Below are 115,343 nucleotides of genomic sequence, written 5' to 3'. Positions count from 1 at the left end.
TTAATTGCCAAAATAACGCTTTATGAATTACGACTTTCATATTCATTTTCGTCTTTCTTCTCATGATATATATACTGAATAAACCACCAATCATATACCCAAAAGCATATAAGCGAGCCGTTACATACACCGGTAACTCTCCGAAAATACAAAAACATGTAATTATAATGACAACCGATGCTGATACAACTTTAATGAGCGCTATATACTTCATACGTTCCGTCAGTTGAAAATAGGCAATTCCTATGTTTTGCCAAGTTAATCCTATTAACATGAAAAACATTACGTTTATCATCATATAAATTAAATTTTTATCCGCATACATATAATGAATAACAATATAACCGATTATAGAAATAAGAATAAGTAGAATCATCCTTATTTTTATATACGATGATAAAATCTTCTCTAAATCTGCTCCATCCTTTGCCCCTTCTCGAAGAAACGTATTACTAAGTCCTAAGTCTGTAAAAAATAACATAACAAACGTCACTGCTATGGCAACACTAAACATCCCATAATGTTGTGCGTTAAAAAAGTTTGCTAAAACAATTAAACTGACGGCCTGAAGAAGGTTAGCTAAAATCGTACTATAAAATAGATGGATAATATTGTTTAGAATAGATCTACCCATACAAGTTCTCCTTTGCAAGTAACCTACTTACATATGTTGTTTGTTTACATATATATTTATCTTGCACCATTACCGTTCAATACAATTAAAACGGTTTTACATAAAATACGGATGTCCATCCGAAATGTTTTCATTTCAATATACTCCATGTCCAGCCTCAACTTTTCCTTTGGATCAAGATTATATCCTCCATTTATTTGTGCCCATCCTGTTAATCCTGGTTTTACCATTAAACGATCCTTAAATTCTGGAATAAACGTATCAAACTCATTATAAAAAAACTCTCTCTCTGGTCTAGGGCCTACAAAAGACATATCTCCTCTTAAAATATTTAAAAGTTGTGGTAATTCATCAATTCTCGTTTTTCTTATAAACAATCCAACTTTTGTAATTCTTGAATCATGTTCTTTTGCCCATTGTGGGCCATTTATTTCAGCATCCTTTACCATTGATCTTAATTTAAATACATTAAACTTCTTCCCGTTTATACCTAAACGTTCTTGAAAGTAAATTGGAGCCCCTGATGTTTCTAAAGTAATCATAATACAAAAGAACAACATAATTGGTATCGTTAATAGTAACAATATGATTGAAAATATAATATCAAACAAGCGTTTTACACTTCGATTCAATATGCTAGGCTTTTCTTGAGCCGGAATCGTATACAACTTGGCTTGATTTGTTTCACGAATCATGGATCGTTACCCCCACATTCAAGAATATAAAATTATACCTATTAATTCACATTCTTTCCTATTTATATCCGCTATTACTTTTTGCACTGTACGTAGTGAATCTTTTCGCTTTTTAACTGCTAAGACCACTCCATCGCATTTCTCTGCAATAATGTGCGTAGCAGGAAGATCAAATACTTCAGAAGAATAAAAGAAAATGTAATCAAAATCTTCTTTCCACTTAGCAATCGCATTATCAAATTCATCCATAGCAACTAAGGGCGTCCCTGTGTGTACTGTTTTTTTTGCAGGAATACAATATAAGTATTTAGACAAATTACTAGAAAAAGATTCATAATTACAGGGGAAAGAGCTTATTATATCGTTTACGGTTATCATGTGATCACTTTGTAATAATACATGTAATTTAGGGTCAGAAAAATTCACATCAATAAGTAACACCTTTTTCTTCATTTCTGCAAACACTAGACCCATATTTACTATAAGTGAGGCAACAACACCTCTGTCCTTCGTTGAACTAACTGTGAACAGTTGTTTTCCAGATTTTTTTAACTCGTGATACACCGTATAAAACTGCTCTTTCATCAGATCATCATGCAGATCGAATGGCAGCCGTTTCTTTGTCCTAAACATCGACATGTTCACCTCGATATAAAGATGATTGTTTATCAACCTCTGTAGGTTTCTTTTTTCTATTCGGTTTCATATTTATGTAACCAATAACAGAAACTGTTGTTATTTTCTCTAAATCTTGTTCCGTGTATATACGTTCATCAAAATAATCTCGAAATACAGCTAAACCTATCCCAACAAAAAAACTAACAATTAAAGAAATAGGAATGATCAGTTGAAATTTCGGAAACAATTTTTCAGCCTGTTCCTGTAACTCAGGATCCGTCAACACTTTCACACCTTGTACATTTGTGTACTGTTGAAAACTTTTTTGTGATTGCTCTGCCAATGTCTTTACAATGTCTTTCACGACTTTCGGATTGGAATCTTTTACTGTAACAGTTACAATTTGTGAGTTGTCCGTATTCACTACCGAGATTTTTTGTGCTAATTCATAACTTGATTGCTCTAATTTCAAAGTTTTTTTAACTGTTGAAATAATTAATGGGCTTTTTAAAATATCGACATACGATGTTACTAGTTGCTTATTTTCTTGTGTTTTATTTGTTGAATTTTCCTTATTAAACTCATCTAAATTCCCAACAAGAATTTGCGTTGAATATTGATATGACGGCTTTAAAACATACATAGAGATAAGAACTAAAGAAGCGGTTAAACAACACATCGTTAAAATAATCGTTACGAATCTTCTTTTCAATAATTGTTGAAAATCTTTTATACTCATTTCTTGCTTCAATTATTTCACCGTCCTTTTCTGAATAACATCCTGCGAGTCACTCTTTACAGATACCCCTCTCTTCTTTCTATCCACTTGTTTTGTTACATACTTTCCGACTCTGAATGCAAATTTTTCTACATATATATACGAAAGTATTGCAAATATAAACGAAAATATAAGTGAAAAAATTAAAATAATAGGCAACGGTAATATTTCATGGAGCATGTATATAAGGGAAAACAACGATATAATATGGTATAAATAAAGACTGTAAGAAATCTTACCCAAATATAACAAGTATTTATTGCGTAGCAAGGATGACAAAGTTGATATTGACAAACTTAATATGACAAATAGACTTGCACTTATCGCCACTACGTAGTCTCGAAATATAAAATTATTGAGTACTTTCATTTCTCCAATAAGTCCTTCATACATAAAAAGTAAAATCGCAAATAAAAACCATGCAATTTTCGTATTTTTAGTACAATTACTATAAAAAACTATTAAATTATTTTTATACTTCGCAACTAGTGCCCCCAATAAAAACAGCACTGTATAATGCAACGTTAATGCATAGCTTGTTAATGTTAAGCCCGAGCGAAACAAAAATAATATTACGACAGAACATATACTAAAACTAAACAATAATGGTAATGAACACCTTAACGTTTTTCGTAAACAAATCATCAAAATTAACGGAAAAATTATTGATATTCGCATTTCATGGACAAGTGACCAAATCACACCGTTATATGCATCTGTATTATATTTCCCAACCAATAAAATATGTTGCGCTATTAAGCTTGGAGAACTTTCAATCGTCCATGAGCGATTAAACCATTCACTTAAATAAGAAATACCATATTCACTAATTGTAGCTTGGCATATAATAGCTATAATTATTGCCACAATATAGGGAATATATATTCTGCATATACGTTTTAAAAGGTATGACCCATAGCTACTATAGGTTTTTTGAATAGATTCATACAAAACAAATCCGCTCAAAACAAAAAAGATAATAACAGATTCGTTACCACTACTAAAAATAAGACGAGCAGGCGTTTCTTTTAATAGATACACAACAAATGGTTTATTATCTTCATAGCTGTAATTTTGAAATGCTGAAAAAATCATTAAATGATGACCGATCATTACTATTAATGAAGAAATCCCTCTTATAGAATCCAATTCTTCGTATCTCTTCATCTTTTTACATCAACTCCTAATGAAATGATAATAATCATTTCAAAGCGACATCTTTATTCATATTCCTCTCCTTTCTTTTCATTCCAATTTTTCATATTAAAATGAGTTTATAGTATAAATTTGAGTGTATTGTAACATTTTTTGTAATATTATGAATAGCGAATCTCAAAAATTGGTATATACCAATTTCAACCTCGAAAAATGAGTAATATTGATAGAAAAACACTATAAAAATATCTTGCATATTTACATAAATTAAAGAGATGAATAGCGTTTTTTCAAAATAAAATAAAAAAGATAGCCTATATAGGCTATCTTTTTTATTTTATTTAATTACTGGCATCACTATATGCTACATGTCGTTTCTCAATTCTCTCTTCAATTTCTTTCATATTTTCTTTATTATTTAATAGTGATTGTTTATTTTCAATTAATAATTGTTTAAAAGATTTTCTCACTTTTTTTCTCATTTTCATTGTCCTCCTTGGGGGATGGTTTATATAAAAGATAAAGAATTATCTGTGTGTCCTTATAATAATTGATTGTTGTGAATTCTATTTGAACTTCATATGAAAATTCCGTTTATTTTCTGACAACTTTGTGAACACGAAAAAAAGACTCTCTAAAACTATGTTAAAATTAATTCACTTCATTATAAAAATTACTATTTCCATCAACTTTTATCATTATATCTTGTCGAAACATTTATATATTTAAAATTGGGTTCGACATAATTTTATTTACTATAATACTGTTTACAAAAACAAAAAGAAGGTGTCACCAAGTCAAAGTTCGACTTATGCAACATCCCTCTTTCCAAACTATTTATAGCATATTTATTAATATTTCAGGTCTTCCCCAATTCATTTCTTCACAAACAAATCTAAGTTTTTCTTCATCCATTGTGTGTAATCCCTCTTCTAGTAAACATGAAATTGGAACTTCACAGTGAATTTGTGCTAATTGCAACGAAATATTTAAGTTCTCTAAATCACTTTCAATCTTCGTACGCTGCGCTTTTGTTAATGATTCTACATTTTCTAGTACAGCGGATACTGTTCCGTGCTCTTGAATAAGCTTATACGCTGTTTTTTCACCGATACCTTTTACACCTGGATAATTATCACTTGTATCTCCCATGAAAGCTTTTGCATGGACGATTTGCCACGGCTCTACACCTTTTTCTTCCATGATTTTCTCCGGTGTGTAATATTCGTAATTTCCAATTCCTTTACGCAGAAGCATAACTGTAACGTTCTTATCAACAAGTTGAAGTAAATCTGTATCACCAGTTAAAATATAAACTTCAGCTTCATTGCAGTATTGTTTTGCAAGCGTACCGATACAATCGTCCGCTTCGTAGCCTTTCATACCGATAACTGGAATGGATAATTTCGCAGTCATTTCTTGCACTAAATCAAATTGAGGAATTAATTCTTCTGGTGGCGCTGCACGATTTGCTTTATAATTCGAGAACGATTCTGTTCTAAATGTCGTACTTCCCATATCCCAGCATGTAACGATATGTGTTGGTTCAATCGCTTGCGTAGCTGTTAACAAGTGTTTCATATAACCATGAATCCCATTCGTAGGGGTTCCATCTTGTCGTTTCATAAATTGTCCGTAGACACTTGTTGCGTAAAAAGCACGAAATAATAGTGCCATACCATCAACTAATAATACTTTTTTCATAATTCCTCTCCTATTAAAAAAATAATAACCTCACGTTATCACGTAAGGTTATATAAATAGATTACCATTCTACGTTTTTGCTCAACTTTGTCTATTATACATTGTTTTTGTATATTTAGCACCATTAACACATTAAGACGTTCTACTACAACAAGTATGCAATATGCCTGAATACGTATTTTTTCCAGTAGAAACAACGACAGCCTTTGCACTTCCACTAACGATATGTGAACCTTTAAAACATACATTTTCAAGCTCAAGTGGATTATAATCTTTCATCCGTTTTAATGGAATAAATCGTTTACGTTCAAGGTGATAGCAGCTTTCAAACTTCTCTATACTCGCTTCGTTTCCCGTTAACACAGACTCATTCACTAATAAATCATCTGCATAAATAATACGTACATCAGCTGGCACAGCATCTCCAGCCGAAAGAAAAATCATATCTCCAGGTACAAGTTCTTGCACTGGTATCTCCATCATTTTCAGTTCACTATTTAGCCCTGTACTACTAGAACATTCTACTCTAGATACAGTAATCGTTTCACGTTGTAATTCATCACACACACGTTGTTTTGAAAAACCTGGAATCATGCCACCAAGCTTCATCATTACTTCTGCAAGAATTGCTCTTTTTGAAGTTAGTTCATTTCGGCCATATACTTGAATACGTTTTTGCGCCTCTTTCATTGATAGTCCGTCTCTTGTTGTTTTAAAATATGCAAATACAGATTTTACATCTCTTGTTGCAATTTCAATTAATAAATCTTTATTTTTTTGGAGCATTGTTTGTTCTTTTATTGATTTTTTATTTAGTTTATATGACGTGTTACCCACAGTTTTGTTTGCATATAACATATTATCGTCTCCTCCTTTACAACATAGGAAGAAACGCTTTGTTTCTCAATTTATCCACTTTACTGTGAAAGTGTCTAGCGCTTTATAAACGCTACATTGTGATAAATATAGAGGGAGGAACAAATCGTTTCCTGCCTACATCATATATTTTTGATTTGAAGTATATGGGTAACGGAACCGAGTCAGAATTTGACATGCTCCTCACCTCCTCGTTTAATTTTATAGTTTATACTATGAAATTACTCATAGCTTGGTAACAAAAAAGACCCCTACCCTTAAGAGAGTAGTGGCCATTACATACACAAATAAACGATTTCTAATATAATTAGAAATCTACGGACCTCTCCCTCGCCGAGTTTTAGCACTGTATAGCATAGGTACATTACCAGCTACGTTAAGAAAAACCTTAATTCGATCATTCCTGTTGACCCATTGGCGTCTCTCGACATTTTTGGGCAGTAGCATTTCTCTATACAGGAGCCTCACCTAACAGAGACTTATTTTCATTACATTGAAAATGTTACTCTTATTTAAAATAGATGTCAACCGTAGCCTACAATTTTTTCAAAAGGTATGGCAAACTAACGTATATAAAGTGAAACTTTAATCAGTGGGGGTTTTGTTCATCCCCCACTGATTATTAGCCCTCACCAATCGGGCTGCCCGGCAAATAGCGGGATAAAATTAAAAACTTTACGTTTAAACGTAAAGTTTTTAATAAGTTATACAACCAGCGATTACAATCCCAATTGAAAGCGATAAAAACATAAGAAAAAGACCGACTGCTTGATTATCTTCTTCGAGACTTTTGTTTATATTAAAGCGTGGTGTAAGCCACTCAGCTAAATAAAAGACGATAATTTGAGCCAAAATCCCAACTACTCCCCACGAAATCATATCAAGAAGTGAAATTGAATTAGCTGCTGTCGAATATAAAACAACAGCTAACCCAAGTAATCGTCCTCCAAGCACATAGCTTACCGCCTTATTTCCTTGAGCCATTAACTTAAATTCCTTTACTTTCGTTGTCACTTCCATCAAGAACAGACCTATACATAAAAGGCCGAGTGTTACTGCTAAATATAATAAAAAATTAATCATTTTTCCCCCTCCTTTTTATACCTACCGGTAAATAGTACGATTCATTTCCTGTAATCTTTTCTCCCGCACGAATACCGATACTACTCGCTTTTCCAGCAATTAAAAACGAACCAAACACATATGACAGTTTCTCGATCCCTTTTTCTGTTTCCAAGGATACGACTGGCAGTTCGGTATACTTTTGAAATATCGGCAGTGACGCTTTATACGTTTCGTGTGCATTTTGAAGCATAATATTTTCGTCTTTATCGCGAATCGTAATTGTATCTCCTTCTCTCCCAAATGAAGGTTTTTGAACGAAAGAACCTTTTCCTAAAAATAAATCTGGTTCTAAATATGTAGGTAACATATATTCTTTAATCCACTGTTGTTCCTCATTTATATAAAAGACCTCTTCTTCTGCTAACCCCCAAATAAGACACTGAATTGATTTTGGCTGAAGTAAAAATGCTGACAAAGGATTTATTATAAAAAGCTTTCCGGCTTTTACAAGTTGTAACAGTTCCACACCTACCAAATCTCCTGTTTCAGGATCTTGATCCTCAATTAAATCTTCTATCGGATATGTTTGGCGATATAAAACATCAATCTTCGCCCCATCTTTATCGACTAGAGCATCCTTTGTAATTCTAAGTTCTGACATTGGCACTACTTTATTTTCAACATGGCATAGCTGACTTAAATACATAGTGGTATTCCAATCCTCTATATGTTCATGATGTGCTGTAAAAACAACATTTGGATTATCTAATCCCTTTGTCGCTTCCATTACTGCTTTCGTTACACCAGAAGATAGCAATCGTTCTTGATCCGAGTTTGGATTATCATAGCCTAGATTTTCACATACTTTCCCATTCATTCGAAAACATTCCACAATAAAAGTTGGTGTATCACTATTAAACTCAAGCATTTTGATTTTATTATCCTCTGTTACAGCAAAATCAAATCGCGAAATTACAGATTCAGGATAAAGCCCTTTCATTCTAATGAATGATAAACTCGCGGATGGAAAGCCAAGATCTAGAAGCTGTTCGTCACTTAAATTACGCAGCAGTCTAGCAGTCTTAAAAAATATTTTCCCCATTCGTTCAGTCGCTAAGTGTAATTGGTCCAAAGTCTGATTTGTTATAGAAAAAACATGAAACAAACTATACTCACATTCATATAAATCCGACCAAAAATTCGGATATTTTAAATAAAATTCTTTTCGATCCCTTATGTATTGCGACATATTTTAGCCCCCAAATCCTCCCTTTGAACCGCTTCCAATTCCACCTTTAAATTCAGCAGACGATTGATACGATTTAAACGCCGATGAATTTTTAAAAGTGGATTTATTTTGATAGTATCGCCCACCATAGAAATAATGCCCACGATAACCTGAACTACTATCATCACACTGCCATACCCCAAGTTCATCATCCCAATCCCAATCAGAACAACTATTATCATTCGGTTTTGGGGGAAGATCTTGTGCGCAGCCAAATAAAGTGCCAGTCATTAAAGACGTTACGACACCACCTACTAGCCATTTCGTTTTTGTCACCTTCGCACTCCCCTTTTTAAATTCTATTCCTATTATATAGGATGGCATGATAAAGTAGAAGAAAAAGGAAGAAGAGGGATTAAATGCGCTTAGAATATCGACTTAATGATGAAACGAAAGGGTATCCTGCTTTATGGAACTACGCCAATATTTCTAATTCTGAAATTATCGCACGCATGACTTGTGAATATTTTATTAAAGAGAAAAATACTTATGTTGTTACTGCAACTTCGGTTGATCCAGACGGAACAGCAGTTATTTATATTCAAAAAGAAGTTTTCGCCAATGACCCTTCAGACCCTACATACTCCCACATCGGTTTTGAAATTAGAGAACTAAGTGAAACGAGTTCAAGCTTAGTAGATAGTCAAGATGTATGGAACTACGAAGAAATTTTACCATCTCTTCATTCAGATATTATATATATTCAGCGAGACGGCATGTCTATGGAATTCTCCTTGGATTCAAGAGAGATTGATGAAGACAGAAAGTGCTACATTTATTACGGAAACTTCACAGGTGAATCAAGATAATATTGATATATCTATGCAACAAAAAAACCTTACGTATAAAACGTAAGGTTTTTATATAGCCCCACATATGCCGTTCTCTCTAGATGTCCATAAACCTGCTCTCACAGGTGGATGCTCTCACAAATGTTTGTAACTTCCTTCTTAAAAAGATGGCTTGTTAGCTACATTTAAATATTGAACTTCCATATTAAACTTATTGGTTTAAGACATGCATAAGCTACGTACACCGTAGGAATTTTATATAAGGTTAGTTGAAATAAGACCCCCGCACGTGCCGCTCCTCGTAAATGTCCAAAAACCCGCTAATCGCAGGTGGATGCCCTCACAGTTACCGTACATCTTCCTCCACAAGGAAGGCTTGATGATGGTCGCTAAATATTGAGCTTCCGTATAACTAACATCGGTTTTAGACATAAATAAGTTACGTACACCGCAGGATGTATTATTTACTTGTCGTTATATTATCACATTGTTTCCAATGTGTAAAATACAAAGTTTTTCGAGCAATCTCTTGCTTGTGACCTTATTTTAATACAAATTATTTTTGCATGCAAGTGATTAATCTTCTTCTTTTGCAATTTGATTTTCTGGATAAGAAATCCAATCACTCCAGCTACCTGCATACAATTTAACATTTTGGAATCCAGCCAATTTTAACGCAATGATATTTGGACATGCCGTAACACCAGAACCACAATATACAATGGTTTCCTTATCTTTCGACAGATTTTGGAATCGTTCTTGTTGCTCAGCTTCATTCTTAAATTGTCCTGATTGCAACATTCCATCCTTCCAAAAATAGTTTGTTGCTGTCGGAATATGTCCTGCTTTATGATCGACAAGTTCCTCTACACCAGCATAACGTTTTGGCTCTCTTGAATCAATTAACGTAACATCTGCACCTGCCTGGATATTCTCTCTTACTGTTTCCATCGATACAAGCATATGATCTTGTATGTTTGTTTTAAATGTTTTTCGTATAACAACAGGAATTTCCGTTGTTGTCGGTAGTCCATTCTCTTTCCAAACCGGGAAACCACCATCTAATATATATACTTTCTCATGTCCTACATAGTTACATAACCACCATAAACGAGCAGCATTTGCACCAGCTTGACTGTCATACGCAATTACTGTCGTATGTTCATCAATACCAACCTCCGAAAGCTTGTCCGCAAACTCTTCAATGCTTGGCAACGGATGGCGGCCACCATGTTCTGCTATAGGACTTGATAAATCTAAATTCAAATCAAAATATAACGCATGAGGAATATGTTCTTCTTCATACTTTTCTCTACCCCAATTAGGATTCGCTAAATCAAAACGACAATCGATTACACGGACGTTCTCATCTTCTATATGCTCACGTAACCATTCGACTGTAACTATCATCTTTAACGACCTTCTTTCTCTTGTAAACGACTTACATACTCCATAACCATTTCTTCTGTAACATATTTACGCTGCAAGGTAACACCATTTTTTGCAAGATCATTAATTTGCTTTGTTACAACATTAATGACATCAACCGAAAATTCTTTCCCATTTGACGCAAGAGATACGGCTGCTTCAATAGCTGCTTCACGCTGCGCATCTAATTGTAAACATGCTTTTACACTTTCATTTTGTTTACGAGAATGTGCTGTAATTGCTTTATGTACTTCCATCTTCTCTTCCCCCTAAATAAGTTATACGTTCTAATTCAATTCCATTGCAAGCCGAATCATATCACGGCATACAATGCCATTTTCAATAATCTCTTCTTCATAATGCTTCGAAAAGTAATCAAAATCAATAGAAAAAATACGAAATCCACATTTTTGATATAAAGCAAGTTGTGAAACACTAGAATTGCCTGTACCAATTTCAAGTTTTGACATACCATATCCTTTAGCAGTTTCTACGGCATGCCTTAATAGCTTCTTCCCAATCCCTTTTCCTTGCAAATGCTCTGCAACCGCAATATTCATGATTTCCATCGTCTTCGGCCTTGTTTCCAAAAGAACATACACACCGATGATGCTATCCCCTTGCTTTGCTACATATGTTAACCCTCTTTGTACATATATAGCTATTTGCCGTTCACTTGGATCAGCAAGTAGCAATAAAGACTTCGGTATAGCCTCTTTTAAAATACGTTCTATTACAAAAGACATAAAAAATCCCCCCATCTCTATTGTTCTAAACCCTCCTTGTCTACCATAAATAATAGAAAGGAGGGATTCACCATGGACAACAATGAGAAAAAATGCAACGTCATCTCTATTGATGGAAAGAAGAAGAAAAGCGACACGTATTCCTATCCAAAATTAGTAGTTGAAAATAAAACATACGAATTTTCTTCATTCGTCTTATGCGGTGAAACACCAGATGGCAGACGACTCGTTCTTACTCATATGATTTCTACCGATGAATTTGCTGGATTTGTCAAATCTTTAGATACTGTACTGCAAAAGAAAATTGAACGAATCTTTTTCTCATAACGACTATATAACATAAATTTCTTTTTCAATCTCTACTAACTGATTGTGCAATTGTTCTTTACTTTGTTCATATAGAGATACATCGATTGTTTCAGCCAATGCAAACAATATACTTTCATAATAGTTCATTACATCTTGTTGCATCACTTTTTGGAATAAGTTCCACTTCATATCCCATTCTTGCTTATAATGATGGACAAATAAATCTTTTTCATCGGCTACATAGTTTGATACAAGCGGTTCTAATACAAATTTAGCGTCTTCTTGCATAAAAGCTTTGTCATTCTTTTCAAAAAAGCTTTTCTCATTTTTAAAATGTGCCAGTGCTTTTTTGAAATCTTTTATTTCAACTGAAGGGAACGGTTCTTTATGTGTAATATCTTTATATTCATACTCAACTGTTCCATTCATAGAAATTGATTGATTTTCTACTTTACAGTTCACTACAATTTCGTCCTTTGCACGCTTCATCGCTTCGTCTATCCATTTTTCAAGACGTAATGATGTCGCACGCATTTCTTGTAATAAATCATGCTGAATAAATGCTACTAATTCCATAACACACTGTTGCAATTGTGTTTTCACATTTCCATCCGTTCGAAGTGACGCCGGATTAATAAATTCAGTAAACACATCGTTATAACGTAGGAATAGACGCTGTTGCACGTAATAAAGCAACTCTTTCACTTCATTTTGCATCGCCTGTTCTTCAGCAAGTACACTATATGATGAAATAATATGAAGTAGTTGATCACGCTCTGCTTCATATTTTTTCGTTTGCTTCTCTTTCTCTTCATTCCCCTGCTTTGCACCATTTATCATGTTTACTAAAAGCTGATTTGCCCCTTGCAACGCACCATATAGAGCATGCACAGAAACAAGCATTAAATCTCTCATCATAAAGGACGTAAATGATTCCTCAAACTTAGTAATTCCAGAGTTTTGTAAAATACCATACTTCTCTTTTTCAACATTCTTTCCTTGTTTCTCTTCAAGCGCACATAAACTTGAAATTGCAAATAAACGCGGATTTCTAATACCGTATTGCAGTAGCTGATCTGCGATATAACCTTTTACCATTTCAAGTTCTTCTTCAGACTCTGCTAAATCCGCCGCATTAATTAAGAAGAACATTTTATCAAGGGCAAAAGTATCCTTTACACGCCCAAGCTGAATTAAAAATTCACGATCAGCACGAGAGAATACATGGTTATAATATGTTACAAATAAAATAGCATCTGCATTTTTAATATACTGGAATGCAACATCCGTATGGCGAGCATTAATAGAATCCGCTCCAGGTGTGTCTACAAGCGCTACTCCCTGCCTTGTTAAAGCACAATCATAATAAAGCTCCATATACTCAACGAAGCATGATTTTTCTTCATTCGCTACATAATCAGAGAACTCTTCTAATGTGACTTGTACTTGTTCTCCTAAATAAGTAGAAACTGCATCATACCCTTTTTGTACCGCTCGTAAAAAGCTAAATGTTGTTTTTTGCTTCCCAGTCGGTGAAGGATATTTCATAACTTTATCAATTTGTGCTAACGCCTCATCTAACGTAGTAATCTCATAATGAAACAGCTTATAAACAGCTTTCATATCTTCTAATAGAGCTTGCTTTGATTTGAATTGAACCATTACTGTTCCGTGTGGTTTTTCCTCTGTAACCGGCAAAATTTGATTAATCGTTGCCGTCGTCGGATTTGGTGATACAGGAAGTACCTTCTCACCAAGTAAGGCATTGGCAAATGATGATTTCCCAGCACTAAAAGCTCCGAATAACGCTACTGTAAATTGTTTCGTTTCCACACGACGCCTTTTTTCTATCACCTCTTGCTGTACATGTTTCAGCGCTGGCAATGGCTCTAATATCATTTCAGCTTTCTTCACTTTCTCTAATATACGCTGAATATTTAAAGCTGCCGTTCCTTTTATCTCTTCTTCATGAGCCGCTACGTTATCATTTACCATTTCCTGCTCTTGTAGTGTGAATTTCTCACTAACAATTTGTTTTTCACGTTGCAATATCTCCTCTATTTGCAATCCTTCTGGTGTAGCAACACGCTCGTGCCAAACATTTTGTAAATAACTTTCATATATCTCTAAATTGTTACTGTATTGTAATTCCGTCTCTTTTGCCGTTTGCAACATCGTATATTTTTCAATCTCTTCTTCCATACGAGCAACTGCTTCCTTCACTTTTTGCTTTAAAACAACTGCACTTTTATCAAAAATTTGCTGTGCTTTTGTAAAATAACGTTTCTTCAGTTCATTCGCTACATCCGCTGTATAAAGAAGTAAGTAATCACCTGTGAAACCTGCACCTTGTTTAATGACTTCAGCTAACATTTCTGGTCCAAAAGCGATTTCTAAAGCATATATGTCTTTCCCAATTTCCTCCGTGAACAATCCTTCTTCTTTTAAGAAGGCTACAATAAATTCTTTCACATGAAAATCAAGTTGCGTTTCAACAGTCTTTTGAAGGGCAGAATAAAACGCCTCTACACGTCTTTGTTTTTCTTGCTCCGTCTTTCCTTTCGCAAATAGCAAACCAACTTTAAACTTTGTTAATTTCGTTTCTAAATATGCATTTGCCAATTCTCTCATTTCAAATGGCATTAAATACGCGTTATCTAATATAGCTTGTAAACCTTTTATAAATTCGTTTCTCACATGAGATTCTTTACTAGCCTCGCGATGTTTAGTTTCCGTTAGCTCTTCTTTCTTTTCAACTATTTCTGAAATCAAAAGCGGTGATGCTAACTCTTCCTCATATGTCAAAAGAGCTTTTTCATTTTCAGAAACAATAAACGAGAAATGTTCTCCCATTAAATGTTCTGTTTCTCGCTCCATTCCCTCTCTTACATACTGCTCTTTTTCTTTCATAATAGAAGTAATTAATGTTTCTAAGCTTCCAATTTCATTATGTGGATGGTTCATCATTCGTAATGACGTATAATAAACTCCATCTACTTCAATATCCCAGTTAGAGAACGATTGTTTCACACTATCTTTATAATCCTCAAATGATAATTCATTTTCTTTATGTTTATCTATTTGATTTACAACGAGATAAACCGTTTTATTACGTTGTTTCAATTCTTTAACAAATTGCAAATTCACTTCCGATTGGACGTGATTATAATCCATCATATAAAAAATTACGTCTGCTAGATGTAGCGTTGATTCTGTTGCTAGTTGATGGGCATCATCTGTTGAGTCAATCCCTGGTGTATCAACTAACATAACACCCTCAGGAATTGGTGCATCATTCCGATAAATATGAACACCAATTACCTCATCGCCATCTTTACAAATTTGCTTTAATTCTTCTGCTGAATATGCACCGTCATATTCGTACTGTTCTCCAGATTTAATCGTTACAACAACACGATCAAATCCCTTTTCAATTTTAACGACGTTAGCGCTTGTCGGAATTGGACTTGTTGGTAACAACTGCGCTTTATATAGATGATTCATCATCGTTGATTTCCCTGCTGAGAAGTGACCGCAGAACGCTATCATAAGCTGCTCTCGTTTATATTTTTGAATTACTTCAAACAACTTTAAGCTATTCTCTGCATCGCCGTGTTTTTGCCACTCTTCATAAAAACAAACAAGTTTTTTCATACCGTTTGTCTGTACTATGTTTGTCATCCCCTTGTTCCCCTTTATCCAAGATGTATATACTTTTCCCCGCTAATTGCGAGCTCATAACCAGTGAGAGTTACACCTACCCATTGATTACAGTTTCACTTTACTATCATACTAAATTTTCAGCATATTCTCATTAAAAATAAAAAATCCCTTTCATTCTTTTTACAAATGAAAGGGATTTTATGTCATATCACTCATTTTGCTGTTCCTACTCCATTTAAAACATACTTTGCAATAACTGCATATACAGCAACTGTACCTGCTACTAATGCATATACCATACTCATGCACCAACCTTTTTTGATAATGATTATCACTTTTGAATACATTTTATCATTAAAGAGAATCATTATCAACACTTTTCATAAAGAAAGCTCCTTATAAGAAGGAGCTTTACTGCCTGTTTTGAAAAAGGTTAAAACTTGTTGTGCACTCTTATTATATCTCATCCTACATAACTTAACAGTTTAAAAAAATGGAAATATCCCCTATCCCCTCCATCTTACATTTTGTATACTAAAAGGGAATTACTTAACAAGGAGGAAAAAAATGACACAAAATCTCACACAAGGCGAGAGGATACACTCCATTGATATTATTAGAGGAATAGCTGTATTAGGTATTTTTCTTGTTAACTGGCCAATTATTGCCGGGGTTGACTCACGTGATATTACAGGAATTTACGAAGGGATAGACAGCTATATTCGCCTATTTTACGATATGTTTATTCAAACGAAATTTTATACAATTTTTTCGTTTTTATTCGGATTAGGTTTTTATATTTTTATGAATCGTGCTGAGGCGAAGACCGATCGTCCAAAAACTTTGTTTGTTCGCCGCTTACTTATCTTATTATTATTCGGGTTCTTACATTACGTTCTTTTATGGGACGGTGACATTTTACATACTTATGCAATTACCGGGTTTTTCTTATTTTTATTTTACAAAAGAAAGACACGTACTATTTTAATATGGTCAATTGTACTATTAAGTTTCATGCAATTGTTCACATTATTAGGTTCTCTTGTCATGTTATTAGTGCCGGTAGATGAACTAGGCCTTTCCATAGCCATTATGCCGTTAGAAAACTGGGGCTTACAAATTACAGACAGATTCTATTCATTCTATTCTGAAGCAATAAGTAACAGTCTTATTATGCTTCCTGAAACACTAGGATTGTTTTTACTCGGATTATATGCCGGTAAAAAAGACATTTTCCGCCGTGCTAAGGAATTAGATCCAAAACTTAAAAAATGGCAAATCATTATGTTCATTTTAACATTACCGATGTGGTTTATTATGGTTTACTTCTTTATGAACAATCAACCATACACACCATTTTCACTTATGGGCATTACGATGATAAGCGGAAAGACATTGTTCATCTTCTACATTGTCACGTTAATGCGTTTATTACAAAAAGAAAAATGGCAAACGTTATTACGTCCATTCCAATACGTTGGACGAATGGCATTAACAAATTACATCTCGCATACAATTGTTACATTACTTGTATTCGGGCTATTGTTTAAAAATGATTATCTGGCTCCACTATGGGTTGGACCACTATTCTGCATTAGTTTCTACACGTTACAAATCTTTATTAGCCGCTGGTGGCTTTCACATTACCAATACGGACCACTTGAGTACATTTGGCGTCTTGGTACTTACGGGAAAATGATGCCACTTAAAAAGAAAAGCAAGGTCTCATAACGAGACCTTGCTTTTTTACGCTTCTCTTACTGCACTTTGCATAGACACCGGCTCTTCTTTTACTTTCACTTTACGCTGTGGCACCATATTAAATACGATATTTAAAAGTACTGCTGACGCACTTCCAAGTACAATTCCGTTATCTGTTAAAATACGAATGTTTTCAGGAAGTTGTGAGAATAATGTAGGAACAACTGTAACCCCAAGCCCAATTCCGACAGAACATGCAACAATTAATAAGTTTTCTTGTTTGCCAAAATCAACGCTACTTAACATTTTAATACCATATGCCATTACCATACCGAACATTGCGAGCATAGCACCGCCAAGTACTGATTTCGGAATGATTGTTGTAATAGCTGCGATTTTAGGAATGAATCCAAGAACGATTAACATACCACCGCAAGTATAAATAATAACGCGATTTCTTACTCCAGTTAATTGAACAAGTCCTACGTTTTGAGAGTAAGTTGTATATGGGAACGCGTTGAAAATGCCACCTAACACCATCGCTAATCCTTCTGCTCGATAGCCCTTTGTTAATTCTTTTTCACCGATTTTTTTATTGCAAATATCAGATAATGCAAAGTATACACCCGTTGCTTCCACAATCCCTACACAAGCAACGAGAATCATCGTAATAACTGGTGTTAATTCAAATGTTGGTGTACCAAAGTAAAATGGTTGAATACCATGGAACCAATCAGCCTCTCCAACCGCTTGCAAGCTTACTTTCCCCATAAACGCTGCAACGATTGTACCGAACAATAGACCTAGTAAAATAGAGATTGAACGAATAAATCCATCAAAGAAACGATACATAATGATGATAAATAGTAACACACCAAATGCTAATGCTAAATTTTCAAGACTACCGAAATCCTTACTTCCTACTCCGCCAGCCATATCATTAATTGCTGCTGGAACAAGTGTAACTCCAATTACAGTAACAACAGATCCTGTTACAACAGGTGGAAATAGTTTTACAAGCTTTCCAAATAATTTCGCAAAAATAACAACGAATAACCCAGCAGCAATAATTGCTCCATAAATAGAAGACACACCGTATTGTTTTCCAATCGCAATCATCGGTCCAACGGCTGTAAATGTACAACCGAGTACAACGGGAAGTCCAATACCGAAAAAGCGATTTGATAATGCTTGTAAAATTGTTGCAACGCCGCACATTAATAAATCAATTGAGACTAAATATGTTAATTCTTTTTGATTTAAACCAAGTCCACCGCCCACAATAAGCGGAACGATAATTGCTCCAGCATACATTGCAAGCATATGTTGCATACCAAGCGATGCAATTTTAAATGGATGCTGCTTCATCGTTTATTTCACCTCCGCAGTTTCTTGCTGTACAAATGTAACTGTGCCGTTATCAAGTGATGCAATTTCTGCTAGTGATTCAACACGAACGCCTTGTTCACGAAGCTTCTTTCCTCCATCTTGAAATGCTTTTTCAATAACAATTCCAATTCCTGCAATACTTGCTCCTGCTTGCTCTACCAAACTCATTAAACCTAAAGCAGCCTGACCGTTTGCTAAAAAGTCATCGATGATTAGCACGCGATCATTTTCATCAATATGATTTCGAGATAATGAAATTTCATTTGTTTCTTGTTTTGTAAATGAATATACGTTTGCAACGTACATATTATCTTGTAACGTTAACGATTTACGTTTTCTTGCAAAGATTACTTTTACACCAAGCTCTAATGCAGCCATAACAGATGGTGCAATGCCTGAAGATTCAATCGTCACGATTTTTGTAATGTTCTCTTCTTTAAAACGTTTAGCAAATTCTTTTCCGATTTCTTGCATAAGTACTGGATCAATTTGGTGATTTAAAAATGCATCCACCTTTAATACATCACCAGATAAAACCTTTCCTTCATTCAAAATCTTTTCTTGTAATACTTTCATGTTTGTTCCCCCTCTTATGCAATAAAAAAACTCCAAAAGCCGCCACCACTCGTTACAAGTGAGAGACGCGCTTTTGGAGTTTCGCAAAAAAGAATGCCAAACAAGCAATTATATTCGTCCTCACTCATAGTCAAAGTATTTACGGTACTTCGGTAGAAACTTGCAGGCCATATCCCCGCGATTATATGAGTGTAGCTAACTATTTATTTTATAGAAGGATTATAACGCACTTTTTATACTTTGAAAAGCATTTATCGAAAAAACACGTACGAATTTTTAAAAACTACTATTTTCGTTCGAGTTTTGTAAACTCTTTCATTTCCAATTACAACTTCGTTAAAATGATTGGCCCATCTTTTGTAATCGCAAGTGTATGCTCATATTGAGCTGATAATTTCCCATCCATCGTTCGTGCAGTCCACCCATTTAAATCTACTTTCGAATATCGCATACCTACATTGACAATCGGCTCAATCGTAATCACCATCCCTTCTTGTAACTGAGGCCCTTGTCCTTGTTTCCCAAAATGAAAAATTGCTGGTTCTTCATGAATCTCTTTACCGATTCCATGTCCCGTAAAGTCTCTTGCGACAGAAAAACCTTCATTTGTTACATAACTTTCAATTGCATAGCCAATGTCTCCTACATGATTACCGATTACCGCCTGATCAACCCCTTTATATAAAGCATTCTCAGCTACTAGCAACAACTTTTCTGCTTCATCAGAAACTTTTCCAACTCTATACGTCCAAGCAGAATCTGAAAGACCCCCGTTTAAGTTTACTACCATGTCAATTGTTACAATATCACCCTCAGTTAAAGGAACATCGGCCGGAAACGCATGACACATTTCATCGTTTACAGATGCACATATCGCATATGGATAACCATTGTAATCTTTCTGTTCAGATGTGGCACCATGCTTTTTTAAATACATTTCAACAAACGTATTAATCTCTTGCGTCGTTATACCTGGCTTTATCATTTTCGCAATTTCTTTATGACATGAAGCAAGTAATTTTCCAGATTCATGCATCAAATCTATTTCATTTTTCGTTTTAATTGTAATCATACTACCTCTACCTTTCCTTGCTAAACCTACTATTCGCTACTAAACTTCTATCATACACATCCTTTACCAAAATTTCAAAACCCTCAATTACAACAAGTAAAAAAATATGTATCATATATTTCTAAATCAAAATAAAAAACAGAAGACCCCTCTGTTTTTTAATCACGTTTACATATGCAGTTCATTTTCAAAAACTCAAAACAACTACCATTTGTTTTCTGTATAAACGTTCCAACCACTTCAAATCCTGCTCTTTTATACACTTTGATTGCTCTCCTATTAAATGTCGCTACTGATAGTGTTATATAATTGCACCCGTATTTTTCTTTGCTAAAAGCTAGTCCAGCATTCACGAACTGTAAACCAAATCCATTTCCAGTTATATCAGGTCTCATTCCAAGTCCTATATCAACCGTTCCATCATTCATTTTACAAACAGTAAAAAAACCAATGAGAATGCCATTTTGCTTCACAGAAAATGTATGATCTCCTCTACTCTCACCCTGTAAAAATTCAGCTAAATCTTCTTCATCTGCCTCTATATCATAAAAAGAATATTTCCCTTCATAATGCCAGTTATACGCAATTTCCTCCGCTTCTTCTTGCTTCATTACTGTATATGTATACCCCATTCTCCCATCCCCTTTAATAAAAAGAGCTGCAATTAAGCAGCTCTTTTTTTACAACTCATAAATCGCTCTATATTTCGCTTCTAAATAATCGGCTAAGTAGTTTGCATTTAAGCCTTCACCTGTTACATCTTCTAAAATTTCAAGCGGCTTTTTCGTTTTACCATATTGGTGAATATGTTCTGTTAACCATTCACGAATCGGTGTTACGTTTCCTTCTTCTAATAATGCATCAAAGTTCGGAATGTCTTTTAACATTCTTTGCTTAAATTGCGCTGCATACATGTAACCAAGCGCATAAGATGGGAAGTATCCAAATGAGCCACCAGCCCAGTGAACATCTTGCAATACACCTTGCGCATCATTTTCCGGACGAATTCCTAAATATGCTTCCATCTTATCATTCCAAGCTGCTGGTAAGTCCTTCACTTGTAATGTACCATCAAATAATTCTTTCTCTAATTCATAACGCACCATAACATGAAGCGGGTATGTAAGCTCATCTGCTTCTATACGAATGAATGACGGCCTCGATTCGTTAATTGCATCATAAAACTCATCGACTGACATATCATCAAATTGACCATCGCTATACTCTTTTAATAAATCATAATTTTTCTTCCAGAATGATTTATTACGGCCGATAAAGTTCTCAAAGAATAATGATTGTGATTCGTGAATACCCATAGATGTACCACTGCAAAGTGGTGTACCTTCAAATTGTTCTGCAATGTTTTGTTCATATACTGCATGACCACATTCATGAATTGTTCCAAATACAGCCATACGGAAATCTTTTTCATCATAGCGTGTCGTAATACGAACATCCCCTCTATTTAATGTAATTTCGAAAGGATGTACTGTTTCATCAAGACGACCTGCTTCAAAGTCATAATTCAATTGCTTTAATAGTTCTAATGTAAAGTTCTTTTGTTTTTCTTTTGAAAACTGTTCCGATAAAGCACTTGTTTTTAATCCTTTTTTAGACTCAGAGATTTCTTTTACAAGCGGCACGATGCGCTCACGAAGTTGACCAAATACGTGATCTAAAACTTCTACTGTAATACCTGGCTCATACATGTCTAATAATGTATTGTATTTATATGTTTCATAACCCCAATATGTAATAAATTTCTTTTTAAATTCAACAATTTTTTCTAAGTACGGGCGGAACATTTCGAAATCAGATTTTTCGCGAGCTTCTTCCCACACACTCTCTGCTTTCGCTTCTAATTTCACATAAGCCTCATATTCAGCTTGTGGAATTTTTTTATTTCTATCATATTCTTTCCGACACTCTTCAACCATTTTCTTTGTCGTTTCAGAAAGTTTATCTTCACGTATTAAAGCTTCAAGTTCTGTTAAATAGTTTCCCATCTCATCTGAAGTCGACATAGCAAACACTTCTGACGAAAGCATACCAATTACTTCTGAACGCTGATCTACACCTTTTTTTGGTGCACCTGTTCTTAAATCCCAAAACATTAAACTTAATGCTTCTCCGTAATTCTGTATCTTCTTCACGTATGTTAAAAATTGTTTTTCTACCTCATATGTAGCAACTGTCATCGTATAAAAGCCTCCTTTTTCTACCTCAAACTTAATTCGACACGGAAACATAAATTCCTTTTATAATAGAAAAAAAGCTTGGCAAGCGCCAAGCTTTCTCCTTATAATTCTTTACCTTCTACTGGCAGTACATTTTTCACAGCTGCAACTACTTTCTCATCTTCTGAATCAGATAAGAAGATTGATATAGCACCTTTATCTTCACTTGTACGAATTAAACGTCCAATTCCTTGACGAAGTCGTAAAATCATATATGGTACATCTACATCCCAGAATGGATCATTTACGTGCTTACGTTTCGCTTCAAACACAGGATCGTTTGGAGGGAATGGTAATGACCAAATAATAACGTGTGATAATGATGAACCAGGAATATCTAAACCTTCCCATAAATGAACCGCACAAAGTACAGTCTCTTCTTCATTTTGGAAACGAGAAACGAGCTGGCTAATTTCCTGATCTCCTTCATATAAGAACGGAACCGACATTTGCTCCTTACTTACATACTCTTTGAACGCTGCAAGCTCTTGCGTTGTACGGAATAATACAAGCGTACGTCCATTTGTTTTTTGTATATTTTCAAGTGTATATTGACACTTTCTTTCCCATTCATTTTCTTTCGTATGCGATAGTAAGTTTACTGCCATTTGCTCTTCGTAATCAAACGGTGAAGCAACTGAGAATGATAAGTAATCTTTTACCCCTAGGCTATTAGCTGTAAACGCGAATGAATCATTGTTCGATAATGTCGCAGAAGAGAAAATATACGGTATTTTCTTCGAGAACACTTTCTCTTGTAATACTTCTTCAACTGCACGCGGCATAATCACTAACGTGAAGGCACCATCACCTTCTTCACCCCAAGTAATTACATTTTTCTCGTGCATGAACAGACGAAGTGAATGTTCTAATACATCTAAATGCTCATCAACAATATTTAAATCATACGTGTTTACTGTATGCATTTCACTTTCGAATACTAATGCATCTCCAACTTCACCGATTTTTGCATAAAGTCGTTTCGCTTCAGCTGTTACTTTTTCTGTCACAGTAATTTCTAAACGATCAGAACCAGCAATTTCTTTTTTGTTTTCTTGTAACACATCAAAGAATCGCTCTGTTTGCCAAATTGTTTCTTCTACTAAATGTGCAAACTCCTCACGAATATCATTTTGTAGCAATCTCGTTAAAAGTTGCTCCATCATCGTTTGCTTTAAACGGTATGTTAAAGCTTTTTGAGCTGCATATTCTACTAGATGTCCTTCATCGAATACAACGCAGCTACTTTCTGGTAATAACGGAATTTGCCCTTCACGCTTACGAGCATCGTACGTCCAAATATGATCCATATAGAAATCTTGAGAACAAATAATTAAATCTGCTGCTTTACGATAATGTTCACGAGAAAGAGTTTGTCCACAACGATGACGAGAATCACAAGTAAAGCAATCTTGGAAGTAATCCCAATTTACTTTTGACCATTCTTCGTCATTTAAAAGTGGAAATTCTTTTCTGTCACCATAGTGAGTAAAGTTTTGCATCGTACCATGATCGAATACAAACTGTGGTAACTCGTAATATACGTCTTCAATTACTTCTGGAGCTCGTCCACTCATAACATCTTCAAGTTTACGTAAGCATAAATAATTATCCATTGATTTTGCAAGCCTTACATCAACAGATAGTCCTAATGCTTCAGATAACTTAGCGATGTCCCCTTCTTCTTTTACAAGCTGCTCAATTAACGTTTCATCTGCACAAGCAATAATAGCTGGTTTCCCAGTATAACGCGCGTAACAAATTGCATATAGAAGATATACAATTGTTTTCCCTGTTCCTACACCAGCTTCTGCGAACATAACTTTCTTTTCTTGAAAAGCGCGTTCTAACTGAAACGCCATAAAAATTTGTTCATCACGCTCTTCAAAGCCTTTTTCCGGAAGGATGTCGTAAAACACATCTCCAATCCACTCATTCAACTTATCATAAAAATTATCTTGTTTTCCTACTTCAAATGGTAATCTCTTCTCAGTAAACATCCTTAGCCTCCAACCAAAAAGTTTTTCTATAAAAAGATAATAGCAACTGCTACGCATATGTATGCATTTGCTTTCCCCTGTTGCAATACATAGAAATTCACGAAAAAAAATTTTCCTTTCGAAAAAGGAAAATTTTCTTCTATATTAATGACTTTAAATACCGTTTATCAATCGCTGTTTCATGTGAAAGAGCTGACAAATATTCTTCTTGTGCTTTTTGTATTTCATCTACAATCGCACCTTGACTATCCACTTCTTTTCCGAGCTCATCATACGTACGGTGAATAGCTTTTTGAATCATTGATAATTGGAAATTATCCATATCACTTCCTCCTTTACGCATTACATAATAGCCAGTATATGCGCGCTGGAGGAGTTTTATACTATGAATTACGCGGTGGACGTTTTCCGAAGTATTGGTAGTAATCTGTACGGATAAATCCGTTAAACAGTTTACGCTTCTTCGACGCATCTTTTCCGTAACACTTCTCAAATGCTTCGTAGCTTGTTAATACATACGCTGACCATGTATCTAACGGGCGGAATACTTGTCCCATTTCTTTATACAGTTGTTCAACGAGTGCTTTTTCACTTAAACGTTCTCCGTATGGAGGATTCGTTACAACGTAGCCATAATCCTCTTTTGTTGTGAAATCTTTTACTTGCATTTGTTTAAATGTAATTAAATCGCCTAAGCCCACTTCTTCTGCGTTATCTTGAGCAACTCGAATCATACGATGATCAATATCTGATCCAATGATTTGTAATCGTTGATCATAGTTCGCTAAATCTTCAGCTTCTTGACGAGCTTCACGCCAGTTTTGTTTACCTACCCAGCCCCACTCGTCAGATGCGAAACCACGGTTAAATCCTGGTGCAATGTTTTGTCCAATTAATGCTGCTTCAATTGGAATTGTACCTGATCCACAGAATGGATCAACAAATGGACGATCTGGCTTCCAGTTTGTTAATTTAATTAAAGACGCAGCTAATGTTTCTTTTAACGGAGCTTCCCCTTGATCCATACGGTATCCACGTTTATGAAGTCCAACACCACTCGCATCAATTGTTAATGTTGCAATATCCTTGAGCATTGCAATCTCGATACGGAATAACGGACCGTCTTCTTCAAACCAAGTTGTACGTTTATATGTTGTTTTTAATTTTTCAACGACAGCTTTTTTAACGATACGTTGGCAATCCGAAACACTGAATAATTCAGATTTTAAAGATTTACCGATAACAGGGAACTCGCCATTCTCTGGAATATAATCTCCCCAGTTTAATGCTTTCGTTTTTTCAAATAGCTCATCAAATGTTGTTGCTTTAAATTCGCCAACTTTAATTTTTACACGGTCCGCAGTGCGTAACCATAAATTCGTGCGACAAATCGCCTTTTCATCTGCTTCAAATGTTACTTTGCTGTTTTCTACTTGACATTCATAACCAAGATCGCGAACTTCTCGGGCAACTAACGCTTCAATACCCATTGCCGCTGTTGCAATTAAAGTAACTTTTCCCATTTGCATTCACCTCTTATGTATATTCAAACAATAATTAATAGCAATTGGTCCTATTAATCATTACATTTTACGAAAAATTTTCTCATTAACCATTTTAACTCATACTTTATAACTTCATACAAATAAAAAGCCCTCCTCTAACAAAGGAGAGCTGAGTTATTTCATAGTTGGTTCATAACGTTCTGTAAGCCATGTTCTGTTCCTTTGTACTACAAACGGCCCACGCCTCGTACTCCGGTGGCAATCATCTATCTACAGGTTATAAAACCTGTCCTTTCCCGTCGTTCATTTCCTTGGAAAAGATTCCCCTACCATTATTTGGGTTTCTCGCTCGTGGGGTTTACCTCGTTCCACTCCTATCATTTCTTCAAGGACTTCGTCACTGTGGCACTTTAAAGGTAGTCAAACCGTATCCGAAAGGACTTAGGTTTTTTCCCTGCCGTTAAACCAGCCTTACAGCCAGAATACCCTAGCTTATGAATTGGCTAGGCACGAACACTACAGCCATCTCAGGCCGTGCGAGCATGGACTTTCCTCTACAACGTTGGCGTTGCAGCGATTACCCAAACGTTATGACATCCATTAGTATAGTGGAAACAAAAAGATTTTGCAACGTTTTTTTCTATGTAAAACGATTAAACCTTTTCCCACCTTACATCATTCGTATAACTTACTTCCAAATACAGCTTTTTCTAAGTTAGATAAGCGTTTTAAAATATCCGTATTCGTGTTGTTATAAACCGGTTGTGCAACTGGTGTTTGTACAGGTTGTTGTGGAACTTGCGTTACTGCTAGTTTTTGTTCCTCTAATTCACGCTTTAAACGAGCATTTTGTTGCTTTAATTGCTCAAACTCTTTGTGGAAAGCTTCATAGTCTTTAATGATCATATCAAGAAACTTGTCTACTTCTTCTTGCTGATAACCTCTCATACCTGTTTTAAATTCTTTTTCTAAAATATCTTTCGCTGTTAATTTAATTTTATCCGAAATCATTTTCTTCACCTCAAATTTTTACCAAAACTTTCATTAACTAAATTTTTTCAGAAACAATGCTTTTTGTCAATCATATATACGAGTACTATATTACATATTACTCTGCATTATTCCACTGTTCCTCTTCTATTATATCTTGTAAATCAGAAAAAAGAATGAAATAACTGTGATAATTTTCTATTTCCCCTTTTTTCTTTGCTGCTTCTACAATATATTTGGGACTTCCTGGTTTTTCTTCATCATATACCGCTAAAAGCGCATCACTTTTTTCAATAAAAAATTGATTTTTTAATTTAAATTGTTCTGGGCTTTCATACTTCCGTTTCGTGATACTATCAACATGGTCTGCTTGAGAAAGAATAAATTCGTAATATTCACGATTATCTTCTTTCCAATTTTCTTCTTGTTCTAAAAACGGAGTAAATACCGCTAATTTTAAGTCTGGATATTCTACTTGAATTTCAAAAACAACTTCAGCAGCCCATAATTCTACACCTAACTGGCCGCTTATTATAACCCACTCTAAACCATCTTCTACAAAAGTGGTTAATTTGCGGTGTAATGCCTTTTTTATACACTCCACCCCTGGATGATCATTTTTAAATATTCCAAGTTCAAATGGCTTATATCCTGTTACTGCAATAACTTTCATATCAACACTCCAATTACAAAAAAAGAACTAGCATTTCGCTAGTTCTAACATATCATTTACTTTTTAAATATTCCACCAACGTTTGGTCCGATATTTGGACCTACTGGTGATACATTGTTTGGTAAAAACGGTGATACATTTGGTCCTGGTCCAAACGGTGATACATTCGGTCCTGGCCCAAATGGAGATATTTGATGCCCGTGGTGATGATGACCATGGCCACATGGTCCACATCCACCGCCGAATCCTGGGTCGATTGGGTCCACAACATTTACATTTGAATTTGTTTGTGGGAAGAAGTTTTGGTTTTTAATTTGTTGATGATGTACATGTGTTGTATGTGTTGGGAAAATGTGTGGCACCACCGTTGTTGAAAAAGAGTGTGTTACGCATTGTTTCGTCGGATGAACGACAGGAGCAGTTGTACAAATAGGTCCTACAGGCTTATGCCCTCCAAAACAAGGATGACAATGATGCATAGTTTTTTCTCTCCTCTCTCGTTAAAAAAATCTGATTACACTTTACAGTATGAGAAAAGAGAGAAAGCCGTTTGTTATATATACCCATTTATTACAAGGAAATTTGTCTAGTCCTTTATTTCATATACAATACTTTCATAGACAACCCTTCAACATTACTTACCAAAGAAGCCTCCAACTTGTTTTACAATACCTGTCACCTGATTCATCGCATTCATCATCTGGCCAGCTGTGTTCATCATTTTATTTACATCATAGTTACCATCTGATGTTTTAAATTGAGAAACAAAACTAGAAAACTGACTTGGCTGTTGTTGCTTTTGTTTACTCTGTGTCGGATACGGTTGTTTTGGTGGATAAAACATCCCTTGTTGATTAGCATAGGGCGCTTGTGGTGGCATATAATATTGTGAATTCATATAAGGCTGCTGCTGTTGTTGATTCATGTATGGTTGCTGAGCTTGTGATTGTTGAGCTTGATTCACATAAGGTTGCTGCTGTTGTGGTTGTTGAGCCTGATTTACATAAGGTTGCTGCTGTTGTTGAGCTTGATTCATAAATGACACTTCAAACGGTTGATAATAATTTTGATTTCCATAATAAGGCTCGAAAGGATACATATTATACCGTAAATATGTATCCGTATTATATTGGTACATATTTTGCTGTGCATATGGATACGTTTGCTGATATACGTTAGATTGTTGAAACATGCATTCTCTCCTCCTTTACATAAGTTTCTACATATATAATATGTACCTATAAAATAATATGTGTGATGGAGTATCTGTCTATTTTTGTCGGAAGTTTAAATTTTTAAAAAATTAAAAAAGAAAACCCTTCCATGCTATGATAATTAAGAAGAAGATTCTCATGGGGGAGGAATCAACATGGTATTAGGGGATTTAAAACAAGCGTTTTCTCAAAAAAAGGGGTATTGCACAGAGAATGCAAATGAATTATTAGACTTTGCGAGACATTGGTATCTCGAAGGAAAAATATGCATATCAGATTATCGAACATTAATAAAAGAATTAGAAATAAACGGCGCAACAAAACCTACAACAATGACAGAAGCATAAAAATAACAAGAGGGTTCTCCCTCTTGTTATTTACATTGCTCAACTATATTTTGCAAAGTATACGAAACGGCTTGGTGTGTTTCAAAGAATCGTTTACCTTTACCTTTATTTACAAAGCATTGTAACACATTCGTTTGTAAATTATCGTATACTTGATCAATTTGCTGTACATGTATATACTTTGGCTTTTCTTCTTTAATCCACGTATAAGCTAATTCTTTCCACTTCTCTAATTCCTCATCTACCATATCTACAAACGGTTTCATATCCTTATAAAAATCGTATTCAATCAGTTCTCTTTTTTTTACATTCGCTTCATTATTATACTGCATGAGTTTTTCTGAAGACTGTATTAATGCTTCATTCTTCATTTCTTTCCCACCTTATTATGCACTCACTACGACGTTTTGAAATGTCTTTACCCAATTCCCTTTTTCTTCGTGATGCACTAATTTATTTTCCATATGTTCAATATGCATTTCTGTTATTTCTATCTTATTGCATATTTTTTCACTCGCATCCTTTAATGCATGATTCATTCTAATCCCTATATTCATTTCCAGCAAATCGAGAGAACTTAACATTTGATCCATTTTTTTCATTACATCTTCCTTCTGAACCATCGCCATATACAAAACGCCTCCTTCTTTGCTTTTCCTTTGTCATGTAATTTCGCCGAATGATTCACCACTCCTGCCCACATGACAAAACTAGTTGTTATTCGTCAAAGAAATCATTTCGTATGTCATTTATAGAAATGGTAACAATACAAAAAGGAGGTGTATTACAATGGCAAAGAACAAAAATGAAAAAAAGAAAAACCAAAACAAACAACAAAATAAACCTGAGACTGGCAATCCAAAGCTAGATGGTCCAAACTTCCCTGCTACATAAAGCGAGACTTTATTACGAACAGGTAGATTTCAAATCATCCTTAATCTCCTACTAGCATTACGTTTTGAAATTAAAGTTGTAGCACGCATAGCAGGATTGTTTCAAATTAAGAAGTCCCGTCTTCAAAATGGAAGACGGGACTTCTTTTTTATTATATCATGAACTCATCCATCCTTTTAGCAAAACGATTTACGATAGATAGCCTATAGATTTGTTCTCTCTTTCTTCTATACCATTCTGTTATATTAACTTCCTCTTTAGGTTCTTCAAGTACAAATAGCACATTCATTTTCATATTTGCACAAAACCAATCTCTCATTTTTATTTCTTCATGTAAAATAACAGGATAAATATCTCTAAGTGTTGGCGTATAAGACTTTCGAGTTTCCTGTGCGTAAACTTCATAATCTTCTCTAGACCCAGTATGTGTAGTTTGCAATGCAAACTTATAAAACGAACCATTATAAATTGGATGAAACAATAACCATGCTAATCTTTTTCCTAGTTCTATACGCTGTTGTAACGTTTCAAATTGATAAACCGAAAATCCATACATCCTCCCTTCAATTGTTGGGAAGATAACTGCACTAATATGAAATCTTTCTTGTACTTTAAAAAGTGCAGTATGGAATACATGTTTTTTAAAATATGTGTTCTCAATGACTGGTTTTTGAATTTTATTTTGTTCATTTATAATAAGCGCCGTCATAAGCCTATTCATATCTCTTCTTTCCCAGAAAAGTAACCATTCTTTTTCCATAAAAATTGATACGCTGAAATATTGCAACAAATGAAAGAGAGGTGCCCGTCTCTTCTTACTTTCCTCATACAATAATAGCTGAGGAAATGCATCTAAGAAAATAATCCAATTAGCTTGTTCGTACAGAAGAAATAAATGTTTTTTTACCGTTTCAGGTAATACAGTGGCATAATATCTCCCTTCTAAATCAGTCATATTCCATCCCGCATTTCTCGAAACCATACTCGCTAAAAAGGCCCACCTGATTTCACTATTTCTTAAATAATATTCTTGATAAGATTGTGTCCGAGAAATATTGTCCACATTAGCTATTTCTGTTTTCTTTTTAATATTGCGAATGATCGCTTTTTCTTTCTCTGTACAAAAATTTTTTTCTCGATTTTGTTTAATTTTCATATAATCATTCCATGTAAACATAAATAAGTCATCATACCTTTCATCAAAAAGGTCACATCTTTTTTCATTTTTTGATATAATCACCTTTGTAAGTAATTCTTAGCAAGTTGGGAGTGGACACACTATGACCATTCGTTACCCAAATGGAAAAAGGTATAATCAAGCTTCACAACCTCAAAAAACACCTATAAAAACACATACTTATAGTAATAGAGGTATGTCCCTTGAAGAGGAATTGAATGAAACAAATCAATATTACTTAACCCATAATATTGCATGTGTACATAAAAAGCCTACACCTCTTCAAATTGTAAAAGTAGATTACCCCGCTCGAAGTGCTGCAGTGGTAAAAGAAGCGTATTTTAAACAACCTTCTACGACAGATTACAACGGTGTATACAAAGGGAAATACATCGATTTTGAAGCAAAGGAAACAAAAAATAAAACTAGTTTCCCACTTCAAAACTTCCACCTTCATCAAATAGAACATATGAAGCAAGTGGTTGCTCATAATGGAATTGCATTTGTCATTATTAAATTTACACTTTTTGATGAATTTTATTTATTAGATGCAAAACATATTATTGCATTTTGGAATCGTCAAAATACAGGTGGACGCAAGTCGATTACGAAAGAAGAAATAGAAGAGCATGGATCCTTATTATCATGCGGTTATCACCCTCGGATTGACTATATCCGTGTACTAGACACGGTTTATTTTTCGTGATAGAGTCATCACTAAGGCTCTTTTTTCGACTTTTGGGGGAGAGAATGAAAGGTAGGAGAAAGTATAATGTCAGATAATTATCGTTCTCGTACAGAACGAAATCATGTAAAAAATCAAGAGAAAAAAACAAATAAAGAAGAAAAACCAAAGAAAAAAGGCTCCTTTTTCAAGAAATTCCTTATAGGTTGTCTACTTCTTGGTATCGTTGGTCTTGTAGCCGGCGTTTCCGCTTTCTTTGTTATGGTAAAGGACGCTCCAAAATTAGATAAATCCAAACTTGTTAATCCTTTATCAACAAAGTTTCTTGATAAAAACGGAAATTTCTTCTATGAATACGGTGCTGAAAAACGAACGCATGTTACTTATGATCAAATTCCAAAAGTAGTTGAAAATGCATTCCTTGCAACTGAGGATTCGCGTTTCTATGATCATAATGGAATTGACTTTAAACGAACTACAAAAGCAGTTATGGAAAATGTCACTGGTGGTTTCGGTTCCCAAGGTGGTAGTACGATTACACAGCAAGTCGTTAAGAACTATTTTCTAACGATGGATAAAACCGCTAAGAGAAAAGTACAAGAATGGTACTTATCTTATAAATTAGAGCAACAATACTCTAAACATGAGATTTTAGAAATGTACTTAAATAAGATTAATTTAGGTAACCGTTCATATGGTATTGCGACAGCAGCGCAAAAATATTATGGTAAAGATTTAAAAGACTTGCAATTACATGAAGCTGCTATGCTCGCTGGTTTACCCCAAGGTCCAAACATTTATGATCCAACAAAAAAGGAAAATGTTGAACGAGCAACAAATCGTCGTAATGTCGTATTGTCATTAATGAATCGACATGGTTATATAACAAAAGAAGAAATGAATAACGCCGTTAAGATCCCAGTAACAGAGGGCCTTCAACCGTCTTCAGAAGTAACTGAGATGAAGTATCAAGCATTTTTAGATGCGGTTGTAACAGAAGTTGAAAAAGAATATCCTGATGTAAATATCGGTTCAGATGGTTTAACGATTCATACAACACTTGATCAAGATGCTCAAGATTACGCTGAAAAAATTATGGATGGAAATCTTATTAAGTATCCAAACGATCAATTCCAAGGATCATTCGTATTTATGGATACACAATCTGGAGAAGTTCGAGCAATTGGTGCTGGACGTAAAGAAAATAAGTCCACTTTCAAAGGTCATAATATGGCAACTAATTTAAAACGCCAAGTTGGTTCAACAATGAAACCTATTTTCGACTACGGTCCAGCGATTGAGAATCTTCAGTGGTCTACTTATCATCAATTAAATGACTCTGAATATACTTATTCTGATGGCACAAAGATTAAAAATGCTACAGGAAGTTTTAAAGGTGACGTTTCACTTCGTGAAGCATTGAAGAAGTCATTAAACATTCCGGCTTTAAAAACAGCTCAAACAGTTGGGCTTAATAAATCAAAAGAGTTTGCTGAAGGTTTAGGCATGACATTTGAAGATGGAGTACATGAATCTACTGCAATTGGTAGTAACGATAGTTCTCCATTAGCAGTAGCAGGTGCATATGCAACGTTTGGTAATAACGGCGTGTATAATAAACCTCATTTCGTAAAAGAAGTAATCTTCCCGGACGGGAAAAAGAAAAGCTTTAAACCGAAGGAACAACGTGCTATGCAAGACTACACAGCTTACATGGTAACTGACGTTCTTCGTGACGTAGTAAAACCTGGTTCTGGTGGTACAGGACCAACAGCATATGTTTCAGGTGTTGACGTAGCAGGTAAAACTGGAACGCAAAACTTTGATGCAAAAGATTTAAAGAAATACGGCATTCCAGCTGATGCAAACAGGGATAGCTGGTTCGCTGGATATACACCACAATATACGATGGCTGTATGGACGGGTTACGTAAAGAACGGTCCAGAAAACTACATTAGTGATCGTTATACTAAAATTGCACAGCAAATGTTCCAAGTAATGATGAGCAAATTCGCTACAGATAAATCACGCTTTGAACGTCCTTCTTCTGTTCAAGAAATAAACGGAGAACTATACGTAAAAGGTGCGAAAAAAGATGCAATTAAAGAAATTAAAGTAGATGCCCCTAGTGGTCTGAATGTCACTTTCGATGGCGCTAGCACAGTTACACTAAACTGGTCTGGACCAGCAGAAGTTGATGCATATGCAGCCAGCTATAAAGCAACTGACGGTTCAAGTGGTAGCCTATCAATAAGTGGTACGACAGCTACTCTTGGTGGTATTAAACCAGGTGTTACTTACAGCTTCTCTGTAGTAGCGAAAAAAGGCACTGGCACAAGCCCAGCAGTTGGTGCATCCTTCACTGCGCCTGGCGGAACTCCAGATGCGAAAAAAGCTGAAGAAGAGGCTAAGAAAAAGGCCGATGAAGAAGCTAAGAAAAAAGCTGATGAGGAAGCCCAGAAAAAGGCTAATGAAGATAAAGTAAAACAAGACGAAGCTAAGAAAAAAGCTGAAGAAGAGGCTAAGAAACAACAAGAACAGCAACAAGAACAACAACGTAAACAGCAAGAAGAAGCTCAAAAGAAAGCTGATGAGGAAGCTAGAAGAAAAGCTGAAGAAGAAGCTAAGAAAAAAGCTGAAGAAGAAGCTAAGAAGAAAGCTGAAGAAGAGGCCAAGAAAAAAGCTGAAGAAGAAGCTAAGAAACAACAAGAACAGCAAAATACCGGAGGAGATACACCTCACGCAGACGGTACTGTTATTACAACAGAGTCCTAATAAACAAAAAAGAAGTCCGTTTCTCTTAACGAGAAGCGGACTTCTTTTTTGTTATCATTTTCTTTACATATAGCTTTTCTATTTCGATATACAACTGCGCTAATTGAATATAAGAATGATAATTACTCGGTTTCTTTATTATGAATGAATATCTTTCCATAAAATTAACAGGTTGCACTTTTAATTTATTCGTATTTATTTGCATTTCATTCAAACTATGAACAGGTTGCTCATTTAGCCAATAGACAACCGATAACAAGTGAGCTGCAAAAAGAATCATTGGCCCCTCAGCCTCTTGCTTATTTCTATTTCGAAACAGTATAGCAATGTCTTCATGCTTATTTTTCCATACATTCAACATCGCTGGAATACTGTTTTCAATTTCCTTCCATGGCTCATACTGTCTTTCAATATCAAATATAAAGTAAGTATTTTGTATTATTTCTTCAAAAGACTCGTCTGTATGATACTCAATTGAATTTACGCTTTCTTTAAAAAATGGTAAGCAGTGAAATTCTTTCGGTATTTCTATAACTCGCTCCATCCCTTATTTCACCTTCATTCGCTTCTTTCCTTCACGACATACTTCTAACAGTCTGCACTCCTCACATTGCGGTCGTTGTGCTTTACAATGATAACGTCCAAAGAAAATCATACGATGATGCGTAACCCCCCACTCATCCATCGGTACTTTCTTCATTAACGTTTTTTCTACTTCTAACACAGAATCTTTCCATCTACAAATCGCTAATCGTTTACTCACTCGCTCCACATGTGTATCAACAGCAATTGCAGGAATCCCAAACGCTACGGAAACTACAACATTCGCTGTTTTCCTTCCTACACCGGGTAATTTCGTAAGTTCATCTCGATCGCTCGGTACCTCCCCATTATAGTCATCTAATAACATTCGGCATAATTTTTGAATGTTTTTTGCTTTATTTCTATACAATCCGATAGAGCGTATATCTTGTTGTAATTCTTCTAGAGAAACACTTAAATAATCTTCTGGTGTTTTATATTTTTGAAATAAATTTCTTGTCACTTTATTTACAAGTACATCTGTACATTGTGCAGATAACGCCACCGCGATTACAAGTTCAAATGGATTATCATGAACCAATTCACAATGCGCTTCTGGATACATATCCGCCATTGTGTCTAAACAATAACGGATTTGCGTTTTGTTAAGCATATTTCTCCTCCTATATTACTGCTCCAACCAATTATAAAAAGGCACTTTTCCAGTAAATTTCGTCTCTTGTTTTGTCATTTGTTGTGCTCTTTGTTGATTCGCTCTAAATTTTTGACCTTGATTTTGAGCCTGATCTACCGTTTTAATTCCATTCTTTTTCCACTCAAATAAAATACGATCAATATATCGGAAATTTAGTTTCCCACTCATTACAGCTTCTCTAAGAGCTGCTTGAATTAAATTTGGATGATGTTGATCTTGGTCCTCCCACATTCCTAACGTTTCACATTCGAACGGCGAAAGTGGTCTTCCAAATTCTTTTTCAAATACTGTATATAAATTTACTTGCAGCTGTTTTTTTTCTTTTTGCTCTTCCTCTATTGATTCATCCATTAAGAAATGTAATATTTTTTCCCATAACGGTTGTAAAGAATAACTTTCGCACATCATCGCTTCTGATCTTTGTCCACCTTCTAGTGATAAAAAACCTTTTTGAATCAACGCTTGAATTACTTCCATACATTTCATTTCCGTTATCGTCATCCGTTCAGAAATCTCTGAAGGAGTCGGAAACGAATTACCTGATTCTAAAAATGTGTGTACATGAAGTACAACCATAAATTCCGTCTCATTTAAACCTAATTTTTTATAATGCATCATAAGCAATTTTGGAATTGCAATGCTTCCCTGCTCAAACCACTGTAGCATCATTTTCTTTTTCATCACCAAACACCTCGCTCTCTAGTATAACACACCTTTAGCTATTTCTTTTTGCCACAATTCGTCAAAAAAACCTCCCCATCAATAGGGAGGTTTTTTATATTACATGAATGAAATATAAAATTAAGCTTGCACTTTACTTTTCATAAATGTATGGATACGTTCTAATGCTTTCTCTACTTGTTCAAGAGATGTCGCATATGATAAACGAACATTATTTGGAGCACCAAATCCTGTACCTGGTACAAGAGCCACTTTTTCCTCTTCTAATAGAGCCTTTGCCCAATCATCAACTGTTGCATATCCTGATAAAGCTACAGCTTCTTTTACGTTAGGGAATAAGTAAAATGCACCTTGCGGTTTAATACAAGTAAAGCCAGGGATTTGAATTAATTTATCATAAATGATGTTTAATCTCTCTTCAAAGGCTTGACGCATTGTTTCCACAGGTTCTTGTGAGCCTGCATATGCCGCAATTGCGCCGTATTGAGCGATTGAAGTAGGGTTTGACGTACTATGACTCGCTAAGTTCGTCATCGCTTTAATAAGCTGCTTATTTCCTGCTGCATATCCAATACGCCATCCTGTCATAGAATGAGATTTAGATACACCATTAATAATAAGTGTTTGTTCTTTTAATGCATTAGAAAGCTGGGCAATTGAAGTATATTCTACGCCACCATAAATTAATTTTTCATAAATTTCATCAGAAACGATTAAAATATCATGTTCTAAACATACTTCTCCAAGCTGTTGTAATTCTTCTTTGCTATAAATCATTCCTGTTGGATTGCTCGGTGAATTAATAATAACTGCTTTCGTTTTCTCTGTAATTGCCTCACGCAGCTGCTTTGCTGTAATTTTGTACTCATTGTCTTCTAAACCTTCTACATAAACCGGCTTACCGCCAGCAAGCTTTACTTGCTCTGGATAGCTTACCCAGTAAGGAGTTGGAATGATAACTTCATCTCCCTCATCAAGTAATACTTGGAATAATGTATATAATGCATGCTTTGCGCCATTACATACAATAATTTCAGATGGATTATACGCAATACCTTGATCGCGAGTAAATTTCTTCACAATTTCTTGTTTTAACGATTGTAATCCACCTGTTGGTGTATACTTCGTATGCCCTTCTAACATCGCTTTATGTGCAGCATCCATAATATGCTCTGGTGTATTAAAGTCAGGTTCCCCTGCCCCTAATCCAATTACATCATGACCCTCTGCTTTTAATGCTTGTGCCTTTGCTGTAATTTCTAAAGTTGAAGACGGTGTTAAAGCAGCTACTCGCTTTGCTAATTTCATTTGTAGTTCCCCCTACATCTATTTTTCAATGCTATATCGTCTTAAAAATTTTCCATCTTTAAATTCAAGATAGTAATAACTATAACGATTGTCATCATCAATATATGTAACTTCCCATAGTGGTACATCATTTTCAAAGCCTAATTTCACTTTCATAATCTCTTTCGGCTTACTTTTTGATTCCTTACTTTCATTGCCGACTTGTTCTAATGTTCTTTGTATAGCCTCTTTTTCAGAAATACCTTCGCTCTTTTTCCTTACTACAGTATTCCCTTTTTTCTCCGGCACCCAAACGATAAGTTGTTCTCCCTTTTCATCTGTACCTTGCACGACTATATATGCAGATTTTCCGTTGTAATAATCAACAGATTTCACCTTTGTAAGCTTTGCTTTTTCTTTAGCAATTTCTACAAATTTCGACTCTTTTGGAATTTTCTTCCCCATTGCTTTATTATAAACATACGCCCCATATATTCCGCTAGCAACGATAACAATAATGATTGCAAAGATCCACTTTTTCATTGTATCACTACGTTCTGTAAATCGTAAATACAGCTGTTTCTTTATCTTTTTCGTCTAATGCTAGTCCGAACATGAGGTCCTGCTCTTTTAACGTACGATTCAAACTATCAACAATTTTATACAAATCAGACGAATATTTAATACGCGTCGTTGATAGTACTTCGATTTTCTTCTCCATGAAAAAACTCCTCCGTTACACAAAAATTTCTAATTATAGAAGAACGCAATGCGGTTACAATAAGAGTACATTCTTTACAACCCCTGCTTCATCACCCATCTATTATAGCAGGACATGTACAGCAAAAAAAGGTTTCAAGTCGAAAACCAACACATTTTGTATACAAGAAGTAAGAAAAATAAAATTCCTCCTACCCACATTTTTTACGCCTGAAGTTTATAAGTACTTCAGGCGTATTTTTCTTCCATTTTTATTCATTTGATGGTTCTTCTAATTGTACTAATAATTCTTCTAATGGTCCTTCATAAAGAGGTACGTTAGGGATCGATTGTAGAAATCGTTTTCCATAGGAAGAACTCGTCAAACGACGATCTAACACTACTACCGTTCCTGTATCTGTATTCGTTCGAATTAAGCGGCCGAATCCTTGTTTGAAACGTAATATTGCTTGTGGCAGCGCTAATTTAGCGAATACATCCTCACCTTGATTTTTTAGCCACTCACCTTTCGCTTCCATCATCGGCTGATGAGGCGGCGTAAATGGTAGACGGACAATAACAAGACAACTTAAGGCATCTCCTGGAATATCTATCCCTTCCCAGAAACTGCTCGTCCCTAATAAAATTGATTTGTCGAACTCTTGAAACTTTCGAATTAAACGGCTTCGACTTCTATTATTCACACTTTGTGTGAGTAATAAATAACCCTCTAATTCATCATTATTTTTTAAATTCGCATACGCTTCTTTTAACATTTCATACGAAGTGAATAAAACAAGCATTCTGCCCTTTGTGGCTTTCGCTATCTTTGCAATATGTTCCGATACAGATTCAATATATCGCTCATTACTTACTTGCTTAATAAAAGGTACATCCGTTGAAACCATTAATTTCATTTGTTCATCATAACGAAATGGCGATGGAACCTTTAAAGTATTTGGAGCGAAATCATGTAAACCAAGTTCCTCTTTTATATAATCAAACGTATCGTTAACTGTTAGTGTTGCGGATGTAAAAATAACACTCTTTTTTTCTGTTAAAAATTCATCAGCAAATCTTTCACCAATATGAACAGGCTGTGCATATAGAACTGTTGAATGAATCGTCCCTTTCGTTTCAGTCTCCATCCAAGTTACATACGAATTCTTTTCTAATACGAGTAACTGTAATGATTCTGCCATCTTTCTCAGCAACTCAATTAAATGCATAAATTCACCTGTTACAACATGCATCTCCCATTCTAACTTACTTTGCAATATATCCACTTGCTTCTCAAGAGCAGTTACTACCCTTCTTAATTCATATATAAAACGATTTGTTAATTCAACGATACTATCCCACAACTTACCTTTTTCTAGTTCTGCGTTATACCTATAGATGAGCGGCATATTATTCGTTCCTTGTTCTTGCTTTGTTTGTTTAAATATAAAAGTACGTAACATTTGGAAGAGTTCATCCGCATCAAACTTAAGTTCCTTCAAACTATAACTTATCATACGGAAAGTTGAACGAGATGCTTGCTCTGATTTTTTCATCATTTTATATACTTTGGAGAGTACATCTTCTGTTTCTAGCGTCCCAAGACGAGATATAACCAATTGAAAATACATACAAGAGAACTGTTCACCCAATGTTCTACTCGCAGCTTCTTCAATATGGTGAGCTTCATCAAAAATAATATGTTCGCATGAAGCAAACAGCGGTTCTTCACTTGAAAAATCTTGAAATAATAACGCATGATTTGTGATAACGATATCTGCAAATAAAGCTTTATTCTTCGCTCGCTGGTAAAAACAACGACTAAACCAATTACTTTGCATACCGCCTGGACTATACGCATCACTACAAATACGATTCCAAAGTAACTTTCCGCCCTCAGGAATATTTAATTCGTCTTGATCACCCGTTTCAGTTTGCAATAGCCAAACTAAAATCTTCGCCTTCGTAAGTGCCATATCATAATTTTTTTCTTCCTCTTGTAAAGCATACTCAAATTTGTGTAAGCAAAGATAATGCTTTCTTCCTTTAAGAAGAGCTACCTCAAATGAAAATGGCATTATTTTTTGTAATAACGGTATTTCTTTTTCTAATATTTGTTGTTGGAGTTGTACCGTTTGTGTACTTATAATGACAGGTTCTTCTTTTCTCTTTGCAAAATAAAGACTAGGAAGCAAATATGCAAGAGTCTTTCCTGTTCCTGTACCGGCTTCAATTAGTGAAAAACGAGAATCTCTTAACGCCGTATATATCTCTTTCATCATCAGTTGTTGACTTTCTCTTCTTTCAAACTTTGGCATATGTGATTCCAATTTATCCATCGTTTTATTCAAGAAAGCATCAAACTTTGATGAACACGTTTCTCCAAGGTTTAAGGAATAGTTCCGCTTTTTCAGCGCAATATTTCGATGTATTTCATACTCCGCTATATCTTCTTTACCATTCATTACTTTCTTTAAAATATTTTCAGAAAGCACATCAGCTATATCACTTTGGAACACATCGCTTAATTCATAAAGCGATTGCAACGTGACAAGTGGTAACTTTTCAATTTCATTTAAAAATTGTAAAAATAATTCCGCTGTTGCAAGAGCATCACTATCCGCACGATGTGGTTGATCATGTTCTAGTTCATGCTTCTTAGCTAAATCACGTAATTTATAACTATCAGCTGTCGGCAAAAGAATTTGAGCCAATTCAACCGTGTCGATTTTAGGACAATGTATTTCTGTATATCCAGCCTGTCTTAATTCTTCATTTAAAAAATTCCAATCAAAGTGAACATTATGCGCAACGAAAGCCGCACCTTGTAATAGCTCAACAATCATCGGGGCTACATCTTGAAATAACGGGGCTTGTTTTACAAGACTTTCATCAATCCCTGTTAATTCTGTAATAAATGGTGGGATCTCTCTCTTTGGGTTAACAAAAGACGAAAAAATCTCCAATATCTCTCCATCTTCTACTACAACAGCTGCAATTTGGGTAATTTTATCCTTCCCATCTTTCCAGGAGTTCCCTGTCGTCTCTAAATCAACAACGACATAACGCTTACTCATATATGTAACACCTCAATTTCTTACCTTTCAAACAACAATAATTTATATAATGTTACTATACCACGTTTTATCTCATCTTAATGAAAAGATGCACAAAAAAGCTATCTCCGCAATGGAGATAGCCTTTCTACTTATAATATCGTACCCGCTTTTTCAGCACCTAACATTTCAATAATTTGATTATTATCGTCTAGTACTGCAATTTTGGGTTCTTGTTTATGAACCTCTTCTTCCGTAAATAGCCCATAACAAATAATAATTACTTTGTCCCCTGGTTGTACAAGCCTTGCCGCAGCACCGTTTAAACAAACAACACCACTACCGCGTTCCCCTTTAATAACGTATGTCTCTAAACGAGCACCATTATTATTATTTACAATTTGGACTTTTTCGTTTTCTACAATATTTACTGCATCCATTAAATCTTCATCAATTGTAATACTACCTACATAATTTAAATTTGCCTCCGTTACAGTTGCACGATGTAACTTTGCTCTCATCATTGTGCGAAACATAGGTGCTCCCCCTTATTTAACCGTTAATGTTATATTGTCAATTAATCTTACATTTTCAAACTTAACTGCAATAGCTAAAATGATTCGTCCTTCGACTTTCTCTACCATTGTTAATGACGGATATGCATATAAATCCGCATAATCTACAGTGCCTTTCGTATGCGTCTCAATATACTCTTTCACAAGATTTGTAATGATTTCCGGATTACGTTCACCTACCTCAATTCTTTCTTTCGCTATACATAGGCTGCGGTATAAATGAAGAGCCTCTTCACGTTCATCTTGTGATAGGTACACGTTACGAGAACTTTTCGCTAATCCATCTTCTTCCCTTACAATATCAACTGGTACGATTGTAACCGGAATATTGAAATCAGTTACAAATCCTTCAATTACTGCAACTTGTTGAGCATCTTTCATACCGAAATAAGCACGCGTTGGCAGCGTAATATTAAATAGTTTCATTAGTACAGTTGCAACACCAGCAAAATGACCAGGTCTTTGTTGACCGCATAATACGTTCGTGCGCTTCACAACTTCTACTGTTGTTGTTTGTTCTGCTGGATACATTTCTTCTACACTCGGATAAAATAAATAATCTACACCGTTTTCTTTTGCTACATTTTCATCTCTATTAATATCACGAGGATATCGATCTAAATCTTCATTTGGGCCAAATTGCAGCGGGTTTACAAATACACTTAAAACTACAATTTCATTTTCTTCTCTTGCCTTACGTAATAAGGTAGCATGCCCTTCATGTAAATAACCCATCGTTGGAACAAAACCAATACTCTTTCCACTTGCACGAAGTTCGTTTGTAATTTGCTGCATCTCTTGCACTGTAGTTACGATTTTCATTATTGTTTTCCTCCGTATAACGCTAAGCATTCTTCCTCTTTCATTGTGAACGAATGTTTTTCTTCAGGAAATTGCCTTGTCTTTACTTCAGTAACATATTGTGAAATCCCACGCACAATCTCCTCTTGAACAGATGTATATTGCTTTACAAATTTCGGCACACGATTCACGCCGTATGAGATAAGATCATGATAAACAAGCACTTGCCCATCTACTTTTTGTCCTGCACCAATCCCAATTGTCGGTATTGTTAGTTGCTCTGAAATAAGTTCTGCTAACTGCATTGGTACACATTCTAACACAAGCGCTATTGCACCAGCTTCTTCACATTTCTTTGCATCTTCTATTAATTTCTTTGCACTCTCCGCATCTTTTCCTTGCACTTTATATCCACCCAACACTCCTACAGATTGAGGGGTTAAACCTAAATGCGCTACAACAGGAATTCCTGCGTTCGTCAAATATTGAATCGTTGATATAACTTCTCCAGCACCTTCTACCTTCAGTGCATGCGCCCCGCTCTCTTGAACGATGCGGCGTGCATTCACCATCGTTTCTTGTAATGATACGTGATACGACATAAATGGCATATCAGTTACAATAAACGTCTCTTTCGCTCCGCGGCGTACAGCTTTCGTATGATGAATCATATCCTCTACTGTTACAGGTACTGTTGAATCGTATCCGAGTACAACCATTCCAAGAGAATCTCCAACTAAAATCATATCAACTTCAGCTTCTTCTGCTAATTTAGCAGATGGATAATCATACGCCGTTAGCATTGTAATCGGCTCACCTTGCTCTTTCATCTTCAAAAAATCTGTTTTTGTTTTCAAAAACTACTCCTCCTTTATGCAGGAGAGAGGAGATGGCCGCAATCATATAAAAAACCCCTCTGGCCATAAAAGGGCAGAAGGGTTGTGTGTTAGTCGGCATTATTCATCCCTCTGTCCCAGTCCGTTATTGGATCAAGGCAGAATCCAAGTTATTATTTTTCGTATTACTTCGAATCATGGTGCAGTTCGCTCTGATACTGCCCACATTCGAACTAATTATAGCAAACTACAAAAGGGAATTACTACATTTTTTTGAAAAAATAATTTTTTATTCTTATTACGGTATATGAAATTTAATAAGAGAGTATATATGCTAGAAAGTGAAACTTTAATCAGCCCGATCCCCACCTAACTTCTTTGCTTCCGCTGAATTTTGAGGTGGAGGTCTTATTGCCCAGTAAATAGCGGGATAAAGTTTTTATAGATAATTCAATCCTGAAAAGATACATGTTTTTTCAATGCATGTTAAAAAATTCCAAGTTAATTTCTTCTGTAATCAATTTAACTGTATAGTATAACTCTTAAACTAATGATGCAGGTTAATTGAGGAAAAGTACTTAACAAAGGAGAATTGCAGATGTCTATGAACAGGTGGTTATTTCGATTCAGCAGTTTGCTTGTAATGATTGTATGGTGGATGTCTTTAGGATCCTTTCATGTATTTGCCTCAGTTAATGTCGTAACACAACCCACCGATGTAATGAACGTGATTGAGGTTGAACTAAATGATGATTACTTTAATCCAAATGTCATCACGATTCCGCTTGAAGGATCAACAACATTACTATTGAAAAATAAAGGTAAAAACGAGCACACCTTTACAGTGAAAAAACTCGGCATTGACGTCGTAGTTGAGTCAGGAAAAGAAAAGAATATTACCGTGAAACCTAAAAATACTGGTACATATGAATTAATTTGTCGATACCATCTCCTTAAAGGAATGGAAGGCAAAGTAATCGTCAAATAACACGCCAGGCCAACTAGACGGAAGATATCTTGAAATGAACTTTAAATATGAAAAGGATTTATTATCATGTTACAAATTTAACTCAAAAATATTGAAATAAAAAGAAGTTCCAAAAGAGGAACTTCTTTTACTTAATTTCGATATCTGCAGAATGAATATGATGTACTTTCCCCTCATGATCCTCCAGAAGTAATACACCATCCTCTGTGATTCCTTTTGCTAACCCCGTAATCGTCTCTCTCATCGTTCGAGCGGTAATTTCTTTCCCGATGCTCACAGCGTAACTTTCCCAAAGAATTTTAATGACAGAGAAACCATTTTGTAAATACTCTTCATATAATTTTTCTAGTTGTAAATAGATTTGTTGCATAAGTTCTGCACGAACAATCGGCTTACCTGATTCAATCGCTAATGAAGTAGCAATGTGCTGAATTTCTTCATCAAAATGTTCTTGCTTTTGATTCGCATTAATACCGATGCCCATAATGACAGCATTAATTTTATCAGGATCCGCTTGCATTTCTGTTAATATACCTACAGCCTTTTTACCTTGAATTAAAATGTCATTTGGCCATTTTATTCCCACGTCTACACCTGTACATTTTTCAATTGCCTGTGCAACACTAACAGCCGCTAACAAAGTAAGTTGCGGTGCATGATGAACTGGAATCGATGGGCGTAAAATAATACTCATCCAAATTCCTGTTCCTTTTGGTGAATGCCATTTTCTGCTTAAACGACCTCTTCCCGCTGTTTGTTCTTCTGCTACAACGATAGTTCCTTCTTCTGCACCTTCATAAGCAAGTTTTGCTGCAATGTGCTGCGTTGATTCAACAGTTTCTTCAAAATACACTGTTCTACCAATTCGCTTCGTTTGTAGCCCTAACTGAATTTCATTAGCAGTCACTTTGTCTGGCTTACTTGCAATTCGGTAACCTAATCGGCGCACAGCTTCAAGTTCATATCCCTCACTCCGGAGATCTTCCATATGTTTCCATACAGCAGTTCTTGAACAACCAAGTTTATCACTAATCGTTTGGCCGGATACAAACTCGCCATCCGCTTCAGAAAAAACTTGTAATAACTGCTTTCTTATAGTAGATTGCATCCTTGCAGCCACTCCCTTATACGCTCTTTCTCATTAACTACGTTTCCTTTTACAATTGCTTCCTCGATTTTCTGAAGCATGTCAGCAACCCACGGACCAGGCTTTTTGTTTGCCCAGTTTAATAAATCATTACCAGTCACATTCATTTCTTGACGACCCTGGATTGGCAATGCATGAAACATTGATTGTACTCGTTTAACAGATGTAGGATCATAGCTTTCAATCATCGCTTCATATACTCTCTCTGCCATTTCAGCGATATAAATTCCCGTTTTATAAAGAAGGACTGTATCCCAATCCTTCTCCTTTCTAGTACGGATTGCCAATAAAACTGCAACAATATCTTTTATTTTTTTATTCGAAAACTTCCATTGACGTAGAAAGACAGATGGATGTTCTTCTCCGATACAATATAAGAAAAATGCCCACGCCTCAATATCCGTTTCGAAAGAATCCCATTTATACTGCGTAGCTTTTAACAGTCTCTCTTCTGACATTTGTAAATATGGCAAATGAGAAAATAGCTTCGTCTCTACTAATTCTTTGAGACCTTTCACACAATATGTACCAGTTAACAATTTCTCAAACTCTACTGTAATGCGCTCAATTGCTATATGTTCTAGCAAATGTCCATACGTTTCAATCGCTTGCTTCGTTTTCGTTTCTAATGAAAAACCTAACGCGCTTACAAACCGTATACCACGCATCATTCGCAGGGCATCTTCTTGAAAACGATCCGCAGCATTTCCAACTGTCACAATTTCTCTCTGTTGAATGGCTTCCTGTCCAGCAAATAAATCAACCATTTCGCCTTCTTCTGTCATAGCAATTGCATTCATCGTGAAATCACGACGTTTTAAATCCTCTTCTAATGAACGAACAAATTGAACACTACTAGGTCTTCGAAAATCTTCATATTCGCTTTCTGTTCGAAAAGTAGTCACCTCATAAGGCTCACCATTTTCTAAAACAATTACAGTTCCATGCTCAAGACCAACAGGAACATTTCTTGGGAATATAGCCATCACTTCTTCTGGTAAAGCAGATGTCGCAATATCAATATCTCCAATCGGCCTATCGATAATAAGATCTCGTACGCTCCCACCAACAAAGTAAGCCTCATGTCCTTGTTGTTTTAATGTCTCAATAATAGAACTAGCTTTTTTAAATCTTTCCATTTTTGTCATCCCTTAGTACGTCATAGTAAATCGTTTCATATTGTGAAACAATTTTTTCTGAGCGAAATTGCTCATAAACACTTTCTCTTGCTCGTTCTCCCATATTACGGTGAAGTTCCTCGTCCTTTAATAGCTGAGTAGCTTGATTTGCCACTCCTGTTGTATCGCCAACTTCACATAAATATCCTGTTTCCCCGTGTTGAATAACCTCTGGAATACCTCCAACCCGTGTTCCGATACAAGGTACACCACACGCCATTGCTTCTAATAAAACAAGACCAAAACTTTCCTTCTCTGATAGAAGCAACATTAAATCACTCATCGCAAGTAGTTCTGCAACATTATCTTGCTTCCCTAGGAATAAAACACGATCTTCAATATGTAAATTCTTCACTATCTGTAAAATCGTACAGAATTCTGGTCCGTCTCCAACAAGAAGCAACTTCGCATCTACTTCTTTAACAATTTTAGCAAATGCCTCAACAACATCCTGCACACGTTTCACTTTACGGAAATTCGAAATATGAATAAGTACTTTTTCACTCTCACTTATACCGTATTCTTTCTTTAATTGAGACATATTACGTTTGAAATATACACGTTCGTCTATAAAGTTATATACCGTTTGAATTTCTTTACTTGGTTTTACAAGCTCATGCGTTTCGTTAATTAATGAATGCGAGACAGCAGTAACAACATCCGATTGCTCAATACCAAAACGAATTAAATTATTTAACGAAGGGTCGGAACCTAACACAGTAATATCTGTTCCATGCAAGGTTGTAACAATTTTAATACGCTCTCCGATCATTTGTTTTGCTAAATATGCACAAATTGCATGTGGTATTGCGTAATGCACATGTAAAATGTCTAAGTTTTCTCTTTGTGCAACCTCTGCCATTTTACTTGCTAACGCTAAATCGTATGGTGGATATTGAAATACAGAGTACTGGCTTACCGTCACTTCATGAAAATATATGTTTGGATATACTTTATTTAACCGGAATGGTAAACCCGATGTAATAAAGTGAATTTCATGCCCGCGTTCCGCCAATTGCTTTCCTAATTCTGTTCCAACAACTCCAGAACCACCTACAGAAGGATAACATGTAATACCTATTTTTAATTTCATTTACATCCCCCTAATAAATCAGCATGTAATAAAACCGGTTTCTTACTCATAAATCCCTCGGCATACAAGACTCCAACTTCTTTTCCAAACATCTTCTCACGAGCAATCACAGTTTCAACGTATCCTTCTGTTAACGGTGTCTTAACACCATCACTTCCTGTTGAAAATTGACTTTCATATGCTTCTAATGCTTCCACCTTTATAGAGAGGTACTCACTTATATCTATACAAAAATTCGGTTTATGAAAACCATTAATCATATAATTATAAAAAGACTCCACACGATGTGGTGAAAGTTCCGGCATATATTTACGGATTCCTGCTGAAAAAATAGCCTCTTCCACAAGCTTTGCACAATTTGCATGATCTGGATGACGATCTTCATAGTATGGCGCAAAAACTAGTTTTGGTTTATATGTACGGATCACCTTGACAATTTCACGTATATACTCTTCTTTCATATACAAACCACGGTCTGGCATCGCTAAATTCAGCCTCGTTTTTACTCCCATTATACGAGCTGCGACCTCTGCTTCTTCTTTTCTCAACTCTATCGTTCCATTGGAAGAAAGATCAGCTTCTGTTAAATCACAAATACCTACTTCATACCCTTGCTTTGTATATTTAGCGATGGTACCAGCCATGCCGATTTCAACATCATCGGCATGAGCACCAAACGCTAATATATGTAATCCACTCATAATTGTTCCCCTCATTTTCTTAACTTACGATAATCTAAATCTCCTCGCTCTAATGCGTGCATCAACATTTCAGCACTTGCCATATTCGTTGCAAGTGGAATCGCATATACATCACATAAACGAAGCAATGCATTCACATCCGGTTCATGCGGCTGTGCTGTTAATGGATCGCGGAAGAAAATCACCATATCTAAATCGTTTTTTGCAATCATTGCACCAATTTCTTGATCTCCACCAAGAGGGCCAGATTGATATCTTGTTACAACTAATCCAGTCGCTTCCATAATACGAAGCCCTGTCGTTCCTGTTGCAAATAATTCATGTTGCTCAAAAATTGGTTTATATGCGTATGCAAACGAAACCATATCATTTTTCTTTTTGTCATGTGCGATTAAGGCAATTTTCATCCGTTGTCTCCCCTTTAGTCGATAATATTTTCTAAACCGTACACAAGATGATCAAGGTTCATTACTGTCTCGATTGATAGTTTTACACCTGACATAAATGATGCACGATTGAATGAATCATGACGAACTGTTAACATTTGTCCATCTCCACCAAACATTACTTCTTGGTGTGCAATAAGCCCTGGCAAACGTACACTATGAATGTGAATACCGTCTACATTTGCACCACGTGCACCTGCTAGTTGCTCTACTTCATTTGGATGACCTTGCTGCTTTGATTCACGATTTTGACGAATTAATTCTACCGTTTTTACAGCTGTACCAGATGGTGCGTCTAATTTTTGATCATGATGTAATTCAATTACCTCAACATCTTGGAAATATTTCGCTGCCATTTGTGAGAATTTCATCATAAGAACTGCACCAATTGCAAAGTTTGGAGCAATAATTGTTCCTACTGCTTTTTCTTTTGCATTCTCTGTTAAACGTGCCAATTCTTCTTCTGTAAATCCAGTTGTACCAATAACAGAACGAAGTCCACGCTCAACTGCAAGTGTAACGTGTTGTTTCCCAACTTCTGGTGTTGTTAAATCTAACAACACATCTGCTTCTACTTCATCTAAACAAGTATGTAAATCAGCGTAAATCGGTGCATGTAATGCTGGCATGCCAGGTAAATCAGAAATCTTCTCACCACCATGCTTATAATCCACTGCTGCTACTAAATTAAAATGTTCCGTTCTTTCCATAAGAAGGACTGCTTCATGTCCCATACGTCCTCTTGGTCCGGCGATAATTACTTTAATTTCTTTCATTATTCTTTCTCTCCCTCATCAATACGTGTCCAGCGATCTTTATCACGTGTATTAAATTTATTCATTACAATGTTATGTGCTGTCTCTAAATCAATATTTAAACTATTTGCCATACAAATCATAACAAATAATACATCTCCAAGCTCTTCTTCAATACTTCTTTCTTTTTCAGTTGTTTTCTTCGGTTTCTCACCATAATAATGATTTACCTCTCTCGCAAGCTCTCCCATTTCTTCCGTTAAACGAGCCATCATTGCAAGCGGACTGAAATAACCTTCTTTAAACTGACCAATATATGCATCTACTTCTTTCTGCATATCTTTCATCGTTTTTGCTTCCATACTATTCACCTCTAATCCTTCCTCTTTCATGTTAGCCAATTCATCGCGATTTGACAAATATTATTCCCCGCCAAACACCTATTTGCGACCCTTTTTTGGATAGACTATAATAAAGTGAAACTTTCTTTTGCGCTTTTTGCAAAAGATTAGTTGAACCAATCGGGTTCCTACGGCTGGTTCGCCTTTCTTCAGAGCTTTATCTCCTACCAGCCGTTGGAACGGGGTAAAGTGAAACTTTCTTTTGCGCTTTTTGCAAAAGATTAGCCCATACTAATCGAGTTCTTACTATTTTCACTAGCAACTAGAAATTACTTATTATTATGTTTTACCGTTTCAGCGGAGCAATGTAATCATTACATAATTAGGGGGATTTCTATATGACATCAAAATTGAAGATGCGAAATATTATTTTTATTTTAATCGGTTCCGCTATATTTTCTTTCGGTATTGTCAATATCAATATTGAAAACCACCTTGCAGAAGGTGGGTTTACTGGTATTACACTATTATTGTATTTTTTATTTAAGTTTGATCCTTCCTACTCAAACTTAATTTTAAATATCCCTATATTTTTTATTGGTTGGAGGTTACTTGGCAGAACGACATTTTTATATACATTAATCGGCACATTTAGCGTATCTTTATTTCTATGGATTTTCCAGCGTTACGAAGTGCTCAACTTACATTTAAACTTGCAAAATGATATGACACTCGCAGCTTTATTCGCCGGAGCATTTATCGGTATCGGCCTTGGGATAATATTTAAATATGGCGGGACTACTGGCGGTGTAGATATTATCGCACGACTAGCTCACAAATATGTTGGCTGGAGTATGGGTAAAACGATGTTTATGTTCGATGCTGTCGTTATCGTCGTCTCTATTCTTACCTATTTATCATACCGCGAGGGTATGTATACGTTAGTTGCTGTTTTTATCGGGGCTAAAGTCATTGATTTTATGCAAGAAGGAGCCTATGCCGCCAAAGGAGCGACTATTATCTCAGAGAAAAACGATGAAATTGCTGCTAAGATTTTATCTGAGATGGAGCGCGGAGCAACCTTTTTAAAAGCTGTTGGATCGTATACAAAAGTGGAACGGAACGTATTGTATTGCGTTGTTGCTAAAAATGAAATCGTGAAATTAAAAAATATTATTACTTCTGTAGATCCTCATGCATTTGTTGCAGTAAGTGACGTACATGATGTAGTTGGTGAAGGATTTACGTTAGATGAAAATAAAAACCCTTTACATAATTAAATGTAACTAGAAAAGCGCCTTAGCTTTTCTAGTTTTTTATTACAAGTCTTTTAAGCTTCTCCAAATCCTCATAAATAAGCTCCAATAAACTCCGATTATAAAAAATGGAAGCTGGATGAAAAGTTGGAAAAACATGATATTCATTCTCTGACCATGTAAACTCTGCACTTTGCATATCCTTTAATTTTTGAATGGGCTGTTTTAATAATTGCCCGTGTACATCTGTGATTTTTTTATTTTTTCCTGTTAAACGTTGAAGACCAATATTTCCAAGTGTGACGATAAGCCTCGGATCTATTTTCTCTAATTCATAATCTAACAAAGGCGCATGGGCAACTATTTCTCCTTGATTTGGCGTTCTATTATACTTTTTTTGTATGCTTTCACCATTTCGTTCTTTTTTCTCTCGCCATTTATAAGGTCTACTCCGAACAGCGCTCGTAATATATACTTCTTCCCTCGTAACGTGAATACGCTCTAAAAAATCCATTAATTGTTTTCCCGACCTCCCGCTAAACGGAATCCCATTATGAATTTCTGTTTCACCAGGCGCTTCTCCTAACAACATAAATTTGGGATTTTCAGGACCTTGTCCACTTAAAAAACCTTCTAGTTGATAAGGAGCACTACGCTCTTTCACTTGTTTTACTAAATGGTCTGGATATTTCATTTCCCCCACCGCCTTTCCGCATTACTTCTATTATTTCTATTTGTAATACATTATATAATTCAATCCACACAACAAAAAAAGACTATCAAAATTGATAGTCTTTAGTCGTCGCTACGCTGCATACCAGTATACATTAATACGAGACGTAATAATTCAAATACCGCTACAGCTGCAGCTGCTACATATGTTAATGCTGCTGCATTTAATACTTTACGAGCTTGGCCATATTCATCTGTTGATACGATACCTAACGCTTCAATTTGTTGCATTGCACGCTTTGAAGCATCGAACTCAACTGGTAATGTAACAAGTTGGAACACAACACCTGCAGCCATTAAAATAATTCCTAATAACAATAGTTTCGACATTGTCGCAAATATACCAATCATAATAAATACCCATGATATATTCGATCCAAAATTCGCCACAGGAACTAACGAATGACGAATACGCATAAAGTTATAATCTTGCGCATCTTGAATTGCGTGTCCTACTTCATGTGCTGCCACTGCTGTACCAGCAACTGAATGTCCATAATAGTTATCTGTTGATAATCGAACCGTCTTGGCCGTTGGATCATAATGGTCTGATAAATGACCTGGTGTTTCTTCCACAGCTACATTGTATAATCCATTTTCATCTAAAATTTTTCGAGCCACTTCCGCTCCTGTCATACCTGATGTTGAATAAACTTGTGAATACTTGCTATAGGCACTTCGTACTCTTGACTGTGCATACAACGGTATGATCATTATGATCGCGAAGTAAATTAAATAAAACATCATGAACCTCCATTGAAGTTTTAATTATAGTACTTCTCATTCTATTTTCTTCTGCCACTATTGTCAATGAATAAACCTTACAATCCATATCTTTACTTATTACATTATCTATTTTTAGAATGCACATTACTTTTTCTTTTTTCTCTCTCTCCTTTATACTTTCTCCATCCAACATAAGTTAATGTGAATAAAATAAGTCCCCCAGTAATTGTCATAAACCAAATGAGAGAAGGTGCAATTTCATCCTTTTTTACTGTGTGAAATATCTTTTGCAAATCCCCTTTAATAATCCCTAATTGCATTTGGCCACCTTTCGTTTTTAACATAACGTTACGAAATTCATCCAAATAAGATAAATGAACATTTACACGCTGTACCTCGTTTTCTGGCAAAGCAATCATTAAACTTGGATAAATAATATTGAATTCATTTAAAAATGTATTTAATGTTTGTTGAAATTGCCCAGCATCTTCTTTTTCCATCGCTTTTTCCATTTGAGAAAAGGCATCCATTACTTTCCTTTCTCTTTCCATCCAAAGTGGTTGATATTTCGATACTTGTGCATCAACAGCAAGTTGTAATGCCAACACATTATCCATTTTAGCTTGCTTACCTAAACCTTCTTCAGAGAGCGATTGCTGCGCCTTGTCGTAAGCTAAAGAAATAACTCTAACTTGATCTGGTGTTACTTCATGCTTCTTTTCATTCCCCTTCATTAAAAATTGCTCTGAGAAAAGTTGTAATACTTGTACCGCTTTTTCATCTTCATTACGCTTCACTAACTGTAACGAGTCGTCTAACAACCCTGTTAGCTCATTCCACTCTTCAGCATATATACGTAACGGAAACATTATAATTAGAAATGCTATCAATCCAATTAATGTTCTCTTCATCCCGGTCCCCCCTATAACTACTAGTACAAAATATGTTAATTGGGACAAGAATAGAACAGAACTGAACCGAAAAATATATTATCGTTTTACAAAGAAAAAATTCTCTTTAAGCAGAGAATTTTTTCTTTGACATCCTTTTCTTTTTTACGAAATATCTATATAAGCTATAACAAAGTATACTACCACCTAAAATGAATAATAAAATAGCACACGCAGCATGCATAAAGAACTCCTCTGGTAGCATTAATATAACTGGATCCGTTTCAATATCAAACATCCAATAATCATTACTGAATAAAAGCTTATGGAATAATACAAAGCTCTTTTCAAAATTAATAGCGATTGGTAACATAAGCGCTATCGGAAAAATGATTGTTAAAATTGATCCGTGCAGTAAAAACTTTTCATTTTTCTTTTTTAATAAATAAATTCCCCCTATCACTGCAATCATAATTGTCGCATACATCACATATTGAATCTTTACTAAAATATTTTTAACATCTACAAAATGAATACGGCCATTTGTAGACATATCTAATGTTGGCAAATGTAATGCTCCGTCATAAAACGGGGATAAATATGTAATAAGCACATCGTAATTTCTTTTAATTTCATCCTTCGTCATATCCGCTAAATCAGGAATATTTAAAAAATCAATTTCAAAATAATACAGCCATTTTCCATACACAACTGCCGTTGTTGCGAGTGCAAAAATAGAAAATGCTATGCTATATGAAACAACTAAAGTAATCAATCGATCCAATATTTTTGTACCACTCTTATTTTTCTCCATGTTCTCCCCCTAAATGTTCTAACCATCATAAAGAAAATTGTTTCCTGTGCTCACGTAAGCAACAATAATATGTAATACATAGTACAGCAACGCTTAACCAAAACGTAAAATAACCAATTTCCTCTACAAACAAATGCATAATTCCATATCGTGGCATTTGCCAAAATAAATAATCAATTGCATCGTTATGCAACGTCCACACACCCGCTACTATAAAATGCCATTTTTTTATACGGTAAAATGGAGCATATAAAACACCTTGCACTGCCATCGCAAAGTGCGAAAGCATTAACATGTAGCCCATAAGGCCAATAGGACCTTTTACGTAAATCATAATCGCATTTACAACAACAGCCCAAATACCATATTTTATTAAAGTAACAATCGCTAGCGCTTCTATTAATCCCCAGTTTCTCTTTGTCAAAAAAGCAATTAAAACAAAGACAAAAAAGAGACTCGCCATAGGACTATCTGGTACAAACGGCCAAAATATAGGTGACGTTTCTTTCAGTTGATTTCCGTACCATATAAACCCGTAAATTGTACCTAATATGTTAACAACCAATAAAAATAATAATACCGAGCGTTGTCTTAACATTGCATACAAGTACACCAATCTGTATGTCCAACACCTTTCAAGCAAAGTAATTCATTCACTAAATCCTACTCTATTATAACAAACTTCATCCAACTAAATAGAAAAGCTGACTACAAATTTTGTAGTCAGCTTTTTATTATTTTTTATTATACTTTGCAACGAATTCCGAAAGCTTCTTCAGTTCCTCATCTGTACCTTTAAATACACCTTTAGGCATGGAACCTTTTCCATCTTTCGCAATTTTAGCAATTTCTTCTGGCTTTAAAGTTAAGTTTTGCAGTGCTGGTGCTGCCGCCCCGCCCTGTAAGTTGTCACCATGACATGTTAAACAAGTATTTTTTTGCATTAATTTATAGCCATCATCATTTTTATCAACTGGCGCGGTTTTTACAATTGCTCCTTGTTTCTTTGCAGCTTCCCAGTCGTGGTGTGCTACAGATTCCCAAGTTAAAAAGATAATCGATGCAATTGCTAAAAGCATAAATCCAGTTGCTACAGGACGCTTCAATGGACGTCTTTCTGGACCTCGATCAAGAAATGGAGCTAACAGTAATGCACCAAACGCAATCCCTGGCATAATAAACGCTCCAATTACAGTAAATGAACCGGAAGCATAAGAATACTTTAATAACTGATACAAGAATAAGAAATACCAATCTGGAAGTGGTATATATCCAGCATCTGTTGGATCCGCCATTCTCTCAAGCGGCGACGGATGCGCCACTGTTAAACATAAATAACCGATTAAAAAAACTGCACCAACCATCCATTCTTTTAACAAGAAGTTCGGCCAAAATGCTTCTGTTTTCCCTGGGTATTCAGAATAGTCTTTTGGAATATTTGGTTTCCGAGCTACCGGTACCCGAGAATCTCCTACAAACTTCATCCCTTTGCCGCGATGCATAATCTCCCTCCTTTAGTTCTTTCCCCTTTAATTTAGCAATCTCTTATAGTGGACCGGAAATACCTTGTTTGCGAATCATGATGAAGTGGAAGGCCATTAAACCTAGAAGTGCTGCTGGTAAGAAGAAGACGTGAATAGCAAAGAAGCGAGTTAATGTTTGAGCGCCAACAATTTCGGAATGACCAGCGAGTAATGTTTTAATATAAGGACCAATGAGCGGTGTTTGCTCTGCAATTTGAATCCCTACTTTTGTAGCAAATAAAGCTTTCATATCCCACGGTAATAAATATCCGGTAAAACCAAGACCTAACATAACAAAGAAAATAAGAACACCAACAATCCAGTTTAACTCACGGGGCTTTTTATACGCACCTTGGAAGAAAACTCTGAGTGTATGTAAAAACATCATTACAATTACGAGACTAGCACCCCAGTGGTGCATACCACGAACAATTTGCCCATAAGCAACTTCATTTTGTAAATAGTAAACTGATTCCCAAGCATTTTTAATATCAGGCACATAATACATCGTCAAAAACATTCCAGATAAAATTTGAATTACAGTAACGAAAAAGGTAAGTCCTCCAAAGCAATAGACGAATGCAGAAAAGTGATGTGCCGGGTTTACATGTTCAGGTACTTCATGATCAGCGATATCACGCCATATCGGTGTAATATCTAATCTTTCATCTACCCAATCATAAATTTTATTTAACATCTACTTTGCACCCCCTCTTGGCTTCGCTTTTCCTAGATACAGCGTTCCATCTTTCACTTTAGACTCGTACACATCCAGCGGAGCAAGGGGTGGCGTACCTTTAATGTTCATCCCATCTTTTGTATAACGACCCCCGTGACATGGACAAAAGAATTGATTCGGATGTGCTTTGTCCGAATTCCAGTTAACTGTACATCCTAAATGTTTACATACTGGAGAGAACGCAACAATGTCTCCGCTTTCATCTTTATGAACCCAAGCCGATTTTGGTTCTTCAGACTTGTACCAACCATCAACCTGTTTCACTTTAAAATCGAAACGCTTCGGCTCTGTTGTAATATCCTTTACTTGCGCAACAGCAACCATATCTGTTCCGGCTTCTTTTCTTAACACCGGATCAAGCGCAAATCGCGTCATCGGCATTAAAATACCGGCAGCCATAAAGCCTCCTACCCCTGTGAGTGTGTAATTTAAAAATTGTCTTCTTGACACGCGATGTTCTTTCTCGCTCACGAAAATTTCCCCCCTCTATCAGAAATTGTCCCCTCGTGATAAATTATATAAAAAATAAAAACTAGGACACTATCATGATATAATACGCTCATGCACAGGTCAATATCATACTACTCATAATAATAAGAACTTTCTGTTTATTGCGAGTTTCCCCACTTCTCTTCCAACATCACCATTATATTTTTTATATGTGCATGAATAACTTCTCTTTTTGCTTGATCACTAAATTGTTCTAATGCTAATGAAGGAAACCAAAATAAATCTCCCTGTAACTCTTGCATATCCTCTTTCCATGAAAAATCACTTGTAACATAAGCAATATGCTTAAAACCTTCGCTTCGTAAATGATTTGTCCATTCTTGCAAACGACCTTTTTCATTCTTTTGACTTTCTACCAAATACGTAAACGCAGGTAGTAAAAGCACTCTTCCTTTATACTCTCTTTCCAATTCCGTGCTCAACAATTCGATAAATTCACCTTGTTCTACAACCATTTTCATTTCTTGTGCTGCCGAAATTGATAAAAGCGGTATTACTCCTGTATCAACATACTCTCTTGCTTGTTCAAACTGTTCCACATCTTTTACACTCCACTTCAAATTCCTTCCCTCCTTCACTTGTAAATGACAGAACTTTCACTTTATATATATTAAACCATACTAAAAGAGGTAAAAAAAGAAAAACTACCCAATATAGGTAGTTTTTCTTGGTGAAAGTCTGAAATTTGTAAAAATTTATTAATCCAAATAAATTCTATAAAGTCTTTAACTCGGCCGTTAATCTATGAAACGCTTCCTTATCTTGCTTATCTAACGCTTCATCAATTTGTTTCAAAAGGCGTTCTCTCCTAAATGAAAATACACTTTCTTCCAAAAACCTTTCTGCAAGTAAACGATCTTTTTCATTTACTTCAATATGCTTTGGTAGATATGGGTTTTCTTCTAATACAGCTACATAATTCGCATTTTGAAACGATGATTTAAAGTTGAGTTGAATATAAATATCTTCATCTCGATTTAAACGAATATCATGAAACGATTTTTCAGCATCTGTTGTCATAACATTTTGTTTAAAAAAGTGAAACGGTGTGTCTTTCACACAATTCGCTGACATCACTAAGCCACGCGGACAATATTTTGCATGCTCTACGAAGTGGACTTTATGCATCAATTGGTCGTGACTCATTAAATAATTCAGAATCCATACACATTCACGCTGTTTCAGTTGGTAATTATTCAAAAACCATTTTACAAAATCCTTCTTCTCGTTTACAGAAACAGGGGTATTCATAGCAATTAAGTCCCTCCTCTGTCTTTCTCTTTTCTTTTTAGATTCAAGAAGCGGCATTCAGTTTCCTTCCAACTTATGAAAAATCCTCTAAATTATATAACAACTCTTCAATATGAATTTGTGTCGGGTCTAGTTGTAATAACTGGGTAAATACTTCTTTCGCCTCTTTTCGCTTTCCTTCTTCCAATAAGAAATAACCGTATTCTTCTAAGAAGTCTGGATGATTCTTAAAAGAAGTATATGCACTTTCATAGTGTTTTAATGCATCCGAATACATTTCTAATTGTTTTTTTGCATACGCAAGGTCCCAAAGTAGTTGTGTATCTGGTTCTCCACTATCAATAGCACGCTCTACAATTGCAATTAACTCTTCGTACTTTTCTTGTCCTTTTAAGATATACGCATATTTTAATGTTGCGCCTAAATGCCCTGGGTCTAACTCAAGTGCTTTTTGAAGAACTTCCTCTGCTTCTACTATTTTTCCTAATTTCGCCGCAATGTTCGCTAACTCTACATAAAACGGAACTGAAAGCTCATCTACTTTAATTCCTTCATGAAGCGTTTCATAGCTTTCTTGAAGCATTCCTTCTTTTTCATAGCTTTTCGCTAAATACATGTACAGTGATGCGTACTCAGGGTCTAATTCTTTTAGTTCTTGCCAAGCACCGATTGCTCTCTGATATTCTTCACCTTGGTATAATGTGAAGGCATATCCAAATAATGAGTGAATATCTTTTTGTTCCTCTAGGCCTGCTTCATAATAAGAAATCGCCTCTTCCCAGTTTCCAATCGCACTTAACGTTTCTGCAAGGCGAAGTGCGATCACAACACCACCCATTACTTTATGTTCAGCTAATAGCGATTCATAATAAGTAATTGCCTTTTGTTCTTCACCTTTACTACTATATAATTCTGCTAACCCAAACGTAATAACAGGTTCATCAGGCATCATTTCTTTCGCCTTTAATAGTTTTTGCTCTGCTACATCATCAAAACCTTGCATTTGGAATAAATCTGCAACAAGTAATAACGATTGAACATATAAATCGTCATTTTCTGGAATATCATGAAGTACTTCAATCGCTTCATCTTCTTTATCTAGATCAATATATAATTCTGCTAAAAATACAGTGAATTCACTTTCTTCCGGATACAGTAAACGTAAGTCTTCAGTAATCGCTAATGCCTCATCTGTAAATCCAAGTGTATGATAGTAACGAGCGATATCATACTTCTCTTCATCATTTGCAATTTTTAATTGTTCTTTTAATAATTGTAATCCTTTTTCCGCTTCACCATTTTCAATATATGAAACAGCTTGTTCAAACTTTTGCATAAACGTCTCCTTTAATTCTAAAAAATATTCTCTTCTGTTCATTTACCCCGCTATTAACGGGCAGTAAGACCCCCACCTCAAAATTCAGCTAAGGCAAAGAAGTTAGTTTGGGGATCAACTGCCCGTAAAAGCCCGATTGGTTCAACTAATAATCAGCGGGGGATAAACATCCCCCCACTGATTAAAGTTTCACTTTATCATAAGCAACTCACTGTTAGAACGCAACCTTTAGAATGAGCATGCTTCTTCTTATACTTCTTCTTACAGAGTAGGTAATTGTTCAAAAGGTTCGGATATGACACCGATACCTTATCATCATCTTCTATTGTACCGCTTTCTTTTATGACCGTGCAAATAACTTCTCTCACTAATTATCAAGCCATACAAACCGTGATTTACAGAACAACTTAATTACCAGTCTTCAACCTTTATTTTTAATACGATAAAAAAGGCTCCTATAATAGGAGCCTTCACAATCTCTTAAGAATATGTTTCTTCTTTCTGTACTTGCTCATTTACAAGCTCTTTCAGCAACTCTATAATTTCATCATTTTCTTCTTTCAAACCGACAGTAATACGAATACCATCATCGATACCAAATGCAGCACCAGAACGAACGATATATCCTTTTTTCATTAATCGTTCGAAAGCTTCATTACCTGGTATACCAAGTTTTAAGAAAATGAAATTTGTTTGAGATGGATAATAGAATACGTTATATTCTTTACAAAATGCATAATACTGATTTAGACCTTCAGCATTCTTTTTCACACAATCTTGTAAAAAGGCTTGATCTTCTAATGCAGCGAGTGCTACAGATTGCGCTACAGTTGATGTATTGAATGGTAACCTCGCTACTTCTAGCTGTCCGATTAACTTCGCATCCCCAATCGCATATCCGATACGAAAAGCAGCTAAACCATATGCTTTTGAAAACGTGCGTAAAACCATAAGATTTTCATACTTTTCAAGAAGTGGCAATGTTTGCGGATAGTCTTCTGCTTCCGCGTATTCATAATATGCTTCGTCCATAATAACGAGAGCCGACTTAGGAACTGATTCTAAAAATGAAAGTAATTTTTGTTTCTCAACATATGTACCTGTCGGATTATTCGGATTACAAATCCATACAATTTTCGTTTTATCATCTACTTGCTCTAGCATTGCATCTAAATCGTGAATACCGTCTTTAAGTGATACTTCACGAACTTCTGCTCCTTCAATAACAGCATGGTGATGATATTGTGAAAACGTAGGATTCGCCATTACAACGTTTGTTCCTTCATGTAGTAACGCTCGGCTAATCATTTGAATGACTTCATCTAATCCACTACCAAATAGTAGTTGTTCTGCTTTTACACCTAAATGTTCCGCTACTTTTGTCCGAAGTTCAAAGGCATATCCATCTGGATAAAGGGCATATTGGCTCGCTAAAGAAGTTAATGCTTCTGTCACACGCGCTGAGCAACCGAATGGATTTTCGTTCGATGCTAATTTCACAATTTTCGATAATCCATATTCCCTTTTTACTTCTTCAATGTTTTTCCCAGGCACATACGCTCTCAAAGTTAACAATTGCTCTTTCACTCTCATTTTTCTTCCCCCAGTCATTTCATTCAATTTGATTACAATACAGTTATAGCCCCTTACTGTAATCTTTTATCATAACCGTCACTATTACGAGAATACCTCTAAATGAGCACTTCACAACACTTCGCTATCATTTTAAACCATATCTTTTTGAAATGCCTCTAACGCAATATGAACAGTCTCATCTGAAATAGATACGACATTCACTACCCCATATTCCTGCATAAGCACCATATGAATTGCTCCTGCATTTGCTTTCTTATCTTGTTTCATCAATTGAACGAGGCGCTCTACATTCAAATCTCTTGGCATTTTTGGATAGCCGTATTTCAAGAACCACTGCTTCATATCTTCATAAGCAAGATCAACCTTGTACACTTGCTCACTTAAAAATATGGCGAATAACATTCCAACCGCTACGCCGTCACCGTGAGTAATATTCCCATACCCTAGCTCTTTTTCAAGAGCATGTCCTAACGTATGTCCAAAGTTCAAATGGGCACGTACACCCTTCTCTGTTTCATCTTGTGACACAACATTTGCCTTTATAGGAATCGCCTTCGTTAATATATGGATTAACTTCTCATCACGAAGATCCGCTAATGTTTGCACTTCTTCTTTTAACCAATGATATAGCTCCACATCACCAATAAGAGCATGCTTTATCACCTCTGCATAACCTGAACGCCACTCTTTTTCAGGAAGAGACTGTAAAAACGGTGTATGATATACAACCGCTTCTGGCTGATGGAATGCACCAATCATATTTTTACCTAACGGATGATTAATCGCTACTTTCCCACCTACTGCGCTATCGTGCGCTAATAAAGTCGTCGGAACCTGCACAAAGCGAATACCCCGCATAAAAGATGCAGCAACAAAACCAGCTAAATCTCCAATCATTCCGCCTCCAAGTGCAAGAATTAAAGAATTTCTATCTAATTTATTTTCAAGAGCTGACGTATGAGCCGCATAGAAATTTTCGAAAGACTTCTCTTTTTCGCCACTTGGTACAACAAACGAAAACACGTCCTGCTCCACTTGTAATGCATCGATAACTGTCTGTAAATGTAGTGATGCAACAGCTTCATCTGAAATGATCATTACGTTAGATACAGCTGGCTGCATATTTTGAACGATCATTGTTAAGTTTGACAACGCTTCTTTACCAACATGTACATCATATTCTTTTGATTTCGTTTGAATATGTATGTTTCCCATTAAAATCCCCTCGCATATTCATTATGTTTCTCAATATTTTCACGAATTAGTTCCATACGATCTAATCCGAATTGTTCTATTAAAGCTGTTGCTAATTCCCAAGCCACAACCGCTTCTGCAACGACACTAGCTGCTGGCACTGCACAACTATCTGAACGTTCAATGCTCGCTGTAAAAGGCTCTTTCGTATCAATATCTACACTTTGAAGAGGTTTATAAAGTGTAGGTATCGGTTTCATCACACCGCGCACAACAATTGGCATTCCAGTCGTCATACCGCCTTCTAATCCACCTGCATTATTTGTTCTTCTTGTATATCCATGCTCCTCATTCCATAGAATTTCATCATGAACTTCACTTCCCGGTCTATGCGCTGCTTCAAAACCAATTCCAATCTCGACACCTTTAAAAGCATTAATACTCATAATTGCAGCTGCTAATTTCGCATCCAGTTTTCGATCATAATGCACGTAGCTACCTACTCCAATTGGCATTCCTTCCACAATTACTTCAACGATTCCACCAATTGAATCACCATTTGCTTTCGCATCATCAATCGCTTTCATCATTTGGTTACCAGCTTCGTCATCTAAGCAACGTACAGGAGATGCTTCTGTAATACTCTTTAATTCTTCAATTGAACTATACGTAACCTCCTTAGCTTGTACACCGCCAATTTCAATTACATGGCCCGCCACTTTAATACCAAGTTCTGCTAACACCTTTTTAGCAACCGCACCAGCAGCAACACGCACCGTCGTTTCGCGCGCTGACGAACGTTCCAGTACATTCCTCATATCTCTATGACCATATTTAATTGCACCATTTAAATCAGCATGCCCAGGCCTTGGTTTTGTCACTTTCCTTTTTATCTCTTTTTCTTCCTGCTCAGTTAAAGGCTCTGCCCCCATAATTTTTGTCCAATGGGCAAAATCACGATTTTCAACAACGAGTGCAATAGGGGAACCTAATGTTTCTCCATGTCTAACACCACTTAAAATTTGCACTTGATCCGTTTCAATTTGCATGCGTCTACCACGCCCATATCCCTTTTGCCTTCTAGCTAACTCTTCGTTTATATCATCCGCTACTAAAGACAATCCTGCTGGAACACCTTCTATAATTGTTGTAAGTTGCGGACCATGAGATTCACCAGCCGTAATATATCGCATACGTTATTCCTCTTTTCGTATATGTATTTATCTCACTATATTAACTTTTATCATTCTAAAAATATTAAAGAAATTATATCATAAATCGACCATTTTCTTATTCTATATTTCCGATAGGCCTAATTTAAATATCAATATATCATAACAGCTCAAACTTCGTAACTAATTGAAAATAAAAAAAGTGCAAGAAGAATACCCCTATTCTCCTTGCACTTTTTACTATTATCACAGTGATTAAAGCGTTTACAAATTATTTCAAAATAATTAGTAAATCCATTCATTCATTAATTTTGAGTAGTCAACTAATTCTTCTTCTTTAAAGAAAATAGCAATCTCGCGCTCTGCGCTTTCTAAAGAATCAGAACCATGAATAATATTTTTCGCAACAGTTACACCGAAATCTCCACGAATTGTTCCAGGAGCTGCTTCATGTGGTCTTGTTTTCCCCATCATGTTACGCGCTGTATCTACTACACCTTCACCTTGCCATACCATTGCGAATACAGGTCCAGATGTAATAAAGTCTACTAACTCACCAAAGAAAGGTTTTTCCTTATGCTCAGCGTAGTGTTGTCCAGCAATTTCCGGAGTGACTTGCATTAATTTTGCACCAACTAATTGAAATCCTTTTTTCTCAAAACGAGCTACAATTTCCCCAATGAAGGCACGTTGTACACCGTCTGGTTTTACCATTAGAAATGTTTTTTCCATAAAAAATCTCTCCACTTCTGAATTATGTATGTAATTGTATATCCCCACACACATATTATCACCCTTATCACAATTGTGCAATAGTTTTGAAATAGAGAGATTATTTTATTTTTTAGAATAAACATTAAAATTTTCGTTTTCCAATATACTTTGCAACATTTTGTAATGCATACTTTGCTTTTCCACGTGGGAGTGGTTTTATTATTTCTAAAGCTTTATGTAAATAACGTTCACTAAACGCAAATGCTTGATCAATTGCTGGACTATTTTTTACAGCATCAATAATTTCTTGCATTTCACTTACTGTTGTATTTTCATGTACAGATGTGATTTTTTGACGAAGTACTGGATCTTCCATCGCATATAAAGCAGGGAGCGTTATGTTTCCTTGTAATAAATCTCCACCAGCAGGTTTTCCAAGTTTCTCTTCTGTGGAAACGAAGTCTAAAATGTCATCAATAATTTGATAAGACATTCCTACAAAATACCCATACCAAAATAGACGATTTACTGTATCACGATTAGCACCAGCAGCAATCGCTCCCAATTGACAACTCGCGGCAATTAATAATGCTGTTTTTCGCTTTATTCTTCTTAAATACGTTCTTAAATTTTGGTCATAATTGTATTTATCTTTAATTTGTTCAATTTCACCTTTACAGACTTCTAAAATAGTATGTGATAACGCTTGATGCGCCTCTGGGATTTCGATATTTGTTATACATTCAAGAGACTTAGCGAACAAATAGTCCCCTGTATACATCGCAATACGATCTCCCCATTTCGCATTCACAGTCGCACTGCCGCGTCGTAAAAATGCAGCATCAATAACATCATCGTGAACAAGAGAAGCCATATGAATAAGCTCTAACGCAACAGCAACATGCTTAATCGCATCTAACTTATAATCTCCAAATTTCCCTGCAAGCAACACAAATACAGGACGAATTCGCTTCCCACCAGCTTCAATAAGTTGTAATGCTGCCTCTTCTACTAATGGCTGTTCAGAAGCAACTGTCTTTTTTAATTCTTTTTCTATCACATTAATATCCGATCGTAAAAAAGAGTACATAAGTTGTAACTTCATATTGTTCACCTTAACCTAAAACTTCTTTTTTCTTTTTTCTATTTTGATTCTGGTTTAATACCTAAATGCATCGCTGCTACCCCAAAAGTAAATGGTTTCACTTGCACACGTTCAAGTCCAGCTTGCTCAAACATTTGGGCCAATTCTTTCATCCCTGGGAATGCACTAGCAGATTCTTGAAGCCATGAATATTCTTTATAACTTTTCGCAAACATCTTTCCAAATAACGGCATGATATATTTAAAGTATAAAATATACCCTTGTCGAAAACCAATCATTGTTGGTTGAGATGTTTCTAAACAGATTACTTTTCCACCTGGTTTTACTACACGCGTCATTTCTTTTAATACGTGCATATAATCCGGTACGTTACGTAAACCAAACCCAATTGTTACATAATCAAACGTATTATCTTCAAATGGAAGCTCCATTGCATTCCCATGTAGAAGTTCTACTTGTTTTAATTGTAACGCCTCTACCTTTTGCTTACCGACAGATAACATATTTTCACTGAAGTCTAAGCCAACAACCTTTCCTTGCTCACCTACCGCTCCAGCTAGCGCAATTGTCCAATCTGCGGTTCCGCAGCATACATCAAGCGCTTTACTGCCAGGTTGTACATCCATAATTCGCATCGTTTCTTTACGCCACGCTTTATGTCTTTGAAAACTAATTACAGAATTCATCACATCGTATTTATCAGAAATCTTTTCAAATACGTCATGTACTCTTTCTTCTTTTGATTGTTGCATGCTCGTACCTTCTTCCAATGTAAAATTGCTTATGTCTTCTATTTATCCCTTAACACAGAATTTATTTCATTTACGTCTGTGTGATTTTCTAAAAATTGTTTTTCTTTCTTTCTCAATTCCATCATCCAACCATTAATCACTACTTCTGCTTTATCCCCTAAAGCATCTTGCACCGCTTGAAAAACAGGTGAATGTTGTTTATCAGCATACAATTGAATTTCTTTTTGAAGGCGATTTCCACCTAATACGTATGTGATAAATGGCTTCCAATGTGATAAATGAAAATGATCACATGTTTTTTGAAGGAGCGCAGACTCAATCGTTACTACGCTTTTCATTATGTCATCCGTCGTTTCATGCGCTTTTTGGTATAACATAATTTTGTGTTCATTTATCTCTTTAATTCCTTCAGCAAGTGCACGAATTAAAACAATATCACGATTCATAGACAATAAATAATAATATAGTCCACTATAGTAATCGCCTGCAAGTACTGTTAATTGACGACATTTATGGAATTCAATCTCTTCCTCGCCTGCTTTATTTGATACCCTTTCATGCGTATCAAGCGCAATTTGTACAAGCATAATTGTTACTACGTAATGCTCAATTTGTTCTATATGTAAGTTTGCACTCTTTAAAGCACCATATAACAATGCTATCTTTTCTTCATCAATAAATGGTTCTTCAATATAGTTTATAAAATAAGGATGGCGTAATTTCTCCATCAATTTCTCTTTTATACCCGCATACCCTCCGTAGATGTCACACACAAAAAATCACCCTTGTTTTCTAATTCATAAAACTTATTATAACACATACACTCTATTTTCTATAACCAAAACTTGGCTACACCTACCATTCATGTAAGCAATCTTTCTAATCTCACTCTGTCTAGCTAAAACTATATCATTTATTTACTAAAAAAAAAAAGAAAAGCAGTTTCCCGCTTTTCTTTACTTCGCTTTAATAAACGATAAAATTTCACTGCGCGCTGCAGCATCATTTTCAAGCACACCACGCACTGCTGTCGTTACTGTTTTCGCACCTGGTTTTTTCACACCACGCATCGTCATACACATATGTTCTGCTTCTACTACTACCATTACACCATGAGGCTCTAGTACTTCCATAATAGAGTTCGCTACTGTTGATGTAATACGTTCTTGCAGTTGTGGACGACGTGCAATTGTATCTACAGTACGAGCTAATTTACTTAACCCTGTCACCTTTCCACCTTGCGGAATATATGCAACGTGAGCAACTCCATAGAATGGAACTAAATGATGCTCACACATCGAATAAAATGGGATATCTTTTACTAGTACAAGCTCTTCGTGATCTTCTCCGAATACTTTATGCAAATGCTCTTTCGGATCTTCATGCATACCTGAGAACACTTCTGCGTACATTTTTGCAACACGCTTTGGCGTATCAAGTACTCCCTCACGATTTGGATCATCCCCAATCGCCTCTAAAATAAGGCGTACTGCATGTTCAATTTGTTCTAAATTAACTTTTGCCATCCGCTAGCCCTCCCGAAAACCTAAAAGTGATACGAACACATTCTAGCATATTTATGTTTTTAAAAGCAAAAAGAAGAGTTCCCAAAAAGGAAACTCTTCTTCCCTGTTAATATGTAAGGATTATTTAACCGCATCTTTTAACGCTTTACCAGGTTTGAATGCAGGTACTTTACTTGCAGCGATTTCAATCTCCTCACCTGTTTGTGGGTTACGACCTTTACGAGCCGCACGCTCACGAACTTCGAAGTTACCGAATCCGATCAGTTGTACTTTATCACCTTGTTTTAAAGCTTCTAAGATAGAATCAAAAACAGCGTCTACTGCTTTTGTTGCGTCCTTTTTAGAAAGGGAACTTGCTTCTGCAACAGCATTGATTAAATCTGTCTTGTTCATGCCATTCACCTCCTCCCAAAGATAAGACTGTATAATGATCATAAAATGAGTCTTACTTTCATTTGTAGGCAATTTTTACAAATTCTATACTACAAAGATGTAGATAAATCATTATCAACGCCTATATTATACGATTCTCCTTTATAATTCAATATTTTTAAGGAAATTGTTACTCTGAAAATGTGAAAATCTGATGAAACTTGACAATTTACAACAATGTATTAGATAATGACTGTTTATTTTTCTATTTTATAATCGGAAAAACAAAAAATCCCTCTACAGTGAGAGGGATTTTTCTTATAGTATAATCGCAATTAATCCGCCAGATCCTTCATTAATAATTCTTTCTAGCGTTTCTTTTAATTTATATCTAGCATTTTCTGGCATTAAAGATAATTTCGCCTGAATTCCTTCTCGAACAATCGAGCTAAGCGAACGTCCAAATATATCAGAATTCCAAATTGATAACGGATCATCTTCAAAATCTTGCATTAAATAACGAACTAATTCTTCACTTTGCTTTTCAGTACCAATGATCGGCTCAAACGTTGACTCTACATCTACTTTAATCATATGAATAGATGGCGCTACCGCTTTTAACTTCACACCAAACCTTGAACCATGACGAATAATTTCTGGCTCATCTAAGCTCATATCCGCTAGCGCAGGGGCTGCTACACCATATCCTGTTTGCTTAACCATACGCAATGCATCTGCCACTTGGTCATATTCTATTTTCGCATGAGATAAATCGAGCATAAGCTTCAATAAATGATCTTTCCCTCGAATTTCTACTCCTACTACTTCTTTTAAAATCTGATCATATAATTCATCTGGCGCATATAAATCAATCTCCGCCACACCTTGCCCCATATCAATGCCAGCTAGGCTCGCTCGATCAATAAATTCATATTGACTAAACTGCCAAACAACGCGATCCACATCACGAAGACGTTTTATATCCTTCACAGTTTCTTGAACTGCTTCTTGATAACTTTGACGCAACCAATGCCCTTCATTTAGCACCATTACCCAGCTCGGAAGGTTCACATTCACTTCTAATACAGGGAATTCAAATAGCGCTTCACGAAGTACATTATATACATCTGTTTCTCTTAAACTCTCCACACTCATTGCAATAACCGGGATATCATATTCTTCTGATAAACTTTGGCGTAATTGCTCTGTATCTGGATGATACGGCTGTACCGTATTAATTATCATAATGAAAGGTTTTCCTACTTCTTTCAACTCATTTACAACGCGTTCTTCTGCCTCTATATAATCTCTTCTTGGAATTTCACCAATTGTTCCATCTGTTGTAATTACAACACCAATTGTTGAATGTTCTTGAATTACTTTACGCGTGCCGATTTCTGCAGCTTCATGGAATGGAATAGGTTCTTCATACCAAGGGGTATTAATCATGCGTGGGCCATTCTCATCTTCATAGCCCTTCGCTCCTGGAACCGTATATCCAACACAATCTACTAATCGAATGTTCACTTCAAGTCCTTCATCTACTTCGATAGAAACCGCTTGGTTTGGAACAAACTTCGGTTCCGTCGTCATAATTGTACGACCAGCAGCACTTTGAGGCAATTCATCCTGCGCTCTTTGACGGTCAGACTCATTCTCAATATTTGGAATAACTACAAGTTCCATAAATTTTTTAATGAATGTTGATTTCCCTGTTCGAACAGCTCCTACAACTCCAAAATAAATATCACCGCCTGTTCGTTCTGCAATATCTTTAAAAATATCTACCTTTTCCAAGTGATTCCCTCCCTCAAAATTTTTGGGAATAATTCCGCGTTTATAGTCAACTAATACCTTCTCTAACGTTGCCTATAATATCTGATATAATATAATGGTATTCTAGAAGTTCGGACAATATATCATATAATTTTGTCCAATTTCATATGACTATTAAAAAATATCTTTTGTTTGCATCGTAAGTTGTATAACATAAAAAACCTTTCTTCTAGAACTTATTCACTAAAAGAAAGGTTCATGACTTATGATTTTAAAAAAATTGGTTCTCCGTTCTTTACTGTGTACGGTAAAGAATAAGCTGGTACAAACGGGGAACCTTTCGAAAGTATATTTCGAATATCTTCTCCCTCCGTAAACTGCCCTTCATTTTTTTTCAAAGCGTCATATAAGTCGATTCTATAATCAACAAAAACTTCTCCTTTTTCATTAATTACAAAAGGAAGCCCTTTACCAGAATATGGACTTGTCACTTGTGGCACATCTTTATATCCTAGTTTTTTGAAATCCAATTCATATACACCATCTGAAATTACTTTTTTAAAAGGTGGATATTGATGTTCATCACGATACATCCTAAGTTTTAAAGATAATTCCTGAATTTGTTCAGCCATCCTAACATCAATTAACTTTACTGTTGGATTTGTTTCAACGTCTATTAATACGTATTGATATACTCCTCCACTTTCATATGCATTCCCTGGCGCTTCTTGTATGTAACGCGGAGCAATCTGTTGAAAATCGATTGGATACTTTTGATAAATAGGTGTACTCATATCCCTCGTCTTAATTGGCAATATCCCATCATTTTGCTCCTTAAATGTGACAACAGCTTTTTGAACAACCTGTAGCTGATCTTCATAAGGAACCGCATTTTGCTTCATATTTTCTTTCGGATACAGACACCCCGTTAAAAGGCTCATACAACAAAATATTAAAATAATATGGACTTTTTTCACTAGCATCACCTTTTCATACTAATATAACTTGCTCCGTATGTAGTATTTTCGAGACCATTCCATTTACTGCTGTACAGGTCCACTAAATACAACAAGAAAAATAACAATTCCTGACACAACCATAAGGGTGTACGCTACTAACGCTGTAATCCCTTTCAAAAATTTATTCTTTATTTTATGTCTACTTAATAAAATAAAACTTACTGCAAAAAACATAAATCCAATTGCCCCTAAAGCCAACCACATTTTCATAAGCCCTTCTGACATATACACACCCCTTTTTATTAATCTATTTTTATACTATTTTAACAAATTAAAATCTTTAAACAAATACAAAAAGAACATTTTACTACAAATCGCAAATATGTAACTTTAATCAATAGGTTTTTCAGCATCTTCCACCAATCTAGATAAAAATAAAACCGAAGCGATTATATCTCTCGCTTCGGTTGACCAAATATGCCCAAAAACAGCTCTATTCCCATTCTTTCATGGCTATCATATGCAATCTACAAACTCTTTGTTTCTCATAATTTATTTTTTAAACATTTTGCTTAACGAGCCAAAATCCGCTGGCATATTATTATTAATAATCGCTTTTACAATTTGATCCTCTTGCTCTTTCGGCACTTCACGTCCCGCCATAAGAGCCACTTGATGAATCAATTGACGAAGTACAGTTTCATCACGTAAATTCGCATTTTGCACGGATGATGCTAATTTAAAAATATCCTCTTTATTTACTTTCGCTTCCTTCTCAATATTATTAAAAATGTTATTATCCATTCTTTTCACCCTCTCCTCAAGTTACTCTTCATCCTATGCAAAAATAAATAAATGGTGAAAAGACCCATAAAATAAAAAAAGCGACAGAAGTACAAATGTACTTCTGTCGCTTTTCTTTACAGTAAGTCAGGTATAGCTTCCACTTCATGTTTTCGAACACGTCCCATTAATGAGCCTACCGCATCTTTTACGTTATTCCCATTGAACAGCACGTCATATAAAGCAGCTGTAATCGGCATTTCAACTTCCATTTTCTCTGCCAATTCATGAGCAGCTTTCGTTGTTCTTACACCTTCCACAACCATACCCATGCTTTCTAACACTTCTTCTAAAGAATGTCCTTTTCCAAGCATATTTCCAGCGCGCCAATTTCGGCTATGAACACTTGTACAAGTTACAATTAAGTCTCCCATACCAGTTAGACCAGCAAACGTTAACGGATTCCCGCCCATTTTTCTTCCTAAACGAGCAATCTCTGTTAAACCACGTGTCATCAATGCCGCTTTTGCATTATCACCTAATCCAAGACCATCAGTTATACCAGCAGCTAATGCGATAATATTTTTTAACGCACCACCAAGTTCAACTCCAACAATATCTGGATTTGTGTATACACGGAAATAACTATTCATGAATAAATCTTGTACTTCCTCAGCCGCTTCCATACGCTTTGCTGCAGACGTAACTGTTGTCGCTTGTCGTAAACCAACTTCTTCAGCATGACTCGGTCCAGACAATACAACAACATCTTTAATTAAGTTCTCTGGAATTTCTTCCTCGATTACTTCCGAAATACGTTTTGACGTACCAGGTTCAATCCCTTTACTCGCATGAATCCAAGTAATCGGTTCTGTAACAATTTCTTTCATCTCTTGTAATACATCTCTGTACGCTTTCGTCGGTACTACTAGCAGTACTGTATTTACATCTACTAATGCTTCTTCTAAAGAAGAGTAGGCTACGATTGTGCTTGGCAATGTAATGCCTGGGAGATATCGACTATTCTCATGTTTCGTATTCATTTCATCCATAAGTTCTGAGCGATTTCCCCAAATACGTACATCATGTCCATTGTCAGCTAATACCATCGCTAACGCTGTTCCCCAGCTACCTGCTCCTACTACTGTGATTTTTGTCATAAAATCACATCCTCTCCATTAGTCTCTTGCTCGAGCAATAATGTGAATCGGCGTTCCTACAAAACCGAACGCTTCACGTAAACGATTCTTTAAGAAGCGCTCATATGAAAAGTGCATTAATTCTGTATCGTTTACAAACACAACAAATGTCGGTGGTTTTACCGCAACCTGTGTCGCATAGAAGATTTTCAGACGGCTACCATTATGAGTCGGTGTTGGATTCATCGCTACCGCATCCATAATTACATCGTTTAATACGTTTGTTTGTACACGGATACTATGGCTTTCATTTACCTCATTGATAACCGGTAATAACGTTTGTGTACGTTTTTTCGTTTTTGCAGATAAGAATACAATCGGTGCATAATCCAAGAATTGGAAATGAGCACGAATGTTTTCTTCAAATGCTTTCATTGTTTTTTCATCTTTTTTCACTGCATCCCATTTGTTTACAACGATAATAACAGCTCGTCCTGAATCATGAGCATATCCAGCGATTTTTTTATCTTGCTCAATAATTCCTTCTTCTCCGTCTAAAACAACTAAAACAACGTCAGAACGTTCAATCGCTCTAAGTGCACGAAGTACACTATACTTTTCTGTACTTTCATATACTTTTCCTTTTTTACGCATACCAGCTGTATCGATGATTACATAATCTTGATCATCTTTACTATATGGTGTATCGACAGCATCACGCGTCGTTCCTGCGATATTACTTACAATTACACGTTCTTGACCAAGAAGTGCATTTACAAGCGATGATTTCCCTACGTTTGGACGTCCAATTAAAGAGAAACGGATTGTTTCATCGTCATACGCTTCTTCTTCAATCTTTGGAAAATGATTTGCAGCTTCATCTAACAAATCACCAAGTCCTAAACCGTGTGTACCTGAAATCGGGAATGGCTCGCCAAATCCTAATGAATAAAAATCATAAATATCACTACGCATTTCTGGATTATCAACTTTATTTACCGCAAGTACAATTGGTTTTTTAGAACGATACAAAATTTTAGCAACTTCTTCATCCGCTGCAGTTACACCATCGCGACCATTCGTCATAAAAATGATAACATCTGCTTCATCAATCGCAACTTCCGCCTGTTGACGAATTTGTGTCAAGAACGGCTCGTCTCCAATATCAATTCCACCTGTATCAATAATGTTAAACTCATGATTTAACCATTCTCCCGCACTATAAATACGGTCTCGAGTTATACCTGGGATATCTTCTACGATTGAAACTCTTTCTCCAACTATTCTATTGAAAATAGTAGATTTTCCTACGTTCGGGCGGCCTACTATTGCTATTACTGGTTTCGGCATATACTTTCATCCTTTCAACTTGCTTCTGTTTATTATGTAAAAAACCCTTCTTTGTGCAAGAAGGGATTTGCATTCCAGAATATTTCTCAACGTATCAAAACACCTCACATTATAACACACGTTCCTAATGTTTCACAATAATATATACATTCTCTTGTAAGCGATGCGCAATACCATCTAAAATTGCCTCTAAATTATTTGCAACAAATTCTAGTTCCTCCATCGACTCACAAACAAATAAAGGAGCACCACCTGCAAATTTTTCTGGCGCTGTTGTAATAACTGCCAGGATAACGCTTTCTAACATCATCTCTTATCTCCCCTTCCTTTCGGGGCTTCCGATGACATATGGACAGCACTTTCTAACGTTGGTACATTTCCTATGACACTTATCGCTTTCTCTGCATCTTGATCTTGCGGTAAGACAAAAATCCCAACCCTGCCATCCTCTAAATCACGCTTTGCTAACGGTACAAGCGCTGGTGTACCAGAATCTCTATAAATGCCTAACGCCACCGAAACATCGTGTAAAATAGCTTGCCGTTGCCCTAAATTTGAGATTGTCACCATCGCATCAATTGATTTCGGTTTTAATATAAACCCCATGCCATATTTCATAATCTCTTCTTGCCTCACTGGCAATCCAATATTCATAATATAAATATTATCGATATAAAGCCCTGCTCCTTCAAAACGCAGCGGAACATGCTCAATATCTACAAGGTCATGGAGTCTTCTACCAGACATTAATTTTTTCGCAATAAAAAATGCGATTATAGCCATAATTACTCCAGCAATCCATGAACGGAACCCTATATACGCAAACGTCGTTGCAAACGACGTTAACATCGCCAAATAGTTGCGACTTTCAAAAACCAATGCAATCCCTTCAATGTACGTATTTCCACGCGGTACGAGCTCATATCCATCTAATTGTTGAAGTGTATTTCTTTCCATATTACGTACATCACGAAATTGTGTCGCTGCTAACGTAAGAAATGTAATGGCAGAAAAATCTTTTTTCAAAATAGATGGGATTGCAATCGCTCCTAAAGCTGCTGCAATTAACCCCATTGCAATATGAATAATCTTTCCATGTAGCCTCGTCGGATATTGCCGTGTATCCGTCCGAAGCATTAACACCCTTGTAACTGTCCCCGCTATTACGCCGCATAAAATGGCTGGTGTATATTCAGTCATGTATTACCCTCGCCTTTCTTTTACGTGTTTTTCTCTTAAACTGTTCCATGTATACTGATGCTTTTGCAATCCAAAACAATACTGCCATGAATAATGTAGAAACGGCGACGATATCAAAAAATGCTAAACTACCGTAATCATATGGAAAATTCAATTTCCGAAAAATAAATGTCACTAGCAACTCTCCTTGTAACATCCCTACATATAGGGAACATAATCGTAATATGCGATCCCCATGCAATAACACCGATGCATACACAAGAGCACTACTTAGCAGAAACACTCTATCCACCACAATCCAAATCGGATCATATATCTCTAACAGATGAAAACTTGTATATAACATCGCAATAATAAGTGCCGAAAGTAAGCTATATAATTTTTTCCAAACAGAATACAGCGCGATCCCTATAAAAGAAATAATACAAAGTAAAAGAGCATTTACTGATACCATGAATGAGGCGATCGTTACATGTAACGGAGAGCAAATTATAAAAATCAATATACAAGCGCCTAACTTCCACCGAATATGGTCCTTTTTCATAAAAAAGGTTACGACAACCCACCCTATCCAAGCTATAAAATAAAAAGTACTTCCATCCATCTACTTCACCTCCTATGTTTTCCATTATGGGAATTTTTTATGAAAGTTAATCCACTTTATTTACGCATAGTTTTTTCTTATAACAGCAACACTTTTAACAAGGAGGTGTTATTCATTATGGGTAAAGATCGCCAAGAACGAAAACTACGAGAATCACGCCGCGTTGAATCTGATCGTGATCAATCACTACAATATCCAGGTGCAACTGGACTTGATACACCAGAGCAGGCTCGAAAACAAAACCAGCACTAATGAATACAAAAAGACGGTTTCGATATTGTACGAAACCGTCTTTTACATAATCATTTTAATGATTTTTATTTATATCGAAATAATATTTTGTGTACTATATCCTCCTATCACTTTTTTTACCTCCACCTATTTCCTTTAGAAAATCAAGCCCTCTCCAAAAATCTAGTAACTAATCATCTTCATTTTTTAACCTTTTTTCAATTACAATTTTTATAAAATACCAATTCCATTTTATATTACGAGAAAGAAAACAAAACAAAAAAATCAACCGAACGGTTGATTTTTTATCTCCTACTATAATGCGCAGTATCAATACCACGCTGCATTAACCAATGATATGTTTCACCTTTTACAACAAGAGGTACAGATTGCAACTCTTCTATCGTCTTCGCACCAAGAGCTGTCATAATAAATTTCAAATCTGTATGTAGAAGCTCAATTTCATCCACTAATTTCTCGATACCATCTTGCATTAAAATACGTAAAAAGTAACCAGCAAACGCAGTTGTATTCGCCCCTAATGCGATTGCTTTCGCTACGTCAAGCGCTGTCTGTATACCCCCTGATGCAATAAAAGAGAGGTTATTATTTGTAGAGGTTGCTTCAATAATCGAGGTTGCTGTTTGTATGCCCCAGTTATTAAAATAAGAAAGCATTCGCTGTCTTCTTTCATTTTCAACAGCAGCAAAATTCGTACCACCTTGCCCACCAATATCAATTGCCGTTACACCTACGTTCGCTAACTGTTGCATTGTTTCCTTGCTCATCCCAAATCCAACTTCTTTTACAATGACAGGAACTTTACTATTTAAAACAATTTTCTCTATGCGCTGAAGTACACCAGTAAAGTCACGGTCTCCTTCTGGCATCGTTAACTCTTGTATGACATTTAAATGAATTTGCAATGCATTCGCTTCAATCATATCAACGGCACGCTCTGCCTGCTCGATAGTTGCCTCACTACCTAAATTAGCAAAGAAAATACCATTCGGGTTTACCTTTCTAATCACCTTATAAGAAGCAGCCTCACTTTCATCTTTTAACGCCGCCATTTGCGACCCTACAGCCATAGCAAGGTTATGCTGTTTCGCTACATATGCTAATTGCTCATTAATATGTAACGTTTTCTCTCCTCCACCACCAGTCATCGCATTGATAAAAATCGGCGAACTTAGTGAAAGTTCGCCGATTTTTGTTTCACATGTTATTGTGTCATAATTTGAATTTGGCAAGCTTTGATGCACAAAATCAATATCATGAAAGCCATGCGTACGAGACTGACCAGTAGAAAGAGCGTATTCAATATGATCTAATTTACGTTTTGCCCTTACCACTTGTACCCCTCATTATTTCTTTAATTTTTTCAGTTGTTCACCAATAATATCACTTAATTGGAAAGTAGCAGAATCAGCATTTGGCTCATACTGACTATAATCTTCAATTACATTATTTTCCTCAAGCGCTTCTTTTATACTTAAAGAAATACGTTTCTCTGCTACGTGAACTTCAAGTACTTTCACTTTTACTTCTTGTCCCATTTCCAATACTTCATTCGGGTTTTTCACGTGACGATTTGCAATTTGAGATACGTGTACAAGTCCTTCAACGCCAGGTAAAATCTCAACGAATGCACCAAATGTAACAAGGCGTTTTACTACTCCCTCACGAATATCTCCAGCTTTTATTTCGCCAGCAACGTTTTCCCAAGGTCCTGGTTGAGCCGCTTTAATTGATAAAGAAATACGTTGTGTATCAGCATCAACAGATAACACCTTTACCTTAACCTTTTGACCTTGCTCTAATACTTCAGAAGGTTGCTCTACACGTTCGTGTGAAATTTGTGAAATGTGAACTAAACCGTCCACGCCACCAACGTTAACGAAAGCACCAAAGTCAGTTAATCGTTGCACTGTTCCTTCAACAACGTCACCTTCTTTTAATGAAGAAATTGCTTCTTTTTTCTTAGAATCTAGTTCTAATTCTACTACCGCTTTATGCGAAAGGATTACACGATTTTTTTCACGGTCTAATTCAACAATTTTCACCGCTAATGTTTTACCTTTATAGTCAGTAAAGTCTTCTACATAATGTACTTCTACAAGTGAAGCTGGAATAAAACCGCGAACACCAAGGTCCACAACTAATCCGCCATTCACAATATCTTTTACAGTAACATCAAATACATGACCAGAAGTAAATTTCTCTTGTAATTCTACCCATGCTTTTTCTGCATCAACAGCACGTTTAGATAAGACAAGATCATCTTCTTCTAATTTAATAATTTTCAACTCTAGTGTTTGATCTAATTCTACAACATCGCTTGCTTTTTCAATATGAACGTTAGCTAATTCACTAATTGGAATTACGCCATCTGTTTTGTATCCAACATTTACAAGCACTTGTTTCTCTTCAACTTTCGTTACAGAACCTGTAACAACGTCACCAACTTGTAATTCTTTTGAATCCATAACTTCTTCATTCATTTTCTCTACCATGGAAATACCTCCCTACAGAATTGACAAAGCATTTTTTTATGTATATACGAAATGAAAACAAAGTTTTCATTTGCATGTTTAAGAATTTCTCATCACATACTCTTTTTCAATACCATTCACAAGAAAATATATTAAACCTATATAAATAGTATACAGCAAAACCAGCTTGAAAAAAGTATGTTTTGAAATATAATAGCGAATATATTCTGACAGTTTTATTCCTCTTTAACTAACTTCTTACAAATCAGCTCATTTGTCAAGGAAAGAGACTCACAATTCACGTATCCTTTACATTTCTATTTCAACAAAAAAAGAAAGAGGATTATCCCCTTTCTTTATTTCGCAAACACTCCTGAAACAATACTCATAATTTTTTGGACAACTTCTTCAATTGATAAAGAAGTCGTATCTAATTCCAATGCATCATCAGCCTTTTTTAGTGGAGAAACTTCGCGTTCTGAATCTAATTTATCACGCTGAGCAATTTCTTCTTTTAGCTGCTCTAAATTAGAATCGAAACCTTTATTTAAATTTTCTAAATGCCTTCTTTCCGCTCTTTCTTCAACAGAAGCAAGCATAAAGATTTTCACTTCAGCATCCGGTAATACATGTGTACCAATATCACGGCCGTCCATTACAACGCCGCCTTTTTTCGCTAACTCTTGCTGACGACGTACCATTTCTTCACGAACAAGGCGATGCTTCGCTACAATAGATACTCGATTCGTCACATCAGGTGTACGGATTACTTCAGAAACATCTTGTCCATTCAAAAATACAAGCTGCGTATTTTCTCCTTGCTGAAATTCAATATTTACATTCTTTACAACTTCCATTAACTGTTCTTCATTCTCAATATCTACTTTTTGTTCAAGGGCTGCATATGTAAGTGTACGGTACATCGCGCCTGTATCAATATAAACGTAAGAAAGTTCCTTCGCAACAACTTTTGCCACTGTACTTTTCCCAGCAGCTGCTGGACCATCTATAGCAATTGAAATTCGTTTATCCATTGTAACACCTCATTTTTTCACTTATAAAACAAAACGAAAAGCAGGTGTTCACCCTGCTTCTTCTCATTTGCTTCACGTCATTAAATCCTCAATTATTGTAGCATAATCCTTCATAGAAGAAAATGAAAACTACCTATTCACCTGCAAGATTTCTGCTTTATTTTTTACCATGACACCTTCGTAATAAACAATTTTAGATAAATATTTCACTGATGACTTATGTATAAATAACAATTGTACAACAGAAAGACAAATGAATTGTATTATTAATATACGAATAAAAATTCTCTCCATCTTTTTCAACATAACTGCCCCCTCCTATACTATATTTGCACATTTCGTTTCGTGATTTTATACATCGTACATATAGCAGTTAATTTTATTGTCATTTTCGAGGCATACTTTTATACATTTCCATTGTCGAATTTACTCAAAACATGTTATGTTCTAAATGTATTTTTTTACTTGAAAGGGGTATAAGCATTGAAAAGAATTCTAGTTTTACACACAGGTGGAACAATTGCAATGGAGGAAGATAAAGAAACTGGGGTCGTACAACCAGGTGAAAAAAATCCTCTTTTAAAATTCATTCCTGATTTAGAAGGCGATGTTGATTTAATCGTTGAAGATGTGTTCCATCTACCATCTCCTCATATGACACCGAGCGAAATGTTACAATTACAAGTCATCATTGATGAAAGAGTAAAACAAGACAACATTCATGGCGTAGTCATTACGCATGGTACGGATACATTAGAAGAAACAGCTTATTTCTTAGATTTAACAGTACAAGCAACCATTCCGATTGTTGTGACAGGTGCAATGCGCTCTAGCAATGAGTTAGGTGCTGATGGTCTATATAACTTCTTATCAGCTGTAAAAGTTGCTAGTTGTGATGAAGCTGCAGAAAAAGGTGTTTTAGTCGTATTAAACGACGAAATTCATTGCGCTACAAATGTAACGAAAACACATACAAGTAATGTCGCAACATTCCAAAGCCCACAATATGGACCAATTGGAATGGTAACAAAACGCGGTGTTGTCTTCCATCACGCTTTAGTACATCACGAAACATATACGATAAACAAAGTATCTAAAAATGTAGTTGTTCTAAAAGCATATGCCGGCATGGATGATACATTATTAGCAGCAATCGAAAATCTTCCTGTAGACGGTATTGTTATCGAAGCGCTTGGACAAGGTAATCTACCTCCAAGAACACTTCCTAGTCTAGAACGATTATTAAATAAAGGTATTCCTGTCGTATTAGTTTCTCGCTGTTTCAACGGTATCGTTCAAGACGTATATTCGTATGAAGGTGGCGGTAAACACTTAAAAGATATGGGCATTGTATTCACATACGGCTTAAATGCACAAAAAGCACGCATTAAATTACTTGTCGCATTAGAGAATACAAATTCTCATGAATCCATTCAAAATATGTTTATGCACGAATAAAAAGGAGCTGTCGAGGTTTTCCCGACAGCTCCTTTTTATTTTTCTCTTGATGCAATAGTTTGTGCAATCGCATCTCCATGAAATCTACCGTTCTCGATAAATATTTCATTTGCATTATTTCCAGCAGCTATGACACCTGCAATGAAAATATTTTCAGCATTCGTTTCCATTCTATCCTCTGTATAAATTGGACGTCCTGTTTCTTCATCAATCTTAACACCCATCTTTGTTAAGAAGCTATGATCAGGATGATAACCAGTCATCGCAAATACAAAATCATTTTGGATTGTAAAATCTTCACCATCAACTGTAAACGTTAATGTATGCTCAGTAATTTCTTTCACATGAGCCCCGAAATGCATTTGAATTGTGTCGTTTCGTACTAACGCCTCAAATTCCGGCAAAATCCAAGGCTTTATGCTTGGTGAATACTCACTTCCACGATACAGTACCGTTACACGCGCACCAGCTTTAACAAGTTCTAACGCGGCATCTACACTCGAGTTTTTCCCACCTATAACTACTACATCTCGATCAAAATAAGGATGCCCCTCTTTAAAATAGTGAGCTACTTTCTTCAATTCCTCACCTGGAACATTCATATAATTTGGATTATCATAATATCCAGTTGCTACAACAATATATTTCGCTATATATATTTCTTTACTTCCGTCACGCTTTGTCGTCTCAACCTGAAAAACTTCTCCATCGTTTTGAACTTTCTCCACTCGCTCAAAAGCATTTACACGTACAGATTTACGTTTTACTACTTCACGATAATACGCAAGCGCTTGATTTCGAACTGGCTTACGATTTTCTGTAATAAAAGCTACATCACCAATTTCTAATTTTTCACTAGAAGAGAAAAATGTTTGATGAGTTGGATAATTATAAATGGCATTTACAATGTTTCCTTTTTCAATTACTAACGGATTTATCCCTACCTTTTGCAACGAAATCGCTGCCGCTAATCCGCACGGACCGCCTCCGATTATAATAACTGTTTCTTTCTGCATACTCGTCCACTCCTAGTCTTCTACCAATACACTATTTATAAAAACAAGAAAAAACCTACTTACAGCAGTAGGCACCTATCTTTATTGTATTCATTTTTCATATATTTGTCATCTAAACGAAACGTACATCCGATAGACATCTGCTAAAAACTGCTGAAATTTAATACCTTGTTTCCCTAATACATTCTCAGGATCAATCTTTCTAGCTGGATCAAGCGTTTTATGTGACACGATATCTTTTTTCGGATTTAAGCCAAAATTTTGGCATAAATACGCATGATACCATGTAAAACGATTATATGCTTCCCAAAAGTTAACATCACCGCCATAACAAAGTTCCACTCCAATGGCCGCCTTATTCGCGTCATAGCCGTATAAGTCATTATCCGTCGGCACACCATATCGAACATGATATGCAACTTCATTTATAGGAATAATCTCCAATATTGTTTTATCATCTATAAATGTATGCGCCGAAGCTTTCGGTTGTAATTCATTAAAGTAATCTCGATTTCCTATCGCATTGCTTCCAGGATTCCCCGTATCATGACTTACAATAAATCTCACTTTAGTTAGAGGAATCCCCGGTCGTGAACTTCCATATCCTATATAGTTGCGCTCTATAGGAAACATCGCCATTGCTACCAACTCCCGCTCTAGAAGATTACCTTACTTCCTTATATATGTATTCGGTAGCAATGTCCTTATCGCATATTTCTTACGCGAAGAGAAAATCGAAAATATTTGAAGTGAACACCATAAACAACAAGATACTTACAGCCACTCCATAAAAACCGTAAAACCAAACACAATCTTCTTTCGTATCTAAACCGAAAAATTTGTTTACCGATTGTAATAATGTGCCACGCTTGCTTTGTTTGTTTCGTAATACTTCCACTCGCTCTACAACATCTGCTGGCATCATAAATCTTTGGTCTACTGTCATTTTCATCATTTATCTCTCCTTAAAATCATTTCCGTTTTGTTTATCTAAGGAGAGTATAGCACGTTTGTTCGCACAGAACAAGCGTTCTTTTTGTTTTTAATTTTTATTTTTATTTTATTTTTCAGCAAGCCAAGTAAAAATTGAGATTACAACGGCAATAATCGGCCCTACTACAACCATACCAAATATCAAAAACAGTAGCCCTTCCCCGAATATCCGAACAGTACTTATTTTTCGAGCTTTCACCGTTCTTGCAAGTTCTCCCTCTAACCTCTTAACCTTTTCTTCTAATTGTTCTACTCGTTCCAGCATTTCATTCTCCATATACAACACCTCATTTAATACTTCAACAAAAAAACGTGATTCCCTCGAAAGGAAATCACGTTTTCTCAAGATATAATATTTTATACCCAACCTCTGAAGCGGCTTGCTTCAGCCATTTTACGAACACCAATCATGTACGCCGCTAAGCGCATGTTCACTTTACGAACTTGTGCTGTTTCATAAATAGAATCAAATGATTTTACCATTACTTTTTCTAAACGTTGTTCTACTTCTTCTTCAGTCCAGTAGTAACCTTGGTTATTTTGTACCCACTCAAAGTAAGATACCGTTACACCACCAGCACTTGCTAATACGTCTGGAACAAGTAAAATTCCGCGATCTGTTAAAATTTTAGTCGCTTCTAATGTTGTTGGACCATTTGCAGCTTCAACAACGATTTTCGCTTTAATATCATTAGCATTTTCTTCTGTAATTTGGTTCTCAATTGCAGCTGGAACTAAAATATCGCAATCAAGCTCTAACAATTCTTTGTTTGAAATTGTATTGTTAAATAGCTTTGTTACTGTACCGAAGCTATCACGACGGTCTAATAAATAATCAATATCTAATCCGTTTGGATCATGTAAAGCGCCGTAAGCATCTGAGATTGCAATAACTTTCGCACCTGCATCATGCATAAATTTAGCTAAGAAGCTACCAGCATTACCGAACCCTTGAACAACAACGCGTGCACCCTTAATATCAATGCCACGTTTTTTCGCAGCTTCGCGAATACAAATTGTTACACCTTTCGCAGTTGCTGTTTCACGTCCATGTGATCCACCTAATACAAGCGGTTTACCTGTAATAAATCCTGGTGAATTAAATTCATCAATACGGCTATACTCATCCATCATCCATGCCATAATTTGAGAGTTTGTGAATACATCTGGAGCTGGAATATCTTTCGTCGGACCTACGATTTGGCTAATTGCTCGTACATAACCGCGGCTTAATCTTTCTAACTCACGGAATGACATTTCACGTGGATCACAGATAATTCCACCCTTACCTCCACCATATGGTAAATCAACAATACCACATTTTAAACTCATCCAGATTGAAAGTGCTTTCACTTCATTTTCTGTTACATTCGGATGGAAGCGAATTCCACCTTTCGTTGGACCAACAGCATCATTATGTTGTGCACGATATCCTGTAAATATTTTAACAGTCCCGTCATCCATACGAACTGGTATTTTCACTGTCATCATACGAATTGGTTCTTTTAATAATTCATATACTTCGTTTGGATAACCCAATTTTTCTAACGCTTCACTAATAACAATTTGTGTTGAATTCAATAGTTCAAAATGTTGTTCCCTTTGTTGTTGTGTTTTTGTTTGAGTTCCCTTTTCGGCTACCATAGTAAGTAAACCCCCTGTAATTTCACTTGTTTAGTAAACCTTCATTGCCTAGTATACACCCTTAAATTTGGAATGCAATAGAAAACGCTAACAAATATATACAAACTATTTTCTGTTGCAAGCGTTTTCACTATTATTATAGTCCTTTTATTACTTTTAGAAAAGTAAAATACTTAAATATTTAAATATTTTTTATTTTCCTCAGCGACGCTCCCATAAAACTGCATATTTTATTTTCAAAAAGTATGTTCGCGTATTTACTATCATCCCTTCCCTTATCCAAATAAAAACAAAACCTCAGCTATGTTGTATTAGCTGAGGTTTTGTTTTTTCACAAAGTAATTGTGTATTTGTTCTATCGCGTTAAAATCCATTAATTCTTTACCGTACTCCATGATGCGATAAATAGTTGCTGTAGACGGATTGCCGTATTCCGCTAAAATAGCTATAAAATCCGCTTTTAACAATTGAATTTGTTCCTCTTCTTCCACCCAAAGATAGAAGCGCTCATCCCACGTATATAGCTTTCCGCCAGTTACACCAAGGTTATATAAGCGATTCGACAGGTTAATTATGTCATCTAGCGTAGCAAACTCATATAATATATGTTCACTTTCATCTAGAGTCACTTGCATTTCAATAAACTCGTCACGGAACTCATCATCCGTATCCATTTCTTGATTTTCTTTCGTTACAATTACAACCATCCCTTGTGCTTGTAGAGAAAACACTTCAACTGCAATCGGACCATCTGCTTCAAATCCTAATTCCTTATTTGCTTCTTGCATCATATCACGAAATAATTGCTGTACTTTCGGCGCATTTCTCCATAAATCTTCTTTCGTTAATCCTCGTTCAGATAAATCATCAAATGTTAGAAAAATTTTTATCTTATTGTAATTTAATCGTTCCAGCCTCATCTCATACCCTCCCTACGTAACCAATGCATCTAATTTTTATTATATGAAATAGAAAATAGATGGTTCTTTTCGAACAACTATTCCGACATTTTTAACCATTCATCCCATTCTTCTTTCGTATCACCAATTAAGATTGTTTCAATGTCCAACTGGTTTAGAACGCCTAGCTTTCCGATAAATCCAACAGAAAGAGATTCCCTTTTTTCTTGTAATACATTTATAAAGTTCATCGTCTTTTTCATTTCTAGTTCGTCAGCAAAAGATACAAATACATATTTCGGCTGTATTTCCTCTACCGCTGACAACATACCATCTTCAGCTAAGCTTGTCCTAATATATATCGCCTCATATCCTTTTAAGCGTAAATAAGTTGAAAAAATAAATCCTTTCAATGCATTCTTTTCTAACACAATAACTTTGTGTAAAGAAGAAAACATTGAGGCATTGTGATACACCATCCCTAGACGCGTTTGTAAAAATGATAGTGCATATTGAAATTGCACCATTGAAATCTCATTATTATTTTTTGACGTTAATAATTTGTCTGTCACTCGAAGAACGATACTGGCAACAACCTTTTCTGTTGAATATATACTAAAAGCTTCGTTTAATAATGCAGCAATTGTAATTTCATCAAATTTTAACAAAGCTTGTAGCAAATCGTCCACTAAAACAACTTCTTTATCGAAATGTATCTCTTTTTGAACTGTACTCTGCAAACGATTCTCTTCTAATAACTGAACTGCTTGTCCAATCATCATACCGGAAGAAACTTTTTCCATTAACCATTTTAAAATTTGAATATGCTCTTCTGTATATAAACGATGCCCAGCTTGATTCCGCTTTGGGGAAATAATTTGATATCGTCTTTCCCATGCGCGAAGCGTACTCGGCTGAACTCCAATTATATTTGAAACAGCTTTTATATTATATTTTCCACTAAGAGTTGGCATCATTTCCCTCCGCACAATGTAATAATATGTGTTTGAGCAGGAGCTCGGAAACGAAGTGGTATCAATGTTGTTCCGTACCCATTACTAACAAAAAGAATCGTATTCAAATGGTTATATACGCCACCTTTTAAATATTTTTTAGATGGGAATAATCGGATTTGTCCTCCATGCGTATGTCCACTTAATACAAGTGAAATCTGTTCATTTCCAGACATCTTTTTTATTATATCAGGGTTGTGACTAACTAAGATACGAAAACCATCTTCTTTACAATCCGCCAATGCCAAATCTAAACGATCACGGTGCAATCCAACATCATCTATACCGAGCAAACAAATTTTCTCGCCTAATTCAGACTCAAATACCACTCTTGTATTATCTAAAACTTTTACGTTATTTTCTAATAATAAAGCATCTAATTCATGATATTCTATCTCATAATCATTGTTTCCCCACACAAAATATACAGGAGCTATCTCTCTTAACTTTTGAATATTGGCAGAGATTTTTGATAAAGAGACTCCTTTCTCTGCTAAATCTCCTCCGATAATTACGAAATCTACTTTTCCTTTTACTTGTTCAATTAACAAATTCGAAATGACTCTTCTATGAATATCAGAAATAAAAAACACATTTACTTTTTGAAAACTTTTCGGAAATTCTTTAAATACTAAAGTATGTTCCAACACTGTATTACGCATCGCTTCTTTATACATCACAAGAAGTAATAAAATCCCCATTCCTATGAGAGTACTGAATAATATAATCCATATCATATTTTTTACTCCCCTCATCATAAAGATAACCCTAGGCTTTTATAACAAACTGCGTTCGCCTAATTCACTAGCTCTCTTGCTTTGTGGACTTATCTTTTATCGGAATTTTTAATTCTTGACCTGCACTCACTTCATCTTCTTGCAAGTTATTATACTTTTTAATTACTTCAACCCCATTTTCATCTAAAAAATATTGCTTCGCTATACTTTCTAAAGTTTCTCCCTCTTTCACAGTATGCGTTATCGCTTTTTCAGACTGTTTCTGCGACTCAGATTTAGCTGAATCAAAGAAGATTACTTCAAACGCACTTTTCCCGGCATTATTACTATCGCCCTTCACCTGAATATATTTATCCGTATACCACAAAATACTAATCGGCAGCAGAATGAATAGAAATGTTAAAACCCGGACGAAAATATGATTTATTTTAAACTTTTGTTTTTTCTCTTTATTTCTATGAATTTCACTACGCGGCGGTAAACTTTCTTTTTCTTCTACTCGCTCAACTTCTAATTCCTCTTCAAAATCAGGAATTCGTTTCCTCATGTTGTTCACCACCACCTTCCATTTATTTTCTTAATTGGAGTCCCATTATAAAATCAACAAGAAAGTGTGCAAAGATTGTTATAAACAAATTCCCTGTCCATTCAAATACATAACCAAAGACAAAACTAATGAAACAGACGAAACAAAACAAAAATGGCTTTGTTATATAACGAATATGTAACACTGCAAATACGAAACTCGCAATTACAATTCCAAAATGAGTCTGCACTACACCTCTAAATAAAAATTCTTCTGCAAAACCGATTACGAACGTAATAATGAGTAAATGCAGAACCGACATTCCTCGAAACATCTTATCGTTAATACCACCATCATCAAACCAAGACTCTGGAAACACTCGCATTGCAACATAATCTAATAACACAATACCAATCGCTAACAAACCACCTATAATAAGTATAGATACTGGTTCCCATCTCCATAAATTAAACACTTCTTTTACATCTTGAAATAATATATATGCTAGTAAACAGCCAATACCGATAATAATTAACTGTGTTATATATAGATTCAGCCTTATTTCCTGCGGACTCATATCTTCAACATTATGCCTTTGAATGTTCATCATTCCCCCATCTTTTCTAGGCCGAAAAGCTTTTGTAACTCTGTTTCCCAATTATAGTCGAAATCCGATTGTTGCGCTCGTCTTTTTTTATAATCTTCTTTTGTAATACCACAATAATCACAGCAATTATTTAACTCTTTCTCTTTCCTATAACCGAACTGTTGCAACACATATTCACGTCTACATCCTTTAACTCGTATCCATGACTTCATATTTTCTAGCTCACTATATTTATTACGCAACCTTATTTCTACTTCAGCTATTAATCGGTTCATAATTTCATCTGACAAACCCTCTAATAATAATCTTCGTTGTTGTATAATTCCAACCTGTTCGAGATGATAACGAACGAAACGCCAATATTGCTCATTAAATCTTGCTGCATTATAACAAATTTCTTCTACATCTTCTATTGGTAATTCTTTCGTTTGAAACATTCTTTCTTGTAGTAAAGAAAATAAAAATTGTATTTGCGACTTACTTGGCAATTCATCCTCAATGATTGAAATTGGTAAATCATGATCCAACGGACTACACAATAAAATAGCTATACTCGGTTCGCCATCTCTTCCAGCTCTTCCGATTTCTTGTAAGTAAGAAGCTATATTAGTTGGATAATGAAAATGAATAATATATTGCGTATTCGCCTTATTTACCCCCATACCAAATGCACTTGTACATATTACAAGCTGCAATTGATCGTTCATAAACTGTTGTTGAATTAACATACGCTCTTCATGTTCCATACCACCATGATAAAAAGCTACACCAGTAACACCTTTTCCTCTCAAGTATTCCGTTAACCTTTCTGTCCACGCTCTACTTGAACAATATACAATTCCCGGCCCTTGTAAATACATCACCTGCTCCAAAAGCGCCTCTTTCTTTTCTTCTATCGTCTCTACAAATTGCACCTCCATTGCAATATTAGGACGGTCAATAGAGTATACATGTTCCGCGGCACCCTTTAAATTTAAACTGTCTGCGATATCTTGTAGTACCCCTTTTGTCGCTGTGGCTGTCAATGCTAATACTGTAGGAGAACCAATATTTTCAATAACTACATTTAGTTTCTTATAGTCCGGTCTAAAATCATAACCCCATTGAGAAATACAATGAGCCTCATCAACAACAAATAATGAAATATGAATTTTCTTCAATTCCCTAATTAATAACTCCGACTGTAACATCTCTGGTGAAACAAAAATAAATTTATATGAAGATAATTTTTTCATCGCTTCTCTTTTTTCATTTAATGTCCGAAAACTATTAAATGCTATCACTCGGTTTTTCACAACATACTTTAATTGTGTCACTTGATCTTCCATTAAAGATAATAACGGTGATACAACAAGCACTGTTCCTTCTCGCATAAGCCCCGGAAACTGATAGCACATAGATTTCCCTCTTCCAGTCGGAAGCATTGCTATCACATCTTTTCCTTCTAATAAATCTGTAATAACTCCTTTTTGACCTGGACGAAATTCAGAATATCCAAACCACTTATATAAATATTCTTCAAGTTTCATTTACACCCTCCATCCGTGCTAATACAAGACGAACTTCAAAATAAGAGATATCTTCTCCAACAGCTTGTTTCAAAACACGTAACTTCCGCGTTTGTAATGCTTCAATTACTTTTATTACTTTGTCTATCTTTTCTTTTTCCATAAACATTTCAATAGAAAAATCTTTTTCTCGCAAAGCAATTTCAACAAAATGATCTTCTATCGTTGCAACCTTTAAATTCCGAATCGTCGCTATTTCTTCTAAAGAACGCCCTTGTCTCCAAAAATTATATGTTTTTTTCGTGGATAAACTAAATAATTCAGCTCTCTCATTTGGATAAGATATAATTTCAGCTAATAGTGGAAATTCATTTTCTTTATCACGAACTTCTTGTATAAAGAAATGCATTGTACCCCAAAATAAAAAATACACCCTGAATATATCTTGTTTTGTAATTTCTGCTAATTGTTGCAATGTACAACCAATACGTTCATAGCCCGTTAGTCGATATGTTACAATCGTCGCTTCTATCGCATTACTCTTTTCCAAAAGATTATGTACTTCCGTCCATAGTTTCCTCGCCAACTCACTTCTTTTATATGGCCTTCCTGTTAGAAAACGTTTTACCCACATCATTATTTCTGTATCTTGTTGAATTGGGATAAACTTCGTATTATTCTGTTGTAAATTTGATATGGTTTGAATAATCAATGATAATCTTTTCCAAAATGTTTCACCTAATTCACCATAATGTAAACCATGCAAATGTGCTGGAAAAGCATAAACTTCCTCCCATTTATGTAACTGCATTTTACCCGTAGGTGTTAACACATATGTATTTTCATGTATTTCTTGAATAAAATCCGCTTGCAACAACTTTACAACTTCACCATCATAGTCATTTCTATTTAATGATTTATATATTCCGAATAAAAAAGAAATCCGGAACATATTTCCATCTTGTAAAGTTTGCGAAGAACGTTTGCCCTTTAGTAAATAATAAATAGAAGAAACGGTTCTTTCACCATTCAATTGTTTTAAACAATGCAACAAAGTATATTGTATTTGCATGACCGCTTCCACCTTCCAATCTTAACTTCATTCTTTTCAGTACAATTACACTATCTACTGTCGCTCATTAAACTTATCATATAAGAACTATATACTTGTATATATTCTATTGTATCAAACGAAATCACATTTACGTATTTTGAAAATCTTATGACATAATTCAAAAATAAGTTGACACTCTAATTGATAAGCATTATCATTATAATTTTATGTTGAAAAGTTTCACAAACCGTTTTACAATAAGGTTATAATTTTTATGGCGAGCTTTTCACATACATATTATCAGGAGGGAAAAAAGATGGCAAAATATACAATCGTTGATAAAGATACTTGTATTGCATGTGGTGCTTGTGGCGCTGCTGCACCAGACATTTATGACTATGATGATGAAGGTATTGCATTTGTAACATTAGACGATAACCAAGGTATCGTTGAAATTCCAGATGTATTAATTGAAGATATGATGGATGCATTCGAAGGCTGTCCAACTGACTCAATTAAAGTTGCTGACGAATCATTCGACGGAGACGCTTTAAAATTCGAATAGTCTTTTATTAACTTCAAAAAACGCCCCTCATATTGATGAGGGGCGTTTTTTGTATCTAAATTTTATTTTCCTTAATAAAAAACCATTAGTAGTTCCACACTACTAATGGTTTTAATATATATTATGCATTTTTCATTTTTGCAAACACCCATACTTTCAGGCGTGAGAATAATGCTACAAATACAATTGTTACAACAATTCCTTTAATTAAATTAAATGGTAAGATTGCCGTTACAACCGTTGTTCTGATAGCTTCGCTAGACATAGCCGGTGAATTTAAAAACCAAGTGTAAGCCGGGAATATGATGATGTAGTTTAATACACTCATAATAAGTGCCATTGTAATTGTCCCTAGCATTAATCCTGTCGTTAAACTCTTCACAGTACGATACTTTCTAAATAAGAAAGCTGCTGGTCCAATAAATAAACATCCTGCAATAAAGTTTGCAATTTCTCCAACTGGTACTCCTGTTAAACTTCCTTGAATCCCGTAATGTAAAATGTTCTTTATCGCCTCTACAATCACTCCTGCTACTGGTCCAAAGATAATTGCTGCAATTAGAGCTGGTACATCACTAAAATCAATTTTCAAAAATGGCGGAAGCCCTGGGAACGGGAAATCCAACATCATTAGTAAATATGCAATACTACTTAGCATCGCTACACTCACCATCTGCACTACACTGTTTTTTTGTTTCATCTTTCTCTCTCCTTTTCCATCGATCATCTCATGGAAAGTGGAAAGGTTCTGCTATGCCTATTTTTTCATAGAACGAAAAAACCCTTTGTGTTTTACACAAAGGGAGAATTTAAGGCACATCAAACAGACGTTCAAATCCATATCTTTTTTGAACGCTTGAACCTCCATCTTCTCCCATCCAGACTATACTGTCGGCTTTGGAATCACACCAAATCCTGCCTTAACGGCTCGCGGGCTTAGAACAAAATCATAAATAGTTCATCACCGCCGGTCGGGATTTTCACCCTGCCCCGAAGATAGACCGATATTCTATTTTCCCCTTCATTATACAACAACCTTATAACATTGTGAACTAAAAAATTGTAACTTATTTAAAATTAGTTATTTATTTTTCGTAACAACAAATGAATTGCGAAATATTTTACAATACAATCCATATTTTTTATTATTCGGCATTTCTCTTTTGAATTACCTAGTCATATATAATTAAAAGTGATAAGATATTGAATTGTTAAGATAAGAACATTTTCTGAGTTATGGAGGAAATGTCATGAAAAAAGAAAAGAGACATTCTATTCGAGAAGCAATGAAAAAAAACTTAAGAAAAGAATACTTTTACTTAAAAAAAGAATTACTTTTCTACTGCCCAATTGATTTAGGCACATTCTCAAACGAGACATACTATGCTACTTTCGATGAAGATGGCATCAGTATTTATCAGTATGATAAGAAAACAGAAAGTAAATTAAAATTGTGTGAGCGTCATCCGTGGAAGAGTTGGAGTAAAGTGAAGATTGATCACTATTTGACAACTTCTCAATTTATTTTTCAGGGTGAGCGAAATTGGATCTTATCTCTTTTTCAAAAAGGAAAAGAAGCTCAAAAAATTATTGAAGAGCATACATCTTTACAAACAGAAGTTGTTTCCCGCTCTTTCTTAAAAAAACTTCCTGGCTTTCGTTCTAATACACCACTGAATAAATACATCGGTAGCATTTGTTACACTGCACTTATTGCATTTTTATTAAAATGGATGATTCCATTTCAAGCACCACAAATCGCCCTGTATTCTATTTCGATTGGTTGTATGCTTCTTGGCCTACTTTGTTTGACAATCGGTTTAATTGAACCGACTATCGTACTGTTTCGAACAAAAGAGAAAACAAGAACAAAAGTTTTTTACTTATATAGCTATTTAGCTATTTCTGGATTTATATGTGTCTTTATTTTTTGGTAAAAGAAAACCGTCCCAAAATAAATTTTGGGACGGTTTTCTTTTAAATATAGATACTCTAATTCACTCAATACTTCTAGGAGAAGCGCCCATATAATTTCATTTACATTGAACCTTATTTAAGAATATTCAAAGTTTAATTTTTGAGACGTTGCCTTTACTTAACATATAATTGTTGATTAGGATAAATTAGCTCTTGCTGCAATCCATTTTTTTCTTTAATTTCCTTAAGTGTCATACTAAATTTCCGTGCAATACTAACTAAAGTATCCCCTTTTTGTACGACATATAATGATGAAGAAACAACTTCATTTCTTTGTTCACTTAAAACAAGCAATGGGTTCATCGCATTCTTTTTCGCCATCGTCCATCTTCCTTGATGAAGTTCTAGATGTAAGTGTGCACCTCGCGATTCTCCCGTGTTCCCTACTTCTCCAATTTTTTCTCCTTTTGAAATATAATCCCCTTGAACTACATATCTCTTATTTAAATGTGCATACACAGCCTCATATTCTCCATGTTTAATAAATATAACGTTTCCATAACTACTTGAATAATAAGACTTTGTTACCTTCCCTTCTTGAATAGCTGACACAGGCGTGCCGATCGGTGCCGCTATATCTATACCGTAGTGTTTTCCGTGTCTTGTCCCAAAATAATCACTTATCTGTCCTTCAACAGGCCATGCCCATTGATTTCCCTCTGCGTACACATGTAATTGAGATAAAAACAGTACTGTCAATAACATAATGCCGTATTTTAAAACTTTCATATACATCCTCCGTTTTCTAATTACCACCATACCTTCTCTATTTTGGTATATTACAGAAAAAAGTATACAAAAAAGAAAGTGAATCACTCCACTTCCTTCTCTTTCTTATCACGAAAAACGATTGCACTGCGATTATACTCTACATCTTTTACTTGTAATCGAGCGTTTATTACTCTAGCTACTGCAAATAAATAGTCAGATAATCTATTTACATACTTTAGAACAACTTCATTTATTTTTCCTTCTTTTTGTAAGGACACGATACATCGTTCTGCTCGCCTTACAACTGTACGTGCAATATGAATAGCAGCTGCCGACTCGCTTCCACCTGGTAAAATAAAGCGCTCTAGCGGCGGTGCTTCTTCTATATACGAATCAATCCTACTTTCTAAGTTTTCGACCATTTCAATTTTTACTTTATAAGGTATCTTCTCACCTACTATCGCCAAGTCTCCCCCGCAATCAAATAGTTCATGTTGAATCGTTTCAAGTTCATTGTAAATATCTCCGAAAGGCCCGCCTTGTAGTTTAGTCATTGCATATCCGATATGAGAATTCGCCTCGTCTATTGTTCCATACGCTTCCACACGGATATCATCTTTATCAACCCTACCACCTATTACACTTGTCGTTCCTTTATCTCCTGTTTTTGTATATAATTTCATTTCTTCACAGCACCTCTCTTGTTATTCTTTATTCGAGCAACATAGAAAAAAGTTCTACCATTCTTTATTTAATTGAGTTTACAAAAAAATAAAAAACAGCAGAACTTTATTCATTATCAACTTTAAAAACGTATATCTAAATTATACGATTCGGTAAATAGACAGAGAATGTAGTTCCTTCTCCAACAACACTTGATACAGAAATTTTACCATCATGGCCTTGAACAATATTTTTCGCAATCGCAAGCCCGAGTCCTGTTCCACCTTTTTTTCCACGTGTTCTTGCTTTATCAGCTTTATAGAAACGATCAAATAAAAATGGAATATCTTCTTCTGGAATACCAACGCCCGAATCTTGTACTTCAAAAATGAGACCATTATTTTTCGTATCAATTACAAGTGTTACATGTCCGCCTGCGTTCGTATGACGTATTGCGTTATCAATTAAATTCGTCAATACTTGTTCCATACGATCTGCATCAAACGGGTATTGTTCAATTGGATTTTTGAAATCAACTGTTAGTTCAACTTCTTTATCCTTTGCAATCCCTTGGAATTTACGACCAATTTTTTCAACAAACGGATGTATGTCCACTTCACCTATATGTAACTCTACATTACCACTTTCCATGCGTGCTAAATCTAATAATTCATTTACAAGTTTACCTAAACGAACGGATTCATCATAAATGATTTGAACAAACTCATTAATTTCTTCTTTCGTTTGCACAATATCATCTAAAATTGCTTCACTATACCCTTGCAGCATGACCATCGGTGTACGAAGTTCATGCGATACATTCGCAATAAAGTCTTGACGCATCTTTTCAAGACGACGTTCTTCCGTCATATCTCGCAGTACTGCTACAGCCCCGCGAATTTTCGTTTGATTGTAGAGCGGCGTCATAAGAACTACATAGTTCCCTTTTTGTAAATTAATTTCAACAACTTGTTGTTGTTCGCTTTCTACAACGAGATGGAATAGTTCAACAAGTTCAGAAGGCAGTTTTTTACTGAGCTCTATCTCTTTTTCTTCTTGCCAAACTTGTAAGAAATGTTCAGCCGGCGGATTGATTACTACAACTTCACCTTCTTGATTTAATGTAATAACCCCATCTGCCATACTACTCAAAATACTTGCTAACTGTTCTTTCTCTTGCTGCAGGGCATTCATATTAAACTTCAACTGTTTCCCCATTTGATTTAAGGCCGTTGCAAGCTCACCAATCTCGTCCTGAGATACCATAGGGGCTTTTGCATCAAACTTCCCACGCGACACTTCAAAAGCAACCTCACGCATTTTACGAAGTGGTGCTGTAATTCGAGTAGATAAGAAGAATGCAAAGAAAGTTGTTAATATAATCGCAATCCCTGCTGATAAGAATATAAAATCAGTCGTTCTTTCCATACCTTGTATCGGCACTTGTAAAGATTCGTATACAAACACTGCACTTTGATTTTTTGATTGCACTGGTTTTCCGACAATCATAATATCATTTTCAGTATTTTTATTTTTTCTACTATTAGAGGCTTTTCTAATGTTATTCTTAATTTCTTTTTTGTCTGTAAACACAGCCGCTAATTCTTTATCTTCTTTTAAGTCATCCATTGTAAGAGTGACTAAGCCTTCTTGTTTCGGTGAAGAAGAGATTTCTTTACCATCTTCTACAATAATAATCCTTGAAAGTGGATCAGAGAATTTGTAAGCGATATTCTCAATCGTTTTTACATCGGCACCTTCTTCAATTAACTCTGAAACACTTGTTGCGACTTTTTGAAGCCTAGCTTCACTCATATCAACATAATACGTTCTAAAAAACTGTGAAAGTAAAATCGCAACAAATCCAAGAACAAACGAAACGAGAAGTAATATGGTCATCCATAACTTCCCTACTACACTTCTCCAAAGCATCAGTCGTTCACAACCTCAAATTTGTAACCTACACCCCAAACAGTAACAATCATTTTCGCTGCATCTGGTGATTTTTTGCTTAACTTCTCACGTAAACGCTTTACATGTGTATCAACTGTACGTAAATCTCCGAAGAATTCATATTGCCATACTTCTTTTAACAGTTGCTCACGATCGAATACTTTATCAGGAGCTTTCGCTAAAAATAATAGTAACTCATATTCTTTCGGCGTTAAGTTTACTTCATTACCATCTGCAGTAACACGGTGTGCATCGTTGTCAATTGTTAAGTGCGGGAATACAGTAACATCTTTTGTCGTTGTATCTTGTGTAAAGAATGTTGTTGGTACAGCACGACGTAATACCGCTTTCACACGTAGCACGACCTCACGTGGACTAAATGGCTTTACAATATAATCATCTGTTCCAACTTCAAATCCTTGTACTCTATTTACTTCTTCACCTTTTGCTGTCAGCATAATAATTGGTGTCGCTTTCTTCTCACGAACCCCTTTACATACTTCAATGCCATCTTTACCAGGCATCATAAGATCTAATAAGATTAAATCGTAATCATTTTGTAACGCCATTTCTAAAGCTGTATCACCATTATCTGCTTCTTCAATTGTGTATTGTTCTCTTTCTAAGTACATTTTCAATAAACGACGAATACGATCCTCATCATCTACAATTAAAATTCTTGATTCATTTTCCATCTCTACCCGCTGCGTACTCTCACTTCAGCGGTTCACACCTACCCTTCTTTACTATTATGTTGCGCTATTCTCGTTTATTTAAGCAATCTTCTAAATGTTTCACTTCCCATATTATGCTTCACAAGAATAATAAATTTTGTTCAATTTTTTTCCAAAACTATGTATTTTTTTTGAACAGTATATAATGTCCTCGACATCATTTTACAAAATCAACCGCTACTTTGTCATGTTTTTCTCAAAAAAGAAGAAAAGTTGACAAAAATAAAATAGGAAAGTGACATGCACTCTCCTATTTTATTTCTCTATGCATATGAATGTAAACCGGCAATAATTAAGTTTACTACAATAAAGTTAAACATAATAATTGCAAAACCAATTACTGCAAGCCAAGCTGATTTCTCTCCATGCCACCCTTTAGATAATCGTAAATGTAGTACTGCAGCATAAAAGAGCCACGTTATAAGTGCCCAAACCTCTTTCGGATCCCAGCCCCAAAAACGCGTCCACGCTATTTGAGCCCAAATCATTGCAAAAATTAACGCTCCTAATGTGAAAACTGGGAATCCAATTGCAATAGATCGATATCCGATTTCATCTAGTAAATCACTATTCGTATTCTTTACTAACGGCTGAAGTGCTGCCGATACTCGCTTCCGTAAAACAAGTCTTAATACAATATAAAGTAATGTTCCAACTAACACTGACCAAATAACAGTATTTAATTTCTTCGCATTTACAATCGCTGGAACTTCAACTGCCGGTTCTAATTTATTTTCTGTCAGTAACTTCCCTTCATGCGGTCCAACTAAAGCCGGAAGATTGTACTTCATTTCCAGTTGCTGTTCATTTTTATCAACCCATTGAAACTTCGCTTCATATTTCATACTAGAAAATACCGTTGTTACTCCAATAAATCCAACTGTACAAACAAGTGTAAATACTACCGTCTCTAGCCAAAATGTCCGTTTACTTCTCGTTGATTGATCTACATTTTTTAATAAATACATAACGCCCGTAATAAAACTAATCGCTAAAATTGCTTGTCCTGCTGCTGCAGTCGTCACGTGAATATGTAACCAATTACTTTTTAAAGATGGAATAAGCGGAGATATTTCCCTCGGAAACATACTTGCATAGGCAATTAATAAAAGCGCAACTGGTAATGCAAATAGTCCAATTATACTTACACGGTACATAAAATACATTACAATAAATGCTCCTACAAGCATCATGCCGAAAAATGTACCGAATTCAAAAAAGTTACTAACTGGTGCGTGCCCTGATGCGATCCACCTTGTAACAAAATATACTGTTTGTGCTATAAACCCTAAAATTGTAATTGTTATTCCTACATTTGCCCATTTATGACCCTTTTCTTTAATGGCTCCACCAAAAAATAGAGTCGCAATTAAATATAAAATAAATGCGGTAAAGAGAAAGTTACTACTTATTTGCACCATATCGTTTCCCCACCTTAACTAATTTTTTTATCGATTACTTTATCATTTGGCTGTGGAATTGCTGTACCTTCTATTACTCTTTCAATATCTTTCTTTAAACCGAACCAATTTTTATTCGTATGCCCTGCAATCCACCATTCATCATTAACACGTTGTATCCAAATACGGCGATGATTCCAATACATACCTTGAATGACACCAACCATAAATATAAACCCTCCAATACCGAGAATCCAAAGCGTTAAATCTTTTCTTACAGTAAGTGCTGTTGCATTTTGCATTTCAACACCTGCAAACGACATTTTATATTTGTTGTTTCCATCAGGTTCTATATTTTGCTGAATACCAACAAAACTCACTTCACCATCTGGTGTTTCAGGTGTAAACATTTTAAATACAAATGCAGGATTGTTCGGTAATTTCGTTTTTGTATTTGGTTTTCCATTCTCATCGAAATAAAAATCAGGAAAATAGCTTAATAGTTCTAGAGAATAACCATTTCCTAAATCATATTTTTCCTTAGGATTCGTTAAATCTACTTTAATCGGTCCCCATTTTTGATTATTTTCTTTATTTTGCAAGTTGAAGGACATACTTTTAAATTCACTTTCTTTATAATCCACTTGATACACTGCAAATTGATCAAATTTCAGTGGTTCATTTACTCGAATTTCCGCTTCTTTTACTTTTTCCAACTTTGGTTTTTGCCCTGCTATATTTTCGCCCACAGCTTTATATAATACAGCATTCGTTTGGAAGTTTTTCGCAATCATTTTATCGCCTACACGATCAATCGCTTCCTCAAAAACTTCCTTGTCCTTACTTTTATCATAAACTTCTTTTATAAATTTCTCGTTTTTTAAGTAGTATTGTCCATCCGTCCCTGGTATTTCTTTCGTTTCACCATCACGTAACCAAAGTGCTTCGTCTACGTACATACTCGGTAAAAAACGAAGCATCGCACCGAATAAAAAGATAATAAGACCGATATGATTTACATATGGACCCCAACGCGAGAAGCGTCCCTTTTCTGCTAAAACGTTTCCGTCTTCCACTTTCACGTTATAGTTTCTTTTCTTTAAATTCTTTTGCACTCTTTCCAGGTCACCATCTTTCGGTGTACCAGTCCCATATAATCTCTGTCTCTTTAAAAAGCTAGGATGTCTTTTTACGCCTTGCTTTTTTAAAGCTTTATAAAGTGGAATAACGCGGTCTAAACTACATATCACAAGTGAAATACCGATAGAAGCAATCAAAATCATATACCACCATGAACCGTATAAATTATTAAATCCTAATTGATAGTATAATTGCCCTAAAAATCCGTATTCTTGTTTATAATATTCAGCTGGTGCAATCCCTGGAGTTATGTACATTTCTTGCGGAAAAATAGTTCCTATCGCTGATGCAGCTAAAGTTATTACGATTAGCCATACACCCACTTTTACAGAAGAGAAAAAGCTCCAAATTTTATCGACTATCGTTTTTGTTTGCGTGAGAGATCTCCGTGCACTCCCCTCATAGCGCATATCCAATAGTTTTGCATTTTCATTGCTTTCAAATGGTTTCCCGCAAGCTTCACAAAAAACGGTTCCTATCGGATTAACATGTCCACATTCACATTTAATTTCTTTCAACACTCTCACCGCCCCTGTCTCTATATGTACTATTGTATATTCTAACCTCGAGTTACCGCAATACTCAGAATTTTTAAACCAGAGGCACTATAGACACGCACCTCTTATGTAAAGGCTTTCTTTATTACGGAGTAATTTTCTTTAAATACCCTTCTAACTGTTCTTTCGTTTGTTCACCTATAATTTGCTCCACTACTTTTCCATCTTTATCAATCAAAAAGCTTGTCGGTAATGGACCTACTCCATATGTTCCTATAATCTTTTGTCCTTTATCAATAGCAACTGGGAATTTCAAACCATATTGGTTCACAAAGTTCTTTACTGCAATATCCGTTTCATCCGCATCTAACGCTATGATTTCAACGCCTTTTTCTTTATACTTTGGATATAATTCATTCATATAAGGCATTTCTTTTTCACAAGGTTTACACCACGTACCCCAAAAGTTTAAAAATACACCTTTTCCCTTTAAATCTTTTAGTTCAATTTTCTTCCCTTCTAAATCCGTCACAACAAAGTTAGGTGCTTCTTTTCCGATTTGCATTTTCTCTTTATTAGCAAAGAATCCTTGATAAAGGGTAAATCCTACAGCACCACATAAAATGAGTAGAATAATAACGCGAAATAATAAGCGATTTTTCTTCATATTACCTCTCCTCTCCTCGGTAAATGTTATGTATTATCTTCTGTAAATGTTGTATTGAATAAATCACCAGCAGAGCACTCCACTGGTGAATTTTTAACTCTATAGCTTATCTTGGCTTTGTAGAAGCAAGCGCGCGTAATTGTTTCACCTCATGTGGTGTCAATTCTCTCGCATCACCAGGTCGCAGGCTTCCTACTTCTAAGAAAGCATAACGTTCACGTTTTAATTTCACTACTTTACAGTCTAACGCTTCAAACATACGACGTACTTGACGGTTACGTCCTTCATGAATTGTTAATTGTACAATAGCCATTTCTTTACGCTTGTCCCAAGAAATAATTTTCACATGTGCTGGTGCTGTTTTACCGTCTTCTAGTGCAACACCGCGTTCTAACATGCGAATTTTCTCACCTGTTAATGGGCCTTTTATTTTTGCAACATACGTTTTTTCAACTTTATATTTAGGATGCATTAATATATTTGCGAAGTCCCCGTCGTTTGTCATTAATAATACTCCTGACGTATCATAATCTAGACGTCCGATTGGGAATAAACGTTGTGTAATTTCAGGGAAAAAGTCTGTTACAACACTTCTACCTTTATCATCTGATACACTTGAAATTACACCAGTTGGTTTATATAGTAAAAAATAAACAGGTTCTTCTTTTTCAAGAGGGATGTTATTTACTTCTACTTTATCTTGAGGAGTTACTTTTGTTCCTAACTCTTTCACTATTTTTCCGTTAACTTTCACTTTTCCTTGCTGAATTAATTCCTCAGCCTTTCTTCTCGATGCAATACCTGCTTGCGCAATCACTTTTTGTAATCGTTCCATTTCTTTTTTTCACCTCGAATTTATCTTACCTTACATTAGAAAGACTTGGCAACCGCATACGCTTTACGGTTATTCGCTCCATCTCACTTAAACAACATAGCGATGATATTAAACATATAAAGGTCAAATCATGTTTTTATCCTTTATTATTGTCCATATTTTTCATATTTCTCACAATAAAAGTTCATCATTTTGTCAAAAATACCACATAAAAAAACCACTATTAAGCTACACCTTAATAGTGGTCGTATACGTATTATACGCGAAATAGCATAAAAAATGAATAGCTTTACTGAAACAATAGGGAAACAAAGACAATCGAGCAAATAATTCCGATTAAATCTGCAAAAAGACCTACTTTTAATGCATCTCCCATTTTTCTAATACCAACAGCTCCGAAGTATACTGTTAAAATATAAAAAGTCGTATCTGTACTCCCTTGCATCGTAGAAGCTAATCTCCCAATGAATGAGTCTGGCCCATATGTGGCAATTAAATCAGTCGTAATACTTAGACCAGCAGAACCTGAAATAGGGCGTATTAGTGCTAATGGAACGATTTCTGCTGGAACATGAATTAAATCTAGCATTGGCTTCATTACTGATATCATTGCATCTAGCGCACCTGAAGATCGGAATATAGAAATAGAAACAAGCATTCCAACCATAAACGGTAAAATGGAAATTGCAATTTGAATCCCTTCTTTTCCTCCCTCAACGAACGATTCATACGTCGGCACTTTCTTTATCGTGCCATATAAAAGGATAAAACCAATTACACAAGGGATTACCCATAAGGAAATTGTATTTACAATACTCATTTTTTCCGCCCCTTTCTACTCCTTCTTCGGTAAAAATAGCGGTCAATCCAAATCGCTCCAATCATAGAAAGTACTTGTGCAATAAATGTTACCCCAACAATTTCAGTAGGATTGGCTGATTCATACGTCATTCGAATTGAAATGACTGTCGTAGGAATTAATGTAATAGCTGATGTATTTAATGCTAGAAACGTCACCATAGAACGGCTCGCCGAATCCTTTCCTCCATTTAACTCTTTTAGTTGTTCCATCGCTTTAATACCAAGAGGGGTTGCTGCATTACCTAGACCAAAAAAGTTTGCCATCATATTTGATAGAATAAATCCCATGGACGGATGGTCCTTTGGTATTTCTGGAAACAACCTTTTTACTATCGGCATAAAAAGCGAAACTAATTTTTTTAACAATCCGGCTTCCTCTGCAATTTTCATTAAACCAAGCCAAAATACTAAAACACTAATAAGTCCTATACAAATCGTTACTGCATCTTTTGCTCCGTCAAATACAGCCTTATTCACTTCTTCCATCGTTCCATTTATCATGGCGTATACAATCCCAATGACAGCCATCGCTACCCATACGAGATTAACCATCGTTCCCAACACCTATCATGTAAGAAAAAATTTCTTTCACATTATTCCAGTAAAGTCCCGTTGTAGCTACTAACTTCCGTTTACTATAAAATAAATTCCGTTCTCCAACTTTCTCATTGCCAACATAAACATCTGTCTTTCCAACCTTTACTCCATCCTCAAGCGTTATACTTTTATCCAGTTCAACTTTTAATAACACGTTCTTTCTTTCCTCTTCAGTTAACGGCACGGAAAAACTATTTTTCGTATAAACATGGTTGGCATACTTCTTTTCATTTATTTCAGCAATTGCTCCTTGTCCTAAAACTTTCGTTTGCTTGAAACGTTCGAATCCTTTGTCAAATAGATTCATATGATCATCCCAATCACTAGAAGCACTCAAAGTTACGACAATTAAATCTAGTTCATCTTTTGATGCCGTTGTAACAAGCGTTCTTCCTGCTTTCTTCGTAAAGCCTGTTTTTCCTCCTGTTGCAAATTCATAATAAGACGTTACCAACTTATGTTTATTTTTCCACGGGTAATCCCAAGAATCGGATTTATACGTTTTTGTTCCAAAGATTTTTTTAAATGACTCGTTTCCCATTGCATACTTCGTTAATAACGCCATATCGTAAGCCGACGAATAATGTGATCCATCTCCATCTAAACCATGAGGGTTTGAGAAGTGAGTATCTTTCATTCCAATTTCTTTCGCCTTTTCATTCATTAAATATACGAATCCATCTATACTCCCACCCACACTTTCAGCAATTACTTGCGCTGCGTCATTACCAGATCTAAGCATGAGTCCGTATACTAAATCTTCTAACTTCACTTTTTGTCCAGGCTTTAAATAGATTGCTGATCCTTCCACCCTCACCGCTTCATTGCTAACTGACACCATTTCTTTCATCTTCCCTGATTCAGCAGCTAACAAGGCAGTCATAATTTTTGTTATACTAGCAATTTTTTGAGGTTCATGTTCTGCTTTTCCGTATAATACACGACCAGACTGTTGCTCCATTAATACAGCATTTCGAGCACTGACATTGCTGTTCATCTTTGCATATGTAGGAATTGGCATAACGCTTGCGTACATAATAAGAAGCGTAATGATTACACAAATTCGTCTCATATTTCCCCCCACGTCCTTTTGGCACTTTTTGTACAAGTGTATGCTTGGCCTTTTAAAATATGAACGAAATCTTCCTTCTGCTTTCATTAAAAAAGACGCAGAGAATTTGCGTCTAATATGGTGTCCATTCAATTTGTTTCGCAGTTTCAAACCTTTTTTCTACATCAGGCCAATTTACAACATTCCACCAGTTTTTAATATATTCATCTTTTCGATTTTGGTATTGTAAATAATACGCATGTTCCCAGACATCTAGTACAAGGAGTGGTATCGTATCCCATTGTGTAAATAATTGATGAAGTGTACTTTGCAAAATTTCTAACCTTCCAGACCGGGGCACCCAAACGAGAATTGCCCAGCCTGAACCTTCTACTTTAGAGGCCGCTTCTGTAAAATGTTTTTGGAAACGTAAAAAGCTCCCAAAATCTTGTTCGATTTGTTGTGAAAAAGCACCTCTTGGACTTCCACCACCGTCTTTTTTCATGTTATTCCAAAATATCGTGTGTAAGTAATGACCTGACCCATGAAAAGCCGCTTCTCTCTCCCAATGCTTAATTAAATCAAATTGATTTGTTTTTCTCGCTTCTTCCATCATCTTCTCTGCTTTATTTAACCCTTCCACGTAACTCCGATGATGTTTATCATGGTGTAACATCATAATTTCTTTAGAAATATACGGTTCTAACGCATTATACGGATAAGGTAATGGCGGGAGTGTATGTCCTCCAATTGGAACAGCTCGTTCGCTATCCCCTCTTTCATATAATTCATATTCCTCTTCTTCTTGCATAAATACTTCCTGCAAGTGATGCTGAATGTGTTCTACATCATCACTTATTTCATACATAAACTCTGCATCTGTTTCATACTCATGCTCTTTCATACGCTCTAACAACGTCTGAATTTTATAAGCAAGCATATGGACATCATACACTTCCATTGCGCGGCTATCTAATACGTGAAGAACACTTTCACACCAATTTTCTACTTCATGAAAGTAATCTGTAAATACACCTTGCTGATTCATGTTGCACCTCCCTAATGCTATCCACTTAACTATATTCAATGAAAATCCCTTATATAACTGTACAAAAGGAAAAGAAGCTAAGTCACCTTAGCTTCTTTTCCCCAATCAATATTTGTGTAACATCTTTGTCTGATAATCCGTCTCATAATATTCTAGTTCTTCACGCATCAATTGAAATTTACCTTCTAAACTCTTCATCACTTGCCCCAATGATGCAGGTGGTGTTTGTTGAAAAACGATAGAATTTTTTCCGGTATATGCAGACCGACTATTTTCATACCAATAATCACTCTTCGGTGAAAAAAACTCTGCAATTACTTGATGGTAAATCTTATATAAAATTTTTTCAGCTGCTGTTTTTCGAAATGGCTGACTATTCAACAAAACAAAACATGCATCATGTCCTTCTTCGCAAAAAACGAGAAGTCGTCTCATTGATGCTAATAACCCTTTATAATATTGCTCGTTCCCTGCCGGTGTCTCCTCTAATAAAGAAGGCAACGTATGATAATTTACATAATTGGTTATTAAATGAATAGCATCTTCTAAAAATATAGAAACTTGTTCTGTTTGATTTTCAACCATCAAATTAGACATTTTTCTCTCTCCTTTGCCATTTCACACTATTTCTACTCTTTTATTTTTATGTAATTCAGCCAATATTTCTTGTACTTTCAACACCGTTCCTTCATCAAAATATTGTTGAAATTCTTCCATATTATTTAAATACAAACGTTTTTGCGCACGAAGCTCCCTATCTTTCACTAAACAACATATCGCTACAATATCGCGTAAATATATGTTTTGTTCTTCTACTTTATACACTGGATTTCCTTCAAAAGGAGTAATTTCTTGTAAAACTTCTTCAAAATATCGAACGTATAAAACCGAAAAAGTTTTCTCTTTATCATTTAATATATATGTCACTTCAGATCTGTTAAAAAAATCCTCTGATGTATTAGGTTTCGCTTTTTCTAACTCATATCCTACATAACCTTTTATAATCATATACTCCCCTCTCCTCCTTTTTTTATCTTATTCTAACTTAATTTTCTGATAAACAAAATATTCTTTTAAATATACCTATATAAAAAATAGCTCCCCTATACAGGAATTTACCTTTTTATTTTTCTTGAAGTTTGTCATAATAATATTATTGTCTCAGTTTTCTTACACAAGGAGAGTTGTATTTATGTCGTTTTCATGGAAACGTTTCTTACAAATCGGGAAAATTATCTTCCCATTTGTTGTATTAACAATTGTATTCTTTCAAGCAAAAAAAGAATTAGCGGGCATTTCTTTTTTAGAAGCGATTGATACAATTAAAAACATTCCAACTGGAGGAGTCTTTTTAGCAATTACACTTGGTGCATTCGCTGTATCAACAATGTTCTTTTATGACTATGTTATGCTTCGTTACTTAAAAGCTGATATTCCTGTCCAAAAGATTTTCCGTATCTCGTGGATTGCTAATACTTTAAATGGATTTATCGGGTTTGGTGGTCTCGTTGGAGCCGGCGTACGCACAATGCTTTATCGTCCATACATAAAAGAAAATGGAAAACTTATTAAAAGTATCGCTTGGATGACAACTGCCTTTATTAATGGATTAGCCATTCTTTCATTTCTTGGTCTTATCGGAATATTAGACACGAGATTTATTTTGCATGAAAAACCATGGCTATGGCCTGTTCTTATCTTCTTTGCTCTTTTCGTTCCTATATATATCGGGTTTTCTAAATTAAAAAATAGAAAAGCGACGCAAACAGAGGGACAAGAAGAAGAGGAGAAGAACCCAACCGTTTTATACTCATTAGTTTCATTAGTCGAATGGGTATCTGCTGGTATTGTTATGTACGTCATATTATTATTATTTGGCATTGAAATCGAATTCCAAAAGTTTTTAGGCGTATATGTCATTGCTGCTTTAGCTGGTGTCGTTAGTCTTGTTCCTGGTGGCCTTGGATCATTTGACCTTGTCTTCTTAACTGGGCTTGGGCAATACGGCATCGATACAGGTGTTTTACTCCCTGCTATGTTATTATATCGTCTCGTCTATTACATCTTACCATTCTGCCTTGGTCTCATTTTTGCAGCTTTTGAAATGACAGGAGTAGCCATTAAAAAGTTTGAAGATAAACCTTTTATTGCGCCTGCATTAGAGACAACTGGTGTTATATGGACTTTGCAGCGTGACTTTCTAGGAAAGTTAGGTTCTTGGGCATCTGCTGCTTTAACAGTATTTGCTGGCTTAATGGTTATTTTATCAACCATTCTACCGACAAGTATAAATCGGGCACACGCCTTACATATTCTAGCTCCAAAACACCTTATTCAATTTTCTTTTAGCTTATCACTAACATTCGGTATTCTCCTACTCATTCTTTCACGGGGGATATATTACGGAACAAAACGTTCTTATTATATGACGATTGTTTCTTTAATTGGAGCGGCTATTTTTAATACACTAAAAGGAATTGATGTTGAAGAAACGTTTATTTTATTAATCGTACTCGCTGTATTGTATATGCTTCGTAAAAGGTTTGTACGTGAGAAAATGGAAGTCTCACTTTCCGATATCGTAAAAGTTTTTATATTCCTACTTGTAACGTTATATTTATATAAAAACTTAGGTATTTTATTTGCAGGTGCAAAGGAAGCTTTCAAACCTGATTTTGTCGTTCGTAATATTACACAAGTGAAACGAAGTGCATTAGCAGCTGCCTTTTTTGTTCCTACTTTTTTACTAATTGGTTCACTCATTGCAAATCGTTATCGAAATGAATTTCCCGGGCAACCAGCTAATGATAAAAGATTACAAAACTTCTTAGATGAACATGGTGGAAATGTACTTAGTCATTTAGGTTTTTTAGGAGATAAGCAGTTCTTTTTCAGTAGTGATGGAAAAGCACTCATTCTCTTCTCAATAACTGGAAAACGACTTATTGTACTAGGTGATCCAATTGGTGACCCTTCCTCCTATCGTACTGTATTGCAAGAGTTTTTAGCTGAGGCTGATCGATTTGGATACATTTGTGTATTCTACCAAATTGAAAGTAAATGGATGAGTTTATATCACGATTTTGGTTATAACTTCTTTAAGCTCGGTGAAGAAGCTGTTGTTGATTTAAATACCTTTACAATAACAGGAAAGAAACGTGCTGGCATGCGAGCTACTTTCAACCGTTTTGAAAGAGAAGGCTATACATTCTCTATTCATGAGCCACCTTTCTCCGACGAATTATATGAAGAGTTAAGAAAAGTTTCAGATGCATGGCTTGGTGGAAAAAAAGAGAAAGGTTTTTCACTCGGATACTTCGATCGTGAATATATTAGTCGCGCTCCTATCGCAACATTATCTGATGCGGATGGAAAAATTATTGCATTCACAACATTCATGCCCGTATATCAAAACGGATCATTATCTGTCGATTTAATGCGATATTATCCAGATGCGCCTAGCGGCATTATGGACGCAATTTTCATCCACTTATTCCAATGGGCAAAAGAAAATGAGTACCACTCCTTTAATATTGGTATGGCACCACTTTCAAATGTTGGTTTATCCACACAGTCTTTCTGGTCTGAACGAGTGGCTGCTGCAATCTTTAATAACGTTCGTTATACGTATAGTTTCAGCGGATTACGACATTTTAAAGAAAAATATAAACCAGCATGGAGCGGTAAATATTTAGCATTTAGGAAGAATCATTCTTTACCAATTACAATGCTCTCTGTAACAAAATTAATAGGAAAAAGAAAAAACAGCTAAATTCTTAGCTGTTTTTTCTTTTTTGAACTTGTACAATAAATTCTTTTTCATACTTCTTACCATTTATATAGAAATTCCCCCACATTTTATACGTGCCCTCGGCAGGAAATGTAATCCGGTATTGTAATTGCTCATCCGTATCTACAGGCATAGCGTATAAAAAGTTCTCCTTCGTTTCATCCACGATATAGAGTGACTCTACTTCTCCTCTCTCTGAATGTAATTTCAATTTTTCACCCTTTTTCGCTTGAAACTGAAATGTTAACGTAACTGGTTCATTCGGATGTAATGCGCCAAATAAAAGAGAAACTTCATACTCTCCTATTTTTTTTGTAAGTACACTGTCGATTGGAAATTTCACTTTTTTCTTATTGTTCTCCTCTTTCGTTCTACCAAAATCTTTCCTAGCGAATGACTCTACGGACTTATTTTTATCTTCGTATAAAAATATTGTATATTCTTCGTCTTTCGCTATTTTGGAAGATAACTTATATGACCCGTTCCCTGCAAATGTAGGTTTAATTTGTTGTATGTGTTTTAACTGTCCATCTACAATCACTGCCCGAATTTGATCATTTACACCACGAATTTCATTATTCTTTTTGTTTAACAACTGAAATAAAATATCTACTTTCTCATTTCCCTTTCCATTTGACACATCCCACTTTACTTCCTGAACATCTCCTACAGTCTCTTCGTTTTCTTGATATTTTTTTATGTAAAATCCTCCTGCCACAATAAGTACTAACGCAATAAGTCCAATGACAAGATTTTTCAAAACATCACCTACCATTTTTATTGTCTCTGTTCATACAAAACTTCTTAAGGTATATATTCTAGATTATGATTTATGAAATCCTCCTATTTTGCACATATTACAAATAATAAAAAGATTTTAATTGAAAGGATTCGTAGTGTATAATGCAAATGATATTGATTTCTATCAATACATTATAAGGAGGACTTTTCATGAGTGTACATATCGAAGCAAAACAAGGCGAAATCGCTGAATCTATTCTATTACCTGGTGATCCATTACGTGCAAAATATATCGCTGAAACATTTCTAGAGGATGTTACTTGCTATAATAACGTACGTGGTATGTTAGGTTTCACTGGAACTTATAAAGGAAAACGTGTATCTGTTCAAGGTACAGGTATGGGTGTTCCTTCTATTTCTATTTATGTAAACGAATTAATCCAAAGCTACGGAGTTAAAAATTTAATTCGCGTTGGAACTTGCGGTGCAATTCAAAAAGATGTAAAAGTTCGTGATGTTATTATCGCAATGACGGCTTGTACTGATTCTAATATGAACCGTTTAACATTCCCAGGATTTGATTTTGCACCAGCTGCAAACTTTGATCTTTTAAAGAAAGCTTACGATGCTGGAACTGAAAAAGGATTACACGTTCGTGTCGGTAACGTTTTAACAGCAGATGTGTTTTATCGTGAAAGCATGGACATGGTTAAAAAACTTGGAGATTACGGTGTATTAGCAGTAGAAATGGAAACAACTGCTCTTTACACATTAGCAGCGAAATACGGTGTAAATGCATTATCTGTATTAACAGTTAGCGATCACATCTTCACTGGCGAAGAAACAACATCTGAAGAGCGTCAAACTACATTTAACGAAATGATTGAAATCGCTTTAGATGCAGCAATTCAACAATAATACACTAAAGAACTTGTCATACGTCTGGCGAGTTCTTTTTATGTGACTTTTTATAAATAACTATTTTATAAAGAGACAGATTTCTCCCCTCTACTTTCTTGTAACGTTTGTTATAATAAAGTGAAACTTTAATCAGTGGGGATTTTTCCCATTCCCCATTGATTATTAGTTGAACCAATCAGGATTTTACGGGCAGTTGATCTCCCGCCTAACTCCCTTGTATTTGCCGAATTTTGAAGTAGGAGTCTTATTACCTGTTAAGGCGGGATAAAGAAATCATTTACAGTATTTCTCATAAGAGGTGACGCAGTGAAAAACAGAAGTATCGTCTTTAAACTATTTTTATTAACATCCACTTTATTTACAATCATATTCCTACTTTTTTTCCTAGGACAATCTCTATTTTTAGAGAAATTTTATATTAATAAGAAAGTAAAAACAGTCCAAACTGCTTTTGAAAAATTCGTAGATAATTATGATAAAAGTGATAAAAGTTATGAGCAGGTTAGAAAACTAAAACAAGAATTTCATGATAAAACAAATGCAGATATGCAGTTTTTGGATTCTAACGGTATTATTAAAAGTGATAACAATTACTATATCGATGTATTTAATCCCAACAATAATAAACAGTATTCCATTCCACTCAATAATCTTTTAACACCAGAAGAATATAATAAATTCGAAAATTTAGGTTTAAAAAAAGATGTAATAATCAATGTTGATGGAGTCGTACAAGAGAATAATATAATCACACCACAAAAATTAGGAACGAATTATAATCAATGGCAGAACGAACATTTCTATTCGGATTTTCAGTCAATTAATGGTAACCCTTCTAAGAACAGACTTGCAAGCCGATACAAATCTACAACTCGAATCGTCTTTACAGGTGTTATAACTAAGTTACAGCTCCCATCCAAAGCTGAGGTTCGTCTTGCAAATGATATTGAAACATTACAAGCCGTTCAATATTTCGCAGATATGATTAGAGAGGGCACTTCTAACTCGAACCAATTAAGTACTTTTATATTAGATGGTGGAGAAAATATAAAAAATAGTATCTTTGTAAAACCGATTATAGAAAACGGAAAGATTACAGAATACGCTTTTGCGATAGCATCTTTGCAGCCTGTTAATGAAGCGATGCTCGTTTTAAAAGATTATTATGTTTATGCCTTAATTATCGTGTTTCTCGTTATTATTTTGTTATCCTTCTACTACTCAAAAATCATTGTTAAGCCATTAATTAAAATAAATCGTGTTACAAAAAAAATGGCTAATTTTGATTTCAGCGAGAAATTACCTGTTACAGCTGACGATGAAATTGGCGGGCTTTCTGGCAGTATCAATACATTATCTGTAAATTTAAAAGATCGAATCGATCGATTAAATGTCGCTAATACAAAGTTACAACAAGATATTGAACGTGAACGTCAATTGGAAAAAACAAGAAAAGAATTCATTTCTGGCGTGTCACACGAATTAAAAACACCACTGAGCGTAATTAGAAGTTTTGCAGAAGGAATTAAAGATGGTGTTAGTAAGGATACTTCGTATTATACTGATGTTATTTTAGAAGAAACAGAAAATATGAACAGGCTGATTGTTGAAATGTTAGAATTAGCAAAGTTGGAATCTGGTACTTACAAACTAGATATGACGACGTTCTCAATCGGTGAATTAACGCAACAAGTCTACACAAAATTATTATTTAGCATGGAAGAAAAACATTTACAAGTGAATGTCGATGCAGACCCTTCTATACTTGTTAAAGCAAATCGTAGCCGTATTGAGCAAGTAGTTGTGAACTTACTAAGTAATGCAATCCGTTATACGCCAGATGGAGAAAAAATACAAGTCTCTATTATAGAGGCAGAAGATACCGTAAAAGTCGAAATCGAAAATACAGGAAACCCTATCCCTGAAGAAAGTCTTGAAAAAATTTGGGATCGCTTCTATCGTCTAGATGCATCACGTAGCCGTCACACTGGAGGTACTGGTCTCGGATTATCTATTGTAAAAAACATTTTAGACCTCCATCATGCCGAATACGGTGTGTATAATACGACTAACAGTGTTGTATTCTATTTCAATTTACAAAAAGTAAAAGAAGTCAAATAATTTGTCTTAATTTCACTAGGAGTTCACATGAAATTCACACTCTCCCTTTATAGTAAGAAACAAGTTAATCCTTTCCTTTACACATATAAAAGAGGAGAGTGCGTGAAATGAAACAAGCAGGACAACCTATTCAAAATGAAAAACAATTAGAAACTATCAAAAATATACTTTTACAATCTTCGAAACGTGATGGCTTATTATTCGTATTAGCTGTAAATTCTGGCTTAAAAGTAAGTGAAATCTTACAATTAAAAGTTAGTGATGTAATCGATGAAAATGAAAATGTTCGCCATTCCATTTTATTTTACAATGAAAAAGTGAAGAAACATAAATGGTTTGCTGTAAATGAAGACTTACAGCACGCAATCGAAGACTACATGAAAGAACGTAAAACTTGGAAACGTAATGAACCATTGCTAAAATCTCAAAAAGGAACAAAATCTATTACGAGACAACATGCATGGTACATTTTAAACAAAGCTGCAAAAGAAGTTGGATTAGAAGGGATTAGCTCACATACACTTCGAAAAACTTGGGGTTATTGTGCATACAAATCAGGTGTTGATATTGCATTTTTACAACACTTCTTTGATCACAGTACTCCATCAAAAACTTTAAAGTATATCGGTATTGCTTAATAACTCTTATACATAAAAAAGGTTACCATTTGAAAATTTGGTAACCTTTTTTATATTTCATATTCTCTTTTCTTGTCTCTCCTATACTGTAGTGGTACTCTAATACTAAGGGGGAGAAATTATGAACACACTTACAATTGAATTACCAAAAGAAACGGCTGAAAAACTTGATTTATTAAAACAAGCTTATGAAAAGAAAACAGGTGCTTCTATCTCTGAGAGCACTCTCGTTCAAACACTTATCTCAAAAGAATTTATCCAGGCGATAACTCCTTTCGATTTACAACAATTTGTCAACGGAAAAGAACAGCATTAATGAACTGCACCCCAATTGTTAGACACAGTCTAACAATTGGAGGTGCAGTTTTTCTATGGCTAAATTTACAGCTGATG

General features: G+C 35.4%; 126 protein-coding genes, 3 other RNA genes and 3 riboswitches (1 of these 132 running past the window's edge). Of the genes, 18 read left to right on the top strand and 111 right to left on the bottom strand.

The features are described 5' to 3' along the window. The 11 genes from AC1Q51_RS21620 to AC1Q51_RS21570 form a co-directional block, all read right to left on the bottom strand. Positions 1–634, bottom strand: partial view of an oligosaccharide flippase family protein gene (locus tag AC1Q51_RS21620; RefSeq protein ID WP_141541706.1) — the beginning only. Its footprint begins 803 nt before the window's first position; the window shows 634 of its 1,437 coding nt (coding positions 1–634); the start codon lies at positions 632–634; the stop codon falls past the left edge of the window. A gap of 56 nt (positions 635–690) precedes the next feature. After that, entirely contained in the window at positions 691–1,329 is a 639-nt protein-coding gene (locus tag AC1Q51_RS21615) for a sugar transferase (RefSeq protein ID WP_065228552.1), read from the bottom strand. A gap of 18 nt (positions 1,330–1,347) precedes the next feature. Beyond that, entirely contained in the window at positions 1,348–1,968 is a 621-nt protein-coding gene (locus tag AC1Q51_RS21610; RefSeq protein ID WP_492331708.1) for a CpsD/CapB family tyrosine-protein kinase, read from the bottom strand. After that, on the bottom strand, positions 1,955–2,698 hold the full coding sequence (locus tag AC1Q51_RS21605) for a YveK family protein (protein WP_340942185.1): 744 nt from the start codon (positions 2,696–2,698) through the stop codon (positions 1,955–1,957). The genes AC1Q51_RS21610 and AC1Q51_RS21605 overlap by 14 nt, the downstream gene beginning before the upstream one ends. Next, the gene (locus AC1Q51_RS21600; protein WP_492331707.1) at positions 2,699–3,892 is read right to left on the bottom strand and encodes an acyltransferase family protein; all 1,194 of its coding nucleotides are present in this window, start codon (positions 3,890–3,892) and stop codon (positions 2,699–2,701) included. It abuts the gene before it with no gap. A 329-nt stretch (positions 3,893–4,221) separates the two neighbouring features. Continuing rightward, complete coding sequence (locus tag AC1Q51_RS21595; RefSeq protein ID WP_090975958.1) at positions 4,222–4,362, bottom strand: FbpB family small basic protein; 141 nt, start codon at positions 4,360–4,362, stop codon at positions 4,222–4,224. Positions 4,363–4,717: 355 nt separating this feature from the next. Next, positions 4,718–5,584 carry a 5'-3' exonuclease gene (locus AC1Q51_RS21590; RefSeq protein ID WP_000757069.1) on the bottom strand — a complete coding sequence of 289 codons (867 nt, stop codon included), beginning with the start codon at positions 5,582–5,584 and terminating at the stop codon, positions 4,718–4,720. A gap of 132 nt (positions 5,585–5,716) precedes the next feature. Further along, complete coding sequence (locus tag AC1Q51_RS21585) at positions 5,717–6,442, bottom strand: P-type ATPase actuator domain-containing protein (RefSeq protein ID WP_000964944.1); 726 nt, start codon at positions 6,440–6,442, stop codon at positions 5,717–5,719. 335 nt (positions 6,443–6,777) lie between these two features. Further along, positions 6,778–6,943: riboswitch (M-box (ykoK) riboswitch) on the bottom strand. Positions 6,944–7,156: 213 nt separating this feature from the next. Beyond that, the gene (locus AC1Q51_RS21580; protein WP_492331706.1) at positions 7,157–7,543 is read right to left on the bottom strand and encodes a DUF350 domain-containing protein; all 387 of its coding nucleotides are present in this window, start codon (positions 7,541–7,543) and stop codon (positions 7,157–7,159) included. Further along, entirely contained in the window at positions 7,536–8,774 is a 1,239-nt protein-coding gene (locus AC1Q51_RS21575) for a glutathionylspermidine synthase family protein (RefSeq protein ID WP_492331705.1), read from the bottom strand. The genes AC1Q51_RS21580 and AC1Q51_RS21575 overlap by 8 nt, the downstream gene beginning before the upstream one ends. A gap of 3 nt (positions 8,775–8,777) precedes the next feature. Next, the gene (locus AC1Q51_RS21570) at positions 8,778–9,089 is read right to left on the bottom strand and encodes a hypothetical protein (protein WP_000169030.1); all 312 of its coding nucleotides are present in this window, start codon (positions 9,087–9,089) and stop codon (positions 8,778–8,780) included. A gap of 83 nt (positions 9,090–9,172) precedes the next feature. Here AC1Q51_RS21570 and AC1Q51_RS21565 point away from each other — a divergent pair, with 83 nt between their 5' ends. Further along, on the top strand, positions 9,173–9,622 hold the full coding sequence (locus tag AC1Q51_RS21565; RefSeq protein WP_001235522.1) for a hypothetical protein: 450 nt from the start codon (positions 9,173–9,175) through the stop codon (positions 9,620–9,622). A gap of 54 nt (positions 9,623–9,676) precedes the next feature. Here AC1Q51_RS21565 and ssrS (AC1Q51_RS21560) read toward each other — a convergent pair. The 5 genes from ssrS (AC1Q51_RS21560) to AC1Q51_RS21540 all read right to left on the bottom strand — a co-directional run bounded on the left by ssrS (AC1Q51_RS21560) (position 9,677) and on the right by AC1Q51_RS21540 (position 11,778). Beyond that, positions 9,677–9,860, bottom strand: a non-coding RNA gene (ssrS, locus tag AC1Q51_RS21560) — 6S RNA. 21 nt (positions 9,861–9,881) lie between these two features. Further along, positions 9,882–10,064, bottom strand: a non-coding RNA gene (gene ssrS, locus AC1Q51_RS21555) — 6S RNA. Between the two features lie 116 nt (positions 10,065–10,180). After that, complete coding sequence (locus AC1Q51_RS21550) at positions 10,181–11,014, bottom strand: sulfurtransferase (protein WP_089170718.1); 834 nt, start codon at positions 11,012–11,014, stop codon at positions 10,181–10,183. A gap of 2 nt (positions 11,015–11,016) precedes the next feature. Continuing rightward, positions 11,017–11,289, bottom strand: a complete 273-nt coding sequence (locus tag AC1Q51_RS21545) for a YpbS family protein (protein ID WP_000451820.1) — start codon at positions 11,287–11,289, stop codon at positions 11,017–11,019. A 30-nt stretch (positions 11,290–11,319) separates the two neighbouring features. Next, the gene (locus AC1Q51_RS21540; RefSeq protein WP_090975953.1) at positions 11,320–11,778 is read right to left on the bottom strand and encodes a GNAT family N-acetyltransferase; all 459 of its coding nucleotides are present in this window, start codon (positions 11,776–11,778) and stop codon (positions 11,320–11,322) included. A 72-nt stretch (positions 11,779–11,850) separates the two neighbouring features. On the opposite strand from AC1Q51_RS21540, the gene AC1Q51_RS21535 reads away from it, so the two are divergent. After that, positions 11,851–12,105: a DUF3931 domain-containing protein gene (locus tag AC1Q51_RS21535; RefSeq protein WP_000369740.1), complete on the top strand. Its 255-nt coding sequence runs from the start codon at positions 11,851–11,853 to the stop codon at positions 12,103–12,105. Positions 12,106–12,108: 3 nt separating this feature from the next. Here AC1Q51_RS21535 and AC1Q51_RS21530 read toward each other — a convergent pair whose 3' ends face one another. Then, positions 12,109–15,768, bottom strand: coding sequence for a dynamin family protein (locus AC1Q51_RS21530; protein ID WP_492331704.1), 3,660 nt, complete (start codon positions 15,766–15,768; stop codon positions 12,109–12,111). 549 nt (positions 15,769–16,317) lie between these two features. Here AC1Q51_RS21530 and AC1Q51_RS21525 point away from each other — a divergent pair. Then, the gene (locus AC1Q51_RS21525) at positions 16,318–17,481 is read left to right on the top strand and encodes a DUF418 domain-containing protein (protein ID WP_000193179.1); all 1,164 of its coding nucleotides are present in this window, start codon (positions 16,318–16,320) and stop codon (positions 17,479–17,481) included. Between the two features lie 15 nt (positions 17,482–17,496). On the opposite strand, the gene pbuX is transcribed toward AC1Q51_RS21525, so the two are convergent. The 13 genes from pbuX to AC1Q51_RS21460 all read right to left on the bottom strand — a co-directional run bounded on the left by pbuX (position 17,497) and on the right by AC1Q51_RS21460 (position 29,085). Beyond that, complete coding sequence (gene pbuX, locus AC1Q51_RS21520; RefSeq protein WP_000809230.1) at positions 17,497–18,819, bottom strand: xanthine permease PbuX; 1,323 nt, start codon at positions 18,817–18,819, stop codon at positions 17,497–17,499. A 3-nt stretch (positions 18,820–18,822) separates the two neighbouring features. Beyond that, positions 18,823–19,416, bottom strand: a complete 594-nt coding sequence (locus AC1Q51_RS21515) for a xanthine phosphoribosyltransferase (protein ID WP_000866496.1) — start codon at positions 19,414–19,416, stop codon at positions 18,823–18,825. 107 nt (positions 19,417–19,523) lie between these two features. Continuing rightward, positions 19,524–19,625: riboswitch (purine riboswitch) on the bottom strand. Positions 19,626–19,741: 116 nt separating this feature from the next. After that, on the bottom strand, positions 19,742–20,488 hold the full coding sequence (locus AC1Q51_RS21510) for a type I methionyl aminopeptidase (protein WP_044307511.1): 747 nt from the start codon (positions 20,486–20,488) through the stop codon (positions 19,742–19,744). A gap of 158 nt (positions 20,489–20,646) precedes the next feature. Further along, a complete protein-coding gene (locus tag AC1Q51_RS21505; protein WP_097924929.1) occupies positions 20,647–21,120 on the bottom strand; it encodes a GNAT family N-acetyltransferase in 474 nt (157 codons plus the stop codon). 48 nt (positions 21,121–21,168) lie between these two features. After that, positions 21,169–22,686 carry a carboxypeptidase gene (gene ypwA, locus AC1Q51_RS21500; RefSeq protein WP_097924931.1) on the bottom strand — a complete coding sequence of 506 codons (1,518 nt, stop codon included), beginning with the start codon at positions 22,684–22,686 and terminating at the stop codon, positions 21,169–21,171. A 101-nt stretch (positions 22,687–22,787) separates the two neighbouring features. After that, the gene (locus AC1Q51_RS21495) at positions 22,788–24,725 is read right to left on the bottom strand and encodes an ATP-dependent DNA helicase (RefSeq protein WP_000493700.1); all 1,938 of its coding nucleotides are present in this window, start codon (positions 24,723–24,725) and stop codon (positions 22,788–22,790) included. 139 nt (positions 24,726–24,864) lie between these two features. Continuing rightward, entirely contained in the window at positions 24,865–25,047 is a 183-nt protein-coding gene (locus AC1Q51_RS21490; protein WP_000368570.1) for a DUF3921 domain-containing protein, read from the bottom strand. 61 nt (positions 25,048–25,108) lie between these two features. Beyond that, positions 25,109–26,248, bottom strand: a complete 1,140-nt coding sequence (locus AC1Q51_RS21485; RefSeq protein WP_000521224.1) for a THUMP domain-containing class I SAM-dependent RNA methyltransferase — start codon at positions 26,246–26,248, stop codon at positions 25,109–25,111. Between the two features lie 180 nt (positions 26,249–26,428). Further along, positions 26,429–26,819, bottom strand: an RNA gene (rnpB, locus tag AC1Q51_RS21480) — RNase P RNA component class B. Between the two features lie 86 nt (positions 26,820–26,905). Next, entirely contained in the window at positions 26,906–27,241 is a 336-nt protein-coding gene (gene gpsB / locus AC1Q51_RS21475; protein WP_000622431.1) for a cell division regulator GpsB, read from the bottom strand. Between the two features lie 97 nt (positions 27,242–27,338). Further along, positions 27,339–27,893 carry an SLOG family protein gene (locus AC1Q51_RS21470; protein ID WP_000862916.1) on the bottom strand — a complete coding sequence of 185 codons (555 nt, stop codon included), beginning with the start codon at positions 27,891–27,893 and terminating at the stop codon, positions 27,339–27,341. A 56-nt stretch (positions 27,894–27,949) separates the two neighbouring features. After that, a complete protein-coding gene (locus tag AC1Q51_RS21465; protein WP_000546292.1) occupies positions 27,950–28,372 on the bottom strand; it encodes a CotD family spore coat protein in 423 nt (140 codons plus the stop codon). A 155-nt stretch (positions 28,373–28,527) separates the two neighbouring features. Further along, positions 28,528–29,085 (bottom strand): YppG family protein, encoded by a 558-nt coding sequence (locus AC1Q51_RS21460; protein ID WP_000487718.1) that lies wholly within the window; start codon positions 29,083–29,085, stop codon positions 28,528–28,530. 177 nt (positions 29,086–29,262) lie between these two features. On the opposite strand from AC1Q51_RS21460, the gene AC1Q51_RS21455 reads away from it, so the two are divergent. Continuing rightward, complete coding sequence (locus AC1Q51_RS21455; protein ID WP_000242652.1) at positions 29,263–29,454, top strand: YppF family protein; 192 nt, start codon at positions 29,263–29,265, stop codon at positions 29,452–29,454. Positions 29,455–29,480: 26 nt separating this feature from the next. Here AC1Q51_RS21455 and AC1Q51_RS21450 read toward each other — a convergent pair whose 3' ends face one another. Beyond that, positions 29,481–29,825 carry a YppE family protein gene (locus tag AC1Q51_RS21450; RefSeq protein WP_000786937.1) on the bottom strand — a complete coding sequence of 115 codons (345 nt, stop codon included), beginning with the start codon at positions 29,823–29,825 and terminating at the stop codon, positions 29,481–29,483. Between the two features lie 15 nt (positions 29,826–29,840). Then, positions 29,841–30,083 (bottom strand): hypothetical protein, encoded by a 243-nt coding sequence (locus AC1Q51_RS21445; protein WP_001252036.1) that lies wholly within the window; start codon positions 30,081–30,083, stop codon positions 29,841–29,843. 85 nt (positions 30,084–30,168) lie between these two features. Between AC1Q51_RS21445 and AC1Q51_RS21440 the strand changes: the two genes are divergently transcribed. Then, the gene (locus AC1Q51_RS21440) at positions 30,169–30,348 is read left to right on the top strand and encodes a hypothetical protein (protein WP_001987054.1); all 180 of its coding nucleotides are present in this window, start codon (positions 30,169–30,171) and stop codon (positions 30,346–30,348) included. Between the two features lie 151 nt (positions 30,349–30,499). Here the strand turns inward: AC1Q51_RS21440 and AC1Q51_RS21435 are convergent, their stop codons facing one another. After that, positions 30,500–31,525: a DUF2515 domain-containing protein gene (locus AC1Q51_RS21435; protein WP_088021956.1), complete on the bottom strand. Its 1,026-nt coding sequence runs from the start codon at positions 31,523–31,525 to the stop codon at positions 30,500–30,502. Between the two features lie 103 nt (positions 31,526–31,628). On the opposite strand from AC1Q51_RS21435, the gene recU reads away from it, so the two are divergent. Together recU and AC1Q51_RS21425 are read left to right on the top strand one after the other, a co-directional pair. Then, positions 31,629–32,231 (top strand): Holliday junction resolvase RecU, encoded by a 603-nt coding sequence (gene recU, locus AC1Q51_RS21430; RefSeq protein WP_000155599.1) that lies wholly within the window; start codon positions 31,629–31,631, stop codon positions 32,229–32,231. A 66-nt stretch (positions 32,232–32,297) separates the two neighbouring features. Beyond that, positions 32,298–34,985, top strand: a complete 2,688-nt coding sequence (locus AC1Q51_RS21425; RefSeq protein WP_098836199.1) for a PBP1A family penicillin-binding protein — start codon at positions 32,298–32,300, stop codon at positions 34,983–34,985. A gap of 25 nt (positions 34,986–35,010) precedes the next feature. Here the strand turns inward: AC1Q51_RS21425 and AC1Q51_RS21420 are convergent, their stop codons facing one another. From AC1Q51_RS21420 to panB, 10 genes are all read right to left on the bottom strand, one after another. Then, positions 35,011–35,529, bottom strand: a complete 519-nt coding sequence (locus AC1Q51_RS21420) for a YpoC family protein (RefSeq protein WP_029441862.1) — start codon at positions 35,527–35,529, stop codon at positions 35,011–35,013. 3 nt (positions 35,530–35,532) lie between these two features. Next, on the bottom strand, positions 35,533–36,180 hold the full coding sequence (gene nth / locus AC1Q51_RS21415) for an endonuclease III (RefSeq protein ID WP_000933035.1): 648 nt from the start codon (positions 36,178–36,180) through the stop codon (positions 35,533–35,535). A gap of 15 nt (positions 36,181–36,195) precedes the next feature. After that, positions 36,196–36,903: a DNA replication protein DnaD gene (gene dnaD, locus AC1Q51_RS21410; RefSeq protein WP_000728542.1), complete on the bottom strand. Its 708-nt coding sequence runs from the start codon at positions 36,901–36,903 to the stop codon at positions 36,196–36,198. A gap of 120 nt (positions 36,904–37,023) precedes the next feature. Then, a complete protein-coding gene (gene aspB / locus AC1Q51_RS21405; protein ID WP_322372417.1) occupies positions 37,024–38,211 on the bottom strand; it encodes an aspartate transaminase AspB in 1,188 nt (395 codons plus the stop codon). Between the two features lie 18 nt (positions 38,212–38,229). Continuing rightward, the gene (locus AC1Q51_RS21400; RefSeq protein WP_258131779.1) at positions 38,230–38,733 is read right to left on the bottom strand and encodes a cell wall elongation regulator TseB-like domain-containing protein; all 504 of its coding nucleotides are present in this window, start codon (positions 38,731–38,733) and stop codon (positions 38,230–38,232) included. 7 nt (positions 38,734–38,740) lie between these two features. Beyond that, on the bottom strand, positions 38,741–38,911 hold the full coding sequence (locus AC1Q51_RS21395; protein ID WP_000412179.1) for a YpmA family protein: 171 nt from the start codon (positions 38,909–38,911) through the stop codon (positions 38,741–38,743). Positions 38,912–39,161: 250 nt separating this feature from the next. Then, positions 39,162–41,966: an ATP-dependent DNA helicase DinG gene (gene dinG, locus AC1Q51_RS21390; protein ID WP_000044967.1), complete on the bottom strand. Its 2,805-nt coding sequence runs from the start codon at positions 41,964–41,966 to the stop codon at positions 39,162–39,164. Between the two features lie 131 nt (positions 41,967–42,097). Beyond that, positions 42,098–42,481 carry an aspartate 1-decarboxylase gene (gene panD / locus AC1Q51_RS21385; RefSeq protein ID WP_492331703.1) on the bottom strand — a complete coding sequence of 128 codons (384 nt, stop codon included), beginning with the start codon at positions 42,479–42,481 and terminating at the stop codon, positions 42,098–42,100. Positions 42,482–42,493: 12 nt separating this feature from the next. Next, the gene (panC, locus tag AC1Q51_RS21380; protein ID WP_075716821.1) at positions 42,494–43,342 is read right to left on the bottom strand and encodes a pantoate--beta-alanine ligase; all 849 of its coding nucleotides are present in this window, start codon (positions 43,340–43,342) and stop codon (positions 42,494–42,496) included. Then, positions 43,342–44,178, bottom strand: a complete 837-nt coding sequence (gene panB / locus AC1Q51_RS21375; protein WP_000851108.1) for a 3-methyl-2-oxobutanoate hydroxymethyltransferase — start codon at positions 44,176–44,178, stop codon at positions 43,342–43,344. Before panB ends, panC begins: the two co-directional genes overlap by 1 nt. 577 nt (positions 44,179–44,755) lie before the next feature. Here panB and AC1Q51_RS21370 point away from each other — a divergent pair. Then, positions 44,756–45,145 carry a cupredoxin domain-containing protein gene (locus AC1Q51_RS21370; protein ID WP_075716822.1) on the top strand — a complete coding sequence of 130 codons (390 nt, stop codon included), beginning with the start codon at positions 44,756–44,758 and terminating at the stop codon, positions 45,143–45,145. Between the two features lie 127 nt (positions 45,146–45,272). Here the strand turns inward: AC1Q51_RS21370 and AC1Q51_RS21365 are convergent, their stop codons facing one another. The 7 genes from AC1Q51_RS21365 to AC1Q51_RS21335 are packed head-to-tail and all read right to left on the bottom strand — an operon-like array spanning position 45,273 to position 50,827. Beyond that, positions 45,273–46,253 (bottom strand): biotin--[acetyl-CoA-carboxylase] ligase, encoded by a 981-nt coding sequence (locus tag AC1Q51_RS21365; RefSeq protein ID WP_001192056.1) that lies wholly within the window; start codon positions 46,251–46,253, stop codon positions 45,273–45,275. Next, positions 46,238–47,431, bottom strand: coding sequence for a CCA tRNA nucleotidyltransferase (locus AC1Q51_RS21360; RefSeq protein ID WP_000439311.1), 1,194 nt, complete (start codon positions 47,429–47,431; stop codon positions 46,238–46,240). The genes AC1Q51_RS21365 and AC1Q51_RS21360 overlap by 16 nt, the downstream gene beginning before the upstream one ends. Further along, on the bottom strand, positions 47,418–48,563 hold the full coding sequence (gene bshA / locus AC1Q51_RS21355) for an N-acetyl-alpha-D-glucosaminyl L-malate synthase BshA (RefSeq protein ID WP_000768317.1): 1,146 nt from the start codon (positions 48,561–48,563) through the stop codon (positions 47,418–47,420). The genes AC1Q51_RS21360 and bshA overlap by 14 nt, the downstream gene beginning before the upstream one ends. Further along, positions 48,560–49,264, bottom strand: a complete 705-nt coding sequence (gene bshB1 / locus AC1Q51_RS21350; RefSeq protein WP_000015660.1) for a bacillithiol biosynthesis deacetylase BshB1 — start codon at positions 49,262–49,264, stop codon at positions 48,560–48,562. The genes bshA and bshB1 overlap by 4 nt, the downstream gene beginning before the upstream one ends. An 11-nt stretch (positions 49,265–49,275) precedes the next feature. Further along, entirely contained in the window at positions 49,276–49,671 is a 396-nt protein-coding gene (mgsA, locus tag AC1Q51_RS21345; RefSeq protein ID WP_000684765.1) for a methylglyoxal synthase, read from the bottom strand. A 14-nt stretch (positions 49,672–49,685) separates the two neighbouring features. Then, positions 49,686–50,486, bottom strand: coding sequence for a dihydrodipicolinate reductase (gene dapB / locus AC1Q51_RS21340; RefSeq protein WP_000658810.1), 801 nt, complete (start codon positions 50,484–50,486; stop codon positions 49,686–49,688). Beyond that, a complete protein-coding gene (locus AC1Q51_RS21335; protein WP_002108639.1) occupies positions 50,486–50,827 on the bottom strand; it encodes a nucleotide pyrophosphohydrolase in 342 nt (113 codons plus the stop codon). Before AC1Q51_RS21335 ends, dapB begins: the two co-directional genes overlap by 1 nt. Positions 50,828–51,204: 377 nt before the next feature. On the opposite strand from AC1Q51_RS21335, the gene AC1Q51_RS21330 reads away from it, so the two are divergent. Continuing rightward, complete coding sequence (locus AC1Q51_RS21330; RefSeq protein ID WP_000202121.1) at positions 51,205–52,086, top strand: YitT family protein; 882 nt, start codon at positions 51,205–51,207, stop codon at positions 52,084–52,086. 28 nt (positions 52,087–52,114) lie between these two features. On the opposite strand, the gene AC1Q51_RS21325 is transcribed toward AC1Q51_RS21330, so the two are convergent. The 29 genes from AC1Q51_RS21325 to AC1Q51_RS21185 all read right to left on the bottom strand — a co-directional run bounded on the left by AC1Q51_RS21325 (position 52,115) and on the right by AC1Q51_RS21185 (position 76,825). Continuing rightward, entirely contained in the window at positions 52,115–52,756 is a 642-nt protein-coding gene (locus tag AC1Q51_RS21325; RefSeq protein WP_098329457.1) for a uracil-DNA glycosylase, read from the bottom strand. A gap of 101 nt (positions 52,757–52,857) precedes the next feature. Then, the gene (locus AC1Q51_RS21320) at positions 52,858–53,541 is read right to left on the bottom strand and encodes a zinc metallopeptidase (protein WP_011109966.1); all 684 of its coding nucleotides are present in this window, start codon (positions 53,539–53,541) and stop codon (positions 52,858–52,860) included. Positions 53,542–53,642: 101 nt separating this feature from the next. Beyond that, complete coding sequence (ypjB, locus tag AC1Q51_RS21315) at positions 53,643–54,431, bottom strand: sporulation protein YpjB (protein WP_000831589.1); 789 nt, start codon at positions 54,429–54,431, stop codon at positions 53,643–53,645. 106 nt (positions 54,432–54,537) lie between these two features. Then, on the bottom strand, positions 54,538–55,224 hold the full coding sequence (gene lit, locus AC1Q51_RS21310) for a lipoprotein intramolecular transacylase Lit (protein WP_000414374.1): 687 nt from the start codon (positions 55,222–55,224) through the stop codon (positions 54,538–54,540). A gap of 25 nt (positions 55,225–55,249) precedes the next feature. After that, positions 55,250–55,840, bottom strand: a complete 591-nt coding sequence (lhaT, locus tag AC1Q51_RS21305; protein ID WP_000262838.1) for a lipoprotein heptaprenylglyceryl N-acetyltransferase LhaT — start codon at positions 55,838–55,840, stop codon at positions 55,250–55,252. Between the two features lie 118 nt (positions 55,841–55,958). Continuing rightward, positions 55,959–56,726, bottom strand: a complete 768-nt coding sequence (gene qcrC, locus AC1Q51_RS21300) for a menaquinol-cytochrome c reductase cytochrome b/c subunit (RefSeq protein WP_000554601.1) — start codon at positions 56,724–56,726, stop codon at positions 55,959–55,961. Positions 56,727–56,769: 43 nt separating this feature from the next. Continuing rightward, complete coding sequence (qcrB, locus tag AC1Q51_RS21295; protein WP_000932700.1) at positions 56,770–57,444, bottom strand: menaquinol-cytochrome c reductase cytochrome b subunit; 675 nt, start codon at positions 57,442–57,444, stop codon at positions 56,770–56,772. Then, positions 57,445–57,957, bottom strand: coding sequence for a menaquinol-cytochrome c reductase iron-sulfur subunit (gene qcrA, locus AC1Q51_RS21290; protein ID WP_001290420.1), 513 nt, complete (start codon positions 57,955–57,957; stop codon positions 57,445–57,447). Positions 57,958–58,094: 137 nt separating this feature from the next. After that, a complete protein-coding gene (locus tag AC1Q51_RS21285; RefSeq protein WP_000872171.1) occupies positions 58,095–58,556 on the bottom strand; it encodes a YpiF family protein in 462 nt (153 codons plus the stop codon). 154 nt (positions 58,557–58,710) lie between these two features. Continuing rightward, on the bottom strand, positions 58,711–59,247 hold the full coding sequence (locus tag AC1Q51_RS21280; protein ID WP_001095925.1) for a ReoY family proteolytic degradation factor: 537 nt from the start codon (positions 59,245–59,247) through the stop codon (positions 58,711–58,713). Between the two features lie 73 nt (positions 59,248–59,320). Next, positions 59,321–60,583 carry a tetratricopeptide repeat protein gene (locus AC1Q51_RS21275; protein WP_001168673.1) on the bottom strand — a complete coding sequence of 421 codons (1,263 nt, stop codon included), beginning with the start codon at positions 60,581–60,583 and terminating at the stop codon, positions 59,321–59,323. A gap of 480 nt (positions 60,584–61,063) precedes the next feature. Further along, positions 61,064–62,176, bottom strand: coding sequence for a histidinol-phosphate transaminase (hisC, locus tag AC1Q51_RS21270; protein WP_001264022.1), 1,113 nt, complete (start codon positions 62,174–62,176; stop codon positions 61,064–61,066). A 132-nt stretch (positions 62,177–62,308) separates the two neighbouring features. Further along, positions 62,309–63,394, bottom strand: a complete 1,086-nt coding sequence (aroB, locus tag AC1Q51_RS21265) for a 3-dehydroquinate synthase (RefSeq protein ID WP_098509110.1) — start codon at positions 63,392–63,394, stop codon at positions 62,309–62,311. Then, entirely contained in the window at positions 63,394–64,566 is a 1,173-nt protein-coding gene (gene aroC / locus AC1Q51_RS21260; protein ID WP_001269379.1) for a chorismate synthase, read from the bottom strand. Before aroC ends, aroB begins: the two co-directional genes overlap by 1 nt. A gap of 264 nt (positions 64,567–64,830) precedes the next feature. Then, positions 64,831–65,277 (bottom strand): nucleoside-diphosphate kinase, encoded by a 447-nt coding sequence (gene ndk, locus AC1Q51_RS21255; protein ID WP_000415883.1) that lies wholly within the window; start codon positions 65,275–65,277, stop codon positions 64,831–64,833. 124 nt (positions 65,278–65,401) lie between these two features. Further along, the gene (gene hepT, locus AC1Q51_RS21250; RefSeq protein ID WP_327946986.1) at positions 65,402–66,364 is read right to left on the bottom strand and encodes a heptaprenyl diphosphate synthase component II; all 963 of its coding nucleotides are present in this window, start codon (positions 66,362–66,364) and stop codon (positions 65,402–65,404) included. A 38-nt stretch (positions 66,365–66,402) separates the two neighbouring features. Next, positions 66,403–67,116, bottom strand: coding sequence for a 2-heptaprenyl-1,4-naphthoquinone methyltransferase (gene menG / locus AC1Q51_RS21245; protein WP_001187668.1), 714 nt, complete (start codon positions 67,114–67,116; stop codon positions 66,403–66,405). Positions 67,117–67,154: 38 nt separating this feature from the next. Next, positions 67,155–67,889 carry a heptaprenyl diphosphate synthase component 1 gene (locus tag AC1Q51_RS21240; protein ID WP_053564889.1) on the bottom strand — a complete coding sequence of 245 codons (735 nt, stop codon included), beginning with the start codon at positions 67,887–67,889 and terminating at the stop codon, positions 67,155–67,157. 183 nt (positions 67,890–68,072) lie between these two features. After that, entirely contained in the window at positions 68,073–68,642 is a 570-nt protein-coding gene (gene folE, locus AC1Q51_RS21235) for a GTP cyclohydrolase I FolE (protein ID WP_001151481.1), read from the bottom strand. Between the two features lie 120 nt (positions 68,643–68,762). Beyond that, positions 68,763–69,035 (bottom strand): HU family DNA-binding protein, encoded by a 273-nt coding sequence (locus AC1Q51_RS21230; protein ID WP_001043860.1) that lies wholly within the window; start codon positions 69,033–69,035, stop codon positions 68,763–68,765. A 297-nt stretch (positions 69,036–69,332) separates the two neighbouring features. Further along, on the bottom strand, positions 69,333–70,811 hold the full coding sequence (gene spoIVA / locus AC1Q51_RS21225; RefSeq protein WP_000416519.1) for a stage IV sporulation protein A: 1,479 nt from the start codon (positions 70,809–70,811) through the stop codon (positions 69,333–69,335). Positions 70,812–71,053: 242 nt separating this feature from the next. Next, entirely contained in the window at positions 71,054–71,767 is a 714-nt protein-coding gene (locus tag AC1Q51_RS21220; protein WP_000755480.1) for a YphF family lipoprotein, read from the bottom strand. Positions 71,768–71,830: 63 nt separating this feature from the next. Then, positions 71,831–72,034, bottom strand: a complete 204-nt coding sequence (locus AC1Q51_RS21215) for a DUF2768 domain-containing protein (RefSeq protein WP_001289005.1) — start codon at positions 72,032–72,034, stop codon at positions 71,831–71,833. Positions 72,035–72,301: 267 nt separating this feature from the next. Then, positions 72,302–72,553 carry a stage VI sporulation protein F gene (locus tag AC1Q51_RS21210; protein ID WP_000369753.1) on the bottom strand — a complete coding sequence of 84 codons (252 nt, stop codon included), beginning with the start codon at positions 72,551–72,553 and terminating at the stop codon, positions 72,302–72,304. Positions 72,554–72,669: 116 nt separating this feature from the next. Continuing rightward, positions 72,670–73,692 carry an NAD(P)H-dependent glycerol-3-phosphate dehydrogenase gene (locus tag AC1Q51_RS21205; protein WP_000161783.1) on the bottom strand — a complete coding sequence of 341 codons (1,023 nt, stop codon included), beginning with the start codon at positions 73,690–73,692 and terminating at the stop codon, positions 72,670–72,672. Between the two features lie 18 nt (positions 73,693–73,710). Continuing rightward, positions 73,711–75,021: a ribosome biogenesis GTPase Der gene (gene der, locus AC1Q51_RS21200; protein ID WP_001125890.1), complete on the bottom strand. Its 1,311-nt coding sequence runs from the start codon at positions 75,019–75,021 to the stop codon at positions 73,711–73,713. A 124-nt stretch (positions 75,022–75,145) separates the two neighbouring features. Further along, positions 75,146–75,331, bottom strand: coding sequence for a capping complex subunit for YIEGIA (locus AC1Q51_RS21195; protein WP_000979048.1), 186 nt, complete (start codon positions 75,329–75,331; stop codon positions 75,146–75,148). Then, positions 75,328–76,221, bottom strand: a complete 894-nt coding sequence (locus AC1Q51_RS21190) for a YIEGIA family protein (protein ID WP_000141599.1) — start codon at positions 76,219–76,221, stop codon at positions 75,328–75,330. The genes AC1Q51_RS21195 and AC1Q51_RS21190 overlap by 4 nt, the downstream gene beginning before the upstream one ends. After that, on the bottom strand, positions 76,214–76,825 hold the full coding sequence (locus AC1Q51_RS21185; RefSeq protein ID WP_002093921.1) for a YphA family membrane protein: 612 nt from the start codon (positions 76,823–76,825) through the stop codon (positions 76,214–76,216). Before AC1Q51_RS21185 ends, AC1Q51_RS21190 begins: the two co-directional genes overlap by 8 nt. Positions 76,826–76,942: 117 nt before the next feature. On the opposite strand from AC1Q51_RS21185, the gene AC1Q51_RS21180 reads away from it, so the two are divergent. Then, positions 76,943–77,077: a YpzI family protein gene (locus AC1Q51_RS21180; RefSeq protein ID WP_000513900.1), complete on the top strand. Its 135-nt coding sequence runs from the start codon at positions 76,943–76,945 to the stop codon at positions 77,075–77,077. A 284-nt stretch (positions 77,078–77,361) separates the two neighbouring features. Here AC1Q51_RS21180 and AC1Q51_RS21175 read toward each other — a convergent pair whose 3' ends face one another. From AC1Q51_RS21175 to AC1Q51_RS21160, 4 genes are all read right to left on the bottom strand, one after another. Further along, entirely contained in the window at positions 77,362–78,411 is a 1,050-nt protein-coding gene (locus AC1Q51_RS21175; RefSeq protein WP_000251041.1) for a type 2 isopentenyl-diphosphate Delta-isomerase, read from the bottom strand. Between the two features lie 12 nt (positions 78,412–78,423). Then, positions 78,424–79,572, bottom strand: a complete 1,149-nt coding sequence (rpsA, locus tag AC1Q51_RS21170) for a 30S ribosomal protein S1 (protein ID WP_000229558.1) — start codon at positions 79,570–79,572, stop codon at positions 78,424–78,426. 335 nt (positions 79,573–79,907) lie between these two features. Next, the gene (gene cmk / locus AC1Q51_RS21165) at positions 79,908–80,585 is read right to left on the bottom strand and encodes a (d)CMP kinase (protein WP_000361252.1); all 678 of its coding nucleotides are present in this window, start codon (positions 80,583–80,585) and stop codon (positions 79,908–79,910) included. Positions 80,586–80,714: 129 nt separating this feature from the next. Further along, a complete protein-coding gene (locus tag AC1Q51_RS21160) occupies positions 80,715–80,888 on the bottom strand; it encodes a YpfB family protein (protein WP_023521499.1) in 174 nt (57 codons plus the stop codon). 180 nt (positions 80,889–81,068) lie between these two features. On the opposite strand from AC1Q51_RS21160, the gene ansA reads away from it, so the two are divergent. Then, positions 81,069–82,043, top strand: coding sequence for an asparaginase (gene ansA / locus AC1Q51_RS21155; protein ID WP_000822009.1), 975 nt, complete (start codon positions 81,069–81,071; stop codon positions 82,041–82,043). 35 nt (positions 82,044–82,078) lie between these two features. On the opposite strand, the gene AC1Q51_RS21150 is transcribed toward ansA, so the two are convergent. The 12 genes from AC1Q51_RS21150 to AC1Q51_RS21095 all read right to left on the bottom strand — a co-directional run bounded on the left by AC1Q51_RS21150 (position 82,079) and on the right by AC1Q51_RS21095 (position 92,058). Then, positions 82,079–83,059, bottom strand: a complete 981-nt coding sequence (locus tag AC1Q51_RS21150) for a YpdA family putative bacillithiol disulfide reductase (protein ID WP_001168518.1) — start codon at positions 83,057–83,059, stop codon at positions 82,079–82,081. A 108-nt stretch (positions 83,060–83,167) separates the two neighbouring features. Next, positions 83,168–83,698 carry a peptidoglycan recognition protein family protein gene (locus tag AC1Q51_RS21145; protein ID WP_001240655.1) on the bottom strand — a complete coding sequence of 177 codons (531 nt, stop codon included), beginning with the start codon at positions 83,696–83,698 and terminating at the stop codon, positions 83,168–83,170. A 79-nt stretch (positions 83,699–83,777) separates the two neighbouring features. Further along, entirely contained in the window at positions 83,778–84,014 is a 237-nt protein-coding gene (locus AC1Q51_RS21140; protein ID WP_001983018.1) for a DUF3961 domain-containing protein, read from the bottom strand. A 105-nt stretch (positions 84,015–84,119) separates the two neighbouring features. Then, positions 84,120–84,329, bottom strand: coding sequence for a hypothetical protein (locus AC1Q51_RS21135; protein ID WP_000426766.1), 210 nt, complete (start codon positions 84,327–84,329; stop codon positions 84,120–84,122). 80 nt (positions 84,330–84,409) lie between these two features. After that, positions 84,410–85,696 (bottom strand): NAD-specific glutamate dehydrogenase, encoded by a 1,287-nt coding sequence (gene gudB, locus AC1Q51_RS21130; protein WP_000225172.1) that lies wholly within the window; start codon positions 85,694–85,696, stop codon positions 84,410–84,412. A gap of 311 nt (positions 85,697–86,007) precedes the next feature. After that, entirely contained in the window at positions 86,008–86,616 is a 609-nt protein-coding gene (locus tag AC1Q51_RS21125; RefSeq protein ID WP_001235398.1) for a genetic competence negative regulator, read from the bottom strand. 77 nt (positions 86,617–86,693) lie between these two features. Next, a complete protein-coding gene (locus AC1Q51_RS21120; RefSeq protein WP_139213199.1) occupies positions 86,694–87,569 on the bottom strand; it encodes a MerR family transcriptional regulator in 876 nt (291 codons plus the stop codon). Next, a complete protein-coding gene (locus AC1Q51_RS21115) occupies positions 87,569–88,345 on the bottom strand; it encodes a metallophosphoesterase (protein WP_016513095.1) in 777 nt (258 codons plus the stop codon). The genes AC1Q51_RS21120 and AC1Q51_RS21115 overlap by 1 nt, the downstream gene beginning before the upstream one ends. A 67-nt stretch (positions 88,346–88,412) precedes the next feature. Beyond that, complete coding sequence (locus AC1Q51_RS21110; protein WP_016513096.1) at positions 88,413–88,892, bottom strand: LysM peptidoglycan-binding domain-containing protein; 480 nt, start codon at positions 88,890–88,892, stop codon at positions 88,413–88,415. A gap of 22 nt (positions 88,893–88,914) precedes the next feature. Further along, positions 88,915–89,478: a CPBP family intramembrane glutamic endopeptidase gene (locus AC1Q51_RS21105; protein WP_001025783.1), complete on the bottom strand. Its 564-nt coding sequence runs from the start codon at positions 89,476–89,478 to the stop codon at positions 88,915–88,917. Further along, the gene (gene recQ, locus AC1Q51_RS21100; RefSeq protein WP_016082279.1) at positions 89,478–91,007 is read right to left on the bottom strand and encodes an ATP-dependent DNA helicase RecQ; all 1,530 of its coding nucleotides are present in this window, start codon (positions 91,005–91,007) and stop codon (positions 89,478–89,480) included. Before recQ ends, AC1Q51_RS21105 begins: the two co-directional genes overlap by 1 nt. After that, positions 90,997–92,058: a YpbB family protein gene (locus tag AC1Q51_RS21095; RefSeq protein ID WP_001167017.1), complete on the bottom strand. Its 1,062-nt coding sequence runs from the start codon at positions 92,056–92,058 to the stop codon at positions 90,997–90,999. Before AC1Q51_RS21095 ends, recQ begins: the two co-directional genes overlap by 11 nt. Before the next feature lie 298 nt (positions 92,059–92,356). Here AC1Q51_RS21095 and AC1Q51_RS21090 point away from each other — a divergent pair, with 298 nt between their 5' ends. Further along, complete coding sequence (locus AC1Q51_RS21090; RefSeq protein WP_001151993.1) at positions 92,357–92,605, top strand: ferredoxin; 249 nt, start codon at positions 92,357–92,359, stop codon at positions 92,603–92,605. A 121-nt stretch (positions 92,606–92,726) separates the two neighbouring features. On the opposite strand, the gene AC1Q51_RS21085 is transcribed toward AC1Q51_RS21090, so the two are convergent. Further along, on the bottom strand, positions 92,727–93,305 hold the full coding sequence (locus AC1Q51_RS21085; protein WP_000810856.1) for an ECF transporter S component: 579 nt from the start codon (positions 93,303–93,305) through the stop codon (positions 92,727–92,729). A 162-nt stretch (positions 93,306–93,467) separates the two neighbouring features. After that, positions 93,468–93,607: riboswitch (FMN riboswitch) on the bottom strand. Positions 93,608–93,855: 248 nt separating this feature from the next. Here AC1Q51_RS21085 and AC1Q51_RS21080 point away from each other — a divergent pair. Then, on the top strand, positions 93,856–94,542 hold the full coding sequence (locus AC1Q51_RS21080; protein WP_000711798.1) for a hypothetical protein: 687 nt from the start codon (positions 93,856–93,858) through the stop codon (positions 94,540–94,542). Between the two features lie 154 nt (positions 94,543–94,696). Here the strand turns inward: AC1Q51_RS21080 and AC1Q51_RS21075 are convergent, their stop codons facing one another. The 14 genes from AC1Q51_RS21075 to AC1Q51_RS21010 all read right to left on the bottom strand — a co-directional run bounded on the left by AC1Q51_RS21075 (position 94,697) and on the right by AC1Q51_RS21010 (position 107,747). Next, on the bottom strand, positions 94,697–95,311 hold the full coding sequence (locus AC1Q51_RS21075; protein WP_000866227.1) for a peptidoglycan DD-metalloendopeptidase family protein: 615 nt from the start codon (positions 95,309–95,311) through the stop codon (positions 94,697–94,699). Between the two features lie 83 nt (positions 95,312–95,394). Beyond that, positions 95,395–95,976, bottom strand: a complete 582-nt coding sequence (locus AC1Q51_RS21070) for a cob(I)yrinic acid a,c-diamide adenosyltransferase (protein ID WP_000781271.1) — start codon at positions 95,974–95,976, stop codon at positions 95,395–95,397. A 136-nt stretch (positions 95,977–96,112) separates the two neighbouring features. Further along, a complete protein-coding gene (resE, locus tag AC1Q51_RS21065; protein WP_000964683.1) occupies positions 96,113–97,888 on the bottom strand; it encodes a sensor histidine kinase ResE in 1,776 nt (591 codons plus the stop codon). Next, a complete protein-coding gene (gene resD / locus AC1Q51_RS21060; protein ID WP_000426861.1) occupies positions 97,888–98,604 on the bottom strand; it encodes a DNA-binding response regulator ResD in 717 nt (238 codons plus the stop codon). The genes resE and resD overlap by 1 nt, the downstream gene beginning before the upstream one ends. A gap of 302 nt (positions 98,605–98,906) precedes the next feature. Next, on the bottom strand, positions 98,907–100,064 hold the full coding sequence (gene resC, locus AC1Q51_RS21055) for a cytochrome c biogenesis protein ResC (protein WP_000250087.1): 1,158 nt from the start codon (positions 100,062–100,064) through the stop codon (positions 98,907–98,909). 14 nt (positions 100,065–100,078) lie between these two features. Then, positions 100,079–101,704 carry a cytochrome c biogenesis protein ResB gene (gene resB, locus AC1Q51_RS21050; RefSeq protein ID WP_000910517.1) on the bottom strand — a complete coding sequence of 542 codons (1,626 nt, stop codon included), beginning with the start codon at positions 101,702–101,704 and terminating at the stop codon, positions 100,079–100,081. 121 nt (positions 101,705–101,825) lie between these two features. Continuing rightward, positions 101,826–102,347, bottom strand: coding sequence for a thiol-disulfide oxidoreductase ResA (gene resA / locus AC1Q51_RS21045; protein WP_000742194.1), 522 nt, complete (start codon positions 102,345–102,347; stop codon positions 101,826–101,828). Positions 102,348–102,453: 106 nt separating this feature from the next. Further along, positions 102,454–103,182 carry a 23S rRNA pseudouridine(2605) synthase RluB gene (rluB, locus tag AC1Q51_RS21040; RefSeq protein WP_000440553.1) on the bottom strand — a complete coding sequence of 243 codons (729 nt, stop codon included), beginning with the start codon at positions 103,180–103,182 and terminating at the stop codon, positions 102,454–102,456. A gap of 289 nt (positions 103,183–103,471) precedes the next feature. After that, complete coding sequence (gene spmB, locus AC1Q51_RS21035; protein ID WP_000029514.1) at positions 103,472–104,002, bottom strand: spore maturation protein SpmB; 531 nt, start codon at positions 104,000–104,002, stop codon at positions 103,472–103,474. After that, positions 103,999–104,595, bottom strand: a complete 597-nt coding sequence (gene spmA, locus AC1Q51_RS21030; RefSeq protein WP_000247810.1) for a spore maturation protein SpmA — start codon at positions 104,593–104,595, stop codon at positions 103,999–104,001. Before spmA ends, spmB begins: the two co-directional genes overlap by 4 nt. Beyond that, the gene (locus AC1Q51_RS21025) at positions 104,588–105,712 is read right to left on the bottom strand and encodes a D-alanyl-D-alanine carboxypeptidase family protein (protein ID WP_090975941.1); all 1,125 of its coding nucleotides are present in this window, start codon (positions 105,710–105,712) and stop codon (positions 104,588–104,590) included. Before AC1Q51_RS21025 ends, spmA begins: the two co-directional genes overlap by 8 nt. A gap of 112 nt (positions 105,713–105,824) precedes the next feature. Further along, complete coding sequence (locus AC1Q51_RS21020; RefSeq protein WP_001075742.1) at positions 105,825–106,739, bottom strand: superoxide dismutase; 915 nt, start codon at positions 106,737–106,739, stop codon at positions 105,825–105,827. Positions 106,740–106,844: 105 nt separating this feature from the next. After that, positions 106,845–107,336, bottom strand: coding sequence for a YpuI family protein (locus AC1Q51_RS21015; RefSeq protein WP_000067551.1), 492 nt, complete (start codon positions 107,334–107,336; stop codon positions 106,845–106,847). Between the two features lie 21 nt (positions 107,337–107,357). Continuing rightward, complete coding sequence (locus AC1Q51_RS21010) at positions 107,358–107,747, bottom strand: hypothetical protein (RefSeq protein WP_000584360.1); 390 nt, start codon at positions 107,745–107,747, stop codon at positions 107,358–107,360. Positions 107,748–107,931: 184 nt separating this feature from the next. On the opposite strand from AC1Q51_RS21010, the gene mprF reads away from it, so the two are divergent. After that, on the top strand, positions 107,932–110,511 hold the full coding sequence (mprF, locus tag AC1Q51_RS21005) for a bifunctional lysylphosphatidylglycerol flippase/synthetase MprF (RefSeq protein WP_000010853.1): 2,580 nt from the start codon (positions 107,932–107,934) through the stop codon (positions 110,509–110,511). 4 nt (positions 110,512–110,515) lie between these two features. Here the strand turns inward: mprF and AC1Q51_RS21000 are convergent, their stop codons facing one another. Then, positions 110,516–111,304 (bottom strand): DUF8832 domain-containing protein, encoded by a 789-nt coding sequence (locus AC1Q51_RS21000; protein WP_000232599.1) that lies wholly within the window; start codon positions 111,302–111,304, stop codon positions 110,516–110,518. Between the two features lie 176 nt (positions 111,305–111,480). Between AC1Q51_RS21000 and deoD the strand changes: the two genes are divergently transcribed. From deoD to AC1Q51_RS20980, 4 genes are all read left to right on the top strand, one after another. After that, positions 111,481–112,188: a purine-nucleoside phosphorylase gene (deoD, locus tag AC1Q51_RS20995; protein ID WP_000110707.1), complete on the top strand. Its 708-nt coding sequence runs from the start codon at positions 111,481–111,483 to the stop codon at positions 112,186–112,188. 309 nt (positions 112,189–112,497) lie between these two features. After that, positions 112,498–114,312 (top strand): sensor histidine kinase, encoded by a 1,815-nt coding sequence (locus AC1Q51_RS20990; protein WP_492331702.1) that lies wholly within the window; start codon positions 112,498–112,500, stop codon positions 114,310–114,312. A gap of 107 nt (positions 114,313–114,419) precedes the next feature. Beyond that, on the top strand, positions 114,420–114,950 hold the full coding sequence (locus tag AC1Q51_RS20985; RefSeq protein WP_000806236.1) for a tyrosine-type recombinase/integrase: 531 nt from the start codon (positions 114,420–114,422) through the stop codon (positions 114,948–114,950). A gap of 121 nt (positions 114,951–115,071) precedes the next feature. Further along, on the top strand, positions 115,072–115,266 hold the full coding sequence (locus tag AC1Q51_RS20980) for a DUF3924 domain-containing protein (RefSeq protein ID WP_001094860.1): 195 nt from the start codon (positions 115,072–115,074) through the stop codon (positions 115,264–115,266). Positions 115,267–115,343: the final 77 nt, after the last annotated feature.

The organism is Bacillus sp. MT94 (assembly GCF_058792475.1).
Note: the sequence above shows the minus strand (reverse complement) of the source record. Positions and strands in the feature narration are given on the sequence as shown.

Excerpts from the sequence above, each read along its gene's own strand:
- AC1Q51_RS21615 (WP_065228552.1), bottom strand. The coding sequence starts at position 1,329 with ATGATTCGTGAAACAAATCAAGCCAAGTTGTATACGATTCCGGCTCAA.
- AC1Q51_RS21610 (WP_492331708.1), bottom strand. The coding sequence starts at position 1,968 with ATGTCGATGTTTAGGACAAAGAAACGGCTGCCATTCGATCTGCATGAT.
- AC1Q51_RS21600 (WP_492331707.1), bottom strand. The coding sequence starts at position 3,892 with ATGAAGAGATACGAAGAATTGGATTCTATAAGAGGGATTTCTTCATTA.
- AC1Q51_RS21595 (WP_090975958.1), bottom strand. The coding sequence starts at position 4,362 with ATGAGAAAAAAAGTGAGAAAATCTTTTAAACAATTATTAATTGAAAAT.
- AC1Q51_RS21590 (WP_000757069.1), bottom strand. The coding sequence starts at position 5,584 with ATGAAAAAAGTATTATTAGTTGATGGTATGGCACTATTATTTCGTGCT.
- AC1Q51_RS21585 (WP_000964944.1), bottom strand. The coding sequence starts at position 6,442 with ATGTTATATGCAAACAAAACTGTGGGTAACACGTCATATAAACTAAAT.
- AC1Q51_RS21580 (WP_492331706.1), bottom strand. The coding sequence starts at position 7,543 with ATGATTAATTTTTTATTATATTTAGCAGTAACACTCGGCCTTTTATGT.
- AC1Q51_RS21575 (WP_492331705.1), bottom strand. The coding sequence starts at position 8,774 with ATGTCGCAATACATAAGGGATCGAAAAGAATTTTATTTAAAATATCCG.
- AC1Q51_RS21565 (WP_001235522.1), top strand. The coding sequence starts at position 9,173 with ATGCGCTTAGAATATCGACTTAATGATGAAACGAAAGGGTATCCTGCT.
- AC1Q51_RS21550 (WP_089170718.1), bottom strand. The coding sequence starts at position 11,014 with ATGATAGTTACAGTCGAATGGTTACGTGAGCATATAGAAGATGAGAAC.
- AC1Q51_RS21545 (WP_000451820.1), bottom strand. The coding sequence starts at position 11,289 with ATGGAAGTACATAAAGCAATTACAGCACATTCTCGTAAACAAAATGAA.
- AC1Q51_RS21540 (WP_090975953.1), bottom strand. The coding sequence starts at position 11,778 with ATGTCTTTTGTAATAGAACGTATTTTAAAAGAGGCTATACCGAAGTCT.
- AC1Q51_RS21535 (WP_000369740.1), top strand. The coding sequence starts at position 11,851 with ATGGACAACAATGAGAAAAAATGCAACGTCATCTCTATTGATGGAAAG.
- AC1Q51_RS21530 (WP_492331704.1), bottom strand. The coding sequence starts at position 15,768 with ATGACAAACATAGTACAGACAAACGGTATGAAAAAACTTGTTTGTTTT.
- AC1Q51_RS21525 (WP_000193179.1), top strand. The coding sequence starts at position 16,318 with ATGACACAAAATCTCACACAAGGCGAGAGGATACACTCCATTGATATT.
- pbuX (WP_000809230.1), bottom strand. The coding sequence starts at position 18,819 with ATGAAGCAGCATCCATTTAAAATTGCATCGCTTGGTATGCAACATATG.
- AC1Q51_RS21515 (WP_000866496.1), bottom strand. The coding sequence starts at position 19,416 with ATGAAAGTATTACAAGAAAAGATTTTGAATGAAGGAAAGGTTTTATCT.
- AC1Q51_RS21510 (WP_044307511.1), bottom strand. The coding sequence starts at position 20,488 with ATGATTACAATTAAAACGAAAAATGAAATAGATTTGATGCATGAATCT.
- AC1Q51_RS21505 (WP_097924929.1), bottom strand. The coding sequence starts at position 21,120 with ATGGGGTATACATATACAGTAATGAAGCAAGAAGAAGCGGAGGAAATT.
- ypwA (WP_097924931.1), bottom strand. The coding sequence starts at position 22,686 with ATGACAGTTGCTACATATGAGGTAGAAAAACAATTTTTAACATACGTG.
- AC1Q51_RS21495 (WP_000493700.1), bottom strand. The coding sequence starts at position 24,725 with ATGTTTACTGAGAAGAGATTACCATTTGAAGTAGGAAAACAAGATAAT.
- AC1Q51_RS21490 (WP_000368570.1), bottom strand. The coding sequence starts at position 25,047 with ATGGATAATTTCCAATTATCAATGATTCAAAAAGCTATTCACCGTACG.
- AC1Q51_RS21485 (WP_000521224.1), bottom strand. The coding sequence starts at position 26,248 with ATGGGAAAAGTTACTTTAATTGCAACAGCGGCAATGGGTATTGAAGCG.
- gpsB (WP_000622431.1), bottom strand. The coding sequence starts at position 27,241 with ATGATTTCGGATAAAATTAAATTAACAGCGAAAGATATTTTAGAAAAA.
- AC1Q51_RS21470 (WP_000862916.1), bottom strand. The coding sequence starts at position 27,893 with ATGAAAGTTATTGCAGTAACAGGATATAAGCCATTTGAACTTGGAATA.
- AC1Q51_RS21465 (WP_000546292.1), bottom strand. The coding sequence starts at position 28,372 with ATGCATCATTGTCATCCTTGTTTTGGAGGGCATAAGCCTGTAGGACCT.
- AC1Q51_RS21460 (WP_000487718.1), bottom strand. The coding sequence starts at position 29,085 with ATGTTTCAACAATCTAACGTATATCAGCAAACGTATCCATATGCACAG.
- AC1Q51_RS21455 (WP_000242652.1), top strand. The coding sequence starts at position 29,263 with ATGGTATTAGGGGATTTAAAACAAGCGTTTTCTCAAAAAAAGGGGTAT.
- AC1Q51_RS21450 (WP_000786937.1), bottom strand. The coding sequence starts at position 29,825 with ATGAAGAATGAAGCATTAATACAGTCTTCAGAAAAACTCATGCAGTAT.
- AC1Q51_RS21445 (WP_001252036.1), bottom strand. The coding sequence starts at position 30,083 with ATGGCGATGGTTCAGAAGGAAGATGTAATGAAAAAAATGGATCAAATG.
- AC1Q51_RS21435 (WP_088021956.1), bottom strand. The coding sequence starts at position 31,525 with ATGTTTACATGGAATGATTATATGAAAATTAAACAAAATCGAGAAAAA.
- recU (WP_000155599.1), top strand. The coding sequence starts at position 31,629 with ATGACCATTCGTTACCCAAATGGAAAAAGGTATAATCAAGCTTCACAA.
- AC1Q51_RS21425 (WP_098836199.1), top strand. The coding sequence starts at position 32,298 with ATGTCAGATAATTATCGTTCTCGTACAGAACGAAATCATGTAAAAAAT.
- AC1Q51_RS21420 (WP_029441862.1), bottom strand. The coding sequence starts at position 35,529 with ATGGAGCGAGTTATAGAAATACCGAAAGAATTTCACTGCTTACCATTT.
- nth (WP_000933035.1), bottom strand. The coding sequence starts at position 36,180 with ATGCTTAACAAAACGCAAATCCGTTATTGTTTAGACACAATGGCGGAT.
- dnaD (WP_000728542.1), bottom strand. The coding sequence starts at position 36,903 with ATGAAAAAGAAAATGATGCTACAGTGGTTTGAGCAGGGAAGCATTGCA.
- aspB (WP_322372417.1), bottom strand. The coding sequence starts at position 38,211 with ATGAAATTAGCAAAGCGAGTAGCTGCTTTAACACCGTCTTCAACTTTA.
- AC1Q51_RS21400 (WP_258131779.1), bottom strand. The coding sequence starts at position 38,733 with ATGAAAAAGTGGATCTTTGCAATCATTATTGTTATCGTTGCTAGCGGA.
- AC1Q51_RS21395 (WP_000412179.1), bottom strand. The coding sequence starts at position 38,911 with ATGGAGAAGAAAATCGAAGTACTATCAACGACGCGTATTAAATATTCG.
- dinG (WP_000044967.1), bottom strand. The coding sequence starts at position 41,966 with ATGAGTAAGCGTTATGTCGTTGTTGATTTAGAGACGACAGGGAACTCC.
- panD (WP_492331703.1), bottom strand. The coding sequence starts at position 42,481 with ATGTTTCGCACAATGATGAGAGCAAAGTTACATCGTGCAACTGTAACG.
- panC (WP_075716821.1), bottom strand. The coding sequence starts at position 43,342 with ATGAAAATCGTAACTACAGTGCAAGAGATGCAGCAAATTACAAACGAA.
- AC1Q51_RS21370 (WP_075716822.1), top strand. The coding sequence starts at position 44,756 with ATGTCTATGAACAGGTGGTTATTTCGATTCAGCAGTTTGCTTGTAATG.
- AC1Q51_RS21365 (WP_001192056.1), bottom strand. The coding sequence starts at position 46,253 with ATGCAATCTACTATAAGAAAGCAGTTATTACAAGTTTTTTCTGAAGCG.
- AC1Q51_RS21360 (WP_000439311.1), bottom strand. The coding sequence starts at position 47,431 with ATGGAAAGATTTAAAAAAGCTAGTTCTATTATTGAGACATTAAAACAA.
- bshA (WP_000768317.1), bottom strand. The coding sequence starts at position 48,563 with ATGAAATTAAAAATAGGTATTACATGTTATCCTTCTGTAGGTGGTTCT.
- bshB1 (WP_000015660.1), bottom strand. The coding sequence starts at position 49,264 with ATGAGTGGATTACATATATTAGCGTTTGGTGCTCATGCCGATGATGTT.
- mgsA (WP_000684765.1), bottom strand. The coding sequence starts at position 49,671 with ATGAAAATTGCCTTAATCGCACATGACAAAAAGAAAAATGATATGGTT.
- dapB (WP_000658810.1), bottom strand. The coding sequence starts at position 50,486 with ATGAAAGAAATTAAAGTAATTATCGCCGGACCAAGAGGACGTATGGGA.
- AC1Q51_RS21335 (WP_002108639.1), bottom strand. The coding sequence starts at position 50,827 with ATGGAAGCAAAAACGATGAAAGATATGCAGAAAGAAGTAGATGCATAT.
- AC1Q51_RS21330 (WP_000202121.1), top strand. The coding sequence starts at position 51,205 with ATGACATCAAAATTGAAGATGCGAAATATTATTTTTATTTTAATCGGT.
- AC1Q51_RS21325 (WP_098329457.1), bottom strand. The coding sequence starts at position 52,756 with ATGAAATATCCAGACCATTTAGTAAAACAAGTGAAAGAGCGTAGTGCT.
- AC1Q51_RS21320 (WP_011109966.1), bottom strand. The coding sequence starts at position 53,541 with ATGATGTTTTATTTAATTTACTTCGCGATCATAATGATCATACCGTTG.
- ypjB (WP_000831589.1), bottom strand. The coding sequence starts at position 54,431 with ATGAAGAGAACATTAATTGGATTGATAGCATTTCTAATTATAATGTTT.
- lit (WP_000414374.1), bottom strand. The coding sequence starts at position 55,224 with ATGGAGAAAAATAAGAGTGGTACAAAAATATTGGATCGATTGATTACT.
- qcrC (WP_000554601.1), bottom strand. The coding sequence starts at position 56,726 with ATGCATCGCGGCAAAGGGATGAAGTTTGTAGGAGATTCTCGGGTACCG.
- qcrB (WP_000932700.1), bottom strand. The coding sequence starts at position 57,444 with ATGTTAAATAAAATTTATGATTGGGTAGATGAAAGATTAGATATTACA.
- AC1Q51_RS21280 (WP_001095925.1), bottom strand. The coding sequence starts at position 59,247 with ATGAATACCCCTGTTTCTGTAAACGAGAAGAAGGATTTTGTAAAATGG.
- AC1Q51_RS21275 (WP_001168673.1), bottom strand. The coding sequence starts at position 60,583 with ATGCAAAAGTTTGAACAAGCTGTTTCATATATTGAAAATGGTGAAGCG.
- hisC (WP_001264022.1), bottom strand. The coding sequence starts at position 62,176 with ATGAGAGTGAAAGAGCAATTGTTAACTTTGAGAGCGTATGTGCCTGGG.
- aroB (WP_098509110.1), bottom strand. The coding sequence starts at position 63,394 with ATGGGAAACATACATATTCAAACGAAATCAAAAGAATATGATGTACAT.
- aroC (WP_001269379.1), bottom strand. The coding sequence starts at position 64,566 with ATGCGATATATTACGGCTGGTGAATCTCATGGTCCGCAACTTACAACA.
- ndk (WP_000415883.1), bottom strand. The coding sequence starts at position 65,277 with ATGGAAAAAACATTTCTAATGGTAAAACCAGACGGTGTACAACGTGCC.
- hepT (WP_327946986.1), bottom strand. The coding sequence starts at position 66,364 with ATGAAGTTACAACTTATGTACTCTTTTTTACGATCGGATATTAATGTG.
- menG (WP_001187668.1), bottom strand. The coding sequence starts at position 67,116 with ATGCAACAATCAAAAGAAGAAAGAGTACATGACGTATTTGAAAAGATT.
- folE (WP_001151481.1), bottom strand. The coding sequence starts at position 68,642 with ATGGCAAAAGTTAATTTAGAACAAATTGAACATGCAGTACGCCTTATT.
- AC1Q51_RS21230 (WP_001043860.1), bottom strand. The coding sequence starts at position 69,035 with ATGAACAAGACAGATTTAATCAATGCTGTTGCAGAAGCAAGTTCCCTT.
- AC1Q51_RS21215 (WP_001289005.1), bottom strand. The coding sequence starts at position 72,034 with ATGTCAGAAGGGCTTATGAAAATGTGGTTGGCTTTAGGGGCAATTGGA.
- AC1Q51_RS21210 (WP_000369753.1), bottom strand. The coding sequence starts at position 72,553 with ATGGATAATAACATTTTTAATAATATTGAGAAGGAAGCGAAAGTAAAT.
- AC1Q51_RS21205 (WP_000161783.1), bottom strand. The coding sequence starts at position 73,692 with ATGACAAAAATCACAGTAGTAGGAGCAGGTAGCTGGGGAACAGCGTTA.
- der (WP_001125890.1), bottom strand. The coding sequence starts at position 75,021 with ATGCCGAAACCAGTAATAGCAATAGTAGGCCGCCCGAACGTAGGAAAA.
- AC1Q51_RS21195 (WP_000979048.1), bottom strand. The coding sequence starts at position 75,331 with ATGATGTTAGAAAGCGTTATCCTGGCAGTTATTACAACAGCGCCAGAA.
- AC1Q51_RS21190 (WP_000141599.1), bottom strand. The coding sequence starts at position 76,221 with ATGACTGAATATACACCAGCCATTTTATGCGGCGTAATAGCGGGGACA.
- AC1Q51_RS21185 (WP_002093921.1), bottom strand. The coding sequence starts at position 76,825 with ATGGATGGAAGTACTTTTTATTTTATAGCTTGGATAGGGTGGGTTGTC.
- AC1Q51_RS21180 (WP_000513900.1), top strand. The coding sequence starts at position 76,943 with ATGGGTAAAGATCGCCAAGAACGAAAACTACGAGAATCACGCCGCGTT.
- rpsA (WP_000229558.1), bottom strand. The coding sequence starts at position 79,572 with ATGGTAGAGAAAATGAATGAAGAAGTTATGGATTCAAAAGAATTACAA.
- cmk (WP_000361252.1), bottom strand. The coding sequence starts at position 80,585 with ATGGATAAACGAATTTCAATTGCTATAGATGGTCCAGCAGCTGCTGGG.
- AC1Q51_RS21150 (WP_001168518.1), bottom strand. The coding sequence starts at position 83,059 with ATGCAGAAAGAAACAGTTATTATAATCGGAGGCGGTCCGTGCGGATTA.
- AC1Q51_RS21145 (WP_001240655.1), bottom strand. The coding sequence starts at position 83,698 with ATGGCGATGTTTCCTATAGAGCGCAACTATATAGGATATGGAAGTTCA.
- AC1Q51_RS21140 (WP_001983018.1), bottom strand. The coding sequence starts at position 84,014 with ATGATGAAAATGACAGTAGACCAAAGATTTATGATGCCAGCAGATGTT.
- AC1Q51_RS21135 (WP_000426766.1), bottom strand. The coding sequence starts at position 84,329 with ATGGAGAATGAAATGCTGGAACGAGTAGAACAATTAGAAGAAAAGGTT.
- gudB (WP_000225172.1), bottom strand. The coding sequence starts at position 85,696 with ATGGTAGCCGAAAAGGGAACTCAAACAAAAACACAACAACAAAGGGAA.
- AC1Q51_RS21125 (WP_001235398.1), bottom strand. The coding sequence starts at position 86,616 with ATGAGGCTGGAACGATTAAATTACAATAAGATAAAAATTTTTCTAACA.
- AC1Q51_RS21120 (WP_139213199.1), bottom strand. The coding sequence starts at position 87,569 with ATGCCAACTCTTAGTGGAAAATATAATATAAAAGCTGTTTCAAATATA.
- AC1Q51_RS21115 (WP_016513095.1), bottom strand. The coding sequence starts at position 88,345 with ATGATATGGATTATATTATTCAGTACTCTCATAGGAATGGGGATTTTA.
- AC1Q51_RS21110 (WP_016513096.1), bottom strand. The coding sequence starts at position 88,892 with ATGAGGAAACGAATTCCTGATTTTGAAGAGGAATTAGAAGTTGAGCGA.
- AC1Q51_RS21105 (WP_001025783.1), bottom strand. The coding sequence starts at position 89,478 with ATGAACATTCAAAGGCATAATGTTGAAGATATGAGTCCGCAGGAAATA.
- recQ (WP_016082279.1), bottom strand. The coding sequence starts at position 91,007 with ATGAAACTTGAAGAATATTTATATAAGTGGTTTGGATATTCTGAATTT.
- AC1Q51_RS21095 (WP_001167017.1), bottom strand. The coding sequence starts at position 92,058 with ATGCAAATACAATATACTTTGTTGCATTGTTTAAAACAATTGAATGGT.
- AC1Q51_RS21090 (WP_001151993.1), top strand. The coding sequence starts at position 92,357 with ATGGCAAAATATACAATCGTTGATAAAGATACTTGTATTGCATGTGGT.
- AC1Q51_RS21085 (WP_000810856.1), bottom strand. The coding sequence starts at position 93,305 with ATGAAACAAAAAAACAGTGTAGTGCAGATGGTGAGTGTAGCGATGCTA.
- AC1Q51_RS21080 (WP_000711798.1), top strand. The coding sequence starts at position 93,856 with ATGAAAAAAGAAAAGAGACATTCTATTCGAGAAGCAATGAAAAAAAAC.
- AC1Q51_RS21075 (WP_000866227.1), bottom strand. The coding sequence starts at position 95,311 with ATGAAAGTTTTAAAATACGGCATTATGTTATTGACAGTACTGTTTTTA.
- AC1Q51_RS21070 (WP_000781271.1), bottom strand. The coding sequence starts at position 95,976 with ATGAAATTATATACAAAAACAGGAGATAAAGGAACGACAAGTGTAATA.
- resE (WP_000964683.1), bottom strand. The coding sequence starts at position 97,888 with ATGCTTTGGAGAAGTGTAGTAGGGAAGTTATGGATGACCATATTACTT.
- resD (WP_000426861.1), bottom strand. The coding sequence starts at position 98,604 with ATGGAAAATGAATCAAGAATTTTAATTGTAGATGATGAGGATCGTATT.
- resC (WP_000250087.1), bottom strand. The coding sequence starts at position 100,064 with ATGGTGCAAATAAGTAGTAACTTTCTCTTTACCGCATTTATTTTATAT.
- resA (WP_000742194.1), bottom strand. The coding sequence starts at position 102,347 with ATGAAGAAAAATCGCTTATTATTTCGCGTTATTATTCTACTCATTTTA.
- rluB (WP_000440553.1), bottom strand. The coding sequence starts at position 103,182 with ATGGAACGATTACAAAAAGTGATTGCGCAAGCAGGTATTGCATCGAGA.
- spmB (WP_000029514.1), bottom strand. The coding sequence starts at position 104,002 with ATGAGTATTGTAAATACAATTTCCTTATGGGTAATCCCTTGTGTAATT.
- spmA (WP_000247810.1), bottom strand. The coding sequence starts at position 104,595 with ATGGTTAATCTCGTATGGGTAGCGATGGCTGTCATTGGGATTGTATAC.
- AC1Q51_RS21025 (WP_090975941.1), bottom strand. The coding sequence starts at position 105,712 with ATGAGACGAATTTGTGTAATCATTACGCTTCTTATTATGTACGCAAGC.
- AC1Q51_RS21020 (WP_001075742.1), bottom strand. The coding sequence starts at position 106,739 with ATGAATCAGCAAGGTGTATTTACAGATTACTTTCATGAAGTAGAAAAT.
- AC1Q51_RS21015 (WP_000067551.1), bottom strand. The coding sequence starts at position 107,336 with ATGTCTAATTTGATGGTTGAAAATCAAACAGAACAAGTTTCTATATTT.
- AC1Q51_RS21010 (WP_000584360.1), bottom strand. The coding sequence starts at position 107,747 with ATGATTATAAAAGGTTATGTAGGATATGAGTTAGAAAAAGCGAAACCT.
- mprF (WP_000010853.1), top strand. The coding sequence starts at position 107,932 with ATGTCGTTTTCATGGAAACGTTTCTTACAAATCGGGAAAATTATCTTC.
- AC1Q51_RS21000 (WP_000232599.1), bottom strand. The coding sequence starts at position 111,304 with ATGGTAGGTGATGTTTTGAAAAATCTTGTCATTGGACTTATTGCGTTA.
- deoD (WP_000110707.1), top strand. The coding sequence starts at position 111,481 with ATGAGTGTACATATCGAAGCAAAACAAGGCGAAATCGCTGAATCTATT.
- AC1Q51_RS20985 (WP_000806236.1), top strand. The coding sequence starts at position 114,420 with ATGAAACAAGCAGGACAACCTATTCAAAATGAAAAACAATTAGAAACT.
- AC1Q51_RS20980 (WP_001094860.1), top strand. The coding sequence starts at position 115,072 with ATGAACACACTTACAATTGAATTACCAAAAGAAACGGCTGAAAAACTT.